Here is a 115,343-nt window from a genome sequence, read left to right as displayed (position 1 = left end):
GTGTCTGGCGCGATCACGCTGGTCAGCAGCGCCAGCACGCCGCCGAGCATGCTGAAGGTCAGGGCGTTGATCGGAATGCCGCGCGCATTGACGCGCGCAAAGTAGGCCGGCAGGGTGCGCTGGTGGGCCAGCGACCACAGCATGCGCCCTGAAGCGTACAGGCCGGAGTTGGCCGCCGAGAGGATGGCGGTCAGGATCACGAAGTTGAAGATATCGGCGGCGTAAGGCACGCCGATGCGTTCAAACACCAACACGAACGGGCTTTTGACGATCCCCGCCTGATCCATCGGGATCAACGCCGCCAGCACGAAGACCGTGCCGATAAAGAACAGCATCAGGCGGATCACCGTGGTACGGATCGCCAGCGGTACGACTTTTTCCGGGTTCTCGGTTTCACCGGCGGCAATGCCGATCAGCTCCGTGCCGGAGAAAGCGAAGTTCACCGCCACCATGGTCATCAGGATCGGCAGCGTGCCGTGCGGCAGCCAGCCGGAAGCGGTCAGGTTATGCAGGAACGGCGCCGGCGTGCCGTCTTTCATCGGCAGAAGACCGAACATGGCGGCACCGCCCAGTATGATGAACGCCAGAATGGTCACCACTTTGATCAGCGAAAACCAGAATTCGCTTTCGGCGAAAAAGCGGGTGGTCACCACGTTAAGCAGGAAAATGGCCGCGCAGAAGATCAGGCACCACAGCCACACCGGCGACTGCGGGAACCAGTACTGCATGCAGAATCCGGCGGCGGTGAGGCTGGAGCCGAGCGCCACCGTCCAGGTGAGCCAATATAGCCAGGCGACGGCATAGCCGGTGGCCGGCCCCAGATAGCGTGAAGCATAGACGTGAAAGGCGCCGGTTTCCGGCATCGCCACCGACAGTTCGCCCAGGCACAGCATCACCAGATACACCACCAGCGCGCCGATCAGGTAGGCCAGCAGCGTGCCGAGCGCGCCGGTGGTGGAGATGATGTAGCCGGTGTTGAAAAACAGCCCGGTGCCGATCACGCCGCCCAGCGACAGCATCACCAGGTGCCGGGCCTTCATGCTGCGTTTGAACTGTCCTGCGGCGGGTGCCGATGGTTGCATAATAATCTATCCGTATAGACGTCTAAATATCTGAATGGCTATTGGTTATACCCGCAATGCTTTTTCAACGCAATGCGCAGCCGGCGATCGCCGCGTAAAAAAATCGTTAAGCCAAATCTATATGCAAATGATAATTATTATCTATAATGTCGCCATTTTCGATAATGGGGCAACATGATGAGATATCTGATTTTATTGGCGGCGTTGGCGCTCGGCGCCTGCAGCCAAACGCCGGTGAAAACGTCGGCCGGCAACATCGACAAGCTGGGTAACATTACCGATCTGCACAGCGGCTCGACCCTGACGCCGGAGCAGCTGTTGACGCGATTGGCGCAGCAGCCGCGGGTGATCCTGGGGGAAAAGCATGACAATCCTTACCACCATCAGATTGAGCAATGGCTGGTGCAGCAGCTGCCGCAAAGGCGGCCGCAGGGCAGCGTGCTGATGGAGATGATCAACCCGAACCAGCAGGCGCAGGTCGACAAGGTGAAGCAGTGGCTGCAGAGCGATCCCACGGTGCGTGACGGCCGCGTAGCGGAGCTGATCGCCTGGCAGCCGGGCTGGAAGTGGGAGCTGTATGGCGGGGTGACGATGGCGGCGATGCGTGCGCCTTACCCGCTGTGGTCGGCCAACCTGGATCGCAGCGAGATTACGGCGTTCTATCAGCAGCCGCAGTTCCCGGCGGGGCAGCTATCGGCGCAGCCGGCGGTGCGCAAGGCGCTGGAAGAGACCATCCGCACTTCGCACGGCGGCAAGATTGAGGCCGACCAGCTGCATGCGATGTTGGCGATCCAGCAGCAGCGCGACCGGCGCATGGCGGAACGTCTGCTGGCGGCGCCGACGCCCGCGCTGTTGATCGCCGGTGGCTATCACGCCGCTAAATCGGTGGGGGTGCCGCTGCACGTGCGGGATCTGCAACCGGCGGCGGCGCCGACGGTGCTGATGCTGGCGGAACCGAGCGTACAGGTCGATGCGAACACCGCAGACTATCTGTGGATCACACCATCAGTGAAATGAATACGTTAAGAGAGTGAAAAGGGGTGTTAATTATATTTGCAAATGATTATCATTAGTAAATGTGATCTGCAATCATTCGCAATTAAGCAAGCTAATGCCCCTATGTTAAGTCAGTCTTACTCCCTCCCGGCCTTTGAACTGCCGCAGCCGCGCTGGGCGCGCGGCCTGCTGCTCGCCCTGGCGGCGCACGCGGCGTTGGTGCTGCTGTTTTACTGGCCGCAGACGGCGCTGGAGCCGGTGGTGTTGCCGCCGCCGGCGGTGATGATGAGCTGGGCGGCGCAGATTGAAGCGCCGGAAAGCAAGCCGCTGCCGCTGGGCGTGCAGCAGGCGGAATCCGCCGCGGCGCAGCCCGCGGAGCAGCAGCAACAGCCGGATCTGCCCAAGCTGGCGCGCGCCGATAAAGCAAAAATCGTGACGGCGCAGAAGAAGCGCGCCGAACACCGTCCCCCGCAAAAAGCGCAGCCGAAGCCGCAAGAACAGGCCAAAGAGACGCGCAATGCCGCCGCGTCCAGCGCCGCCGCGCCGCAGGCGCAGACGATCTCCCACCAGACCGCCGCCCCGATCAACAGCGACGCCAACAGCAATGCGCAGGCCAAACTGTCGTGGGAGAGCCTGGTAAAAGGCAAACTGAACCGCATCAAGGATTACCCTTTGGATGCCCGCAGCCGCCGGCGCAGCGGCATGCCGCAGGTCAGTTTCAGCGTTGACGCGCAGGGGCGGGTCTCGAACGTCGTGCTGCAGGTGCGTTCCGGCACCGCGTCGCTGGATCGGGAAGCGGTGGCGGTGGTGTCGCGCGCCCAGCCGTTGCCGCCGCCGCCGCCGGAGATGCTGCAGCAGGGAGCCGTCAAGGTGACGATGCCGATCGATTTCAATCTGGCGGAGCTGAATGCCCGCCGTTAATGCCCGCAGGCGCCGCATCGTCGTCGTGCGCCTCTTCAAACTTCGTGAGGGATTATGAATCCGCTGTTATCTACCTCGCGCCGTCGTATCGCGGCCGCGCTTTGGCTTTATTTAGGCGTCGCCGGCGGTGCGTTAGCGCAACCGCAGCCGCCGTTGGCGGAACGCGCGCCGAAAGCGCTGACGGCCCACGGCGAGACGCGCACCGACGATTACTACTGGCTGCGCGACGACAGCCGAAAAGAACCGAAGGTGCTGGACTACCTGAAGGCGGAGAACCGTTATACCGAGCAGATGATGGCGCCGTACCAGAAGCTGCGCGCCACGCTGTATCAGGAGATGCTGGGCCGCATGAACCCTGACGATCGTTCGGTGCCGTATCAGCTCAACGGCTATCGCTACCAGGAAAGCTACGCCGCCGGTAAAGATTTCGCACTGTATCAGCGCCAGGCGCTCACCGCCGACGCGCCGTGGCAAACCTTGCTGGACGCCAATCAGCGCGCGGCCGGCCACGCCTATTACCGCCTGGGGGCGATGGACGTCAGCCTGGACAACCGCCGCCTGGCGGTAGCCGAAGATCTGCAGGGCCGTCGCCAATACCGCATCTCCCTGCGCGAGATAGACAGTGAGCGTTGGTCGCCGGAAACGCTGGAAAACACCTCCGGCAATATGGTGTGGGCCAACGACAACCAAACCCTGTTCTACGTGCGCAACCACCCGCAAACGCTGTTGCCGTACCAGGTCTACCGGCATCGGTACGGGACGCCGACGGCGGAAGATAAGCTGGTGTACCAGGAGAACGATCCGGCGTTCTACCTCAGCCTCGGCCGCTCGTCCTCGCGCGATTACCTGATTCTGACCATCAGCGGCAACACCACCTCCGAAGTGCGCCTGATCGACGCCAACCAGCCGCAGCGCGAGCCGCAGCTGTTCGCTGCCCGGCAGAACGGCCGCGAGTATTACCTCGATCACTACCGCGGCGAGTTCTACCTGCGTTCCAACCATCAGGATCCGAACTTCGGCCTGTACCGCACGGCGGCGGCGGGCAAACCGTGGCAGACGCTGATCGCGCCGCAGGCGCAGCACGAGGTGGAAAGCTTCAGCCTGTTCCGCGACTGGCTGGTGGTGCAGGAGCGCGCCAACGGGCTGGTGCAGCTGCGGCAAATCAGCTGGGACGGCAAAACCGAGCGCGCCATCCCGTTCGACGATGCCAGCTACATGGCCTGGCTGGGCTATAACCCCGAGCCGGACAGCGATCGCTTGCGCTACGGCTATTCGGCGATGACCACGCCGACCCGCACCTATGAGTGGGATCTGAATAAGGGCGAGCGCACCTTGCTGAAGCAGCAGGAGGTGAAAGGCGTCGATCCCAGCCTGTATCACAGCGAGCGCATCTGGGTCACGGCGCGCGACGGCGTGAAGGTGCCTGTCTCGCTGGTGTACCGCACATCGCTGTTCAAAAACGGGCATAACCCGCTGCTGGTGTACGGCTATGGCGCTTACGGCATGAGCATGGATCCGGCGTTCAGCGCCAACCGCATCAGCCTGCTGGATCGCGGCTTCGTCTATGCGCTGATCCACGTGCGCGGCGGCGGCGAGCTGGGGCAGAGCTGGTACAAACAGGGCAAGCTGACGCAGAAACCGAACAGTTTCAACGACTTCATCGACGCCACCCAGGCGCTGATCAAAGACGGCTACGGTCAACCGGGGCGCATCTACGCCATGGGCGGCAGCGCCGGCGGCTTGCTGATGGGGGCGGTGATCAATCAGGCGCCGCAGCTGTACAACGCGGTGGTGGCGCAGGTGCCGTTCGTCGACGTGGTGACCACCATGCTGGACGACAGCATTCCGCTGACCACCGGCGAATACGAGGAGTGGGGCAACCCGCACCAGCCGGCCGCCTATGCGCTGATGAAATCCTACAGCCCGTACGACAACGTGCGCCGGCAGCATTACCCGAACCTGCTGGTCACCAGCGGTCTGTACGACTCGCAGGTGCAGTATTGGGAGCCGGCCAAATGGGTGGCGAAGCTGCGGCGTTTCAAGCAGGGCGATTCGCTGCTGCTGCTCTCCACCGACATGACCGCCGGCCACGGCGGCAAATCAGGCCGCCTGGCGCGGCTGGAAAACGGCGCGCTGGAGTACGCCTTTATTCTGGCGGCGGACCGGCAGGCGCAGAAATAACCTTTAGCGCCGCAGCACGCTGCGGCGCAATAAAACAATAACAACCTTTTACCGCGCTTTCGGCGGGCTTTTTGCTGGGCATTGTCGGCCATCAAACCTTATTGGCTATTTCTGGGGATATATGAAAATCAAAATGATAGCGAGCCTGATCGGCGCGGGACTGGCGCTGTACGGGCCGGCTGCGGCCGCGCAGGAACAGGCGGAAAATAATAAAGGCAGCGTGGCGTTCAGCCCGCTCAACGTCTCGGCCGCCGACAGCGGCAAGAGCAGCGAAAAAGAGGCGTTGGCCCGGCCGGGCGCGTTCAGCTCGCGCGATGAAAACAAAAATCTGGAGTCGGTGGACAGCATTCTACGCAGCATGCCGGGCACCTATACCCAGATCGATCCCGGCCAGGGATCGGTCAGCGTCAATATCCGCGGCCTGAGCGGTTTCGGCCGGGTCAACACCATGGTCGACGGCATCACCCAAAACTACTACGGCAACTCGCCGAGCGATGCAGCGCACGGGGGATTGCCCACCAGCCAGTTCGGAGCGCTGATCGATCCTAACTTTATCGTCGGCGTCGACGTGGCGCGCGGCAACGCCACCGGATCCGCTGGGGTGAATGCCCTGGCGGGCAGCGCCAATTTCCGCACCATCGGCGTGGATGACGTGGTATTTTCCGACAACCCGTTCGGCGTGCGCACCAAATTCTCGGTGGGCAATAACGGCATCGGCCGCAGCGGCATGATCGCCGTGGGTGCCAAAACCGCCGCCTTTGCCGACGGCGGCAGCCTGGGGGCGATGGCGGCGATCAGCGGCAGTTCCATCACCTCCAACTACAAAAACGGCGCCGGTTTCGACAGCGAGATGTTCAACGTCGATAAGACCTACCGCCAGAACCCGAAATCCCAGCTGTTCAAGGTGGACATCAAGCCGGATGCCTTCAACAGCATCGAACTGTCGGCGCGCAGCTACCAGAATAAAATCACTCGCCGGCACATCGACAGCGACGATTTCTACCTTAAATACCACTACGCGCCGTTCTCGGAGCTGATCGATTTCAACCTGACCGCCAGCACCAGCCGCGGCGAGCAAAAGTTCATGTCCGACAACATGGCGGGGTTCAGCGACAGCACGGCGAAAAACATCTCCGATGCGCTGGATATCAACAACACCAGCCGTTTCAGCCTGCAGGACGTCGATTTCGCCTTCAGCTACGGCGGCAAGCTGGTGCGCAACGAGTATAAGAAAAAGGCCTCTGGCTTGGTGACGGATGACAATCAGGCGGAAAGCATGCCGGTGGGCATTGCCGGCAAACAAGATATCTCCAGCCTGTACAGCGGGTTGCAAGCTAACTACGGTATCTGGCAGGGGAATTTCGATCTGAACTACACCGCCTATCGCCTCTCCGGTTATAAGCCGGCCTGTGACGAGCGCGTAGAGTGCTTCCCGCAGGGCGCCGGCAATATCACCCGCAACGAACACGGCTTCAACCCGTCGGTCATGCTGTCGGCGCAGGTGACGCCGTGGCTGCAGCCGTTCGTCAGCTACAGCAAGTCGATGCGCGGGCCGAATATCCAGGAAGTGTTCTTCGCCAACAGCGGCGGCCAGTCGATGAACCCGTTCCTGAAGGGGGAAAAAGCGGAGATCTGGCAGGGCGGGTTCAACGCCAATGCCCACGATCTGTTGTTCAAGCAGGACAGCTTCCAGCTGAAAGCGGTCTATTTCGAAACCAGGATCAAAAACTACATATCCAGTCAAACCTACCTGGTGTGTAAAAACCGTCAGAAGTGCAACCGTTCGCAGGCGACGCAGGAAGAGTGGGATGACGCGGACGTCAACGTCAGCATGACCATGTACAGCAACGCCCCCGAACCGGTCAAAATGCGCGGGGTGGAGATCGAAGCGCTGTACGACGCCGGTTTCGCCTTCACCAAGCTGTCGTTAAGCAAGGAGCATACCTCCCAGCCGACCAACCAGGCCAGCAACGTATTCGGCGCGGGCGATGTCAGCGAACTGCCGGAGTTCTACTTCACGCTGGACAGCGGGGTACGCCTGCTGGACGAGAAACTGACGCTGGGCGGGGTAGTGAAATACACCGGCAAAGCGGTGCGCCTGTCGCCGGACTCTGATTACGATGAGAATGAGCAGTTGTTGAAAGAGCCGGCGCCGCATATTCCGACAATTATCGATCTGTACGGCACCTATCAGGTGAATCGCAATCTGCTGCTGAAGCTCAGCGTGCAAAACCTGATGGACAAAGACTACTCGGACGCGCTGAACAAGATGAACTCGCTGCCGTCGCAGTCGCAGTATGAGACGCCGACCAACACCGCCCGTGGGCGGACTTATATCTTCGGCGGGGAGGTGCGCTTCTAAACCGCAGCGGAGCAGGGCGCAGTCACTGCGCCCGTTTCGCCTGCAGCAGCCATTTGTCCAGCTCGTTGGCGAACTGCTGGCGGTCGCGCTGGTTCAGGGCGTTCGGGCCGCCGGTCTGAATGCCGCTGGCGCGCAGGGTATCCATAAAATCGCGCATGTTGAGACGCTCGCGGATGGTGTCCGGCGTATAGCGTTCGCCGCGCGGGTTCAGCGCCACCGCGCCTTTCTCTATCACCTCCGCCGCCAGCGGGATATCGGCGGTGATCACCAGATCGCCCGCTTCGCAGCGGCGCACGATCTCGTTGTCGGCTACGTCGAAGCCGGCCGCCACCTGCAGCGAACGGATGTACTTCGACGGCGGCGTGCGCAGCGGTTGGTTCGCCACCAGCGTCACGGTGATGGCGGTACGATCGGCGGCGCGGAACAGTACCTCTTTGATTACGTTCGGACAGGCGTCTGCATCGATCCAAACCTGCATCATTTCGCCTCCTGCAGCCAGTCGCGCACCGGCAGGAAATCGCGCTCCAGCGCCGCTTCCGGGCTGTCGCCTTCCGGCTGGTAGTTATACTCCCAACGCACCAGCGGCGGCATCGACATCAGAATGGACTCGGTGCGCCCGCCGGTTTGCAGCCCGAATAGCGTGCCGCGATCCCACACCAGGTTGAACTCCACGTAGCGGCCGCGGCGGTACAGCTGGAACTGGCGCTCGCGCTCGCCCCAGGTCAAGGCCTTACGTTTTTCGACGATCGGCAGGTAGGCGTCGAGGAAGCCCTGGCCCACCGCGCGGGTGAAGGCGAAGCAGTGGTCGAAGTCCGGGGTGTTCAGATCGTCGTAGAACAGGCCGCCGATGCCGCGCGCTTCGTTGCGGTGCTTGATGAAGAAGTAATCGTCGCACCACTGTTTATATTTCGGGTAGACCTCGTCGCCGAACGGCGCGCACAGATCGGCCGCGGTGCGGTGCCAGTGCACGGCATCCTCTTCGAAGCCGTAGAACGGCGTCAGATCAAAGCCGCCGCCGAACCACCATACCGGCGCTTCGCCCGGTTTTTCGGCGATGAAGAAACGCACGTTGGCGTGGCTGGTGGGCACGTAGGGGCTGAGCGGATGGATAACCAATGAGACGCCCATCGCCTGGAAGCTGCGCCCGGCCAGTTCCGGACGGTGCGCGGTCGCCGAGGCCGGCAGGGTGGCGCCGGAGACGTGCGAGAAGTTAACCCCCGCCTGTTCGAACACCGCGCCGTTGGTCAGCACGCGGCTGCGGCCACCGCCGCCTTCTTCACGCGTCCATTGGTCTTCGGTGAACACGGCGCCGCCGTCGGCCTGGGCGAGCTGCGCGCAGATATGATCCTGCAGCGCCAGCAGGAAGGATTTTACTTCAGCGATGTTAGGTAAACTCATGCGGGGTCTTTATAGCGTCTGGCTGAACAAGGCGCTGAGTATACTCTTATTCGCCGCCCGCGGCATCAGCGGGGTTTGCGCTGGTGGGTATCGAAGTAATTGAAGAAATTGATGATGCCGTCCGCGATGGCGCGGGCTATTTTCTCGCGAAACGCGGTAGTGCCCAGCAGCCGCTCTTCGTTCGGGTTGGTGATGAACGAGGTTTCCACCAGCACCGAGGGAATGGACGGGGATTTTAACACCGCGAACGCCGCCTGTTCGGTGCTGTCGCTGTGCAGGTGGTGGACCGGGCGAATTTGGCCGAGCACGTGGCGGCCGAGCGTCAGGCTGTTGTTGATGGTGTCGGTTTGCACCAGATCGAACAGCACCTGCTGCAGGTAGTTGTCCTGATCCTTGTATTTGCCGCCCGCCACGTCGTCGGCGGCGTTTTCACGGTTGGACAGGTAGCGCGCCATGGCGCTGCTGGCGCCGCGGTTGGAGAGGGCGAACACCGAAGCGCCGGAGGCTGACGGGCTGGTGAAGCCGTCGGCGTGAATCGAAATAAACAGGTCGGCCTGGTGCTGGTGGGCGATCTCCACCCGCTGGAACAGCGGAATGAACTCGTCTTCTTCGCGCGTCAGGCGCGCCTCGACGTGATCGTGCTCATGCAGGAAACGGCGCACGTGGTTGGCGATTTCCAGCACGATGTGTTTTTCCTGCGAACCTTCGTGGCCGACCGCGCCCGAGTCAATGCCGCCGTGGCCGGGATCGATCATCACCCGCTTTTTGCCGCCGGCCGGTTTCGCCGCCGGTTTGCTGTGCTGATTGCGCAGCATGCCTTCCGCCTTGGCGCTGTGGCTTTTCACGCCGAACAGCGCGACCGCCAGGCCGGAAAGCAAAAGTTGGCGTCGCGTCGGGGAAACGGCAAGCGGTTTAAAATTGAGGAATTGTTTACCCTGCTTTTTCATTACGCAACGCTCCATCGACGTTTCTATTTTGCGACGTTATATCGTATTGATAATCATTAATCGACCCGATAACTATTTCCATTTATTACGCCTGTTACCGGCGATTTCTGGGCAAATAGCGCGGTAAATCGCAGTTTGATATTGCGTAAGTGAATAATCACGCGATAATCAGATAAACACCTTAATTAACAGCGGCCAACATCGATGGAAATTCGCGTATTTCGACAAGACGACTTTGAAGAAGTCATTACCCTGTGGGAGCGCTGCGATCTGCTGCGGCCGTGGAACGATCCGGAAATGGACATCGAGCGCAAGCTGAACCACGACCCGGAGCTGTTCCTGGTGGCGGAAGTCGGCGGCGAAGTGGTCGGTTCGGTGATGGGCGGCTATGACGGCCACCGCGGGTCGGCGTATTACCTCGGGGTGCATCCCGACTATCGCGGGCGCGGCATCGCCAATGCGTTGATCAACCGTCTGGAGAAGAAGCTGATCGCCCGCGGCTGCCCGAAGATCCAGATTATGGTGCGCGAAGACAACGACACGGTGGTCGAGATGTACGAGAAGCTCGGCTACGAGATCCAGGGCATCACCAGCCTGGGCAAGCGGCTGATCGAAGATCAGGAATATTGATCGAGCGGCGGGCGGCGGCGTTGCACCGCCCGCCGCAGCGCATTACGGCAGCTTTTTGACGGTTTTCACGTCCACTTCGAGGCTGTTCCAGTCTTTATCCACTTTGCCTTCCAACTGCACCTTGTCTTTCGGCGTAACGGTCTGGCCGTTCCAGCGTTTGCGATCGATATCGACCGTCAGGGTGCCGGTGGCATCGCGGAAGGTATAGGTTTCGTCGCCGATGCGCTGCTCGATGTTGCCCTGCAGCATCACCCAGGCGTCGTCGCTCAGCGATTTCACCTTGTCCACGGTGGTCAGCGCCGCGCTGGGGCCGGAGAAACCGCCCTGTGCGGTGATTTGCGTTTGGGCCTGCGGCGCGGCCGGATCGAGGAACCCGCCTTGTTGCGCCAGTACCGGTGCGCTGCACAGCGCGATCAGAGCGGCCAGAGTCAGTTTTTTCATGTTGCGCTTCCTTATCGTTATCGAAAATCACATCCCGCTGATATCGGGTTGCTTGCTTAGTGATAAAGATTAAAACACGCCGATCTTAAGAGCTTCTTAAGCCGACACATTGAAATTCGCATCGCCGGCGCCCATCTGTAGCCATAGTCTTTATTCTGTTGGCAAGGAACGATCGTTGAAGCCATTCTCACCCCGGTTTTCCCCGGACGATTACGACCAGCACGGCGCGCTGCGGCTGCCGCTGGGATTTTGGGCCGTGCTGATTTTGCAGGCGCGCACCTGGCTGCTGTTCGTGATGGCCGGCGTTTCGCGTGAACAGGGCGAAAGCTTGCTGGCGCTGTTTTATCCGGATACCCAACGTTTTTGGTACGGCATGTTGCTCGGCTTGCCGGCAGCGCTGGCGTTTTTGCTGAGCGGCCGTCGCCATCAATGGCCGCGGCTGTGGCGCGGCTGGCGCTGGGGGCTGGTTATCTCCGTGCTGGCGTCGCTCTGCGGCGCGTTGTTCAGCCTGTGGCGCCAGGACGGTGATGCGCCGGGGCTGGAACTGACGCTGGCGCTGCTCGATGCGCTCGCGCTGAGCTATCTGCTGTTGAATGCGCGTCTGAAAGCCTGTTTCGCGCCGGCGGAGCACGCCGACTAATTGCCGAGAAGTGCGGCACTTTTCGCATTTTCCGCACTCCAAGCTGGCAACCGTTGGCGTAGTGCGGGCCGTTGTGAGAGGCTGGCACGCAGCAAAACGCCGAGTGCGGCAGGGGCGGGTTACCGCCCCGTGCCATTGATGTTTAAGGAGCTAGAGATGAATATTCGCCCCCTGCTGTTAGGGCTTCCGCTGTTATTGACCGGCTGTTCGAGCATGTCCAATTTCTCCTGGTCCAGCCTGTCGCCGTTCAACTGGTTCGGCAGCAGCCTGGAGGTCGGCGCCAAGGGCGTCGGCAAGCTCAACGCCGGCACGCCGATGTCGGAAAGCGCCATCAACGACGGGCTGGACGGCAACTACCGTCTGCGCGGCGGCATGGCGACCAACAACGGCCAGATCGTCTCTTACTACCAGGCGCTGTCCGGCGACGAGGTGAAGCTGGTGATCACCGGCGAACCGAAGGGGCGCCTGCAGCGGGTGGACGTGCTGGATCCGAAAGTGGCGACGGAGTGGGGCAACAAGCTCGGCACGCCGTTCGGCGATATGTACAGCAAGGCGTTCGGCTCCTGTAAACCGGGCAGCGGCGAAGACGCCGGTAAAGTGGAGTGCGTGGCGGAGCAGAGCAAGTACGTCACCTACATCTTCAGCGGCAAGTGGGCCGGGGCGCAGGATATCATTCCGCCGGACGACACCCTGAAAAGTTGGACGGTCAGCAAAATCATCTGGCACGCCAAGCCGCAGCAGTAATGCGTTCAACGGGCGCCGGTTCACGGCGCCTGCCTTTTCAAGCCATTACCCCTATTTTCTTTGCGCTGCTGCAAGGCAATCGCCCGTGCTTGCGGTATGATAGCGCGCGTTTGTAACAGGGAACCCGCGCGTCAACCGCCATACCTTACCTGTTGCCGGATTCTGGTATCGAGGATAACAACATGACACAGGTTCAGAGCGGCATTTTGCTGGAGCACTGCCGTTTCGCCATTTTTATGGAAGCCAGCGTACAGGGCGAATTCGCCGACTTGCGCCAGGGCTGCAAGCAGTTTTGTCAGACGCTGAGCGAGCTGCAGCAGCAGTTCCCCGATGCGCGCCTTGGCGCGGTGATCGCTTTCGGCTACGACGTTTGGCACGATCTCTCCAGCGGCCAGGGGGCGAAAGAGCTGAAGCCGTTCACGCCGCTCGGCAAAGGGCTGGCGCCGGCCACCCAACGCGATATGCTGATCCACATCCAGTCGCTGCGTCACGACGTCAACTTCACGCTGGCGCAGGCCGCGCTGGCGGCGTTCGGCAACGTCATCAAGATTGAAGAAGAAACCCACGGTTTCCGTTGGGTGGAAGAGCGCGATCTGAGCGGCTTCATCGACGGCACCGAAAACCCGCAGGGCGATCAGCGCCCGGTAGTGGCGACGATCGCCGAAGGCGAAGAGGACGCAGGCGGCAGCTACGTGCTGGTGCAACGTTACGAGCACAACCTGCGCCAGTGGCAGCGCTTTACCACCGAGCAGCAGGAGCAGATCATCGGCCGCACCAAGCACGACAGCGAAGAACTGCCTGCGGATCAGCGCCCGGATACCTCCCATGTCAGCCGCGTCGATCTGAAAGAGAATGGCAAGGGCCTGAAAATTCTGCGCCAGAGCTTGCCTTACGGCACCGCCAGCGGCAAGCACGGCCTGTTCTTCATTGCCTATTGCGCGCGCCTGCACAATATCGAGCAGCAGCTGCTAAGCATGTTCGGCGATCTGGACGGCAAACGCGACGCGATGCTGCGTTTCAGCCGTGCGGTCACCGGCAGCTACTACTTTGCGCCATCGCTAACGCGCCTGCTGTCACTTTGACGCCGTTGCCGAAGCCGGTGCGCCCGGCTTCGGCCCGTTTTTCCGTCCCGAAAACGCCTCGCATTCCCTGCCTTATAGCGTTTGATGCTTGTAAATCACCAAACGGTATATAAAAGCGTTACAGCTCCGCACCTAGTTATAAATACACTGGTCGTCAATAAGGCGAAAGCCTGAAGGAATGACTCAGTGATAAGGTGCAGAATGAAACAAAACCGGGTTAAAAATCTCGTGCTGAAAGGTTGGCTGGCGGCTGCGCTGTTGGCGAGCGGTGCTGCGTCGGCGGCGGAATTGCTGAACAGCTCTTATGACGTTTCCCGTGAATTGTTCGTCGCGCTGAATCCCGGCTTTGAACAGCAGTGGAATCAACAGCATCCGAACGACAAGCTGACCATCAAACAATCGCACGCCGGCTCGTCGAAGCAGGCGCTGGCGATCCTGCAGGGCCTGCGTGCCGACGTGGTGACTTACAACCAGGTCACCGACGTACAGATCCTGCACGATCGCGGGCAGCTGATCCCGGCGGACTGGCAGTCGCGCCTGCCGAACAACAGCTCGCCGTTCTATTCCACCATGGCGTTTCTGGTGCGCAAGGACAACCCGAAGGGCATCCACACCTGGAACGATCTGGTGCGTGACGACGTGAAACTGGTGTTCCCGAATCCGAAAACCTCCGGCAACGGCCGTTATACCTATCTGGCTGCCTGGGGCGCCGCCAGCCAGGCCGACGGCAATGATACGGCCAAGACTCGCGCCTTCATGACCCGTTTCCTGAAGAACGTGCTGGTGTTCGATACCGGCGGCCGCGGCGCGACCACCACCTTCGTCGAGCGCGGTTTGGGCGACGTGCTGATCAGCTTCGAGTCCGAAGTGAACAACATCCGCAAGCAATACGGTGAAGACAAGTACGAAGTGATCGTGCCGCCGGTCGATATTCTGGCGGAGTTCCCGGTGGCCTGGGTCGACAAAAACGTCGAGCGCAACGGCACCGAACAGGCGGCCAAAGCCTATCTGAACTATCTCTACAGCCCGGCGGCGCAGCAGGTGATCACCAGCTTCTACTACCGCGTGTATGACCAGAAAGCGATGGCGGCGGCCAAGGGGCAATTCCCGGACACCCAACTGTTCCGGGTGGAAGATCAATTTGGCGGCTGGCCGCAGGTGATGAAAACCCATTTCGCCACCGGCGGCGAGCTGGATCAGCTGTTAGCGGCAGGGCGCAAGTAAATGTTGGCGTTGTCGTCCAGTAAGCGGGTGCTGCCCGGATTTGGCCTCAGCCTCGGCAGCAGTCTGTTTTATACCTGTTTGATCCTGCTGCTGCCGCTCAGTGCGTTGGTGATGCAGCTGGCGCAGATGAGCCTGGCGCAATATTGGGAAGTGATATCCAACCCGCAGGTGGTGGCGGCGTATAAAGTGACGCTGCTGGCGGCCGGCGTTGCCAGCCTGTTCAATGCGGTGTTCGGCATGCTGATGGCCTGGATCCTGACGCGCTACCGTTTTCCCGGCCGTTCGCTGCTGGATGGCCTGATCGATCTGCCGTTCGCGCTGCCGACGGCGGTGGCCGGCCTGACGCTGGCGGGGCTGTTTTCTACCACCGGCTGGTACGGTCAGTGGCTGGCGCACTTCGACATCAAGGTTACCTTTACCTGGCTCGGGATCGCGGTAGCGATGGCGTTCACCAGCCTGCCGTTTGTGGTGCGCACCGTGCAGCCGGTGCTGGAAGAGCTGGGGCCGGAATACGAAGAGGCGGCCGAGACGCTGGGCGCCACGCGCTGGCAGAGTTTTCGCCGCGTGGTGCTGCCCGAGGTGGCGCCGGCATTGCTGGCCGGCACCGCCATCTCCTTTACCCGTAGCCTGGGCGAGTTCGGCGCGGTGATTTTCATCGCCGGCAACATCGCCTGGAAGACGGAAGTGACCTCGCTGATGATTTTTGTGCGTTTGCAGGAGTTCGATTACCCGGCGGCCAGCGCCATCGCCTCGGTGATCCTGGCGGCGTCGCTGCTGCTGCTGTTCAGCATTAACGTATTGCAAAGCCGCTTCGGCAGACGTTTGGGAGGAGGGCACTGATGGCTGATGTTTCCGCCTTCAACGGCGCCGAGCGCCCACGCGTTAACTGGGGCAAGTGGACGCTGATCGCCATCGGAACGCTGTTCTCGGTGCTGCTGCTGGTGGTGCCGATGATGTCGATTTTCGCCGAGGCCTTTTCCAAAGGATTCGGCGCGATGTGGAGCAACTTGCTCGATCCGGACATGCTGCACGCCATTTGGCTGACGGTCTTGATCGCGCTGATTACCGTGCCGTTTAACCTGGTGTTCGGCACGTTGCTGGCGTGGCTGGTGACGCGTTTCACCTTCCCCGGCCGCCAGCTGCTGCTGACGCTGATCGATATCCCGTTCGCCGTTTCACCGGTGGTGGCGGGGCTGATTTACCTGCTGTTTTACGGCAGCAACGGCCTGCTGGGCGGCTGGCTGGATGCGCATAACATCCAGATCATGTTCTCCTGGCCGGGCATGGTGTTGGTGACTATTTTCGTCACCTGTCCCTTCGTGGTGCGCGAGCTGGTGCCGATGATGCTCAGCCAGGGCAGCCAGGAAGACGAGGCCGCCATTCTGCTGGGGGCGTCCGGCTGGCAGATGTTCCGCCGCGTGACGCTGCCCAACATTCGCTGGGCGCTGCTGTATGGCGTGGTGCTGACCAACGCACGCGCCATCGGCGAGTTCGGCGCGGTGTCGGTGGTGTCCGGTTCGATTCGCGGAGAAACCTACAGTCTGCCGCTGCAGGTCGAGCTGTTGCAGCAGGATTACAACACCGTCGGTTCCTTTACCGCTGCCGCGCTGTTGACCCTGATGGCGATCGTTACCCTATTTTTGAAGAGTGCGCTGCAGTGGCGTCTGGAACGTCAAAACGCGCGTCTCGAGCGGGAGGAAAATCATGAGCATTGAGATTAACGGCATCAACAAGTACTTCGGTCGCACCAAGGTATTGAACGATATCTCGCTCGATATTGCTTCCGGCGAGATGGTGGCGCTGCTCGGGCCGTCCGGTTCCGGCAAGACCACGCTGCTGCGCATCATCGCCGGGCTGGAAAGCCAGAGCGGCGGCAAGCTGGGCTTCCACGGCACCGACGTCAGCCACATGCATGCACGCGACAGGCGCGTGGGTTTCGTGTTTCAGCACTATGCGCTGTTCCGCCACATGACGGTGTTCGACAACATCGCCTTCGGCCTGACCGTGCTGCCGCGCCGCGAGCGGCCGAACGCCGCGGCGATCAAACAGAAAGTCACTCAGTTGCTGGACATGGTGCAGCTTGGCCATTTGGCCAATCGCTACCCGTCGCAGCTGTCCGGCGGCCAGAAACAGCGCGTGGCGCTGGCGCGCGCACTGGCGGTGGAACCGCAGATTCTGCTGCTGGACGAGCCGTTTGGCGCGCTGGATGCGCAGGTGCGTAAAGAGCTGCGTCGCTGGCTGCGCCAACTGCACGAAGAGCTGAAGTTCACCAGCGTATTCGTCACCCACGATCAGGAAGAGGCGATGGAAGTGGCCGACCGCATCGTGGTGATGAGCCAGGGTAATATCGAACAGGTTGGCTCGCCGGAGGAGATTATGCGCGAGCCGGCCAGCCGCTTCGTGCTGGAATTCATGGGGGAAGTGAACCGCCTGAACGGCGAAATTCGCGGCTCCCAGCTGTTCGTCGGCGCGCACCAGTGGCCGCTGTCGTTCCAGCCGATGCACCAGGGCAGCGTCGATCTGTTCCTGCGCCCGTGGGAAATGGAAGTGGCGACCGAAAGCAGCGAACGTTGCCCGCTGCCGGTTCAGGTGCTGGAAGTCAGCCCGCGCGGCCATTTCTGGCAGCTGACGGTGCAGCCGATCGGCTGGCATCAGGAACCGATAAGCATAGTGCTGCCGGAAGGCAACGCCACGCCGGTGCGCGGCGGCCGTTATTACGTCGGCAGCCTCAATGCGCGGCTGTATGCCGGCGATCAACTGCTGCAACCTGTTGCGTTAGCCAAAAGCGCCTGATAGGTTTTAACAGCCCTTTTTTTCAAGGCAACCCCAGGGTTGCCTTTTTACTTTACGCACACCAACACACAGGCAAAGATCGTGACAACGCTCGAACAATGCATCGGGAATACCCCGCTGGTAAAACTGCAACGGCTGGCCGCCCAGGCGGGCAGCGAAGTATGGGTCAAACTGGAAGGCAATAACCCGGCGGGATCGGTGAAGGATCGCGCCGCGTTGGCGATGATCCAGCAGGCGGAGCTGCGCGGGGAGATCAAGCCCGGCGACGTGCTGATCGAGGCTACCAGCGGCAACACCGGCATTGCACTGGCGATGATCGCTGCATTGAAAGGCTATACGCTGAAGCTGCTGATGCCGGAGAACATGAGCCTGGAACGGCAGGCGGCGATGCGCGCCTACGGTGCGGAACTGATCCTGGTCAGCCGTGAGCAGGGGATGGAAGGGGCGCGCGATCTGGCGTTGGAGATGCAGCGCCAGGGGCAGGGCAAGGTGCTGGATCAGTTTAACAATCTCGACAATCCTTATGCCCACTTCACCACCACTGGCCCGGAGATCTGGCGCCAGACCGAAGGGCGCATCACGCACTTCGTTTCCAGCATGGGCACCACCGGCACCATTACCGGCGTGGGCGGTTACCTGAAGAGCCAGAATCCGCAGGTGCAGATCGTCGGCCTGCAGCCGGCGGAGGGCAGCAGCATCCCCGGCATTCGCCGTTGGTCGCCTGCTTACCTGCCGGGGATTTTCCGCCCGGAGCTGGTGGATCAGGTGTTGGATATCGAACAGAGCGATGCCGAGCAGACCATGCGCCAGTTGGCGCAGCGTGAAGGCATTTTCTGCGGCGTCAGCTCCGGCGGTGCGGTAGCCGGCGCCTTGCGCATCGCGGCGGCCCACCCTGGCAGCGTCGTGGTGGCGATCGTCTGCGATCGCGGCGACCGTTACCTCTCTACCGGCGTGTTCGACTGATCGCTCCTTCCCGGCGGTGTATTCCGTCGGGAGAATCTTTCCCCCTTTCCTTTCGACAGACGGCAGCCCCGCTTGCGTGATAGCTGCCGCTTGCTCGTGCGCCAATGCCATGACTGAAGTAGAGAAATTGCGCGGCAGCGGCCACAATAACGGTGGCGAGACGCAAAGAGCGATGTGTAAGGATTGAGTAAAACCGGCTGCGGGCCGGCGGAATTGGCGGGAAAATAACGAAAATCGGTGAAGGAGCAAGGCATGAAAATTTTACTGGTCGACGATGACCTGGAGCTTGGCACCATGCTGAGCGAATACCTGACCGGCGAAGGCTTCGATGCCACGCTAGTGCTGACGGGCAAGGCGGGGGTAGAGGGCGCGCTGTCGGGCGACTATACCGCGATGATCCTCGACATCATGCTGCCGGACATGAGCGGCATTGACGTGCTGCGGGACGTACGTAAAAAGAGCCGGCTGCCGATCATCATGCTGACCGCCAAAGGTGACAACATCGATCGGGTGATTGGCCTGGAGATGGGCGCCGACGATTACATGCCCAAACCGTGCTACCCGCGCGAATTGGTGGCGCGTCTGCGCGCGGTGCTGCGCCGTTTCGAAGAGCGGCCGCAAGAGGCGGACGACGAAGCCGCCATCAGCTTCGGCGAGCTGACGTTGAACCCTTCAACCCGCAGCAGCGAATGGCGCGGTAAGGCGTTTGATCTGACCGCTTCGGAATTCAATCTGTTGGAGCTGTTGCTGCGCGCGCCGGATCGCGTGGTGTCGAAGGACGAGCTGTCCGAGAAGGGGCTGGGGCGCCCGCGTGAGGCCTATGACCGCAGCGTGGACGTGCACATCAGCAATATTCGCCAGAAGCTGAGCGCGTTGGCCGGCAGTAAGCTCAGCATCGAGACGGTGCGCAGCATCGGCTATCGCATCCGGTAACCTGATATGCGCGGAAGACTGTTCTGGAAAATTTTACTCGGCTTTTGGTTGACCTTCCTCATCATGACGCAGGCGCTGTGGGTGGCGTTTTCTCTTTATGGCGATCGTTATGTGCCGCCGGAGAACGCCATGGCGCGGCGGGTCATTGGCCTGCAACTGACCTCCGCCGCCACCCAGTTGCGCAGCGGCGGTATGCCGGCGCTGGAATCCCTGATGCGCGACTGGCCCGAGGACGACAGGCGTCTGCTGTCGGTTACGCCGATGACCCAACCGCCGCCGCCCGCGCCGGAAGAACCGGTGTTTGAAGGGCGTCGTATGCCGAAAGCGATTTCCGCCTGGGTGCAGACCGGGGAAGGGCAAGGTTACTGGCTGAGCTATGACGTGCGCGGGCTGCGGGAAGAGTATCGGCCGGAGCGGCGTTCCCACTTCTTCAACATTCCTGCGCCGATGCTGTGGGTCGGCGGGCTGGGCGGTTTGCTGTTCAGCGCCGTGCTGGCCTGGAACCTGACCCGGCCGATGCGTCAGCTGCGCGGCGGCCTGGATCGGGTGGCGCAGGGCGATCTGTCGGTGCGGCTGTTCCCGAACATGCGACGCCGCCATGACGAGCTGTCCGACGTGGCGCGCGATTTCGACACCATGGCCGAGCGGCTGGAACTGCTGGTTAGCGCCCGCGAGCAGTTACTTCATGACGTTTCGCACGAGCTGCGTTCACCGCTGGCGCGCCTGCAGCTGGCGATTGGCCTGGCGCGGCAGAATGCCGGTAACGTCGAAGCCTCGCTCAAACGTATCGAACACGAGTCGGGGCGGCTGGACAAAATGATCGGCGAGCTGCTGGCGTTGTCGCGTACCGAACACAGTAGCCTGCCGGACGAGGAGTACTTCGATCTGTACGGCCTGGTGGACGCGGTGGTGAGCGATGCACGCTACGAGGCGCAGGTGCCCGGCGTGGATATCGTGCTGCAGGCCGAGTCGGACGTGGAGTATACCGTCAAAGGCAATGCGGAGCTGATGCGGCGAGCGGTGGACAACATCGTGCGCAATGCGCTGCGCTTTTCCAGCCACGGCCAGCGGGTGACGGTGGCGCTGTCGCGCGTCGATAACCAGTTCCAGATCGCCGTCAGCGATCAGGGGCCGGGGGTCGAAGAGGCGAAGCTGTCGAGCATCTTCGATCCGTTCGTGCGTGTGAAGTCGGCGCAGTCGGGCAAGGGTTACGGCTTGGGGCTGGCGATTACCCGCAAGGTGGTATTGGCGCACGGCGGCCAGGTTGAGGCGCGCAACGGCGACAAAGAGGGGCTGGTCATTACCCTGCGTATCCCGCGCTGGTCGTCATAACGTAGCGAGATTGGGATACGACGAAGGGGATAAAAAAACGGCGCCGAGGGCGCCGTTTTTCTTGCTCATCCGCGCTTACTTCTTGATGCGGATGATCGGGGTTTCGCCAACGGTCACGCTGCCGGACAGTTTGATCAGCTCTTTGATCTCGTCCATGTTGGAGATAACGACCGGCGTCAGGGTAGACTTGGCTTTCTCTTCCAGCAGTGGCAGGTTGAACTCGATAACCACGTCACCTTTCTTGACGCGCTGACCTTCTTCGGCGATGCGTTTGAAGCCTTCGCCTTTCAGTTCTACGGTATCGATGCCGAAGTGGACGAACAGCTCAATGCCGCTGTCGGATTCGATAGAGAATGCATGGTTGGTTTCGAAAATCTTACCGATGGTGCCGTCAACCGGAGCAACCATTTTGTTACCGGCCGGTTTGATGGCGATACCGTCGCCAACGATTTTTTCAGCGAACACTACGTCCGGCACATCTTCGATATTGACGATTTCGCCAGAAAGGGGAGCGACGATCTCGATAGTGCCCGTGTCTTTCTTGTCATCAGAAACCAGAGATTTCAGTTTATCGAACAAACCCATGATCTTCTCCTAAGCATTAAATTGGGCGGCGTTCCAGTGTCGTGGAAGTTTAGCAGAGCGTTTTTTCTTCGATGAATTTATTGACGCAATTCATCAGGTCTTGTGCCGTTGGCTGTGCCAAGGCCTGCGCTGCCAACGCCTTCACATCTTCGAAATTCGTGTTACGAATAATTTTCTTGATGCGCGGGATTGAAATCGCACTCATGCTGAACTCATCCAGCCCCATGCCCAATAACAACAGTGTAGCACGCTCATCGCCAGCCAGTTCGCCGCACATGCCGGTCCACTTGCCTTCTGCGTGAGATGCATCAATAACCTGTTTGATCAGGCTAAGTACTGATGGGGACATCGGGTTATAGAGATGAGAAATCAGCTCGTTGCCGCGATCTACCGCCAGAGTATACTGGGTTAGATCGTTTGTCCCAATACTAAAGAAGTCGACTTCTTTCGCCAGGTGGTGAGCGATGACCGCCGCAGCCGGTGTTTCCACCATCACGCCCACCTCGATGCTCTCGTCAAACGCCTTGCCTTCTTCGCGCAGCTGCGCCTTCAGCGTCTCGATTTCGCCTTTCAGATCGCGCACTTCTTCCACGGAGATGATCATCGGGAACATGATGCGCAGTTTGCCGAACGCCGAGGCGCGCAGGATGGCGCGCAGCTGGGCGTGCAGGATTTCACGGCGGTCCATCGCGATGCGGATGGCGCGCCAGCCGAGGAACGGGTTCTCTTCCTTCGGCAGGTTCATGTACGGCAGGTCTTTGTCGCCGCCGATGTCCATGGTGCGGACGATCACGGCCTGCGAGCCCATGGCTTCCGCCACGGCTTTATAAGCCTGGAACTGCTCGTCTTCGGTCGGCAGCGAGTCGCGGTCCATGAACAGGAATTCGGTACGATACAGGCCGACGCCTTCCGCGCCGTTGCGCTCTGCACCCGCGACGTCGCGCACGGTGCCGATGTTGGCGCAGACTTCAACCTGATGGCCGTCCAGCGTAATCGCCGGCAGGTCCTTCAGCTTGGCCAGATCGTTTTTCTCGGTGATGTATTGGTTCTGGGCGGCTTTCAGTTGATCGATAACGTCAGCGGTCGGGTTAACGTAAATTTTGTTGTTAACCGCATCCAGAATCAGGTAGTCGTCGTTTTTCACCTGCTTGGTCACGTCGCTGGTACCGACGATCGCCGGCAGCTCCAGGGAGCGCGCCATGATAGAGGTGTGGGAGGTGCGGCCGCCGAGATCGGTAATGAAGCCCAGCACTTTGTCCAGGTTCAGCTGCGCGGTCTCGGACGGGGTCAGATCGGTGGCCACCAGGATCACTTCGTCCTGAATGGAGCCCAGATCGACGATCGGCATGCCCAGAATGTTTTGCAGCAGGCGTTTGCCGATGTCGCGCACGTCGGCGGCGCGTTCTTTCAGGTATTCGTCGTCCAGCTCTTCCAACGCTTTTGCCTGACCTTCGATCACGGTGTAGGCGGCGGCGTCTGCGGAGGCCAGATCGTCTTTGATTAGGGCTATGATTTCCTGCTCAAGCTCTTCGTCTTCCAGCAACATGATGTGGCCTTCGAAGATAGCTTCCTTCTCTTCGCCGAAGGTTTCGCCAGCTTTGGTCTTGATCGCTTCCAGCTGTTCGGACGCTTTTGCGCGGCCGGCCAGAAAACGCGAGACTTCCTGCTCTACTTGATCAGCAGAGATTTTTTTCCGGTTGATGACGATGTCGTCTTCTTTCAGCAAGAGAGCCTTACCAAAAGCGATGCCCGGTGATACTAAAATGCCTGAAATCATAACCCTACCTTACTCTTGACTGGTGTTAACTAAAAAGACGGGCCGATTACTCAAGCTCTGCCATCAGTTTTACCAAGTGCTCAACGGCTTTCTGCTCGTCTTCACCTTCAGCTGAGATGGTCACTACGGTCCCTTGAGTCAGCCCCAGAGTTTGCAGTTTGAACAGGCTTTTAGCGCTGGCGCTTTTGCCGTTGGAGGTCACGGTGATGTCAGACGTGAAGCCTTTGGCTTCTTTAACGAACTGAGCGGCAGGGCGAGTATGCAGACCATTCGGAGCGGTAATAGTAACTTCTTGCTGGAACATTGATGTTTCCCCAACTTATTGGATTAATGTTGTGGAGTTAAAGTTTAGCCCAGGGGCCTGACTTTAACTTGTCTGGTTATAGCGCCTGACTATGGACAGGGGCGAACGTTGATGCAACAGAAAACGACGCGTTAGGCACTTCAGATCAAAAAACTCGGCTTTAGACGTCGTTCCAATCCGCTCCCCATTATGCCCGATTCGCCGCGTCGGCGACAGATGAGTAAATCGATTCAGCCTTGACCGTGCTCGGAGAGTGATTAATTTTGCGCATCGAAATAATGCAACGTTAAATACTAAAGGCGACGGGCAAAAGCAATCTTGGACTGCTATAAAGTTTGATCCAGTCCACAAAAAAGCACCCCGCAGGGTGCTTTTTTAGCGATTTGTGCAGTTGCGGAATTACTGCTGCAATTCCTGCTCGGTGAACAGATCGGCGAACAGCGCGGTGCTGAGATAACGTTCGCCGGAAGAGGGCAGGATGACCACGATAGTCTTGTCGGCGAACGCCGGTTCTTCGGCCAGTTTCACCGCCGCCGCGACCGCTGCGCCGGAGGAGATGCCTGCCAGGATGCCTTCTTCGTCCATCAGACGACGCGCCATGCTGATGGCTTCGTCGTTGGAGACTTTCTCGACGCGATCCACCAGGTCAAGATCGAGGTTGCCCGGAATGAAGCCGGCGCCGATGCCCTGGATCTTGTGCGGGCCCGGTTTCAGCTCTTCACCGGCCAGCGCCTGGCTGATGACCGGCGAGTCGGTCGGCTCGACCGCCACGGTGGTGATGGCCTTGCCTTTGGTGTTCTTGATGTAGCGGCTGACGCCGGTCAATGTGCCGCCGGTGCCGACGCCGGAGATGAACACGTCGACTTCCCCATCGGTGTCTTCCCAGATTTCTGGGCCGGTGGTTTTTTCATGGATGGCCGGGTTGGCCGGGTTGCTGAACTGCTGCAGGATCAGGTAGCGGTTCGGATCGGTCGCGACGATCTCTTCGGCTTTGGCGATGGCGCCTTTCATGCCTTTCGCCCCTTCGGTCAGCACCAGATTGGCGCCCAGCGCCTTGAGCAGCTTGCGGCGCTCGATGCTCATGGTTTCCGGCATGGTCAGCGTCAGCTTGTAACCGCGCGCAGCGGCGACGAAGGCCAGCGCGATGCCGGTGTTGCCGCTGGTCGGCTCCACCAGTTCCTTGCCGGCGGTCAGCACGCCGCGTTGTTCCGCATCCCAAATCATATTGGCACCGATGCGGCATTTGACGCTGAAGCTCGGGTTACGTGATTCAACCTTGGCCAGAATGCGTCCGTTGCCGATACGGTTCAGACGAACCAGCGGCGTATGGCCGATTGTTAATGAGTTGTCTTCATATATCTTGCTCATAGCCCGTCCTTTAACTCTATGAAAATGTGGGGAACATCGAAAGCATACGCTAACAGTACCGGCAGGGAAGTAAAGAATTGGTATATCTATATGTTATTAGGAAATAAGTTTTAAGCACAATGATAAGGGCGCGAAATGCGCGCCCTGTCGAAAATTCCCGCGCTATCGGCGGTAAAAAACGGCGGTTATCGGACGAATTGCGAGCGGTAGCGATCGACCCACATCGCGGTGGCGCCGCAGACGGCGACCGGCAGGATCACCAGATTGAGGATCGGGATCATGGTGAACAGGCTGACCAGCGCGCCGAACTGCAGATTGTCGGTTTTGTGCTGGCGCAAAGCGCGGCGCATGTCGGCAAAGCTCACCTTGTGGTTGTCGAACGGGTAGTCGCAATACTGGATCGCCAGCATCCAGGCGCTGAACAGGAACCACAGCACCGGCGCCACCGTCTGGCCGATGCCGGGCACGAAGTACAGCGCCAACAGCAGCAGCGCGCGCGGCAGGTAATACATTAGCTTGCGCCATTCGCGCGCCATGATGCGCGGCAGATCTTTGGCGATGCCGAGCAGGCCGGTGTCCGGCAGCGGTTTGCCGGTCAGGCTGCCTTCGAGCTGCTCGGCCAGCAGGCCGCAGAACGGCGCGGCGATCAGATTGGTGATAGTGCTGAATAGATAGCTGAACACCAGCAGCACCGAAATGACCGCCAGCGGCCACAGCAGGTAGCTCAACCATTGCAGCCAGTCGGGAACGTGGCTCATCATCGCCGGGATCCAATCGCCAAGCCGGCTGAACAGCCACCAGAAAGCGGAGCCCATCAGCAGCACGTTGACCAGCAACGGCAGGACCACATAGCGTTTAATCCCCGGGCGCGAAATCAGGCGCCAGCCTTCGGCGAAATAGTGAATGCCGCTGGTCGAGCGGGAAGGGAGCTGCGTATAGGACATATCTTAAGTTATCTCGTTGTCTGAACAGGCATCATTATCATATAGGGATGATTTTCCACTGGCTAGGGTAGGGTTGGCTGAAAAACCAGCAGAAAAAGGCAGTATAATCATCTTTATTGGCATAAAGTTCAGCACGGACTTGCACTTGTGTGCGCGGGCAAATAGAGTTAAAGAGTGAATGTTTGCCGCGGTGGCAATGTATTGGAACAACAGAGATAGCAATGATGCAGGATTTGCGTCTGATATTAATCGTTGTTGGCGCGATCGCCATAATAGCGCTGTTATTGCACGGTCTGTGGACCAGTCGCAAAGAACGGTCAGCGCTCTTCCGCGATCGCCCAGCCAAACGTTCCCAAAAGGAACGTGAACAAACTCCGATCGACGATCTCGAAGAAGGCGTCGGTGAGGTGCGCGTACGCGCCGCTCACCCGCAAGACGAGCCGTCATTCGGCCATTTCGATGCCGCACGCGAAGAACCCGTGGCCGCGCCGAAGCCCGCTCCGGCGGCTGCGCCAGCGCCCCACGCCGTTCAGCCGGCTGCCCATCAGACGCCGCCTCCGCTGTCTCAGCGGCCGGAATATGATGATATCCTGCTGAACAACTACGCGCCGGACGAAGAACAGGCCGAACCGCAGCAACCGCAACCGGCCGTGCGCCGTGAGCCGCGCGTCGACGATCTGCCGCATGAACATGAGGCGCCGCAGGGGGCAGAACCGGCATTCCATGCCGAACCGGCTCCTGTGCAGCAAGCGCCGGAAGTGAAGCCTGCGCCGGAACCTGCACCGCAGCCTGCGGCTGCGCCAATTCAGGCTAAGCTGAAAGAGACCGTGCTGGTGCTGCACGTCGCGGCCCATCAGGGCGGCGTGATCGGCGGCGAAGTGCTGCTGCAGAGCGTGTTGCAGGCGGGCTTCCAGTTTGGCGAGATGGGCATCTTCCACCGCCATATCAGCCCGGCCGGCAGCGGCCCGGTACTGTTCAGCCTGGCGAACATGGTCAAGCCGGGGTCGTTCGATCCTGACATGATGTCCGATTTCTCCACGCCGGGCGTGTCGATGTTCATGATGGTGCCGTCTTACGGCGACGCCAATCAGAACTTCAAGCTGATGCTGCAGTCGGCGCAGCGCATCGCCGACGACGTGGGCGGCGTGGTGCTGGACGACGAGCGCCGCATGATGACGCCGCAGAAGCTGGAAACCTACAAAGCGCGTATCCGTGAAGTGTTGGAAAACAACGCCTGACCGGGTTGCCGCGCGCACTGAACATCCGTAACAACAAAGCCCCCGCTAGCCGGGGGTTTTTTATCTTTGATGGTGAGCCATGGAATCGATAATCCAACAAATCAATCAACTACGAGCCACATTGCGCCATCATGAATACCAGTATCATGTGCTGGATGCGCCCGAAGTGCCGGATGCGGAATATGACCGCCTGATGCGTGAGCTGCGCGAGCTCGAGAGCGCGCATCCGGAGCTGATCACCGCCGATTCGCCGACCCAGCGCGTGGGCGCGGCGCCGCTTGCGGCGTTCGACCAGGTGCGTCACGAAGTGCCGATGCTGTCGCTGGACAACGTGTTCGACGAAGAAAGCTTCCTGGCGTTTTACAAGCGCGTGCAGGACAGGCTCAAAAGCAGCGATCCGCTGACCTTCTGCTGCGAACTGAAGCTGGATGGCCTGGCGGTCAGCCTGCTGTATGAAGACGGCGAACTGGTGCGCGCGGCGACGCGCGGCGATGGCACCACCGGGGAGAACATCACCACCAACGTGCGCACTATTCGCGCCATCCCGCTGCGCCTGACCGGCGACAACATCCCGCGCCGGCTGGAAGTGCGCGGCGAAGTGTTCATGCCGCAGGCCGGTTTTGAACAGATGAACGAAGAGGCGCGGCGCAAAGACGGCAAGGTGTTTGCCAATCCGCGCAACGCCGCCGCCGGTTCGCTGCGCCAGCTCGATCCGCGCATTACCGCTAAACGCCCGCTGACCTTCTTCTGCTACGGCGTCGGCCTGCTGGAAGGCGGCGAGCTGCCGCGCAGCCACTTTGAGCGCCTGATGCAGTTCAAGGCCTGGGGCCTGCCGGTTAGCGATCGCGCCCAGCGCCGCACCGGCAGCGAGGAAGTGCTGGCGTTTTATCGTCAGGTCGAGCAGGACCGCGCACAGCTCGGTTTCGACATCGACGGCGTGGTGATCAAGATTGACGACATCGATCTGCAGGAAACGCTGGGCTTTGTGGCGCGAGCACCGCGTTGGGCGACGGCGTTCAAATTCCCGGCCCAGGAGCAGATCACCGTGGTGCGCGAAGTGGAGTTTCAGGTTGGCCGCACCGGCGCGATTACGCCGGTGGCCCGCCTTGAGCCGGTGTTGGTGGCCGGGGTGACCGTCAGCAATGCCACCTTGCACAATGCCGATGAAATTGAGCGGTTGGGGCTGCGCATCGGCGATACGGTGATCGTGCGCCGCGCCGGCGACGTGATCCCGCAGGTGGTGGGGGTGCTGGAAGACCGCCGGCCGCAGGATGCGCGCGAAGTGGTGTTCCCGCTGCACTGCCCGGTGTGCGGCTCCGACGTTGAGCGCGTGGAAGGCGAAGCCGTGGCGCGCTGCACCGGCGGTCTTATCTGCGGCGCGCAGCGCAAAGAGGCGTTGAAGCATTTCGTTTCCCGCCGCGCGCTGGACGTTGAAGGCATGGGCGACAAGATCATCGAGCAACTGGTGGACAAGGAGTACGTGAAGAACCCGGCCGATCTGTTCCGGCTGTCCGCCGGCATTCTGACCGGTCTGGATCGCATGGGGCCGAAATCGGCGCAGAACCTGGTCAATGCGCTGGAGAAATCCAAACAGACCACCTTCGCCCGCTTCCTGTATGCGCTCGGCATTCGCGAGGTCGGCGAAGCGACCGCCGCCAACCTGGCGGCGCATTTCGGATCGCTCGAGAAGTTGTTCGCCGCTGACATCGAGGCGCTGAAAGAGGTGCCGGACGTCGGCGAAGTGGTGGCCAAACACACCCGCAATTTCCTCGATGAAGCGCTCAATCAGCAGGTGATCAACGAGCTGGTGGGCGCCGAGATCGGCATCCACTGGCCGGCGCCGGTGGTGGTGGCGGCGGAAGAGATAGACAGCCCGTTCGCCGGCAAAACCGTGGTGCTGACCGGCTCGCTGAGCCAGCTGTCGCGCGACGAGGCCAAAGATCGCCTGACGGCGCTGGGCGCCAAGGTCAGCGGCAGCGTGTCGAAGAAAACCGATCTGGTGATCGCCGGTGAGGCGGCCGGTTCCAAGCTGGCGAAGGCGCAGGAGCTGGGTATCGCCGTGATCGACGAAGCGGAGATGATCCGCTTGCTGGGTGAGTGATGGAAAAAGAAAACCTGCTGGAGATCGCCAATACCGTGATGCCGTTCGGCAAGTACCAGGGGCGGGTGCTGATCGATCTGCCCGAAGAGTACCTGCTGTGGTTCGCCCGCAAGGGCGAATTCCCCAAAGGCAAGCTCGGCATGCTGATGGAGATGACGCTGGCGATTAAAATCGAAGGGCTTGACCACCTGGTCAAGCCGCTGAAGAAAAGCTGAACTGACGGGCCTTGGCCCGTCTTTTTTTTACCCGCGCGACGCCTGCGCGTTGGCGTTGGGCACCGCCTGTTGCGCCCGCTGCTTACGCTGATACCTTTTCGCCAGCACCGCACAGGTCATCAGTTGCACCTGATGGAACACCATCAGCGGCAGCACCATGATCCCTACCGTCGCCGCCGGGAACAGGATATTGGCCATCGGAATGCCGTTCGCCAGGCTTTTCTTCGAACCGCAGAACACGATGGTGATCTCGTCCGCCTTGCTGAACCCCAGCCAGCGCGCCATGTAGGTGTTCACCACCAGCACGATCGCCAGCAGCACGATGCTGCCGCCGACGATAAACGCCAGTGAACCGATCCCCACCTGATGCCAGATACCGTGCGTCACCGCCTCGCTGAAGGCGGCGTACACTACCAGCAGAATCGAGGTCTGGTCGGTTTTACCGATAAGCGGCCGATGGCGCTCGATCCAGCCGCCGATCAGCGGTCGCAGCAGGTGGCCGGCGACAAACGGCACCAGCAGCTGCAGCACGATCGAACCGACCTGCCGCAGGCCGCCGGTATCGCCGTGCACGTTCATCAACAGGCCGACCAGCAGCGGCGATACGAAGATCCCGAGCAGGCTGGAGGCGGAAGCGCTGCACACTGCCGCCGCGACGTTGCCGCCCGCCAGCGAGGTGAAGGCGATGGCCGACTGCACGGTGGCGGGCAGAATGCACAGGTAGATGAAACCGGCGTACAGTTCGGGGCTGACGTCGATCGGCGCCCACCAGGCGAACAGCATCCCCAGCGCCGGAAAAATGATGAAGGTGCTGAACATCACCCACAGATGCAGCCGCCAGTTATTGCTGCCGGCCAGGATGGCCTCGCGCGACAGCTTGGCGCCGTGCATGAAAAACAGCAGGGCGATGGCGGCGATGGTCAGGGCGTTGAGCCAGCCGACGAACTCGCCGCGCGCCGGCAGGAACGACGCCAGCAGCACGGTGGCGATCAGCGTCAGGGTAAAACGATCGGGCAGGAATCTCATGGCGATGCGCTCGGGTAGAAAATCGATGGGGCTATTCTCCCGCGCGGGCATATAATAATAAAATTGATTTATTTAATTCATCCATGAATAAAACACATGAATTACTCACTCAAACAGCTGCGGGTGTTCGTCGCCATCGCCCGCCACGGCAGCTTCAGCCGCGCCGGGGAGGCGATCGGCCTGACGCAATCGGCGGTCAGCCACAGCGTGAAAGAGCTGGAGGCGGAGGTCGGCGTGCGCCTGCTGGATCGCACCACGCGTGAGGTGGCGTTGACCGACGCCGGCCTGCGGCTAGCCAACCGGGTCGAACGGCTGCTGGACGAGCTGCAGGCCGCGTTGCTGGATGCGCGCAGCTTTGGCGTACAGCGCAGCGGCACGGTGCGGGTGGCGACGAGCCAGACCATTTCCGCCCATCTGATGCCGCAGTGCATCGCCGCCGGCGAGCGTGAATATCCAGAGATCCGCATCATGCTGCGCGATCAGGCGCAGCAGCAGGTGCTGCACAGCGTGCGTAACGCCGAGGTGGATTTCGGCATCGTGGTCGATCCGGTGCAGGCGGTGGATCTGGAGTGCGAAGCGGTGCTGCATGAGCCTTTCCTGTTGCTGTGCCGCGACGATCACCCGTTTGCTGCGCAGCAAGAGGTGCGTTGGTCGGCGTTAAACGGCTGCCGCCTGGTGTTGCAGGATTACGCGTCGGGCAGCCGGCCGCTGATCGACAGTGCGCTGAGGCAGCAGGGCGTGGAGGCGCAGGTGGTGCAGGAAATCGGCCATCCGGCGACGCTGTTCCCGATGGTGGCGGAGGGGATCGGCATCAGCATTTTCCCGGCGTTGGCGCTGCCGTTGCCGGAAGGGGGGCGGCTCCGGGTGCGGCGGCTGGTGCCGGAGATCAACCGTGCACTGATGCTGGTACGGCGCAAGAACCGTTCGCTGACGCCGGCGGCGGAGGCCATCTGGCAGGTGGCGCGTCAGCAGGCGGCGCTGCTGCAACAGCGCCGGCAGGAAAACGCGGAATATTGAGTCAGATATAGACGTCCACTGCGTTGAGCGGCGTTGGGCGGTTTACGCCGTCGCCGGCTTGCGCTGCGGCTTTTGCCATCTGCTCCTGCTGCTGCTTTTCCATTTCTTCTTTCTGGATGCGCGCGATCTCGGCCTGCAACATCTTGATCTGCGCTTCGATCAGCTGTTTCTGTTTTTCGATCTCTTTGGGGTCGGCGCTGGAGTCCTTCAGCTCCACCAGCTTTTGCTGCAGCGCCTGGATCTGCCGGTTCAGCGCCTTGATGCGCACCGAGGCGCGGCTTTCGTTGAGGTTAGCCGGTTCTTCATTGCCGTTGGCGCGTTCGTTTTTCTCCATCTTGCCGCCTTGCGGCTGGTTGTTGACCGGTTTGGCCATCAGCAATTCGCCCTGATGGCCCGGCGCGCTAAAGACGTTGCTGACGCCGGGAACGGTATTTTTGATCGGTACGATCATGGTGATGGTGGTCGACATGGATGCTCTCCCTGAGTCGGTATATCGCTGATCAGGGTATCGGCAGCGGCGGCTAAATCTTTACCTGCCGCAGACGCGGCCAGTGCAACAGCCAGCCTTTGTCGAGCACGCGCTGGGCATAGGCCGCGCGATCGCCGTTTTTCACGTTGAAGGTAATGGTGTCGTCGAACAGCGCCGCGAGCCCGAAGGGGGCCACCAGGGTGATGCTGTCGTCGGCGTTCAGGCGCGCGCCGATCGCCGTTTCCACTTCGGTCCAGAAGCTGATGGCCTCTTCGCTGTTGCGGTAGGGCGCCCGGCCGCCGCGCAGGTGCATGCGCGCCTGGTTCTTGACCGACCACGGCTGCGGCAGCCACTGTTGCAGCCGCGCCTCCAGCATGCGATCGCGTTCGGCGTCCGCACGCTGCGCATCGAAGTGGATCACGTCGATATCGTTGAGCGGCGTGGGCTCCCTATAGCCGTGGCGCCGATCCCACACCAGGTTGCGCACAAAGCCGGCGCCGAGGCACCAGTCATTCAGGCCGAGCCGGCGCACGGTGCGCAGGGCGGCCATGCGCGCGCTATCTTGTTGCAGCCAGTCGATAATTTGCCGTTGCGGATCCATCACCCCTCCTGTTTTCGCGGCTACTGTAACCTGAAGCGACGGCGGGTGAAATGGGGAGAGGCGTGATGGCGGCGATCGCGTGCAAAATAATTTTCTTTTCCCACTGACTACACTTGGTGCAGGGCTGTTATCTCGTCACTCGGGGCAAGGGAGGGGGCTATGTATCAGGCAACGGTGGGTCAACGCGGCTATCGCTTTGGCGATCTGCGCCAGCTGATGGCGAAGGCTTCGCCTGCACGCTCCGGCGATTATCTGGCGGAGGTGGCGGCGGAAAGCGCCGAAGAGCGCATGGCGGCGCGCATCGCGCTGGCGGATGTGCCGCTCAAGGCATTCCTGCAGCAGACGCTGGTGCCGTACGAGCAGGACGAGGTGACGCGCCTGATTATCGATAGCCACGATGCCGCCGCCTTTGAGCCCATCTCGCACCTCACGGTCGGCGATTTTCGCGACTGGTTGCTGAGCGAGCAGGCGGACAGCGCCATGCTGGCGCAGGTGGCCACCGGCATTACGCCGGAGATGGCGGCGGCAGTGAGCAAGATCATGCGCAATCAGGATCTGATCCTGGTGGCGAAAAAGTGCCGGGTGGTGACGCGCTTTCGCAATACGATTGGCCTGCCGGGCCACCTCAGCGTGCGGTTGCAGCCCAATCACCCGACCGACAGCCTGCAGGGCATCGCCGCCAGCATGCTGGACGGCCTGCTGTACGGCAGCGGTGATGCGGTGGTTGGCATCAATCCGGCCAGCGACAGCCTGCCGCTGCTGGAAAAGCTCAACTACATGCTGGACGACGTGATCCAGCGCTTCGCCATTCCCACCCAATCCTGCGTGCTGACCCATGTGACCAACACGCTGCGGCTGATGGAGCGCGGCGCGCCGGTGGATCTGGTGTTTCAGTCGATCGCCGGTACCGAAGCGGCCAATCGCGGTTTCGGCATCAGTCTGGCGCTGCTGGCGGAGGCGCAGCAGGCGGCGCTGAGCCTCAAGCGCGGCACGTTGGGCGATAACGTGATGTACTTCGAAACCGGGCAGGGCAGTTGCCTGTCGGCTAACGCGCATCACGGCGTCGATCAGCAGACCTGTGAGGCGCGTGCCTATGCGGTGGCGCGCCATTTCTCACCGCTGCTGATCAACACCGTGGTGGGGTTTATCGGCCCCGAATACCTGTATGACGGCAAACAAATTATCCGCGCCGGGCTGGAGGACCACTTCTGCGGCAAGCTGCTCGGCCTGCCGCTGGGTTGCGACGTCTGCTACACCAACCATGCCGAAGCCGATCAGGACGACATGGACACGCTGCTGACGCTATTGGCCGCCGCCGGGTTGACGTTCCTGATCGGCGTACCGGGCGCGGATGACATCATGCTCAACTACCAAAGCACCTCGTTCCACGACGCGCTCTATATCCGAGAGCTGCTGGGGCTGAAGCACGCGCCGGAGTTCGCCGCCTGGCTGGCGGCGATGAACATCACCGACGAACGCGGGCGGCTGCGCGACGCCGCCGCCAATCACCCGCTGTTGCTGGCGCTGCAGGGAGAACGGACATGAGCAAACCGGTTCACGTCAACAGTTGGGATGCGCTGCGCGCCTTTACCGACGCGCGCATCGCGCTGGGGCGCACCGGCGCCAGTCTGCCGACCGACGAGCTGCTGCGCTTCGGCCTGGCCCATGCCCAGGCGCGCGACGCGGTGCATCAGCCTTTCGACAGCGAGCGGCTGGCGGCGGATCTGCACGATGCCGGTTGGCCCACGCTGGCGGTGCACAGCCAGGCTGGCGACCGCGCCGCCTACCTGCGCCGTCCGGATCTGGGGCGGCGATTGGCGCCGGATAGCCGCAGCCTGCTGCTTGGTTTACCGCCGCGCCGCGTCGATCTGCTGCTGGCGGTGGCGGACGGCCTCTCCTCCAAGGCGGTGCACCGCCAGGCGCTGCCGTTGCTGCAAGCGCTGCGGCCCTATCTCGATACGCTGGGGCTGACCGTGGCACCGGTGGTGCTGGCGCATCAGGCGCGGGTGGCGCTGGGGGATGAGATCGGTGAATGCCTGCAGGCTCGGGCGGTGGCGATGCTGATCGGCGAACGGCCGGGGCTGTCGTCGCCGGACAGTCTGGGCATCTATTTGACCTGGGGACCGAGCGCGCGCAGAACGGACGCCGAGCGCAACTGTATTTCCAACGTACGGCCCGAGGGGCTGGATTACCCGCAGGCGGCGTTCCGCCTGGCCTGGCTGCTGGAGCAGGCGTTCCAGCGGCGGCTGAGCGGCATCGAGCTGAAGGACGAGAGCGACAACCCGGCCCTGCATGGACGAGTGACGCCGCTTTACCCCCAGCTGGGCGGCTGACCGAGGGTTTGCTGCAGCAGGGCAGTGAAGGCCGCCAGCCGGGCGGACACCTTCGCCATCGGCCGCAGCAGATAGATGCCTTGCTGCTCATGGCGCGGATCTTCCAGCATTTGCACCAGTTGCCCGTGCTGCACGTCCGGCCCCACCACCCAGTTGGGCAGAAAGGCAATGCCGAGCCCGAGCAGTGCGGCCTGACGCTGCGCGGTGAAGTCGTCGCAGCGCAGCGCCATGGTGCAGCGGCTCATCAGCGCCGCGTCGAGGATCTGCGCCCAGCAGGCCGGCTGTTGTTTGTGGTAGCGGGCGATCAGCCGGTGCTGCGGCAGCGCCTCCAGATCGCTCGGCAGGCCATAGCGGGCGACGTAGCCGGGGCTGGCGCACATGACCCAGCGTTGGGTGGCGATGCGGCTGGCGTACAGCGCGCTGTCCTTCTGCTCGCCGATGCGGATGGCGGCGTCCAGCCGTTCCTGGGTCGGATCGGTCTGGCGTTCGGTCAGATCGAGATCGACCCACAGCTGAGGGTACCGTTCCGCCAGCGTCGGCAGCAGCGGTAGCACATAGGTTTTGCCGAAGGTCGGCAGGCAGCTGATGCGCAGCGTGCCCTGCGGCGTTTCGTTCAGCGCGTTCAGCTCGGCGCGAAGGCCGGTAATGTCCGTCATCAGCGCGGCGGCGCGTGTCAGCAGCAGCTCGCCGGCGTCGGTCAGCAACAGGCCGCGGGTGGAGCGCACGAACAGCGTCGCGCCGAGCGCGCTTTCCAGCGCATCGATATGGCGCACCAGCGAAGAAGGCACCATACCCAGCTGGCGCGCAGCGGCGGAAAAGCTGCCCAGGTGGGCCACGTCGAGAAAAATTGGCAGATGTTCTACATAGCGGGCGTCATTCATTTTTGCATTATATGCAAAAGCGTTTCTTATGAATACCCGCTTCTCTGCCGGCGGCGCGGCGGCTACTCTGGCTGCGGGTTGACGACGGGCTTCAACGCCGCCTTATCCCGGCCGTATAGAGAGAAAACGCATAAACCTCGCGGTGCTTAGCACTAAATAACAGATGTTTTTCCCAGGCTGCGCGAGCCGCCTGCGGAGTTGATAGTCGCTCCAACACCAGATTAACCGTTCAATTTGATATCCGATCCAGCATTAATGATTAGTGAGCCTTTACTTTCACTCATCATGCTGTTGACTCTGGATATCGGCCGGCCAGCCGTGCCGGTTTTTTTGTCGCCTCAGGCTGAATCGTTCCAACTGATGAACGCGCCTGAGGGGCATCTTGGCCCGCCGTCGGCGGGTCTTTTGAACGCGTGGAACCGCAGTTCCGCGCTGGTGGAGGAGTCAGCATGAACGAAAAACACGGGTGTTCCTGTGCGCGCCATTTGGCGCAGGGTTTTGCCAGGCAGTCGATCAACGCCGGGGAGGGCGAAATCTATCAAATCTCGCTGATGAGCGCGCTCATCGACGGGGTCTACGAGGGGGAAACCACCATTGCCGAGTTGCTCAAACACGGCAACTTCGGCCTCGGCACCTTCAATCATCTGGACGGTGAACTGATCGCTTTCGACCAGGAAATACACCAGCTGCGCGCCGACGGCAGCGCCCGGCCGGCCGGCCTGCAACAGAAAACCCCTTTCGCCGTCGTCACCTTTTTCCAGCCCAGCGTCAGCCAGCAATTCGATCGGCCGATCACCAAGGCGCAGCTGCACCAGTGCATCGACGAACAGGTCGCCTCGCCGAACCTGTTTTGTGCGGTGCGGGTCGACGGCGAGTTCAGCCACGTGGAAACCCGCACCGTGCCGCGCCAGGAGCGGCCTTACCGCCCGATGCTGGAAGCGATAGAAGAGCAGCCGACCTTCTCGTTCCACCAGCGGCGCGGCACGCTGGTCGGCTTCCGCTCGCCGGATTACATGCAGGGCATCGGCGTGGCCGGCTATCACGAACACTTCGTTACTGACGACCGCAGCGGCGGCGGCCACGTACTGGACTACCAGCTCGATCATGGCCATTTGCAGTTCGGCGTCATCACGCGTCTCAATCTTCAGTTGCCGCACGATGCGGATTTCTTGCGCGCCAACCTCTGCCCAGAGGATTTGGACCGCGCGATTCGTTCCGCCGAGGGCTAACCCCGGCGATTGTTTTCTTAGGAGGTGGAACCATGGCACAGGAAAAAACAGGCAATGACTGGCAATGCGGCGCCGATTTGGTGGTGAAAAACCTGGAAGCGCAGGGCGTCAAACACGTTTTCGGCATTCCGGGCGCCAAGATCGACCGGGTGTTCGACTCGCTGGAGGACGCGCCATCGATCGAAACGGTGGTGGTGCGGCATGAGGCCAACGCGGCCTTTATGGCGGCGGCGGTCGGCCGCCTGACCGGCAAGGCAGGGGTGGCGCTGGTCACCTCCGGGCCGGGCAGCTCCAACCTGATCACCGGGCTGGCTACCGCCACCTCGGAAGGGGACGCGGTGGTGGCCTTCGGCGGGGCGGTGAAGCGCGCCGACAGCCTGAAGCAGACGCACCAGAGCATGGATACCGTCAGTATGTTCCGGCCGGTGACCAAGTATTGCGCCGAAGTGCATGCCGGTTCGGCGATTTCCGAGGTGATCGCCAACGCCTTTCGCCGCGCCGAGTTCGGCCGGCCGGGGGCGTCGTTCGTCAGCCTGCCGATGGATATCGTCAATGAACCGGTCAGCGCGCCGGTGCTGGCCGGCTGCCGCTTGCCGCGCATGGGGGCCGCCGCGGCAGACGACATTCAGGCGGCGGTGAAACTGATCCGCCAGGCCAAATGCCCGGTATTGCTGCTCGGCCTGCAGGCCAGCCGGCCGGAGAACAGCGAGGCGGTGCGCCATCTGCTGTACCGCACCCATATGCCGGTGGTCGGCACCTATCAGGCGGCGGGGGTGATCGACGTCAACCACTTCGCCCGTTTCGCCGGCCGCGTCGGCCTGTTCAACAACCAGCCGGCCGATCAGCTGCTGCAGAAGGCCGATCTGGTGGTGAGCGTCGGCTATGATCCGATCGAATACGATCCCTGCATGTGGAACAGCCACGGGCGACTGAAGTTGGTGCACATCGACGTGCTGCCGGCGGATATCGATACCTGCTATCGGCCGGACGTCGAGCTGGTGGGCAATATCAGCGCCACGCTGAACATGATGACCGAAGCATTCAATGAGGCGGTCTGTGTGCCGCCGGAGGTGGAGCTGATCCTCTCCGAGCTCGGCCGCCAGCGCACTGAGCTGGCGGAGCGCGCCGCCCGCCGCGGCGGCATGCCGATCCACCCGCTGCGCATCGTCAAGGAGCTGCAGGACATCGTCAGCGACGACGTGACGCTGTGCGTGGACATGGGCAGTTTCCATATCTGGATCGCCCGCTATCTTTACAGCTTCCGTGCCCGTCAGCTGTTGATCTCCAACGGCCAGCAAACCATGGGGGTGGCATTGCCGTGGGCCATCGGTGCGGCGCTGGTGCGCCCCGGCGACAAGGTGGTGTCTATCTCCGGTGACGGTGGCTTCATGCAGTCGAGCATGGAGCTGGAGACCGCGGTGCGGCTGAAAAACAACATCGTGCACGTCATCTGGGTCGATAACGCCTACAACATGGTGGAAATGCAGGAAGTGAACAAATACCAGCGCAAGTCCGGCGTGGAGTTCGGGCCGATTGACTTCAAGGCCTACGCGGAATCCTGCGGCGCGGTCGGTTTCGCCGTGCAGTCGGTGGAAGATCTGCGGCCGATGCTGCGCAAGGCGATGGCGATCCAGGGGCCGGTAGTGGTGGCCATCCCGGTCGACTATGCCGACAACTATAAGCTGATGGCGCAGATGAACTTCAGCCAGATGATTTAATTTCATCATCATCGTGCCGTTTCACCGGGGCAGGCCGCTTGCGCGCCTGCCCGTTTTTATGCGCGGAATTTGTCCTTTACTTCGCTAACTGCATGATTTATTGCTATCCGTTGGGCTGTTTTTTCACCACTGGGGATAGCGCAATGAAAAGAAAAGCAATAACGATCGGGCTGCTGGCGTTGGCGATTGCCGGCGGCGCGCGAGCCAATACGCTGGTCTACTGTTCCGAAGGATCGCCGGAAGGCTTCAACCCGCAGCTGTTCACCTCCGGCACCACGGTGGACGCCAGTTCGGCGGCGATCTACAACCGGCTGGTGGACTTCAAACCCGGCACCGTCGAGCTGCAACCCAGCCTGGCGGAAAGCTGGGAAGTGAGCGAAGACGGCAAGCGCTATACCTTCCACTTGCGCAAGGGCGTGGCATTCCAGAGCAATAAATATTTCACGCCCACCCGCGATTTCAACGCCGATGACGTCATCTTCTCGTTTATGCGCCAGAAGGACGCCAACAACCCGTATCACAAGGTCTCCAACGGCGCCTACACCAACTTCGAGTCGATGGAGTTCGGCACGCTGATTGACCGGATCGTCAAGGTGGACGAGCACACCGTGCGCTTTGAGCTCTCCCGCGCCGAGGCGCCGTTCGTCGCCGATCTGGGCATGTACTTCGCCACCCTATTATCGGCGGAATATGCCGACGCGATGCTGAAGGCCGGCACGCCGCAGCGGGTGGACAACGATCCGATCGGCACCGGGCCATTCCAGCTGGTGCAGTACCAGAAAGACGCGAAAATCCTCTACAAGGCGTTCGATCGTTACTGGGAAGGCAAACCGAAGATCGACCGGCTGGTGTTTTCGATCACGCCGGATGCGACGGTGCGTTACGCCAAGCTGCAAAAGAACGAGTGTCAGGTGATGCCGTTCCCTAACCCGGCGGATCTGGCGCGCATGCGGCAGGACGGCAACCTTCAGGTGATGGAAAAATCCGGCCTAAATATCGGCTTCCTGGCGTTCAACACCCAGAAGAAACCGTTGGATAACGTCAAGGTACGCCAGGCGTTGGCGCTGGCGGTCAACAAGCCGGCGATCATCGAGGCGGTGTTCCACGGCGCCGGCCAGCCGGCCAAGAACCTGCTGCCGCCGGCCCAATGGGGCAGCAACGCGCAGCTTGAAGACTACCCGTATTCGCCGGAGCGGGCGAAGCAGCTGTTGCAGGAGGCCGGGCTGGGGCAGGGGTTTGACATCGATCTGTGGGCGATGCCGGTGCAGCGGCCCTACAATCCCAACGCCAAGCGCATGGCGGAGATGATCCAGGCCGACTGGGCCAAGATCGGCGTGCGCGCCAAAATCGTCACCTTCGAATGGGGCGAATATTTGCAGCGGATTAAAAACGGCGAACACCAGACGGCGCTAATGGGCTGGACCACCGCCAACGGCGATCCGGACAACTTCTTCGGCCCGCTGTTCACCTGCGCTTCGCTCGGCGGCTCCAACTCGGCGAAATGGTGCTACAAACCGTTCGACCAGCTGATCCTGCAGGCGCGTGAAGAGAACGATCATGCCAAGCGGGTGGCGATGTACCAGCAGGCGCAGGTGATGATGCACGATCAGATGCCGGCGCTGATGATCGCGCACTCGACCATTTTCGAACCGGTGCGCAAGGAAGTGAAAGGCTACGAAATAGACCCGTTCGGCAAACACATCTTCAAGCAGGTGTCGCTGGAGAAATAAAGCGGGGCGCCGCATTGCCGCGGCGCCCAAAACGTTACCAGCTGTAGCTGACCGTCGCGGTGACGGTACGGCCACTGCCGTAGAAACAAGCGTCCACGCCGCCACAGGACGAAACGTAATGCTTGTCGGTCAGGTTGTTGACGTTAACCTGCAGCGCGGCGCCTGCCAGGCTCGGAGCCACTTCTCCCAATTCGTATCGCGCCATCCAGTCATACAGCGTAAAGGCCGGCACTTTGTAGGTGTTGGTCGCATCGCCTTGGCTGGCGCCGCTGTAGCGTACCCCAGCGCCGGTGGAGAGGCCTTTCAGCGGCCCTTGCAGGAAGCTGTAGGTTCCCCAGGCGGAGGCGGCGTGCGTCGGCACCATCACCAGCGTCTTGCCGCGCTGATCGTCGACATAGGTTTCTTTGGTAACGATGTCGGTATAGGTATAGGCCGCCATGAGCTCAATGGCCGGGGTGAGCTGTGAATGTACTTCGGCTTCCAGTCCTTTGGAGCGCACCTTGCCGATCTGCTCCTTATACTTGGTGACCGGGTTGGTGGAGCTGACGTTTTTCTGCGTCAGATCGAACAGCGCCAGTGTCACCAGCGTGTTGCCGTTTTTCGGCTGGAATTTCACGCCGATTTCGGTTTGTTCACCGGTGGTGGGCTTGAACGGATCGGTGCCCGGCGCGCCGGTATCGAGGTTGGGTTCAAACGATGTGCTGTAGCTGATGTACGGGGCAATGCCGTTGTCAAAGGCGTACAGCAGGCCGCTGCGGCCAGTCAGCTTGGTGTCGTTTTGCTGACTGTCGCTGGATCTCAACATGTCCTGAGTGCGTAGCTCGGTCCAATCATTGCGCAGCGACAACAATAAATTCCAACCGCCGTAGCTCATCTGATCCTGCAGATAAACGCCGAGTTGATCCAGCACCTTGCGGTTATCGGTGACCTTCGGCAATGCGCTTTCGTTGACCGGCATGCCGTAAACCGGCCGAGTCCAGTCGAGGAAATAGCCAGCGCTGTCGCCGCGCCAGTTTTGGGTATTGACCTTGCTCCACTTGTAGTCAAGGCCGGTCAACACGCTGTGCTCGACGTCGCCGGTGCTGAATTGCGCTTTCAGTTGGTTATCCAACCCCAGCTCATGGGATTTGACGATATCTTTTTGCGGACGGCGCTGCAGCAGCGTGCTGTTTTTGGTTTGCGACATGAACACCAGATATTTGTAACGTTCATCCACCGTGGTGTAACGCATGTTCTGCTGGAAAGAGAAAACGTCGTTGATATAGTGCTCGAAGATATAGCCGAACGAGGTTTGTTCGCGGCGAGCCTGATTGAAACCGGGATCGCTGACGTTGAAATCATACGGCAGATAGCCGGCGCTGCTTTTGATCGCCACGCCGGAGGTCGGCAGGAAGTTGCGGTAGCCGTTCTCCGGTTCTTTCTGGTAGCTGGTCAACAGGGTGAACGTCGTATCTTCATTGGCGATATAGGTCAGCGCCGGTGCGATGGCGAAGCGTTTTTCCTTGTGATCTTTGATACCGGTCTCTTTGGTGCCGGCGATGCCGTTAAGGCGGTACAGCAGTTTGGCGTCCTCGTCCAATGCGCCGCCGAAGTCGAAAGCGGCCTCTCCTTGATGCAGATTGCCCGCGCTCAATTGAAGTTTGCGAATAGCCTGGACGACGGGGCGCTTGCTGGTCATCGCCACCAGCCCACCCGGGTTGGCCTGGCCGTACAGCACAGAAGCCGGGCCGCGCACCACCTCAACGCGTTCAAGCAACCAGGGATCGATCTGGCCGCTTTGATAGCTCAGGCCGTCCAGATATTTTGGGGCGTAACGAAAGCCGCGTACGATCACTTCGTCGCTGCGGTTAGAGGTGCCGCGGTATTCCGCCACGACGCCGCTGGAGTATCGCAGCGCCTGAGCAACGGAAGCCGCATCCTGTTGATCCATTTGATCGCGCGTGACGACGGTGATGGCCTGCGGCGTTTTTACCAACGGCGCGGCGCTTTTGGTTCCCGCCGCGCTTTCTTTGGCGACGATGCCCTGCAGCGGCGCGGTGACGCTTTCCTGTACGCCGGCGACGACGGTGATATCACGCTCAACGTTGTCGGTTTCGGCCTGTGCGCCCGGCACCAACAGCATGGCTGAGGTCAGCAAGAGTGTGGATGCATGTGCCTTGGCTGGGTGACGCAGAGGTTGATTAGCGGTATTTTTGGGTTGTTCTGACATTTTTCATCCCTTAAAAAACAATTTTATATCAAGCTATTGCTGTCTTTTTCTCATTTGGCGCCGCCGAGAAGGGCTGCGCAGTTCCTTGCCATAATGAACGGTGGGCGAATGGCTTACCGTTTTGCAGAGCCACGCTTCGAAGTGGCCTTGTTGACCTCAGGCGCGTTGATTTATAATTGGTTACATTTTATTGAAAATACAAATGATTCTCAATGCCATTTGCATTGTCAAGAAAGCAAAAACCGCCGGGTGCGGTAAACAGGGAAAAAGGAAAAATGCATTCGCTTCATGCTGATGGCCTGGTGCTCAACCTGCTGCAAAGGCCCGATCTCGGCGGGGAAGATTGGTGGCGTCAGGTCGCGGAGTTGGGAACACCGCTCGTTGAACCGCTGCCTGCAGCTCAGGTGCGCGTTACCTTTTTCTGGCGCGACCCATGGGGCGATGAACGGCGCTCGCCGATTAAAAAGGTGTATGTCGATATCAACTGCGTGACCGACCATCACAGCCCCTCGCCACAGAGTCTGGAACGCTGGCCGGGTAGCGATATTTGGTGGTGGCAGTTCACTATTCGCGGAGATTGGCGAGGCAGTTACAGTTTTATACCCATTGAGACGGCGCAACTGCCGCCCGCTTTTACCGGCGATGCAGCTCAGCGCCGGCAGCAACAGCGTCAGTGGTGGTGTTCGTTGTTTCCGTTGATGCGCCATGATCCGCTCAATCCAGTGGCGCCGCACTGCAGCAGCCGCGGTTTCCCGTTGTCTGCGATACATTTGCCGGCGGCGCCGGATCAATCAGCGTGGCGGGCGTTGGACGCCGGGCAAGTATTGCCCGCCGCGTCTGAGCGTTTGCAGCACTTCTTTTGGCACAGCGAACGATTGGCTAACCGACGCAACATCTGGCTGTACGCCACCGGCGCAGGGGAAGATCGCCCGTTAGTCGTACTGCTGGACGGGCAATTTTGGCTGCATGGCATACCGATTTTTTCCGCACTGGACGCCGAGACACTCAACGGAAGGCTGCCGCCTGCGCTTTATCTGTTTATCGACGTGATAGACATGGCGCGGCGTGCGGAAGAATTGGCCTGCAATGCGGCTTTTTGGCGGGCGGTGCAAGAGGAGCTGCTGCCGCAGGTGGCGACGCGTGAGTCTTACAGCGACGATCCGCAGCGTACGGTGGTGGTGGGGCAGAGTTACGGCGGGTTGGCGGCATTGTATGCCGGGTTGCATTGGCCGCAGCGTTTCGGCTGCGTATTGACCCAGTCAGGCTCTTTTTGGTGGCCGCATATCGAAGCGATGATGAACCCTGCCGAGGAATATACCGCGGACGTCGGTTGGCTGACTGAGCAGGTGCGTGGGGGCTTGTGCGCCGCAACGCCGCTGCGCGTCTTTCAAGAGGCTGGTGAAGGGGAGAGGGACATCCATCAGGTCAATCGCCAAATGCATCGGGCGCTGGTGGAGGCGGGACATCGGGTCGATTATCGCGTGTTCGCCGGCGGACATGACGCCGTCTGCTGGCGCGGCGGTTTGATCGATGGGCTGCGGGTGCTGTTGGCCCCCTGTCATGGCTAAGCGAAGGCCGGGGTAACCCGGCCTTTTTCATGCCTGCGGCGCGTCGCAGTGGTAGCGGCCGCGCGGGATCACCAGCGGCGTGTGGGACAGCGGATCGTCGATGATCATGCACGGCATGCCGAACACCCGTTCCACCAGCTCGGCGGTAATGATCTCCGACGGTTTCCCCTCAGCTACGATCTTGCCGTCGCGCATGGCGATGATGTGATCGGCATAGCGGCAGGCGTGGTTGAGATCGTGCAGCACCGCGATGAGGGTTTGGCCGCGCTCGCGGTTGAGCTGGCGGAACAGATCCAGCAGCTCTATTTGGTGCGCGATGTCGAGGTAGGTGGTCGGTTCATCCAGCAGCAGCAGCGGCGTTTGCTGCGCCAACGCCATCGCCACCCAGACGCGCTGTCGCTGTCCGCCGGACAGCTCGTCGACGCTGCGATCCGCCAGCTGGCTGACGTTGGTGGCCGCCATGGCGGCTTCCACCGCCTGTTTGTCGGCCTGCGTCCACTGTTTCAGCAGGCTCTGGTGCGGATAGCGGCCGCGCGACACCAGGTCCGCCACGGTAATGCTGTCCGGTGCGATCGAGGTTTGCGGTAGCAGGCCAAGCTCGCGCGCCAGCGCCTTGGTGGCGAAACTGCTGATGTTCTTGCCGTCCAGCATCACTTCGCCGGCGCTGGGTTTCAGCAGGCGGCACAGGGCGCGCAACAGCGTCGATTTGCCGCAGGCGTTCGGCCCGACGATCACCGTGAAGGCGCCGTCGGGGATCGCCACGCTCAGATCGTTAGCGATGATTTTATTGTCGTAGCCCAGCTTCAGGTGCGAGGCGTGCAGGCGGTGGCTCATGGCATTATCACTCTTCATTATCTGCGGGCCTCACGGATGAGCAGCCAAATCAGGTACAGGCCGCCGATGCAGACGGTCACGACCCCGACCGGCAGTTGGATCGGCGCGAAAAGATGTTGGGACACCACGTCAGCGCTGAGCAGCAGCGCTGCGCCCATCAGCGCCGATGACGTCAGGGTGACCGAGGATTGTCCGGCCAGGCGGCGGGCGATCTGCGGCGCCGCCAGCGCGATAAAGGAAATCGGCCCGGCGGTGGCGGTGACGGCGGCGGTGAGGGTAACGCCGAACAGCATCAGCCACAGCCGGCTGCCTTCGGCGTTCACGCCCAGCGCGCGCGCCGTGTCGTCGCCCATTTCCAATAGCTGCAGCCGTTTGCCCATCAGCAGCGCGGCCGCGGCCGCCAGCAGGATGAACGCCGTGGCGGGCTGGGCTTTCTGCCAGGTCATGCCGTTGAGCGAACCGGCCTGCCACATGGCGGCGTCCATGGCGCGCTCCAGCGAAGCGGTGATGATCAGCCAGGTATTGGTGGAGACCAAGACCGCGCTGATGGCGATGCCGACGATGATCAGCCGGAAGCCGGCGATGCCTTGCCGCCAGGCCAGCAGGTAGATGGCCAGCGCGGCGAGAATGCCGCCGGCCAGCGCGCCGCCGGCGATGTAGTAATAGCCGCCGTTGAACAGGGTGATGGCGATCAGCGCGCCGGTGTAAGCCCCCATGTTAAAGCCAATCACGTCCGGGCTGCCGAGCGGGTTGCGGATAATCGACTGGAAGATGGCGCCGCTCATGCCGAGCGCGCCGCCTAACAACAGCGCCATGGCAATACGCGGCAAACGCCATTGGGTGACCACGGTGACCAGATTTTTCGGCGCCTCGCCGCTGAGCGCGGCAAAGACCTGTTCCAGCGAAAGTTGCAGTGTGCCGTAGCACAGCGCGGCGACGGCCATCGCCAGACACAGTGCCAACAGTGAAAGGTTGACCAGCAGCAGGCGCAGCGGCATGCGCCAGTTGATGACGCCGTCCGGGCGGCCGATATGCAACGTGTGGGGCAGACTCATCACAGACCCCCCAGCGTTTTCTTGCGGCGCACCAGCCAGATCAGCACCGGCGCGCCGATGAAGGCCGCCACGATGGAAACCCGCAGTTCACCGGCCGCCAGCAAGCGGCCGACCACGTCGGCGCACAGCAGTAAAATCGGCGCCAGCAGCATGGAGTAGGGCAGGATCCAGCGCTGGTCGGGGCCGACCCACCAGCGGGCGATATGCGGCACCATCAGGCCGATGAAACTGATTGGGCCGACGGTGGCGGTCGCCGCGCCGCACAGCAGCGTGATGGCGATCACCGCGACAATCTGAGTCAGCACTACGCGCGCGCCGAGCGCGATAGCCAAATCTTCCCCCATACCGATGGTATTCAGCGGCCGGGCGATGAGCAGCGTCAGCAGGCAGCCGAGCAAAATGGCGGGGGCGGTGACCGGCAGCGTGGACAGCGTGCGGATATCCAGCGTGCCGGCCTGCCAGAAGCGCAGTTGGTCGAAGGTTTGCGGATCGATCAGCGACAGCCCGGTGGTGATGCCGATCAAAACCGCGCCGATCGCCACGCCGGCCAGCGTCAGCCGCACCGGGTTGATGCGCCCGCCCGCCAGCGTGCCGATCAGGTAGACCAGCAGGGTGGTGAGGGCAGCGCCGACGAAGGCATAGGCCATATAGCTTTCAGTGGTGGCGGCGCCGAAAAACATGATGCCGATGACCACGGCGAAGCTGGCGCCGGCGTTGATGCCGAGCACGCCAGGATCGGCCAGCGGATTGCGCGTCAACGCCTGAATCAGTGCGCCGGCGGCGCCGAGCGCCATGCCGGCTAAAATGCCCGCCAGCGTACGGGGCACCCGGGCGTTGAGAATGATGGTGCTGTCGGAACCGCTCGCGGCGCCCTGCAGGCTGAGCCAGACGGTATGGAAGGGGATGGCCTTGGAACCCAGCATCAGGCTGGCAATGATGCACAGCAGCAACAGCACCAAACCGATACCGAACCCGGCGAGGCGTTTGAAGCCACTGGCGTAAGCTGCGTGCGGTGCGGACGAAAGCGTCCGCTCAGTCGGAGTGGGTACGTTCACACCGGTAACTCCTGTATGATTTTTATTCTCATTGTTATTTGCGTTCATGCGGGGTGGCAATAGTAGCACGAGTTTATGCCCGCATGCACCCGCCGGTTGGTGGCAAAGGTGCGTTGACGATGTTAATAACTATTGATATTTCAATTGATTGAATGTGAACGATCGCCCCGCTTGCGGAAAGCGTCGGCAGGCGTCTGGCCTGCCGACGGCGTGGTTCAGGGCTTTTTGAACAGCCGTTCGATTTGGTTCAGCATGTTGGTGGCACTGTAATAATCGAGGCGGAAGGTGTCGTTGCCGACGGCGTAGACGTGCCGCTGTTCCACCGGCTCCAGATGTTTAAGGAACGGGTTGGTCAGCACCTCTTGCACTTTGCGCTCATTGGTGGCGAACAGGATCAGGGTTTTGCCGTTCAGGCCTTCGGCCATTTTTTCGCCGGAGATCTGGATGATGTCATGGCGTTTACCCATGCTGGCGTTGCCTTTGGCGCTTTCCGGCGGGATGGCCAATTGGAAGCCAAGCTGGGTGAGCAGCTTGCCCTGGGCGGAGCCCGGTGTCCACAGCATGGCCTCGCGGCCGTTGTCGGCATACACCAGCGGCGTGGTCGGCTGTGGCGGCAGCGCGATCGCCTGCTTCACTTGCTCCACGCGCTGTTCGAAACGATCTTCCGCCTGTTTGGCGCCGGCTTCGTGACCGGTGATCTCACCGAGCTCGCTGGCCAGCTGTTGCCAGCTTTTGTCGCCATAATCGAGTACTAACGTCGGCGCAATGGCGGACAGCTGATCGTACAGCTTCAGCGCTGAATCCCCGCCGGTGGCGGCGACGACGATCAAATCCGGCGCGGCGGCGGCGACGGCTTCGGCATTGGGCTCCACCTGATACAGCCGTTCGACGTGGCGCTGTTTGGCCACGTCGCTCCACTGGGTAAAGAAGCCTTGTTTATCGGCCACCAGGGGATTTGGGCTGGTGGCGGCGCTGGCGACCACCGGGGCGTCGATCGCCAGCAGCGTACCGGTGATGGTGACGCTGGTGGACACGATGCGCAACGGCGGTTTTTCCAGCGTGAACTTCCCTTTGGCGCTATCGATGGTGCGCGGCCAACTGCTGTCGGCCGCGGGGGCGGACGGTTTCTTCCCGTCGCTCTTGTCGTCCGGGCCACAGCCGCTGAGCAACAGGCTGGAAGTGGCGATGAATGCAATGAACAGCTGGCGTAAGGATAGGGTCATGAGCGGGCTCTTTCTTTCCTTGAACTAAGGCGTATCAATCCGGCGGTGGATTGGCTGCGTGGTGGATGCCCGCTAATTTACCATTCAAGCCGCCAAAATGATAACCATTCGTATCTCAGCGCGTGGTGAATAAAGAAAGAATACGAAGAAAAGGGAAGTGGGTGAGACAGAAACGGAAAAAGCGCCAAAAGGCGCTTTTTTCTGAATGGGTGGGTCGTGCAGGATTGATTCGGCCTGTGGCCTCACCCTACGGGCAACGCTGCGCGTTGTCGTATCGCTGCGCGATGCTCGAACCTGAACGCAGGATCTCACCCGCACGACTCAGTGGGCCATGTCAGTAAGAAGATAAAGGTAGAGTCAGGTGGCGCAGAAACGAAAAAAGCGCCAAAAGGCGCTTTTTCTGAATTGGTGGGTCGTGCAGGATTCGAACCTGCGACCAATTGATTAAAAGTCAACTGCTCTACCAACTGAGCTAACGACCCGCAGCGTGGTGGGTGATGACGGGCTCGAACCGCCGACCCCCTCCGTGTAAAGGAGATGCTCTACCAACTGAGCTAATCACCCACTGCTGTGGTACTGCTATTTTTAACACCTTGCTCTATTAAAGAGTGGTGGGTCGTGCAGGATAACTCGGCCTTTGGCCTCGCCCTTCGGGCCATCACCTGAGTGATGTTGTCTCGCTTTGCGAGACTCGAACCTTTACGGTTCTCATCCTGACGATTTAACACCTTGCTCTATTAAAGAGTGGTGGGTCGTGCAGGATTCGAACCTGCGACCAATTGATTAAAAGTCAACTGCTCTACCAACTGAGCTAACGACCCAATTTCCCTGCCGCTTTAACATCTTGCAAGATGTCTTGGCAACGGCGGCATATATTACTAATTTATCTTGGCAGCGCAACCTAAATTTTTTACTGATACGTTCAACTGCTTGTTCTTCGCGCGAATGAGCCCAGAAATCGGTCAAATCGACTAACTTCTGGGCTCATTTTTCTGACTGTTAACCGCCTACGCGACTTTTCGCCTGTTTGGCCGCCGCACTGGTTGGGTATTGTTTAATCACCTGCTGGAACACGGCTTTGGCTTTATCGGCCTGCCCTTTCTCCTGCATGATGATACCCACCTTGTACATGGCGTCCGGCGCCTTCGGTGATTTAGCGTAATTCTTCACCACCACCGCAAAATAGTAGGCCGCATCATCTTTTTTACCCTTGTTGTAGAACAACTGACCCAGCCAATAGTTGGCGTTGGGCTGATAGGTAGACTTCGGGTACTGTTTTACGAAGGACTGAAAGGCAGAAATCGCCTGGTCATACTGTTTTTTTTCCAGCGCCAGAGAAACAGCGGCGTTGTAGTCGCTGTTCTCATCACCGCCGCTCGGCGTTGCAGACGCGGCTGCAGGCGCGCTGCTGCCCGCATCGGAAGATGCGCCTGCGGCTGCCCCACCGGCAGCGCCCGCGGCCGCAGAGGCGCTCTGAGCGCCACCCTGGCTGAGGCTATCCATCTGCTGATAGATTTGCTTCTGGCGTTCAACCACCTGATTCAACTGGTACTGACTTTCCTGGATTTGCCCACGGAGAGAATCAATGTCGCGTTGGTTATCAGAGAGTTGTTGCTGGAGTTGGTTTAAAAGCTGGCCTTGAGCATTGCTGATGCGCTCAAGCGAGGTGACGCGGTCTTCGACCGAGCCGGAGCCGACATTACTGATTGGCGCTTGGGCAGTAGCGGCCCAGGGGGCCGCTACGCCAACCAGTAACGACAGACTCAACAGGTGACGTCTGAAGTTACTGTTCATGCGATTCTCTTAGTAAACCAGAACGGCACGACGGTTTTTAGCATAAGCCGCTTCGTCGTGGCCCAGTACTGCTGGTTTTTCTTTACCGTAAGAAACAATAGAGATCTGGTCAGCGGAAACGCCTTTACCCTGCAGGTACATTTTAACGGCGTTAGCACGGCGCTCACCCAGAGCGATGTTGTATTCCGGCGTGCCGCGTTCGTCAGCGTGGCCTTCAACGGTCACTTTGTAAGACGGGTTGTTACGCAGGAATGCAGCGTGCGCGTCCAGCATCTGAGCGAATTCGGAGCTAACGTCATACTTGTCCAGGCCGAAGTAAACGATGTTGTTCTTCTGCAGTTCTTGCATCTGCAGACGAGCTTGTTCTTCGGAAGACAGGTTGCTGCTGCCGTTTTCCATACCAGTGCCAGCGCCCATACCAGATTGGTCGTTGTTCGCGCTTTTGTTAGAACTACAAGCTGCTACAGCCAGAACTGGCAGTGCCAGCAGAAGCCCTTTCAGCACTTTGTTCAGTTGCATTTCTTTGATCCTTTTATAGTTTGCCATACATATTTACACATGCATCACAGATACGGCGACCAGGCAGGGAATTTGACCTGTCCATCAGTTGCCGGAAGACGCGCTTTGAAACGCCCATCAGTTGATACCAACTGCAGCACGGAGCCCATACCTTGCGTGGAGCTATAGATCACCATGGTGCCGTTTGGCGCAATACTAGGCGTTTCATCCAGGAAGGTGCCGGTCAAAACCTGAACGGCGCCCGATCCAAGATCTTGTTTGGCGATGTGTTGTGCACCACTGTTGGTGCTCACCATCACCAGGAATTTACCGTCGGAGCTGACTTCAGAATCCTGGTTCTGAGAGCCTTCCCACGTCAGACGCTGTGCGGCACCGCCGCTGGCGCTGATTTTATAAATCTGCGGACGCCCGCCCTGGTCGGAAGTAAACGCCAGCGACTGGCCATCCGGGAACCAGGTCGGTTCGGTGTTGTTGTTGCGACCATCGGTCAGCTGCGTGATCTGGCCGGAGCCGAGGTTCATCACGTACAGGTTCAGGCTCCCGCTCTTGGACAGCGCGAAGGCCAGCTTGCTGCCGTCCGGCGAGAACGCCGGCGCACCGTTGTGGCGCGGGAACGAGGCGATCTGGCGGATTGCGCCGTTAGCCAGGGTTTGCACCACCAGCGCGGAACGGCCGCTCTCGAAGGTCACGTAAGCCAGTTTGCTGCCGTCCGGCGACCAGGCCGGCGACATCAGCGGCTCAGGCGAACGGTGCACCGTGAACTGGTTGTAACCGTCGTAATCCGCTACGCGCAGCTCATACGGGAATTTCCCGCCGTTGGTCTGCACGACGTAGGCGATACGGGTACGGAACGCGCCCTTGATGCCGGTCAGCTTTTCGAACACTTCGTCGCTGGCGGTATGGGCAGAATAACGCAACCACTGTTTGGTCACTTTATACTGGTTCTGCGCCAATACGGTGCCCGGCGAACCCGAGGTGTCCACCAGCTGGTAGGAGATCAGGTAGCTGCCGTCGGCGCCAGGTTGAACCTGACCGACAACCACGGCGTCGATGCCCAATGCAGTCCAGGCCGCCGGCGTCACTTCAGACGCGGAGGTCGGTTGCTGCGGCATGCGCGCCACGTCGATCGGGTTGAATTTGCCGCTGTTACGCAGATCCGCGCCGACAATCTTGCCGATATCTTCCGGCGGCGTGCCTAGGCCCGCCCACTTAAACGGCACCACGCCAATCGGGCGAGCGGAGTCGACCCCTTGGGTGATTTCAATGCGAACTTCCGCGTGCAGCACGGACGCCCACAGAATTAAAAAACCTAGCGCTACTCGAAATGCCTGCTTCATCTCATCTCCCTTATCCAGGCGGGATGCCTGCGATAAATTAGCAGAATTTTAACAAACCAACTTACGTAAAACTACATAATCCCTGTTGGTTACCTTAGTACATCCCTGTGATCTTACTCAGCTCAAACAACCATTATTAAGGTTTGAATTCAAGGGTAGCATTCTTAACATGCTGATAAACGGCATCGCTCGGCGGCTTCGGTATATGCGCCAACTTGGCGGCAGATACCGCGGCCTGGCACAATGCCGGATCGCCTCCCGCCGGTTGTACACTTATCAGCAGGCCGTCCGGCGCCAGCTTGATACGCAGGTCACAGGTTTTTCCGGCGAACGAACTGGCGTCATAGAACTTGCTTTCAATCGCGTTTTTAACCTGCCCAATATAACCATTGATATCCGCCCCGCTGGCGCCTGCCGCCTTGGCATTGCCCTGCCCGGCCGGTTTACCATCACCTTTCGATTTGGCACCGCCGCCCTTCGGCGCGTTCTTGCCGTCCGCCAGGCCGCCAAACAGATCGCTCACTTCATCCGATTGTTTCGCAGCCTCAGCGGCGGCCTTCTTCTTGGCGTCCGCAGCGGCTTTCTTGGCTGCCGCAGCTTTCTCAGCGGCGGCCGCTTTCTTCTCTGCCTCAGCGGCAGCCTTCTTCTCGGCTTCCGCTGCGGCTTTTTTCTCGGCTTCAGCGGCCGCTTTCTTCTCCGCGGCCTCTGCGGCTTTTTGCTCTGCGGCGGCAGCTGCGGCTTTCTTCGCCTCTTCCGCCTGTTTCTTGGCGGCGGCAGCGGCGGCCGCTTCTTTCTTGGCTTCCGCTTCGGCTTTCTTCTGCGCGTCCGCCTGTGCCTTGGCGACCTTTTCCGCTTCGGCCTTCGCCTTGGCGGCGGCGGCTTCGGCGACCTTCTGTTGCTCTTTGGCCTTGGCTGCGGCGGCTTCCGCCGCTTTTTGCTGCTCGGCGGCCTGTTTCTGCTGCTCCGCTGCCTTCTGCTGTTGCTCAGCCTGCGCCTTGGCGTCCTGCGCAGCTTTCTCCTGCGCCGCCAAACGCTCTTTCTCCAGCTCCTTCAGGCGCTGCTGCTGCTCCGCCTGCTTCTGCTGAAGCTCTTCGGCCTGTTGCTCCGCCTTTTTCTGGCGCTGCTTCTCGGCACGCTGCGCATCGTTGCTCTGCTGCTGCTGGCGGTTGTATTGCTCCACCACCGCGCCAGGATCGACCATCACTGCGCCCACCACGGTGCCATCACCGCCACCGCCGGCGCCCATGTCGACCTTTTCCTGCAGCGATCCCCAAATCAGCAGGGCAATCAATATGAAGTGCAGAACGACCGAAACAATAACGGCGCGGTTCAGCTTATCGTTTTGCTCAGTTGCCTTTACCAAAATAGATTCCCAAAAACTGGTGTTGCTTATACGGGGTTCCTGGGCCGCAGCGCAGGAACCGGGTTGCCGTTCGCCTCACGGTCAGATCGGCTGGGTCATCAGCCCCACGGAAGCCACGCCCGCCTGATGGAGAATATTCAATGCCTTAATAATCTCATCGTAAGGGACTTCCTTCGCACCGCCGATCAAAAAGACCGTTTTCGGGTTAGCCGCCAAACGCGACTTGGCTTCGGCCGCGACTTGCTCAGGCGGCAGCAGCTCCATACGGTTATGGTCCACCACCAGGGTGTATTGACCTACGCCGGAAACCTCAAGGATCACCGGCGGATTGTCATCGCTGGACACCGTTTTGGAATCGGTGGCGTCCGGCAGGTCAACCTCCACGCTCTGCGTGATGATTGGCGCGGTTGCCATAAAGATCAGCAGCAGCACCAGCAACACGTCGAGCAGCGGAACGATGTTAATTTCGGACTTCAGCTCGCGCCGACTACGTCCACGTACTCTCGCCATGCTACCTCCTACTTATTTGCTGTCGCTGGAGAAGGCCTGACGATGCAGAATAGCGGTGAACTCTTCCATAAAGTTGTCGTAATTCTGCTCAAGCTTGTTGACGCGCTGGTTGAGGCGGTTGTAGGCCATTACCGCCGGGATAGCGGCGAACAGACCGATCGCGGTGGCGATCAGCGCTTCGGCGATACCCGGCGCTACCATCTGCAGCGTGGCTTGTTTCACCGCGCCCAGCGCGATAAAGGCGTGCATGATCCCCCACACGGTGCCGAACAGGCCGATGTACGGGCTGATCGAACCGACGGTGCCGAGGAACGGAATATGGGTTTCCAGCGTTTCCAGCTCGCGGTTCATCGAAATGCGCATCGCGCGCGACGCCCCTTCGATCACCGACTCCGGCGCATGGTTGTTGGCGCGGTGCAGGCGGGCGAACTCTTTGAAGCCGGAATGGAAGATCTGCTCGGAACCGGTCAGGCTATCGCGACGCGCCTGACTTTCCTGGTACAGACGGGAAAGCTCGATACCGGACCAGAATTTGTCTTCAAAGGCTTCGGCGTCACGCGTCGCCGCATTGAGGATGCGGGTGCGCTGAATGATGATCGCCCAAGAGGCTACCGAGAAGCATATCAAAATCAACATGATAAGCTTAACCAGCAGGCTCGCCTTCAAGAATAAATCTAGGATGTTCATGTCAGTCACTGCTTAAACTCCGCGACAATAGACTTAGGAAGCGCTCTTGGCTTCATTTGGTGTGGATCAATACAGGCAATCAGGACATCTGCCTGGCTCAGTAGGGCCCCGTCAGAATTGACAATGCGTTGAGCAAACGTGAGAGAAGCCCCGCGCAGAGAGGTGATTTCACTCTGGACCTCCAGTTGCTCGTCGAGACGAGCCGGAGCCAGATAATCCACCGTCATGCGCCGGACGACAAAAGCGACTTGTTCACTGAGCAGCTGCTGTTGATGAAAGTTGTGCTGACGCAGCATCTCTGTGCGCGCTCTTTCAAAAAAGGCGACGTAGCGGGCGTGATAGACCACACCACTGGCATCGGTATCCTCGTAGTAAACGCGAACCGGCCATCGAAACAACGTATTACTCACTCTACTTCCCAGCAATGCAATTTAACGCTGCTACTATACGCAAGACGGATCGGGTTGGGAATGGGTTACAAGATGGGAATGAAAATAATTATGGGCCGTGAGGGCCCATAACAAGGGGACATCGGGGAGATTATAAAGAAACGTAAAGTAATCCTGCGCACAAGATCACAATGGCGGGAAGCGGCGCGAAAAAAGCGCGCCAGACGCTGCGCTGCGGACGGAATCCGAAACCGTGGATCACCCCGGCGCACACCGCCCAAATCAGCAACAGCCCTTCCCAAATCTCCAGCGAGCTGGTTTTGGCGGCGAAACGCGTCGGATCCCAGAACACGCACCCCGCCAAAATCAACGCCAGCACCAGGGAAAGGGCCCGGATCGGGCCCTTGTCGGTGACAGCGTACAGCTTGTCAATCACGGACGAGCTCATCACTTACCGTCTTGCTGAGCTTTGGTCGCTTCGCTCTGCTCAAGCGCCAGCGCCGTGATGATGCCGAAGGCGCAGGCAAGAAGCGTTCCGAGAATCCAGGCAAAATACCACATGGTTTAGCTCCTTATCCTTAGTACAGCGAGTGCTTGTTGTTTTCGATGTAGTTCTTGTCGAGGCGACCGAACATTTTGTAGTACGACCAGCTGGTGTACGCCAAAACGATAGGCACGAAGATCGCCGCCACGACGGTCATCACTTTCAGCGTCAACAGGCTCGAGGTCGCGTCCCACATGGTCAGGCTGACGTTAGGCACGGTGCTCGACGGCATCACGAACGGGAACATGGTGACCCCGGCGGTGAGGATGACGCAGGCGATGGTCAACGACGAGGTGACGAACGCCAGCGCGCCCTTCTCCAGACGCGAGAACAGGATGGTGAACAACGGCAGCACCACGCCCAGCGCAGGCAAGGCCCACAGCAGCGGATACTTGTTGAAGTTGATCAGCCAGGCACCGGCCTGATGCGCCACTTCTTTACGCATCGGGTTGGATTCCGCCAGGGTGTCCAGCGCCGACGTCACGACGAAGCCGTCGATGCCTTTCACCAGCCATACGCCCGCCAACAGGAAGCACACCGCCATGATCAGCGTCGCGATCTGTGCCGCAGCGCGTGAACGCAGGTGGATCTCGCCGGTGGTGCGCATTTGCAGGTAGGTCGCGCCCTGGGTGACCAGCATGGTCAGGCTGACCACGCCCGCCAACAGACCGAACGGGTTCAGCAGTTGGAAGAAGTTGCCGGTGTAGAACAGGCGCATGTACTCGTCCATGTGGAACGGCACGCCCTGCAGCAGGTTACCGAACGCCACGCCGAATACCACTGCAGGCACGAAGGAGCCGATGAAGATGCCCCAGTCCCACATGTTGCGCCAGCGGCTGCTCTCCAGCTTGGAACGGTAGTCAAAACCGACCGGGCGGAAGAACAAGGCGGCCAGCACCAGGATCATGGCGACGTAGAAGCCGGAGAAGGCCGCTGCGTAGACCATCGGCCAGGCGGCGAACAGCGCGCCGCCGGCGGTGATCAGCCACACCTGGTTACCGTCCCAGTGCGGAGCGATGGAGTTGATCATCACCCGGCGCTCGGTGTCGGTTTTGCCGATGATGCGCACCAGAATGCCGACGCCCATGTCGAAACCGTCGGTGACGGCGAAGCCGATCAGCAGAACGCCAACCAGGACCCACCAAATAAATCGCAGTACTTCATAGTCAAACATACGTGGACTCCTGTTTAGCGCGCTTCCTGCACGGCGGCAGTCGGTTGTTCAAAGTGATAGCGGCCGGTTTTCAGGCTGCTTGGACCCAGACGCGCAAACTTGAACATCAGGTACAATTCAGCCACCAGGAACAGGGTGTACAAGCCGCAGATCAGCCCCATTGAGAACAGAATGTCGCCCGCGGTCAGCGAAGAGTTGGCGACCGCCGTCGGCAGCACCTCACCAATCGCCCACGGTTGACGGCCGTATTCCGCCACGAACCAACCCGACTCGATCGCGATCCAAGGCAGCGGCAAACCGTACAGCGCCGCGCGGTGCAGCCATTTTTTCTGGCCGATGCGGCCGCGGATCACGTTCCAGAACGACAGGCCGATGATCAACAGCATGATCACGCCACAGGCCACCATGATGCGGAAGGCGAAGTACAGCGGCGCCACGCGCGGAATGGAGTCCTTGGTCGCCAGCTGGATTTGCGCTTCCGTCGCGTCGGTGACGTTCGGGGTATAGCGCTTCAGCAGCATGCCGTAGCCCAGGTCTTGCTTGGTTTTGTTGAATTCAGCACGCACCGCAGGATCGGTATTGCCACCGCGCAGCTCTTCCAGCAGCTGGTAGGCTTTCATCCCGTTGCGGATACGCACTTCATGCTGCGCCATCAGATCTTTCAGGCCGGTGACCTGAGTGTCCGTGGAGCGGGTGGCGATCAGGCCAAGCGCATACGGGATCTGAATAGAGAAGGAGTTTTCCATCTTGTCCTGATCGGGAATGCCGAACAGGGTGAAGGACGCCGGTGCCGGCTGGGTGTCCCATTCCGCTTCGATAGCGGCCAGTTTGGTTTTCTGCACGTCGCCCATTTCGTAGCCGGATTCATCACCCAGAACGATAACGGACAGAATGGCAGCCATACCGAAGCTGGCAGCGATGGCGAAGGAGCGCTTGGCAAAGGCGATGTCGCGGCCTTTCAGCAGGTAGTAGGAGCTGATGCCCAGAACGAACATCGCGCCGCAGGTGTAGCCGGAAGCCACGGTGTGAACGAATTTCACCTGCGCAACCGGGTTAAGCACCAGTTCGGAGAAGCTGACCATCTCCATGCGCATGGTTTCGAAGTTGAAATCCGAAGCGATCGGGTTCTGCATCCAGCCGTTGGCGACCAGGATCCACAGCGCGGACAGGTTGGAGCCGAGGGCCACGAACCAGGTTACCGCCATGTGCTGTACCTTGCTCAGACGATCCCAGCCGAAGAAGAACAGGCCGACCAGCGTCGATTCAAGGAAGAACGCCATCAGACCTTCGATAGCCAGAGGGGCCCCGAAGATATCGCCGACGTAGTGAGAGAAATACGACCAGTTAGTCCCGAACTGGAACTCCATGGTCAAACCGGTGGCCACACCCAGAGCAAAGTTAATCGCAAATAACTTTCCCCAGAATTTGGTCATGTCTTTATAAATTTGTTTGCCAGACAGGACATATACCGTTTCCATAATTGCCAGCAAGAACGCCATACCGAGCGTTAATGGGACAAATAAGAAATGGTACATCGCCGTTAAAGCAAACTGTAAGCGCGACAGTTCGACAATATCAAACATCTTGACTCCTTGCTCCTCGCAGGAAGACTCCGACACGCGGTTATCGGCACGCTTCTTTCAAAGCTGCCAGTAACGCCCCGCAGTGAATGCCCTTAAACACAACAAATTTGATCCAGCTTCTCCGCTTTCAACCGCACACTCGGCCAATAGCCCCTCGGGCCCTCGACAAGCACGCCACTGAAAACCGACAACGGGTAACAAATGCAACAAGATCAACCATCCATAATCACAACATGGATGATACTCGCCCAATCCCACACAATAAATAGGTTTTTACGTGACGTGGGTTAGACTTTTGGTTACAGGTCAAATCTTAGCCGAAAGAGGTACTTCGGGCTAATTTGATCTGAGACAATTTAAGCCTATCCGCATCTTATTTCCATATTCATCAGCACATTTCGCATAATTTTCTTAGGGTCATGTTGCGCAATGGTTTAATTGTTTTTTAATGATATTTTTGTGTTAAATAAATGTAATTTAAAAGAGCCGCCATTGTATTATTACGCGCTTATTATGCGACATAATTAACCTTTTATTTCCAATAAGCCGTGACAGTGATAGCAGTCACAAAACAACAAATCTCTCTCCAATATTAGTCTATTTCTCGCGATGGGATCGTAAAGGTTGCGATTTTGTAGCAAAATGACCACTAATGTTAAAATTACATTGAGTGACAATAACTTATGAAAAAAATCATCTTTGCCTCTGTATTGGGACTCTCGGGAAACGTCATGGCCGCCGAAACGGTAAATATCACCTTGCTGGGTACTTCCGATCTGCACGGCACTTTCGTGCCCTGGGACTACGCCAGCGACACGGAAAATCTGGCGGGCAGCCTGAGCCAGATAGCCACTCAGGTCAAACAGGTGCGGGCCGAGCAGCCCAACCTGATCCTGGTGGACGCCGGCGACACCATTCAGGGCAATTTCGTCGAAACCTTCAAGCATGAGGCCGTCAGCCCGATGATGCTGGGCCTCAACGCGCTCAATTATGATGTCTGGGTGATGGGTAACCACGAGTTCGACTTCGGCCTACCGGTGCTGGCTACGCCGCTCAAGCAGTTCAAAGGCGCGGCGCTGGCGGGCAATATCGTCTGGGACAACGGCAAGCCCTACCTGCCGGCCTACACCATCGTCGAACGCCAGGGCGTGAAAATTGGCATTATCGGTATGGATACGCCGATGACCGCGGAATTCGCCAAGGGCACCGATCGCATCAAAGGGCTGAACTTCACCGATCCGGTGCAAGCAGTGAAACAGGTCATCAGGCAAATCGACAGCCAGGTCGACGCGATCGTGCTGGTGGCGCATATGGGCATCGACAACGAGAACCAGCGCCCCGGCACCGGCGTGGCCGACATCGCCAACGCCAACCCGGAGCTGGCGGCGATCGTCGCCGGCCACATGCATGTGAAGATCGATAAAGCGGTGGTTAATGGCGTCATCATCACCGAGCCGGATAAATACGGCCGCGCACTGTCGCGCATCGACCTGCAGTTTGAACACCGCGACGGCAAATTCACGCTGATCGACAAAAACAGCTACACCTACCCGATCAAAGGGCTGGCGCCGGACAGCGCCATGCAAGCGCTCTACCAGCCGTACCATGACATTTTGCGCGCCAACGCCAACCGGGTCGTGGCGAAGCTGAGCGGCAGCGATCTGGTGCCCGCCGACGAGTTCCGCGGCATTCCTCAGGTACACGTGCAGGATACCGGCATCAGCGCGCTGTTCCAGCAGGCCGCCCGCCACTATGCGCCGCTGGCGCAGGTGATTGCCCTGCAGATCGACAACGATCGCGCCAAATTGGACGTCGGCGACATCAAGGCCAAGGACATCGCCTTTAACTACCAATACGCCGGCGGCGAGATCACCGTTTATCAGCTCAACGGCAAAGCGCTTAAACGCTACATGGAGTGGTCCGCCGACTATTTCAATCAGCTGCAGCCGGGCGACGTCACCTACAGCTTTAACCCGGCGCGGCGATCGTCCAAATATTCCACCAACGATTTCTTCGACGGCGTCACTTACACCATCGATCTGCGCCAGCCCGCCGGTTCGCGCATCGTCGATCTGCGCCTGGCGGACGGCACACCGGTCACCGACGACATGCCGATCCGCCTGGGCATGAACAGTTACCGCATGGGCCACCTGACGCAAAAGGGCGGCGCGTTGGAGGGGCAATCCTTCCCGGTGCTGTTTGACAGCAAAGCGCAATACGGTGAAGAAGAAGGCACCATTCGCCACCTGGCTCTGCGCTACCTGGCGGAAGTGAAACACGGCCAGTACCAAGGCGTGACGCCGCAGCGCTGGAAGCTGGTCGGCCTGGAGGGGTACGAACCGCAGCGGGCGATCGTCAAACGGCTGCTCAATGAAGGCGTTATCCAGGTGCCGACCACCGACGATGGCCGCTACACCAACGTCACCTCGATCAACGTCAAAGACGCGCTGTTCCGCAACGCCGACGATTACCGCACCGCCCTCACCTCGCTGGAAAAACAGCGGCAAACTACCGTGGATCCGGTACAACAGCGCCGCCTGCAGGATCGGATCGCGCTGATCAAAGCACTCAACGATTTCTGATCTTCGCCCATAAAAAAGGCCACCCAATGGGTGGCCAAACATGTCGAGATATTATTATTTCGTACTAAGATCTTAGCGCTTCAGCACCGCTTTTACCGCGTCGCCGATGTCCGCCAGGCTGCGAACGGTTTTCACGCCCGCCGCTTCCAGCGCAGCAAACTTCTCGTCCGCCGTGCCTTTGCCGCCTGCGATGATGGCGCCCGCGTGGCCCATACGCTTGCCTTTCGGCGCGGTTACGCCGGCGATGTAGCCGACAACCGGTTTAGTGACGTGTTCTTTGATGTAAGCTGCCGCTTCTTCTTCAGCGCTGCCGCCGATCTCACCGATCATCACGATCGCTTCGGTCTGCGGATCCTGTTGGAACATCTTCAGGATATCGATGAAGTTGGAGCCCGGGATCGGGTCGCCGCCGATACCCACGCAGGTGGACTGGCCCAGACCGGCATCGGTGGTTTGTTTCACCGCTTCATAGGTCAGGGTACCGGAGCGGGAAACGATGCCCACTTTGCCCGGCAGGTGGATGTGGCCAGGCATGATGCCGATTTTGCACTCGCCCGGGGTGATCACGCCAGGGCAGTTCGGCCCGATCATGCGCACACCGGCTTCGTCCAGCTTCACTTTCACGGTCAGCATATCCAGGGTCGGGATGCCTTCGGTGATGGTGATGATCAGTTTGATGCCGGCATCGATCGCTTCCAGGATGGAGTCTTTGCAGAACGGCGCTGGAACGTAGATGACCGAGGCAGTCGCGCCGGTCGCTTCAACCGCTTCGCGCACGGTGTTGAACACCGGCAGACCCAGATGCTGAGTGCCGCCTTTGCCCGGGGTGACGCCGCCAACCATTTTGGTGCCGTAAGCGATAGCTTGTTCGGAGTGGAAAGTCCCCTGGCTACCGGTGAAGCCCTGGCAAATTACTTTGGTGTTCTTATCGATTAAGATGGACATTATTTACCCTCCACTGCTGCAACAACTTGCTGAGCCGCATCAGTCAGGCTGGTCGCAGCAATGATATTCAGGCCGCTGTCCGCCAGTTTCTTGGCGCCCAGTTCGGCATTGTTCCCTTCCAGGCGCACCACGACCGGGACGTTAACGCCCACTTCGGCCACTGCGCCGATGATGCCGTCGGCGATCAGATCGCAACGTACGATACCACCGAAGATGTTAACCAGAACCGCTTTCACCTTGTCATCGGACAGGATGATTTTGAACGCTTCGGTCACGCGCTCTTTGGTCGCGCCGCCGCCAACGTCCAGGAAGTTGGCCGGTTCGCCGCCGTGCAGTTTAACGATGTCCATGGTGCCCATCGCCAGACCGGCGCCGTTAACCATGCAGCCGATGTTGCCGTCGAGGGCAACGTAGTTCAGCTCCCACTGAGCCGCACGGGATTCGCGCTCGTCTTCCTGCGAAGGGTCACGCATTTCACGCAGTTCCGGCTGGCGGAACAGGGCGTTACCGTCGGCGCCCAGTTTGCCGTCCAGGCACACCAGATCGCCCTGCTTGGTGATCACCAGCGGGTTGATCTCAACCATCGCCAGATCGCGCTCCAGGAACAGCGTCGCCAGGCCCATGAAGATCTTGGCGAACTGGCTGACTTGCTTACCGGTCAGACCCAGTTTGAAGGCCAGCTCACGGCCCTGATAAGGCTGTGGACCCGCCAGCGGATCGATGGTCATTTTGTGGATCAGTTCTGGGGTTTCTTCCGCCACCTTCTCGATTTCCACGCCGCCTTCGGTAGACGCCATGAACACCACGCGACGGGTAGAACGATCCACTACCGCGCCCAGGTACAGCTCTTTATCGATGTCGGTCGCCGCTTCTACCAGGATCTGGTGAACCGGCTGGCCCAGCGCGTCAGTCTGGTAAGTCACCAGACGCTTGCCCAACCAGGCTTCCGCGAAAGCACGGATATCTTCTTTGCTGTTGACGACTTTAACGCCGCCCGCTTTACCGCGGCCGCCAGCATGAACCTGACATTTCACCACCCACGGGCCGGAGCCGATTTTGGATGCGGCTTCTTCTGCTTCACGCGGAGTGGTACAGGCGTAACCGGTTGGTGCCGGCATGCCATACCGAGCAAACAGCTGTTTTGCCTGATATTCGTGTAAATTCATGATGTTCTATCCATTCAGTTCTGAAGGTTTTTAGCCGGACCATTATTACGCGGTAAACCGCATGGTTTTCCGGCCACATAGCACAGAGTGCGGGCGCGGCACGCCGCGCCCGGCAAGGGTTACTAGACGTCCAGCAGCAGACGAGCCGGATCTTCCAGCATCTCTTTGACCGTCACCAGATAACCGACGGATTCTTTACCGTCGATCAGGCGGTGGTCATAAGACAGCGCCAGATACATCATCGGCTGGATCACCACCTGACCATTGACCGCCATTGGGCGATCTTTGATGGCGTGCATGCCCAGGATGGCGCTCTGCGGCGGGTTGATGATCGGAGTGGACATCAGGGAGCCGAATACGCCGCCGTTGGTAATGGTGAAGTTACCGCCGGTCAGCTCTTCAACGGTCAGTTTGCCGTCGCGGCCCTTAACGGCCAGCTCTTTGATTTTCTTCTCGATGTCAGCCATGCTCATGGCGTCTACATCGCGCAGTACCGGCGTCACCAGGCCGCGCGGGGTAGAAACCGCGATGCTGATGTCGAAGTAGTTGTGGTAAACCACGTCGGAACCGTCGATCGACGCGTTCACTTCCGGGAAGCGCTTCAGCGCTTCAACCACGGCCTTGATGTAGAAGGACATGAAGCCCAGACGCACGCCGTGGCGCTTCTCGAAGGCTTCGCCGTACTGCTTGCGCAGGTCCATGATCGGCTGCATGTTGATTTCGTTGAAGGTGGTCAGCATCGCGGTGCTGTTCTTCGCTTCCAGCAGACGCTCGGCAACGCGTTTGCGCAGGCGGGTCATCGGTACGCGTTTTTCGCTGCGGCCGGCCAGAACAGGCTGCGGTGCGGTTTCAGCGGCGGCGGCCGGTTTGGCAGCGGCGCCGCCTTTGGCCAGGTGCGCTTCCACGTCTTCACGCGTGATGCGGCCACCCACGCCGGTGCCTTTGATGGCGCCAGCATCGAGATCGTGTTCGGCGATCAGGCGGCGAATCGCCGGGCTGAGCGCGTCATTGCTTTCTTCTTCCAGGCTCGCGGTAGCGCGCTGTGCAGGCGTGGCTTCTTTCTCTTGGCTCTTCTCAGCGGTCGGCTTGCCGGAGCTGTCGCCCGGACGGATGCGGCCGAGCAGCTGGCGAGACAGCACGGTCGCGCCCTCTTCTTCCACGATAGCATCGAGAATACCCGCTTCACTGGCCGGCACTTCCAACACCACTTTGTCGGTTTCGATTTCAACCAGGACTTCATCACGCTGCACGCTGTCGCCCGGTTTTTTGTGCCAGGTGGCTACGGTCGCATCGGCAACCGATTCAGGAAGGTCAGGAACCAGAATATCTACGCTACTCATTTAGCTTTCCCTTAAGTTTTTTATCATCTGCTTGCCGGCCCTCGGCCGGCAAGCGAGCGAACATTAGTCAATATTCAGCGCGTCGTTCACCAGAGCCTGCTGCTGCTTCTGGTGTACGGACATATAGCCCACCGCCGGAGAGGCGGAGGCCGGACGTCCTGCGTAACGTAAAGAAGCCCCGAACGGCACCACTTCACGGAAGTTGTGTTGGCTGCAGTACCAGGCGCCCTGGTTCAGCGGCTCTTCCTGACACCAGACGAAATCATGCACGTGCGAGTATTGTTCCAGCACGGCCTGCACGGCCTGATGCGGGAACGGATACAGCTGCTCGATACGCACGATGGCCACGTCTTTCTGCTCGTTCTTGCGACGCTGTTCCAGCAGGTCGTAGTAGACCTTGCCGGAGCACAGCACGACGCGCTTGACCGCTTTCGGATCCAAGTCGTCGATCTCGCCGATCGCCGGCAGGAAGGTGCCGTTGGCCAGCTCGTCCAGCGAAGAAATCGCCAGCGGGTGACGCAGCAGCGACTTCGGCGACATCACCACCAGCGGACGGCGCATACCGCGCAGCGCCTGACGACGCAGCATATGGTAAACCTGCGCCGGCGTAGACGGGACGCACACCTGCATGTTCTGCTCTGCGCACAGCTGCAGATAGCGTTCCAGACGCGCGGAAGAGTGCTCAGGGCCCTGGCCTTCATAGCCGTGCGGCAGCAGCATCACCAGGCCGCACATACGGCCCCATTTTTGCTCGCCGGAGCTGATGAACTGGTCGATAACGACCTGTGCGCCGTTGGCGAAGTCACCGAACTGCGCTTCCCAGATGGTCAGCGTGCGCGGTTCCGCCGTGGCGTAGCCGTATTCGAACGCCAGCACCGCCTCTTCAGACAGCACGGAGTCCCAGACCTTGAATTCGCCCTGGCCGCTGTGAATATTCGCCAGCGGAACATAGACGGAACCGTTTTTCTGGTTGTGCACCACCGCGTGACGGTGGAAGAAGGTGCCGCGGCCGGCGTCTTCACCGGAGATGCGGATCGGGATGCCTTCATCCGCCATGGTCGCGTAAGCCAGCGTTTCGGCAGCGCCCCAGTCGAACGGCTTGTTGCCCGCCGCCATCTCGGCGCGGTCAGCGTAGATTTTCGCTACGCGCGACTGCATTTCGATCGCTTCCGGCACGGTGCTGATGCGGCGTGCCAGCTCCTGCAGGCGCTTCATCTCAACCTTGCTCGGGTACTCTTCGTCCCACTCGTGGTTCAGGTACGGTGACCAGGTGAAGGAGTGCAGATTCATCGGACGCCACTCTTCAACCACGCAATCGCCGCGGTCGAGCGCGTCGCGGTACAGGTTGACCATTTCCGTGGCATCTTCCAGACTGGCCACTTTCTGCTCGGTCAGCACGTCAGCGTAGATTTTGCGCGGCGTAGGGTGTTTCTTGATCTTCTGATACATCACCGGCTGGGTAGCGCTCGGCTCGTCGGCCTCGTTGTGCCCATGGCGACGGTAGCAGACCAGATCGATCATCACGTCACGCTTAAAGGTGTTACGGAAATCCAACGCCAGGCGGGTGACGAAGGCCACGGCCTCCGGATCGTCCGCGTTAACGTGGAAGATCGGCGACTGAACCATTTTGGCGATGTCGGTGCAATATTCGGTAGAGCGCGCATCCAGCGGGTTGGAGGTGGTGAAACCAACCTGGTTGTTGATGACGATACGCACGGTGCCGCCCACTTCGTAGCCGCGAGCCTGAGACATGTTCAGGGTTTCCTGAACCACGCCCTGGCCGGTGATGGCGGCGTCGCCGTGGATGGTGATCGGCAGCACCATGTTGCTGCGCGCTTCGTCCAGACGATCGCGACGGGCGCGTACCGAGCCCATGACCACCGGGCTGACGATCTCCAGGTGCGACGGGTTGAACGCCAGCGCCAGGTGAACCATGCCGCCTTCGGTTTCCACGTCGGAAGAGAAGCCCTGGTGATATTTCACGTCACCCGTGCCGAGGTGTTCTTTATGCTTGCCGGCGAATTCGTCGAACAGATCGGCCGGCTTTTTGCCCAGCACGTTGATCAGCACGTTCAGACGGCCGCGGTGGGCCATGCCCAACACCACTTCGCGCGTGCCGTTCTTACCGGCGTGGCGCACCATCTCTTTCAGCATCGGCACCAGCGCGTCGCCGCCTTCCAGCGAGAAGCGTTTGGCACCCGGGAATTTGGCGCCCAGGTAACGTTCCAGGCCTTCCGCCGCGGTCAGCTCGTTCAGGAAACGGCGTTTTTCGTCGGCGGTAAAGCTGGCGCGCCCCACCACCGACTCGATGCGCTGTTGGATCCAGCGTTTCTCTTCGGTGTTGGTGATGTGCATGTACTCAGCGCCGATCGACCCGCAATAGGTCTGCTTCAGCGCGGCGTACAGATCGCCCAGCTTCATGGTTTCTTTGCCGATGGCGAAAGAGCCCACGTTGAAGGTTTCCTGGAAATCGGCTTCGGTCAGGTTGTGGTAAGCGGGATCAAGGTCAGGAACTTGCTCGCGCTGCCACAGGCCGAGCGGATCGAGGTTGGCATGCTGATGCCCGCGGAAGCGGAAGGCGTTGATCAGCTGCAGTACCTTGACCTGTTTGGCGTCGGTTTCCGGATCGGTGATGGTGGTATTGTAGCGCGCGGAGTCTTTCGCCAGGCGGCGGAAGTAATCGCGCGTTTGAGAGTGAAGCTGATCGGGTTTGACACCCGCGGTTGGTAGCTGTTGAAAAATGGAACGCCAGCTATCTTCAACGGAACCCGGATCGGTTAAGAAGTCTTCATAGAGCTGCTCTATGTAAGACTGGTTCGCGCCCGCCAGATAGGAGGAATCCAGCCAGGCCTTCATTGCGCCGTTCTGCATCATGATCCCTTAAGCTTTGAAGCTTTAGTTTTCGCCGTGGTTAACATAATTACCGTGATGAATACGGTTTGCCGTAAAACGGTTCACTCGACGTACTTGCGGCCATGACGGCCCGATACGTTCTGTTATGGACCTTGCGGTCCCTTACAAGGAACCTCTAAAAACCGGCGGAAGAACCAGGCTGCATAGCGCCGCAGCCGCGGGTCAGTTTTTAGAGGTTCCCTCCCCTATGGGATGTGCGCCGGAAAAGAGCCCGGCGCAGCATCTCATTCCGTTTATGCGCCGCGTTGCAGCAGCATGGACTTGATATGCCCGATCGCACGCGTCGGGTTCAAGCCTTTAGGACATACACTGACACAATTCATAATGCTATGGCAGCGGAAAACACTAAAAGCGTCGTCCAGATCATCTAAACGTTCTTGCGTTTCCGTGTCACGGCTGTCGATCAGGAAGCGATACGCCGCCAACAGACCGGCTGGGCCAATGAACTTGTCCGGGTTCCACCAGAACGATGGGCAAGAGGTCGAGCAACAGGCGCACAGGATGCACTCGTACAGACCGTCCAGCTTGGCGCGTTGGTCCGGCGACTGCAGGTGCTCGCGCGCCGGCGGGTTCTTGCCGTCGTTCAGCAGGTATGGCTTGATCTTTTCATACTGGGTATAGAACTGGCCCATATCCACCACCAGATCGCGCACCACCGGCAGGCCCGGCAGCGGACGGATCACGATCTTGCCGTTGCCTTTGCGCAGCGACGAAATCGGGGTGATGCACGCCAGGCCGTTTTTACCGTTCATGTTCAGGCCATCGGAACCGCATACGCCTTCACGGCATGAGCGACGGAACGACAGGGTCGGGTCTTTTTCTTTCAACTGGATCAACGCATCCAGCAGCATCATGTCGCGACCTTCTTCCGCTTCCAGGGTGTAATCCTGCATGTGCGGCGCGTCATCGACATCCGGGTTGTAGCGATAAATGGAAAATTCGAGTTTCATCTGTCGATCTCCGCAATTAGTAAGAACGCACTTTCGGCGGGAATGCCGGGCGCAGCTTCGGTTGCATGTTCACTTCACGACGCGTCATGCTTTCCGATTGCGGCAGATACAGCGAATGGCACAGCCAGTTGGCGTCATCGCGTTCCGGGTAGTCGAAGCGGCTGTGTGCGCCACGGCTCTCGGTACGGAAGTTGGCCGACACGGCGGTGGAATACGCGGTCTCCATCAGGTTATCCAACTCCAGGCACTCGATGCGCTGGGTGTTGAACTCGCTGGAGGTATCGTCCAGGCGTGCGTTCTTCAGACGTTCACGGATCACTTTCAGTTCTTCCAGGCCCTTGGCCATCGCATCGCCTTCACGGAATACCGAGAAGTTGTGCTGCATGCAAGACTGCAGCGCTTTGCGAATTTCGACCGGGTCTTCACCGGAACGGGTGTTGTTCCAACGGTTCAGACGGTCCAACGAGGCTTCCACGTCGGAGTCGCTGGCGTCACGGCTCACGCCCTGCTCTTCCAGCGATTCCTGCAGGTGCATGCCGGCGGAACGGCCGAACACCACCAGGTCGAGCAGCGAGTTGCCGCCCAGGCGGTTGGCGCCGTGCACCGATACGCAGGCGATTTCGCCCACGGCGAACAGCCCCGGGATCACCACGTCTTCGCCCTTCTCGTTCACGGTCAGCGCCTGGCCGGTCACCTTGGTCGGAATCCCGCCCATCATATAGTGACAGGTTGGGATAACCGGGATCGGCTCTTTCACCGGATCGACGTGCGCGAAGGTGCGGGACAGCTCCAGAATGCCCGGCAGACGGGATTCCAGTACCTCTTTGCCCAGGTGATCCAGCTTCAGCTTGGCGTGCGGGCCCCAAGGACCGTCGCAACCGCGGCCTTCGCGGATTTCGATCATGATCGAACGGGCAACCACGTCGCGGCCCGCCAGATCTTTGGCATTCGGCGCATAACGCTCCATGAAGCGCTCGCCGTGTTTGTTCAGCAGGTAACCGCCTTCGCCGCGGCAGCCTTCAGTCACCAGTACGCCCGCGCCAGCGATGCCGGTCGGGTGGAACTGCCACATTTCCATGTCCTGCACCGGCACGCCAGCGCGCAGCGCCATGCCGACACCGTCGCCGGTGTTGATGTGGGCGTTGGTGGTGGACTGATAAATACGGCCTGCGCCGCCGGTCGCCAGCACGGTGGCCTTGGCTTTGAAGTAAACCACTTCACCGGTTTCGATGCAGATAGCCGTGGTGCCGACCACCGCGCCATCCTGGTTTTTCACCAGATCGAGCGCATACCACTCGGAGAAGATGGTGGTGTGGTTTTTCAGGTTCTGTTGGTACAGGGTGTGCAACAGCGCGTGACCGGTACGGTCGGCTGCAGCTGCGGTACGCGCCGCCTGCTCGCCGCCGAAGTTCAGCGACTGACCGCCGAACGGGCGCTGATAAATGCGGCCGTCGTCCAGACGAGAGAACGGCAGGCCCATGTGTTCCAGTTCCAGAATTGCTTCCGGGCCGGTTTTACACATATATTCGATGGCGTCCTGGTCACCGATATAGTCGGACCCTTTCACCGTGTCGTACATATGCCATTCCCAGTTGTCCTCGTGGCTGTTGCCCAGCGCGACGGTAATGCCGCCCTGTGCAGACACGGTATGGGAACGGGTCGGGAAAACTTTGGACAGCAGGGCACAGGTCGAGCCCGCTTGGGAAATTTGCAGCGCGGCACGCATGCCCGCACCGCCGGCGCCGATTACGACGGCATCAAACTCTCTGACTGGCAGTTTCATTTAAGCACCCCACACTACGATTGTTCCGTACAGTAAATAGACCAGCAACGCGACCACGACAGCCAGCTGCAACACCAGGCGAACCGCCAGCGGCTTGACGTAGTCCGTCAGCACCTGCCACAGCCCGATCCAGGCGTGCACCAGAATCGACAGCAAGGTCAGCAGAGTGAACACTTTCGTAATGGAAGTGGCGAAGAAACCGCGCCAAATGTCATAAGTGAGTTCCGGAGCCGTGACGAAAAAGCCCAGGATATACAGGACGTACAGGGTGATGATGATCGCGGAAGCACGCAGCAGCAGCCAATCGTGCACGCCGTTGCGCCCTAATGCAGAAACGTTGTTTACCATACGAGGACTCCAGCCAGAACTGACAGCACGACGGTCAGACCGATCGCCACCTGGGCGGAACGGGTACCGGCGGCCAAACTCTCTTCGATGTAGCCAAAATCCATTAACAAGTGACGGATGCCACCGCAAATGTGATAGGCCAGCGCCGTGAGGATGCCCCAGAATATGAATTTGACGATGAAGCTATTCATGATGGCGGCCGCCTGCAGGAACCCCTCTTGGGAAGAGAGTGACAGGCCCAGCAGCCAGAGGAGGATACCCACGGCAACGAAGGTAATTACGCCAGAGACTCGGTGTAAGATAGACGCTATCGCAGTTACGGGGAACCGGATCGTTTGCAGATCCAAGTTGACAGGTCGTTGTTTTTTCACGTATTTGCCCACACAGCTCTTATTATTTTCCTTCCTCCGGGCCTGGGCGGGGATCAGACAGCGTTAAGAGCCTAAAACCCTTACACGTCACGCGCTCAAACATCAACATCCTCTGTGCTCAAACGGCGCGCATTTATAACGCTGGGTGCTCCTACTTCAGGGTAATCCGGAGACCTGGCGGCAGTATAGGAGGATCACATTCTGATTACAATTCTCATACAACCGCTTTGATAACATTTCCCCCGAACAGTGATTCAGATCACGGATTTCACAATTAGTGCAAAATTAATTATCTGATTTGACAAGAGATCAACATTTCCATTACATATAGGGGCACAAACGGTCCTATGATGCGCTATGGGTCAGCAGATACACTTCCTCCCGGGTTCGAGTTATGCAACAGTGTATTTGGCGAACCTATCCCAATAGACGTTGTTTCCCGCTCGAGTTTGCCGGCGTCAAAAGCAAATAAAGCACATAAAAACAGATTATTGGGATAGGTTCACATCTCTTCGAACAGCTCATAGGTAAGATTAACAGACTATAACGAATTACTCTGAATCGTTAACAACTGGTCACCCGTCTCGTTCGCCTGGTCAGCACTCTGTACCCTACCCGCGCACAGTTGCGCAGTCGCTCACAGAGTTAGCGTCCGCACCATTTTTTGCGGGCAACCTGCAGAGATTTAAGGTATTTCAGTTGTTAGTGGTTTTTTAAAATAAGGCGCTAAGGAGACAGTAAATGACTGATAAGAAAGCGACGCTAACCATTAACGACAGCGAAGCTCCGATCGAACTGGGCGTATTGACACCGACACTGGGCCCTGATGTCCTCGATGTCCGCGCTCTGGGTTCCAAAGGTTATTTCACATTTGATCCCGGCTTTACCTCCACCGCTTCTTGCGAATCCAAGATTACCTTCATCGACGGCGACAAAGGCGTGCTGCTGCACCGCGGCTTCCCTATCGAGCAGCTGGCGAAAGAATCTTCCTACCTGGAAGTGTGCTACATCCTGCTGTACGGCGAGACCCCAACGCCGGAAGAGTTCGAAACCTTCAAGACGACCGTAACCCGTCACACCATGATCCACGACCAGATCACCCATCTGTTCCGTGGCTTCCGTCGCGACTCGCACCCGATGGCGGTGCTGTGCGGCGTGACCGGTGCGCTGGCGGCGTTCTACCACGATGCGCTGGACGTCAACAACGAACGTCACCGCGAAATCACCGCGTTCCGTCTGCTGTCCAAAATGCCGACCGTGGCCGCGATGTGCTACAAATACTCCCTGGGCCAGCCGTTCGTTTACCCGCGCAACGATCTGTCCTATGCCGGCAACTTCCTGCACATGATGTTCGCCACCCCGTGCGAAGAGTACGTGGTGAACCCGGTGCTGGAACGCGCCATGGACCGCATCCTGATCCTACACGCCGACCATGAGCAGAACGCCTCTACCTCGACCGTGCGCACCGCCGGCTCTTCCGGCGCCAACCCGTTCGCCTGCATCGCGGCCGGTATCGCCTCCCTGTGGGGGCCGGCACACGGCGGCGCCAACGAAGCGGCGCTGAAAATGCTGGAAGAGATCAAGACCGTCGAGCACATTCCAGAGTTCATCAAGCGCGCCAAGGACAAGAACGACTCCTTCCGCCTGATGGGCTTCGGCCACCGCGTGTACAAGAACTACGATCCGCGCGCCACCGTGATGCGCGAAACCTGTCACGAAGTGCTGAAAGAGCTGAACAAGAAGGACGACAACCTGCTGCAGGTAGCGATGGAGCTGGAACACATCGCGCTGAACGACCCGTACTTCATCGAGAAGAAACTGTACCCGAACGTCGACTTCTACTCAGGCATCATCCTGAAGGCGATGGGCATTCCTTCTTCCATGTTCACCGTGATCTTCGCCATCGCACGCACCATCGGCTGGATCGCCCACTGGAACGAAATGCACGACGAAGGCATCAAAATTGCCCGTCCGCGTCAGCTGTACACCGGCTATGCCGAGCGTGATTTCAAATCCCAGCTGAAAAACAAGTAAGCCGCTTTCCTGGCTGAAACCGCACAGCGCCGCCCCTTCGGGCGGCGTTTTTTTTGGTTATTTCTGGCAACCCGGGCACCAATAAAACGGCCGCGATGACAGCTCGGTGCGCACAATCATCGCGCCGCAGCGTTCGCAAGGCTCACCGCTGCGATGAAATACCTTGAAGCGAAACAGCGCGCCGTGATGCCGGTTGTCATCCGCCTGCCCGCGCGTCTGGTAGGAAAGGCGCGGCACTGCCAGCAACGCCTCCGCCAGACGGCGCAGCGCCTCTGGCGTCAAATCCTGCGGTTTATGCTGCGGCGCCAGTTCGGCCTGCCACAGGATTTCGGCACGCAGATAATTGCCCAATCCGGCAAGAAATGCCTGGTCGAGCAGCATGCCGCTCAGCTGCCTGCGGCGAAAACGCGGCGTCAGCAACCGCTCCGCCACGGCGTCTACCGTCAGCGACATGTCCAACACGTCAGGGCCGATGCGTTGCAAAAACGGGTGCTGTTCTATTTCCTCGCGCGGCCCGACGGTAATGTCGGAAGCGCTGTAGAGCAATATCGCGCTGCGGGCGGTTTCCAGTCGCACCCGCAGATCGCGTTTGGTCTCCGGCGTCTCTCCTGCCGCCGCCACTTTCCACACGCCATACAGCTGGTTATGGCTGTACATCGTCAGCCCATTGGAGAAATGGGTCAGCAGCGCCTTGCCGCGCGGCTCGATGGCGACGATACGCTCGCCGATCAGACGCTGGCGATAGTGTTTCAACTGAGGAAAAGCGAAATCGACGGCGGTCAACGGCTGATCGATCACCGCCGCCGCCAGTTTGTCCGCCGCCCGGCGAATCTCCGGTCCTTCCGGCATAGACCACTCCTTGCGTAGACCCGGCGCAGCCCGGTGCGCCGGGAGTGTTCTTGATTAATGCGTCGCGCCGCCCACCACTTTCAGATCGTGTTCCACCTGCAAAGCAATGGAAACGGCCAGCTCCAGCGCAAACAGCACCGTCGAAGCCGCCATGCTCGGCGCACCGGGGTGGGCCGCCGCCTGTTCCGGCAGGTACGGAATATGGATAAAGCCGCCCTTCACCTCACGCTGGCCGCTCAAACGGTGCAGCAGCCCATACATGACATGGTTGCACACGTAGGTGCCGGCAGTCTGCGAAACGGCAGCCGGAATGCCAGCTTCGCGCATCGAACTGACCATCGCTTTGATCGGCAAGGTGCTGAAATAGGCCGCCGGACCGCCGGCGACGATCGGCTCGTCCACCGGCTGCTGCCCCTGATTGTCGGGAATGCGCGCATCGTCGACGTTGATCGCCACCCGTTCAATCGTGATATCGGTGCGGCCGCCGGCCTGGCCGATAGCCAGCACCATCACCGGCTGCACCTCATCGATCGCCGCATTGAGCGCCTCCAGCGCCGCGCCGAACACGCACGGCAGCTGGCGCGCCACGATGCGCGTGCCGACCAGCTCCATATCATTGAGCTGCTTCACCACTTCCCAGGAGGGGTTAAGGCGTTCGCCGCCAAACGGCTCAAAGCCGGTAATCAATACTTTTTGCATCCTTACTCCTACAGGAACATCAGGAAATACAGCAGGAACACGTTAACCAACAGCAGCAGCACGCCGGTCGGCACCTGCGCCTTGATCACCGCATTCTTGTCCGGCAACTCCAGCAGCGCCGCCGGCACAATGTTGAAGTTCGCCGCCATCGGCGTCATCAGGGTGCCGCAATAGCCGGAGAACATGCCGATCGCCGCCATCACCGCCGGGTTGCCGCCGTGTTGCAGCACCAGGATCGGAATGCCGATGCCTGCGGTGACGATCGGGAAAGCGGCGAAGGCGTTGCCCATCACCATGGTCAGCACCGCCATACCGATAGCGTAGACCGCCACGGCGATAAAGCGGTTATCGACCGCCAGATACTCCTGGGTCAAATGCGAGATCGCAGTACCAACGCCAGCGACGGTAAACAGCAGCCCCAGCGTGGCGAGGATCTGCGGCAGAATGAACGCCCAGCCGATCGAATCCAGCAGGCGCCGCGCTTCCTGCACCGGCTGCAACGCCTTCTCATGGGTCATTTTCACCGCGATCGCCAGACCGATCAGGCAGCCGACGGTCATCGAGAACAGCGTGATCAGCGTCGCGTGGTTACCGCTGCCGAACACCGCGCTTTGCAACGCCGGAATGTTGTTGAACAGCAGCACGCCGATCACCGTCACCACCGGGATCGCCAACGCGGGGATAAACAGCTTGTTGCCCAAACGCTTGGCGCTGGTCTCGCGCTCCTGCGGCGTTCGCTGATGATAGCTGCCGAGGCGCACACCGCCGAAGCCGGCGATCAGGGCCATCACCACCACCACCCCGCCAACGATGATGTGCAGCATGCGTTTCTCGTTGCTGCCTTCGCCGAGCACGTCGCCCAGCAGGCGGTAAGTCCAGTCGCCGACCAGGAATACCAGGCCGTACAACCCCCAAAACAGCCCGGTGGTGATGCGGCGCGGGTTGGCGCGATCGCGGAAGGACATCACCGCCACAATCAGCAGCACCGCGCCGGCCAGCCAGTAGAGATATTGTTGCTGGAAATTCATCGTGCCTCCCCCTTCGCCTGCAGCGCCGACTGATTCAGCTGCGCCAGCTCGGCGCCCAGCTGTTTATCCATTCGATACAGCCGGAATGCGTGGATCAGGAAAGCGAAAATGGCGGTCGGAATGCCCCACAGCGCGATATGCAGCGGCTCGGTCTGGATGCCGCCGGACTCCAGCATAAAGTTGTGCATGAAGATGATCGCGCCGAAGGCCACGAAGATATCCTCACCGAAAAACAGCCCGACGTTGTCGGTCGCGGCCGACATGGCGCGCAGGCGGTGGCGCGTACGCTCCGGCAGTTCGCCATAGCGGTTTTCCGTTGCCCCTTCCGCCATCGGCGCCAGCAGCGGCCGCACCATTTGCGGGTGCCCGCCCAGGCTGGTCAGCCCCATCGCCGCGGTGATCTCGCGCACGAACAGGTACACGATCAGCAAACGGCCGGCGGTGGCGCTTTTGATCTTGGCGATCCACGCCTGCGCCCGCTCTTTCAGCCCGTGGCGCTCCAGCAGGCCGATCACCGCCAGCGGCAGCAGCAGGATCAGCGGCAGGTTGCGGGTGTTGAGAAAGCCCTCGCCGAGCTTTTCCAGAATGACGTCCAGCGGCATCAGCGCCGCCAAACCGGTGATGATACCGGCGGCGATCACCACCAGCACCGGGTTGAAACGCAATACAAACCCGACCACGATGGCGGCGATGCCGATCAGTGGCCAGAGATTCACAGCCTGTTCCATAGTCTTCCCTCGATATTTTCTAATAGTTTTTTGCTTGTGATGTTGTGTCTTGCTTTACGGCTTTATTGCTCCGCGCTGACGCGAATACCCTGTTGAACAAAACTGTCCCGCAGCTTGCGCGCATACGCCAGCGCATGCTCGCCGTCCCCGTGCAGGCAGACAGTTTCCGCCTGAACGGCGGCCCAGACGCCATCCACGCTGCGCACCCGGTGATGGCGCACCATCTCCAGCGTTTGCGCCAGCGCCTGTTCGTCATCCTCGATCAATGCCCCCGGCAAACCGCGCGGCACCAGCGTGCCGTCGGCCTGATAACCGCGATCGGCGAACACCTCCTGCCGGGTGGTCAGACCGAGCCGTTGCCCGGCGCGGATCAGCTCGCTGCCGGCCAGCCCCACCAGCCGCAGCGCCGGATCGACCGCCTGCACCGCCCGGGCGATCGCTTCCGCCAGCGCCGGTTCAACCGCCGCCTGGTTATACAGCATGCCATGCGGCTTAACATGTACCATCACTCCCCCCTCAGCGCGGGCGATCGCCGCCAGCGCCCCGAGCTGATACACCACCTGCGCGTACACCGTTTCCGCCGGCAGCTGCATGCGGGTGCGGCCGAAGTTCTCCCGATCGGGAAAACTCGGATGGGCGCCGATCGCCACGCCGTACTGCAATGCCCAGCGCACCGATTGACGCATGGTCTGCGCATCGCCGGCGTGGAAGCCGCAGGCGATGTTGGCCGAGCTCACCAATTGCAACAGCGCCTGATCGTTGGCGCAGCCTTCGCCGAGATCGGCGTTCAAATCAACGATCATGTAACCCCCAGGCAATCTGTCGAAGGAAGAGATCCTGCTCGGCTTTGGCGCGCTGCGCCTCCGTCAGTGAGCAGAGAACGAAGTGGATCGGTTCGCCGAGACGGATCTGCGCCAAGTGGTAGAGATCGGCTTCGATCACGCAGGCGATACGCGGGTAACCGCCGGTGGTTTGCGCATCGGCCATCAGCACGATCGGCTGGCCGTTATGCGGCACCTGCACCACGCCGGGCATCAGGCCATGCGACAGCATCTCGCGGTCGGTGGTGCGCTCCAGCGGCGTACCGCCGTGCAGGCGGTAGCCCATGCGGTTGCTCTGCGGGCTGAGCTGCCAGGCGGTGCGCCAAAACGTATCCTGCGCCTCTTCGCTGAATTCGGCGTACTCCGGCCCCGGCAGCGCGCGGATGCGGTTGGTGAACAGCAGCTGTTTCACGCCGCATCGATGTTGCGGTTGAGCGGCTGATTTGCCCAGCGGCAGCCGATCGCCGTCCTTCAGGTTACGGCCTTCGTGGCCGCCAAAGGCGGCTTTCATGTCGGTGCTGCACGAGCCCAGCATTTCCGGCACGGCGATACCGCCCGAGATCGCCAGGTAGCTGCGCATGCCGCGTTTCGGCGTGCCCAGCGCCAGCCGCTGCCCCTTTTTCACCGGGTAGCGCCAGCCGGTCCACAGCGGCTTGCCGTCCAGCTGCGCGTCGCAGCCGGCGCCGGTCAGGGCAATCCAGCCAGAGCGGGTAAACTCGGCGCTGAACTGGCCGAGCGTGATCTCCAGCCCGGCGGCCTCCGGCGCGTTGCCCACCAGCAGGTTGGCGATCTTCAGCGCCGGTTGATCCAACGCCCCGCCGGTGCTGATGCCCAGGCGGCGGAATCCCTCGCGGCCCAAATCCTGCACCGTGGTATAGATGCCGGCACGCAGAATAATCAGCATACGCCCTCCTTCTGCGGCACGAAGCGCACGCTATCGCCCGGGCGCAGCAGCGTCGGCGGCATTTCATGCGGATTGAACAGCGCCAGCGGCGTGCGGCCAATCAGTTGCCAGCCGCCGGGCGTCACCAGCGGATAGATGCCGGTCTGGCCGCCGCCGATGCCGACGGAGCCGGCCGCCACCGCCAGACGCGGTTCGGCGCGGCGCGGCGTCGCCAGTTGCTCCGGCATGCCGCCCAAATAGGAGAAGCCCGGCTGAAAGCCGAGGAAATAGACCACATAGGCCGCCGCCGCGTGGCATTCCACCACCTGCCGCGGGGTCATGCCGGTATGGCGCGCCACGTCATCCAGATCGGGGCCTTGCTCCCCGCCGTAGACCACCGGAATATCCACCTGGCGCGACTCCGGCGTCAGGCGCTCTTTGCTTTCCCAACCCTGCTGCAGCAACGCAAGCATCGCTTCGGCGTCGGCCTGCGGCGTATGCAGCAACAGCGTCAGGTTGTTCATCCCCGGCACCACTTCCCGCACGTCGGGGTGGTGATTCAGCTTTTCCGCCAGCGCCCAGATGCGCTGCTGGCTCGGTAAGGTCACCGGCGGCGACAGTTCAAGCACTACCGCTCTTTCACCCAACAGGTAATAACGTGCTTGTTGCACCCTTATTCTCCTTATTATTATCGCGATGAAAAACACACCAGTTATGCGTGACGCGGCCCCGGCTGTCAATAGAACGCAACCATAAGGAAAATAAGGAAATAGCGCGATAAAAGGATTCAGCCGGCGCACAGGCCGGGCTGGATCCGGGGAAGAAAAAAATCAGGCGGGATTCGGGATATCGATAAAGGTCACATCAAAGCCGTGGTGCTGGGCCAGCCAGTCCCCCAACGCTTTCACGCCACCGCGCTCGGTCGCATGGTGACCGGCGGCGAAGAAATGCACGCCCATTTCGCGCGCGCTATGAATGGTCTGCTCAGACACTTCACCGCTGATGAACGCATCGACGCCGAAGCGCGCTGCGCTGTCGATAAAGCCCTGGCCACCGCCGGTGCACCAGGCCACCCGGCGAATGTGCTCAGGCGCGTTATCGCCGCAGTGCAGCACCGCGCGCCCCAGCCGGCTTTCGATACGCTGCTGCAGCGCCTCGCCGGTCAGCGGCTGTTCAAATTCGCCGTGTGGCACCAGCGGCTCGACGTCGCCAATCACCCGAATGCCCAGCGCCTGCGCCAGCTGCGCGTTGTTACCCAGCACCGGATGCGCGTCCAGCGGCAGGTGGTAGCCGTACAGGTTAATATCGTGAGTCAACAGCGTTTTCAGACGATTGCGCTTCATGCCGCGCACCGCCGGCGCCTCATTTTTCCAGAAATAGCCGTGGTGCACGATAATCGCGTCGGCCTGATGCGCCACCGCGGCATCCAGCAGCGCCTGACAGGCGGTGACGCCGGTCACGATGCGCTGCACGTGCGGGCGGCCTTCTACCTGCAATCCGTTAGGGGCGTAGTCCTGAAACGCCGCGGCGTTCAGTTCCGTATTGATCAGTTGTTCCAGATCGAGGTTACGCATTCTCTTCTCTCTTCATAGTCAAAATGTCTGCCGGTCGCCCTGCGCCATCAGGATGAATTTCACGCCCAGATCGTTGCCCTGCGCCAGCTGCTGCGCAATGGCGGCGCGCGTGTCTTCGCCCTGCTTCAGGCTGGGCTTGATGTGGCTGATCACCACCGGCAGACCGTTCAGCGAACCTTCACCGCCGCTGTACTGCGTCAGGTTCTTCAACTCCTTCAGCAGCCAGGCCGGCGTCAAATGGCCGTACAGATGTTTATCCTCCATCCCATTGGGGTACGAGGTTTCGATAATCATGCCTTTGAGCTTTTTCTGCTCGACAAGCGGCCCCAGCGTGCGCCAGACGGTATCGAGATCGCGTGATTGCTCCACCTTATCCGGCCCGGTATCGCCGAAGTAGGCGAAGAACTCGCTGCCGTTGGAAATCAGCAGCATCGACGACGGGTAGCGATCGTGGCTAAGCGGGTACATCACGCCGGTCAACCCGGTCAGGCCGAGGGTAAAGCGCTGCTGCGGCCGCACCGTTTGCAGCCGGTAAGTGCCCAGCCGCGAACCGTTGCCGGCGTCGGTAAAGTTCGGCCAGGCCTTCCAGTTGAAGTAGTGATTACGCAGGGTCAGCACGGTGTCCGCCTGGGCGTAAACGGTTTTTTTATTGTCCTCGGGCGAGCCGACGATCAGCCCCGCCACGTGGTCCAGATGGCCGTGGCTGATAAAGTAACTGCCGATCAACTGCCGGAACACATAGCCCTGCGGCGTGTAAGGCGCGGCCAGCTCTGACGTCACCTGCGGGAAGCTGCCCTTCTCCAACCCTTTGGCGATGCCCGGTAGCAGCGAGCCGGCGTCCAGCGCCACATACTGCGGCTGATTATCGCTGCGGATCAGATAAGAGGTCAGGTTGCCGTCGCTAACGCCGCCGTCGACGCCCAGCGCCACCACGTCAAAGCCGGCTATCGCCAGCGCCGAATAGCCGCTCAGGCACAGGGCCAGCACCTTTTTCATCATTGCGTCGCTCCTTGCAGTTGCCTCAAGACTCTCCCCGTTTCGCCGCCTCGAACGCCGCCAACGTCTCCATGCGGGCTTGTTTGTGATCGACGATCGGCAGCGGGTAGTTCAGCGTGCATCGCTGCTTTTCCGCCCAGCGATGGGGATGATGGATGTCATTGTCGGGCACATCCGCCAGTTCCGGCAACCATTTACGGATAAAAGTGCCTTGTGGATCAAAACGTTCACCCTGGGTGGTCGGGTTGAAGATGCGGAAATACGGCGCGGCGTCGGTGCCGGTGGAGGCCGCCCACTGCCAGCCGCCGTTGTTGGCCGCCAGATCCCCGTCCAGCAGTTGCGACATGAAATAGCGCTCCCCGGCGCGCCAGTCGATCAGCAGATCTTTCACCAGAAAACTGGCGCTGATCATGCGCAGCCGGTTGTGCATCCAGCCGGTGGCATTCAGTTGGCGCATGGCGGCATCGACGATCGGATAACCGGTTTCGCCCCGCTGCCAGGCCTGCAGCTTCGCCGCGTCATCGCACCAGCGCACCTTGTCCGTCCAGGCGATAAACGGCCGATGGCGACACAGCTCGGGATAGGCCACCAGCAGATGGCGGTAGAACTCGCGCCAAATCAGCTCGTTCAGCCAGGCGAAAGCGCCGCTCTCGCGATCTTCCAGCAGCTGCGGGCATTCGGCGCGCAGGCGGTTGAAGCACTGGCGCGGCGACAGCGCACCGATCGCCAGATAGGGCGACAGGCTGCTGGTGCCGGCGATGGCGGGCAGATCGCGCTGCCGAAGGTAATCCTGCACCTGCTCACGACAAAAGGCGCGCAGCCGCTGCAGCGCGGCCTCCTCGCCGGCGGGATAGTCATCCCCAATTTCCGCCGCGGGATAATCGAACGCCGCCGGCGCCTCAGGCGCAGGCAACGCGCCATCGGCACGGATCTTCGGCGCCGGCAGGCAGCTCACGTCGGACTCGGTCAGGCGCTGAATAAAGGCGTTGCGAAACGGCGTATAAACCTTGTACATCTCGCCGCCGCCGGTGAGCACGCTGCCCGGCGGCAACAGCAGGCTGTCATCAAAACCGTGGCACGTTACCCGGTCGCTCAATCGCTGTTCCAACTGCTCATCGCGGCGCCGTTCATTCAGTTCATACTGGCGGTTGTAAAACAGCGCATCTACCTGCTCTCGCTCGCAATAGTCCGCCAGCCAGTCGATCGACGCGGCAAAGTCCGCACAGGCATGGCAATGCAGCGCAATGCCCTTTTGCGCCAGCGCCTGTTGCACCGCCTGCAGGCTGGCGTGGATCAGCGCCGCCTGCCGCGGCGCCATCTCATGTTGCCGCCACTGCTCCGGTGTGGCGATAAACACCGCCAGCACCCGGGCTTTCGGATCGCTGCAGGCGGCGTGCAGGGCTTTGTTGTCGGTGATACGCAGATCGTTACGCAACCAGACCAGATGCGTGGTCATAAAACTCCTTGTCAATCAATGGCCGTAACGCAAACGCAGCGCCTCCGGGTAAGGTTCGAAATAGCGTTGTTCCGCCAGATAGCGATCGGGGTATTCCGCCATGTAATGCTTGAGCAGCGCGATCGGCGCCAGCAGCGGCTGCATGCCCTGCCGGTAGCGATCGATCAGGTGCGCCAGCTCCTGGCGCTGCGCCGCGCTAAGCTGACGACGGAAGTAGCCCTGCACGTGCATTAACACGTTGGTGTGGTTGCGCCGCGTCGCTTTGTGCGCCAACAGCGCCATCAGGCGGCTGCGGTATTCCACGGCGAAGGCCTCCAGCGAGTCCCAGCGGTGAATATCGGCGACGAAGCGCCCCAGCTCGCGGTACGCCGGCTGCGAATGCGCCAGCAGCGACAGCTTGTAGCGGCTGTGAAACGCGATCAGCCCGCCGCGGGTCAGCCCCTGACGCCACAGCATGTTCAACTCATACAGCGCGTACACTCGCTCGATAAAGTTTTCCCGCAGCGCCGCATCCTGCAATCGTCCATCTTCTTCCACCGGCAGCCACGGCATCTGACGCAGCAGCTCGGCGGTAAACAGCCCAACGCCGTTTTTACGCGAGTCCTTGCCGTTCTCGCTGTAGACCCGCACCCGTTCCAGGCCGCAGCTCGGCGACTTGGCGCAGACGATATAGCCGCACAGGTGCTGCAACGCGGCCACGCGCTGCGCGGAGAAACTGCGCATCTCCTCGGTCAGATCCACGCCGGCGTCGTTGCTGTAGCGCATCGCCGGCCACGGCTGCGCCTGTTTCACCAGGCGCAGCGCCGGGCGCGGCGTGGGCAGGCCGATCGCCATTTCCGGGCAAACGGGCTCAAAGCGCACATAGGGCGCCAACTGTTCCACCGCAAAAGCCAGCCGCTTGTGGCCACCGTCGAAACGCACCGCGTCGCCCAGTAAACAGGCGCTGATGCCGATAGGGATCTTGTCGCTCATACCGCTCTCCCATGTTGTTGACCGATGGGGAAAGTGTAGAAGAATGGCTTGCCAAATACGACCTTGCGCTTGATAGGGGTGGCCAGAGGCATAAAAAAACCCCCGCCACAGGGCGAGGGTTTTTTCGTGAATCGGCAGCGACTCAGTAGAAATCGCAGGACGCCAGTTCCGCCTGCTGCAGCCAGACCGGCTTATCGCTGGTTTTTGACCAGACGCGGTGCAGGTAGCTGTAAAAACGCCCGCGATCGCTGCGGAACAGCATCACCGGCAGGGCCAAAATGCCCGCGATAACCACTGCGCTGCGGCGCAGGAGAATCCGATGCAGTGAATAAGCGTGATAGGTCGTAGACATGCGAACCTCCTTAAAAACGCCTGCCGTTGATTTGTCAGGGAAAACGGCGTGGGCGTATCAAATGAACAATCGGTAATTTGGTAACTGAGCAAAATTTTAGCGCACTTGATGAAAGTTTACTACTCATCCGACCACTAAATCGCACAAAAAATCGCTAATCACCGCAGCGATTCGTAATTTTGTTACAGTCAGGTTAATTTTTAACTTATCATGGGTTACATTGTGGTTATTATCCGGTTCCTGCTTCCACGCCTCTGCCCTTGCTTATTCACTCATCAGGCGCAATCTCGCCGCCAACCTGCTGCTTGAAATGCTCAATTTCCGCTGAAATTTCAGCCATTTTTATACTTTTTTTACACCCGCCCGCGCGATTTTTTCATCTTCTTTCTACCCCGCTCCCTACACTGCCTCTATCAAAAACAACACCTCTGGAGGTGTCCCGTGAGTTTCAGCGTTATTGGTGGTGCGCTGTTGGTCCTGCTGCTGTTGGCCTATCTGGTCTACGCCCTGTTTAACGCGGAGGATTTCTGATGGCGGCTTCAGCCTTTTTACTGATCGCCAGTTTCCTGCTGGTGCTTCTGCTGCTGGCCCGGCCGCTGGGCGGCTTTATGGCGCGCCTGATCGAAGGTGAGCCGCTGCCTGCGCTGCGCGGGGTGGAAGCCGGCGTCTGGCGCGCCTGCGGCATCCGCGCCACCGAGATGAACTGGTGGCAGTACGCGCTGGCGATCCTGGCGTTCAACCTGCTCGGCCTGGCGTTGCTGTTCGCCCTGCTGATGACGCAGGGCTCGCTGCCGCTCAACCCGCAAGGCTTCCCGGGCCTCTCCTGGGATCTGGCGCTCAACACCGCCGTCAGCTTCGTCACCAACACCAACTGGCAGGCCTACAGCGGTGAAAGCGCTCTCAGCTATTTCAGCCAGATGGCCGGGCTGGCGGTGCAGAACTTCGTCTCCGCCTCCACCGGCATCGCCGTGGCCTTTGCGCTGATCCGCGCCTTTACCCGCCGCGCCGGCAAGACCGTCGGCAACGCCTGGGCCGATCTGTTCCGCATCACGCTGTATGTGCTGCTGCCGATCGCGCTGCTGATCGCTCTGTTCTTCGTCAGCCAGGGCACGCTGCAAAACTTCCTGCCTTACCTGCACGTCACCACGCTCGAAGGTGCGCAGCAGACGCTGCCGATGGGACCAGTGGCCTCGCAGGAAGCGATCAAGATGCTCGGCACCAACGGCGGCGGCTTCTTCGGCGCCAACTCGGCGCACCCGTTCGAGAACCCAACCGTGCTGACCAACTTCGTGCAGATGCTGGCCATCTTCCTGATCCCCTGCGCGCTGTGCTTCTCCTTCGGCCAGTTGGCCGGTGAAAACCGTCAGGGCCACGCGCTGATCTGGGCGATGGCGCTGATCTTCGTGGTGGCGGTGGGGGTGGTGATGGTCGCCGAGCTGGCGGGCAACCCGCACCTGAGCACGCTGGGCGCCGACAGCAACATCAATATGGAAGGCAAAGAGTCGCGCTTTGGCATTCTCGCCACCAGCCTGTTCTCGGTGGTGACCACCGCCGCGTCCTGCGGGGCGGTCAACGCCATGCACGACTCCTTCACCGCGCTGGGCGGCATGGTACCGATGTGGCTGATGCAGATCGGTGAGGTGGTGTTCGGCGGCGTAGGCTCCGGCCTGTACGGCATGCTGCTGTTCGTACTGCTGACGGTATTTATCGCCGGTCTGATGATCGGCCGCACCCCGGAATACCTGGGCAAAAAGATCGACGTTTACGACATGAAGATGACCGCGCTAGCGATCCTGGTCACGCCGACGCTGGTGTTGCTGGGCAGCGCGCTGGCCATCGGCACCGACGCGGGCCGCGCCGGCATCCTCAACCCGGGCGCTCACGGCTTCAGCGAAGTGCTGTACGCCCTGTCCTCCGCCGCCAACAACAACGGCAGCGCCTTCGCCGGGTTGAGCGTCAATACGCCGTTCTACAACCTGCTGCTGGCCTTCGCCATGTTCGTCGGCCGCTTCGGGGTGATCCTGCCGGTGCTGGCGATCGCCGGTTCGCTGAGCGCTAAACAACGCCAGCCGGCGGGCAACGGCACCCTGCCGACCTATGGGCCGCTGTTTATCGGTCTGCTGATCGGCACCGTATTGCTGGTGGGTGCACTGACCTTCGTGCCGGCGCTGGCGCTAGGCCCGGTGGCCGAGCATTTGCAGCTTTGGTTGGCAAACTAACCGACGTCACAGAGAGAGAATAAGAGATGACTCGCAAACAACGCGCGCTGTTTGAACCGGCCCTGGTGCGCACCGCGCTGATCGATGCGGTGAAAAAACTGGATCCTCGCGTTCAATGGCGCAACCCGGTGATGTTCGTTGTGTATATCGGCAGCCTGCTGACCACCGCCATCTGGCTGGCGATCCTCGCCGGCCAAACCGACGGTGCCGCCGCCTTTACCGGCAGCGTCGCCCTGTGGTTGTGGTTCACCGTGCTGTTCGCCAACTTCGCCGAGGCGCTGGCCGAAGGCCGCAGCAAGGCCCAGGCGGAAAGCCTGAAAGGCACCAAGAAAACCAGCTGGGCGAAAAAGCTGGCCGGCCCGCGCCGCGACGGCGCCACGGAGAAAGTGGCCGCCGAAAGCCTGCGCAAAGGCGATATCGTACTGGTGGAAGCCGGCGATACCGTCCCGTGCGACGGCGAAGTGCTGGAAGGCGGCGCCTCGGTAGATGAAAGCGCCATCACCGGCGAATCCGCCCCGGTGATCCGCGAATCCGGCGGGGACTTCTCCTCGGTCACCGGCGGCACCCGCGTGCTGTCCGACTGGCTGGTGGTACAGTGCAGCGTCAACCCGGGGGAAACCTTCCTCGATCGCATGATCGCCATGGTGGAAGGCGCCAAGCGCCGCAAAACGCCGAACGAGATCGCGCTGACCATCCTGCTGGTGGCGCTGACCATCGTGTTCGTCCTGGCCACCGCCACCCTGTTCCCGTTCTCGCAATACAGCGTGGAAGCGGCCGGCAGCGGCAGCGTGGTCACCATCACCGTGCTGGTCGCCTTGCTGGTTTGCCTGATCCCCACCACCATCGGTGGCCTGCTGTCCGCCATCGGCGTGGCCGGGATGAGCCGCATGCTCGGCGCCAACGTGATCGCCACCAGCGGCCGCGCGGTGGAAGCCGCCGGCGACGTGGACGTGCTTCTGCTGGATAAAACCGGCACCATCACGCTGGGCAACCGCCAGGCTTCAGAGTTCCTGCCGGCGCCGGGCGTGAAAGAGCAAGAGCTGGCGGACGCCGCGCAGCTGGCCTCGCTGGCGGACGAAACGCCGGAAGGCCGCAGCATCGTGGTGTTGGCCAAACAGCGCTTCAACCTGCGCGAACGCGATCTGCAGGCGCTGAACGCCACCTTCGTGCCCTTCTCGGCCCAAACCCGCATGAGCGGCGTCAACGTGCAGGAGCGCATGATCCGCAAAGGCGCAGTGGATGCCATTCGCCGTCACGTCGAATCCAATCAGGGGCACTTCCCGCGGGCGGTGGACGATCTGGTGGAAAGCGTGGCGCGCACCGGCGGCACGCCGTTGGTGGTGGCGGAAGGCGCCCGGGTGCTGGGCGTGGTGGCGCTGAAGGATATCGTCAAGGGCGGCATCAAGGAACGCTTCAATGAGCTGCGCAAGATGGGCATCAAAACGGTGATGATCACCGGCGATAACCCGCTGACCGCGGCGGCGATCGCCGCCGAAGCCGGGGTGGACGACTTCCTGTCGGAAGCCACGCCGGAAGCCAAGCTGGCGCTGATCCGCCAGTATCAGGCGGAAGGCCGCCTGGTGGCGATGACCGGCGACGGCACCAACGATGCCCCGGCGCTGGCGCAGGCCGATGTGGCGGTGGCGATGAACTCCGGCACCCAGGCCGCCAAAGAGGCGGGCAACATGGTCGATTTGGATTCCAACCCGACCAAGCTGATCGAAGTGGTACACATCGGCAAACAGATGCTGATGACGCGCGGCTCGCTGACCACCTTCAGCATCGCCAACGACGTGGCCAAATACTTCGCCATTATTCCGGCGGCGTTCGCGGCCACCTATCCGCAGCTGAACGCGCTGAACGTGATGCACCTGCACTCCCCGGCCTCCGCCATCATGTCGGCGGTGATCTTCAACGCCCTGGTGATCGTGTTCCTGATCCCGCTGGCGTTGAAAGGGGTGAGTTACAAACCGATGAGCGCCGCGGCCCTGCTGCGCCGCAACCTGTGGCTGTACGGGGTCGGCGGTCTGCTGGTGCCGTTCGTCGGCATCAAACTGATCGACCTGATCCTGGTCGCGCTGCACGTCGCCGGTTAACCATTGAGGGAAATGAACATGACGTATTTACGACCTGCGCTGGTGATGCTGATCCTGCTGACGCTGATCACCGGCATCGCCTATCCGCTGCTGACCACCGGGCTGGCGCAGCTGCTGTTTTCGGGCGCGGCCAACGGTTCGATGCTGTACCAGGGCGACAAGGCGGTCGGCTCCGCACTGATCGGCCAGAACTTCACGCGCGCCGACTATTTCTGGGGCCGCCCATCGGCCACCGGTGATTCGGCCTATAATCCACTGGCCTCTGCCGGCAGCAACCTGGCGGCCACCAACCCGGCGTTGGATAAGGCTATCGCCGAGCGCGCAGCGCTGCTGCGCCAGGCCAACCCTGCGATGAGCGGCCCGATCCCGGTCGATCTGCTGACCGCCTCCGGCAGTGGGTTGGATCCGCAGATCTCGATCGCCGCGGCGCGGTATCAGCTGGCGCGGGTCGCGGCGGCGCGTCATTTGCCGCCGAAACAGGTCGCCAAACTGATCGAAGACAACACCGATCGGGCCACGCCCAACTTCATGGGCGAATCGGTGGTGAACGTGTTGAAGCTGAACCTGGCGCTGGATGCGTTGAAGTAACGCGCCGTATTCAGCATAGTGATAGGGTTCGGCATGCCGAACCCCTTTTTGCTTGGTAACACAAGGAATTGTCATGGTCGAAGAAGAACAGCAGCGTCCCGATCCCGACAGCCTGCTGGCGCTGGCCAATGAAAAACCGCGCGGCCGGTTGAAGGTATTCTTCGGCGCCTGCGCCGGCGTCGGCAAGACCTACGCCATGCTGCAGGAGGCCCAGCGCTTGCGCGCTCAGGGGCTGGACGTGTTGGTCGGCGTGGTGGAAACCCACGGCCGCAGCGAGACCGCCGCCCTGCTCGACGGCCTGGCGCTGCTGCCGCAAAAGCGCATCCAGCATCGTGGGCGACTGGTGCAGGAATTCGACCTCGACGCCGCGTTGGCGCGCCACCCAGCGCTGATCTTGATGGACGAACTGGCGCACAGCAACGCCCACGGTTCGCGCCACCCCAAACGCTGGCAGGATGTGGAAGAGCTGCTGGACGCCGGCATCGACGTGCTGACGACCGTCAACGTGCAACATTTGGAAAGTCTGAACGACGTGGTGGGCGGCGTGACCGGCGTGCGGGTGCGCGAAACGGTGCCCGACCACGTGTTTGACGAGGCCAGCGAAGTGGTGCTGGTCGATCTGCCGCCGGACGATCTGCGCCGACGGCTGCACGAAGGCAAAGTGTATATTCCCGGCCAAGCCGAGCGCGCCATCGAGCACTTCTTCCGCAAAGGTAACCTGATCGCCCTGCGCGAGCTGGCGCTGCGCCGCACCGCCGATCGGGTCGATGACCAGATGCGCGAATTTCGTGACACTCAGGGGCGCGAGAAAGTGTGGCACACCCGCGACAGCATTCTGCTGTGCGTCGGCCACAATAGCGGCAACGAAAAGCTGGTGCGCATCGCCGCCCGGCTGGCGGCGCGGCTTGGCTGCCACTGGCATGCGGTCTACGTGGAAACCCCCAAGCTGCACCGGCTGCCGGAAAACCAGCGCCGCGCCATTCTGCGCGCGCTGCGGCTGGCGCAGGAACTGGGTGCCGAAACCGCTACCCTAGCCGATCCGTCCGAAGAGCGTGCGGTGCTGCGCTACGCCCGCGAACATAACCTCGGCAAAATCATCATCGGCCGCCGCAGCGAGCAGCGCTGGAAGCTGCGCGGCAGCTTCGCCGATCGCCTCGGCCGGCTGGGCCCGGATCTCGATCTGGTGATCGTCGCGCTGGAGAGCGACGCCGCACAGCCGCCGCCGGGCAAGGAGCACGACGGCCGCAGCTTCAATGAGAAATGGCGCATGCAGCTGCGCGGCTGCGCGGTGGCGGTGGCGCTGTGCGCGCTGATCACCCTGCTCTCGCAGTGGCTGCTGCCGGGCTTCGATCAGGCCAACCTGGTGATGGTCTACCTGCTCGGCGTGGCGATCGTCGCACTGTTCTTCGGCCGCTGGCCATCGGTGCTGGCGGCGGTGATCAACGTCGCCAGTTTCGATCTGTTCTTCGTTCAGCCCGAATGGTCGTTCGCCGTCAGCGATATGCAGTATCTGCTGACCTTCGGCGTGATGCTCGCCGTCGGCATCATCATCGGCAACCTGACCGCCGGGGTGCGTTATCAGGCCCGGGTGGCGCGCTACCGCGAGCAGCGGGCGCGCCATCTGTACGAAATGTCACGCGGGCTGAGCCGCGCGCTGACCGTGGCCGACATCGCCAACACCAGCCGTCATTTCCTCTCCAGCAGCTTCCAGGCGAAAACCGTGCTGCTGCTGCCGCAGGAAGGCGGCCGGCTGCAGCAAATGGTCGGCGAGGAAGGCGGGCTGCTGTCGGTAGACGAAGCCATCGCGCGCTGGAGTTTCGATAAAGGCTTGCCGGCCGGCGCCGGCACCGACACCCTGCCCGGCGTGCCTTACCAACTTCTACCGCTCAATACCCCCAAGCAGACCTTCGGCCTGTTGGCGATCGAGCCCAATAACCTGCGCCAGCTGATGGTGCCGGAACAGCAGCGGTTGCTGCAAACCTTCGCAGTGCTGATCGCCAGCGCGCTGGAACGACTGCACCTGGCGCGCAGCGCCGAAGAAGCCAAGCTGGACGCCGAACGCGAACAGCTGCGCAACTCGCTGCTGGCGGCGCTGTCGCACGATCTGCGCACGCCGCTGACGGTACTGTTCGGCCAGGCGGAAATCCTCACGCTGGACCTGGCGGCCGAAGGCTCCAATCACGCCACCCAGGCCAGCCAGATCCGCCAGCAGGTGCTGAGCACCACCCGGCTGGTGAACAACCTGCTGGATATGGCGCGCATCCAGTCCGGCGGTTTCAGCCTGCGCAAAGAGTGGCAGTCGCTGGAAGAGATCGTCGGCGCTTCGCTGCACATGCTGGAGCCGCTGCTCAGCCAGCATCCGATCGAGGTCGAGCTGCCGCCGGAACAGATCCTGGTCAACTGCGACGGTAGCCTGCTGGAACGGGTGTTCACCAACCTGTTGGAAAACGCCAATAAATACGCCGGCGCCGAGGCCACCATCGGCATTCGCGCCCGCACGCTGCCCGAGTGGCTGGAAGTCGAGGTCTGGGATAACGGCCCCGGCATCCCCGCCGATCAGCTGCAGCTAATTTTCGACAAGTTTTCACGCGGCAATAAAGAGTCGGCGATCCCCGGCGTCGGCTTGGGGTTAGCGATTTGTCGTGCCATTATTGAAGTGCATGACGGCCGCATCTGGGCGGAAAACGGCGCCAACGGCGGCGCCAGCTTCCGCTTCGTGCTGCCGCTGGAAAAACCGCCCGAGATCGACGGCGACGCCTTCGATCTGTAATCAACGCAGAGGAAACGTGAGCATAACGCCAACCAACATTCTGATTGTTGAAGATGAAAAAGAGATCCGCCGCTTCGTGCGCACCGCGCTGGAGAGCGAAGGCCTGCGGGTATTTGAAAGTGAAACGCTGCAGCGCGGGTTGATTGAAGCCGGCACGCGCAAACCGGATCTGATCATTCTTGATTTGGGCTTGCCGGACGGCGACGGGCTGAGCTACATCCGCGATCTGCGGCAGTGGAGCGCCATTCCGGTGATCGTGCTCTCGGCGCGCAACGCCGAAGAGGACAAGATCGCCGCGCTGGATGCCGGCGCCGACGACTACCTCAGCAAACCGTTCGGCATCGGCGAGCTGCTGGCGCGGGTGCGGGTCGCACTGCGCCGCCACTCAGCTAACCAACAGGAAAGCCCGCTGGTGAGCTTTTCGGCGATTACCGTCGATCTGGTGAATCGCCGGGTGCTGCGCAACGACGAAGATCTGCATCTGACGCCGATCGAGTTTCGCCTGCTGGCGGAGCTGCTGGCCAACGCCGGCAAGGTGATCACCCAACGCCAGCTGTTGAGCCACGTCTGGGGGCCGAACTACGTGGAGCACAGCCACTATCTGCGCATCTACATGGGCCATTTGCGGCAGAAGCTCGAAGCCGATCCGGCCCGGCCCAAACACCTGCTGACCGAAACCGGCGTCGGCTATCGCTTCATGCCTTAACTCCGGTGGGCGCGGTTTGCCGCGCCTTTACGCCGCCGGGCCCTTCTTCAATCCGACCATAAATTCCTTAAACGCCTCGCGCAGCGGAGCGAACACCGGGTGTTTGCGGTTTTCGATCATCACTTCGGAGAACAGCTTCAATCCTACGGCGAAGGCCGCGCTCTGCTCGGGGCCGAAGTTCAGATCGTCACGCGCCCGAATGCGCTCGACGATCTCGAGAATATCGTCGTGGTTGGTCACCTCAAAACTCAGCGGTGCTTTCTCGACGGGGTTGCCCTGGCGATCGCTCAGGGCTTCAACGGTAATGTTAAAACGGTGGCCGGGCATCAGTTCTTCTCCTGCTGCGTGGGTTGAATATGCATTTCGCTTTCGATCGCCGCCACGGCGGTCAGCAACGCGGCGTTGATGCGCTCCACCTGCTGCGGCGTGAGATCGGCGCGCATCACGTTGCCGCGCAGCAGGCTGCGCAGACGGTTCATGGCGTCGTAGATGCCTTCCGCCAGGTTGCCGTGCCGATGATGCTCGCGGCCGGCGCCCGCCAGGCGCGCCAGAATGACGTCAACCACCTGTTGATGCTTTTGCAGCTCGCCCTCGCCCGCCACGGTGATACGGTAGCTTTTGCGGCCGTTGCCGGTGGTGAGCGGCTCAAGGAAATCCTGCTCTTCCAGCAGCGTCAGCGTGGGGTAAATCACCCCCGGGCTCGGCACGTACAGGCCGGATGACGCTTCCTCGATCGCCTTGATCAATTCGTACCCGTGGCTGGGCTTGCGCGCCACCAGCGCCAGCAACACCAGGCGCAGATCGCCGTGTTCGAACAGACGATGACGCCCGCCCCGGCCACCGCGCCCACCTCGGCCGTGCTCTTCGCCTTCGCCGCCGAAGTGATGGCGTCCGCCGCGATGACGGCGGCCCTCTTCGCACTCATGATGGTGGTGGTGATGCCGGTGTAAACCTAATCGATGAAACATAGGGTGATACCTCGCTTTAACAGTGAACATCAATACGAGGTTGTTTAGATATATCTAAACAGCGTCGATAGCGCTAATCTAGATCGATATATCTAAATGCGCAAGCACGTACCGTAAAAAAGATATATCTAAATTACAGGCATAAAAAAAGCGCTGTAAAAACAGCGCTTTTTATCCATCAAGAAAAGCGATTACTTGGCGGAAGCCAGCACTTCGCTGACGATCTCGACCGCTTCGTGCTCAATCTTCTCGCGGTGTTCCGCCCCGAGGAAGCTCTCGCAGTAGATCTTGTAAGCCTCTTCAGTACCGGAAGGACGGGCCGCGAACCAGCCATTGTCAGTCATCACTTTCAAGCCGCCGATCGACGCGCCGTTGCCCGGCGCCGAGGTCAGACGTGCGGTGATCGGATCCCCGCCCAGCGTACTGGCCTTGACCATCTCCGGCGACAGTTTGGACAGCGCCGCTTTCTGCGCATGGGTTGCCGGCGCCTGGATGCGGTTGTAGCTCGGCGCGCCGAAGCGCTTGGCCAGATCGTCATAATGATGCTGCGGGTTCTCACCGGTTACCGCGGTGATTTCAGCCGCCAGCAGGCACATGATGATACCGTCTTTGTCGGTCGACCACGGCTGGCCGTTGAAGCGCAGGAACGAGGCCCCGGCGCTTTCTTCGCCGCCGAAGCCCAGGCTGCCGTCGAACAGGCCGTCCACGAACCACTTGAAGCCGACCGGCACTTCCACCAGCTTGCGCCCCAGGTCAGCCACCACGCGGTCGATCATCGCGCTGGATACCAGCGTTTTACCTACCGCCACATCGGCGCCCCACTGCGGGCGATGTTGGAACAGGTAGTTGATGGCTACCGCCAGATAGTGGTTCGGGTTCATTAGGCCCTTCGGCGTGACGATGCCGTGACGGTCGTAATCCGGATCGTTGGCGAACGCCAGATCGAATTTGTCGCGCAGCGCCAGCAGGCCGGCCATCGCCGACTCGGACGAGCAGTCCATGCGGATGATGCCGTCATGGTCCAGGTGCATAAAGCGGAAGGTCTGATCGATGGAGTCGTTCACCAGCGTCAGATCCAGCTTGTAGTGTTCCGCCACCCGCTGCCAATAGGCGATGCCGGAGCCGCCGAGCGGATCCACGCCCAGCTTCAGGCCGGCGCGTTGAATGGCCGGCATGTCGACCACGTCAACCAGGCCTTCGACATAAGGCTGCACCAGATCTTTGGCATGCAGGTGGCCGCTGTTCCAGGCCTTATCCAGCGACTGACGCTGAACGCCTTTCAACTGCTGCGCCAGCAGTTCGTTGGCGCGCTTCTCGATCACCGACGTCAGGTTGGTGTCAGCCGGGCCGCCGTTCGGCGGATTGTATTTGATACCGCCATCTTCCGGCGGGTTATGGGACGGCGTAATGACGATGCCGTCGGCCTGAGCGCCGCCGCGGCGGTTGTGGCACAGAATGGCGTGCGATACCGCCGGCGTTGGCGTGAAGCCGTTGTTTTCCTGCACGATCACATCGACGCCGTTGGCGGTCAGCACTTCCAGCACGGAAATGAAGGCCGGCTCGGACAGTGCATGGGTGTCTTTGCCCACGTAGCACGGGCCGGTAGTGCCTTGCTGATGACGAACTTCGGCGATCGCCTGAGCGATGGCGAGGATGTGCGCTTCGTTGAAGCTGTGGCGCTGCGCGCTGCCGCGGTGGCCGGAGGTACCAAACTTCACCGCATGTGCGGCATTGCCGGCTTCCGGTTGCAGCACATAGTACTGCGACGTCAGCTGGGCTACGTTGATCAGATCGCTTTGGCGGGCGGGCTGCCCGGCACGTGGATTATTCGCCATCGACATATCTCCCTCATCCCTGTCGGTGACCGGGCAAATACGTCGCGCACGGCCATCATGACGGGCTGTTCGCTAAATTAGACGGTACCGCAAACTTTCTCGATCAGTTCCGCCGGGAACTGCATCGCCTGCATGATGTGTTCGATCATGCTGCGCTTGCGGCCGGTATTGGTATTGGTGATCACCCAGTAAGGGGTGCCCGGTACATGCTTCGGCTTGGTGTGCGTGCCGTTGGCCAGCAGAGTCTGCTGATCGCCGGCGAAATAGGTGCGGGTACGGCCGGTCAACGCCTCGGTAGCGGCGGCGAAACCGGCGGCATCGAGGGTGTACAGCGTGGACAGCACCAGCATGAAACGGTTGACCGCTTTGTTCTGCTCGGCGTATTCATCCGACAGCAGCAGTTCACGCACGGCGCGTACGCGATCGCGCGGACGCTGAGCCGGCACCGCTTTTTCCAGCTCGACGGACTGTGACGCACTGGCGGCAGGCAACGCGCGCACCGGTTGCCCGGCGGTGAATTTCAACATGCGGCGTAAAATATCGGACGCGCTTTCACCGATGTGTTGCGTGTGGCTGGCAATATAACGGTAAAGCTCTTCGTCGACTTCAATAGTTTTCATCTTTATCCAATACTGTTTTTTCTACTTAGAACCTGAAGCCAGATCCTGCATTCAAGCCATGGGATTATAAGGTTAAAAGCGCTGGGGCGAACACAACAATGTGCCTCCGGACGGCAAATGCAGACTAATACCTATAGCCGGCACTGCCAAGCCCGCGCCGCGAAAATTCCGCATGATTCATCGTGCGATTCAATCATGATACCCTAATCTGAATCTCTCTCAGTATGAACTTCGCCATGAAATTACATTATCAACTGCTGGCCGCCGAGTCAGACGCGCTGCCGGTGCTGCTGATCCACGGGCTGTTCGGCAATCTGGACAACCTGGGCGTGCTGGCGCGCGATCTGCATAAACAGCACAGTGTGATCAAGGTCGATCTGCGCAACCACGGCCTCTCCCCGCGCGCCGACGACATGAACTACCCCGCCATGGCGCAGGATCTGCTGGCGCTGCTCGACGAACTGCAGCTGGAAAAAGCGATCGTCATCGGCCACTCGATGGGTGGCAAAGCGGCGATGGCGCTGACCGCCATCGCGCCCGAGCGCATCGCCAGGCTGATCGTCATCGACGTCGCGCCCGTGGATTACCAAACCCGCCGCCACGACGAGATCTTCGCCGCGCTGAAGGCCGTCAGCGCCGCCGGCATTACCCAGCGCCAGGCGGCTGCCCAGCTAATGCGCGACTACCTGCAGGAAGAAGGCGTGATCCAGTTCCTGCTGAAGTCCTTCCATAACGGTGAATGGCGCTTCAACCTGCCGGTACTGATCGAACGCTACGCAGACATTACCGGCTGGCAGGAAGTCCCGGCCTGGCCGCATCCGACTCTGTTCATTCGCGGCGGCCTGTCGCCGTACGTGCAGGACAGCTACCGTGCGGATATCGCCCGCCAGTTCCCGCAGGCCCGCGCACACGTCGTCGCCGGCACCGGCCATTGGGTGCACGCCGAAAAACCGGAAGCGGTGCTGCGCGCCATCCACCGTTTCCTCGGCGAAGCCTGAAAAACGCACTCACCTGGCGAAAAAACGCGCTAAAGATAACGGCTTAGCGCGTTTAGCCCGCAGTTAGGCATTGTCGCCGCTCCATCTGCTGGGGTAATATGGCGCGCTATAATTTTGCCGCCGCGCCAGCGCGTTCGCGAACGCCGGTTCGGAGGTGAATTTGGGTTAGGGTTTATTGGCCCGAAGTGTGTTAACCGATGCCTCCGGAAGCGTGCGAGCGCTTTTTGATGCAAACTCCCTTGCAGTACCGCTACCTATGGCAAAAGAACAAACGGATCGCACGACGCTGGATCTGTTCGCAGATGAACGCCGTCCGGGGCGCCCGAAAACCAACCCGCTTTCCCGCGATGAACAGCTTAGAATCAATAAGCGCAATCAGTTACGGCGCGATAAAGTGCGTGGATTGCGACGCGTAGAGCTGAAAATCAACGCGGACGCGGTGGATGCCCTGAACAAACTGGCGGAACAGCGCAACATCAGCCGCAGCGAACTCATCGAGCAGATGCTGTTGGCACAACTGGCGGAAGAACAGCCGGAACATTGATCTCTTCGGCCGCACGCGCGGCGCGGCGTTAAGGACAACGCCGGATCGACCCCGCTTTTCTTCATTCTCCGGCATCGCATAAATGCGATAAAACCCCGGCGCCACTTTCTGGCATGATACGCATTTACCGGTAAGAGACTGCGCCTGTCGGCGCCCGCCCCGGAGGCGAAAGGCTCTTGCCATGGCATCATTTTAATCGGCGTCAGCGGCGGCAGTGCTGGCATCGAGTAATGCAATTACTTGAATTTAAAGGTTATACGCGATATGGCTACTGTAGGCATTTTCTTTGGCAGCGACACTGGCAATACCGAAAACATTGCCAAAATGATCCAGAAAATTCTCCAGAAACAGTTTGGCGACGACGTCTCTGAAGTGCATGACATCGCTAAAAGCAGCAAAGAAGACCTGGAAGGGTTCGATATCCTGCTGCTGGGTATCCCGACCTGGTACTACGGTGAAGCGCAGTGTGACTGGGATGATTTCTTCCCGACGCTGGAAGAAGTCGACTTCAACGGCAAACTGGTGGCGCTGTTCGGCTGCGGCGACCAGGAAGACTACGCGGAATACTTCTGTGACGCGATGGGCACCATCCGCGACATCATCGAACCGCGCGGCGCAGCCATCGTGGGCCACTGGCCGACCAAAGGCTACCACTTCGAGGCCTCCAAAGGCCTGGCGGACGACGATCACTTCATCGGTCTGGCGATCGACGAAGACCGTCAGCCGGAGCTGACCAACGAGCGCGTGGACGCTTGGGTCAAACAGATTGTCGAAGAGCTGAGCCTGGCCGATATCGTCGGCTAAACCCCGGCACTGGCGAAAGGTTGAACAAAGGCCCTGTAAAGTGCATAGTGTGCCGACAGGGCCGTCATCGGCAACAGGGATTGCTGCGATAGAAGCTACAGATTTGTAACTTCCCACCCCGTCACGGTAGACTGAGATATCGGTTTATCCCATCCATCAAGGCGTTGCATGCAAAACATGCAATAGTGCAATTATATCTTTGTTAACAACCGGCGGTTTCCATTTAGTACAACCGGTTCTATAATGAGACGCATTAACTCTTTGTGCCGACCGATGCCACAGGCGAGTACGCCTCAACTTGATTAGCATAGTAACAGGACTGAATTCGCATGACCGACAACAACATCGCATTGAAGAAGGCCGGCTTAAAAGTCACGCTTCCGCGACTCAAAATCCTGGAAGTACTGCAAAATCCGGAATGCCATCACGTCAGTGCGGAAGATTTGTACAAAAAACTGATTGATATGGGCGAAGAGATCGGGCTGGCAACGGTTTATCGCGTACTGAACCAGTTTGACGATGCGGGCATTGTGACACGTCACAATTTCGAAGGCGGCAAGTCCGTGTTCGAGCTGACCCAACAGCATCACCACGATCACCTGATTTGCCTGGACTGCGGCAAAGTGATCGAATTCAGCGACGAATCCATCGAAGTGCGCCAGCGTGATATCGCCAAGCAACACGGTATCAAGCTCACCAACCACAGCCTGTACCTGTACGGCCACTGTGAAACCGGTGACTGCCGCGAAGACGAAACGCTGCACGACAAGAAGTAAGCCCTGACCGGCTATGAAAAACCGCCTCACACCGAGGCGGTTTTTTTATGCCCGCCGTACAGCAGACAAAAAAATCCCCGGACAAGCCGGGGGAAAATCATGTCATGAAATATCACAATTGCAGCGGCACAGCGACTCCACGTACTACTCTCACTACAACGTCCGCCCTACGCCGACACGCGTGGGCGAACGCATTCCCCCTTCGTTATACGGCCGCCGCCAGGGCAGCGGGCCGTTGCACCGGGCTTAGACCTTCTCGGCGCGGCTGTAGCGTTTGCCGTCCGGGCTGACCGAACGCACCTGCACTTCACCGGAGATCGCCGGCTTGGCCTTGGCATCATAGCGCTGCCACTGCTTGCCACCGTCGGTGGAGTACTCGATGCCCAACCCCGGCAGCGCGATATTCGCCTCCAGCTTGCCGCCCGCTACGCGTGCGCCCGGTACCGGCAGACGGTAAGCGACGCCGCCCTTGTCCAGCTTGGCCAGTTCACGCTGGCCCAGGATATTGGCAAAGCGCAGCCAGTCTTTCTCCAGCGTCTTGGTATCGACAAAGTGGGTTTCCCCGCCTTTGTATTCGCGGCCGGCGCGATAGTCCTGCTCCCAACCGGCGCGGTGCCAGGCACGTTCTGCCACCGAGAGCGCGCGTGGGAAGATCATGTATTCCATCTGCGGGTCGGTGCGCTGGGTTTCGCTCCACAGCTGAGCGGACAGCCCGTAGGCGCCCGGCCACGGCTTGTCGCTCTTGGCGTTGAAGTGGTTGCCGTCTCGGTCAACCGAGGTTTCCGCGTTCTGCGGCATGTTGTCCGGCGCGAAGCTGAACACCTTGCGTTCGTCGCTGAAGCGGGTACCCCAGTAGTAACCGCGCTCGTCCGGGTTCACCTCGTAAGGGAAGTCCATATAGACGTAGTCCGGGTTGGAGACCACCACTTCATACCCTTTATTGGCCCAGTCGTTGACACTGTCGAAACCGCCCCAGTACAGGGTGTCCCAGAAGTTGACGCCCACGCGCGAGGTGGCGAACGCCTTCGAACTCTCGGCGTCTTTCAGGCCGTCTTGCCAGGCCTGCATTCTGTCGATGCCGTGCGCTTTCACCAACTTGCTGACCTCTTGGCCAAAGTAGCTCGGCAGGTGCTCCATGTCGGCCACCTTGCCCTCTTTGATCATCGTCTGGCAAACCTGCGACTTGGCCCACGGCTTATCTTCGTTGCTCTGATCGATGATGCCTTTGCCCGGCTCCGGTTTCGCCTTGTCGGTATAGCCGGCGCCCAGGCGAATGTTTTTCGCTTCGTCGCCGCCGAAGTGCCAGGTCTTGATCGGCTGGCCGGCCTCTTTATGCATCTGGGCGATCTCGCCGATCACCTTGTCGACAAAGCGCTGGGAAGAGTCCAGGCACGGGTTCAGGTAGCTCTGGCGGTTAAAGAACTGCACGGAGGTGGTGTTGGAGGTATCGGTCGGATCCACCAGGCGGAATTCGTTGGCCTCCTGCTCTTTCCCGGCGGCATGCAGCTTTTTATAGCGCGCTTCCATCGAGACCACCGCGGCGCGGGCGTGTGCCGGCATGTCGATCTCCGGGATCACCTCAATCTGGCGCGCCTGAGCGTATTTGATGATGTCGATATAGTCCTGACGGCTGAAGAAGCCGCTGTAGACGTCCGGCCCCTGGCCGTACTGCGGCAGCAGGCAGGTGGTTTCGCTCAGATCGTGGCAGCGCTGGCCGCCGACTTCCGTCAGCTCCGGCAAACCGGGGATCTCGATGCGCCAGCCTTCGTCATCGCTCAGGTGGAAGTGGAATTTGTTGAGCTTGTAGGCCGCCATCTGATCCAGCAGGCGCAGCACCGCATCCTTCTTATGGAAGTTGCGCGCCACGTCGAGGAAAATGCCGCGATACTGGAAGCGCGGCGCGTCGCTGGCGTCCAGCGTGGCGATCTTGCCGCTGCCGTCGCTCGGCACTAACGACAGGATCGACTGCAGCCCGTAGAACACCCCGGCCTGATCGAAGCCGATCACCCGCGCCTCTTTCTTGCCAATTTTCAGCTCATAGGCACCCGGCACCGCCATCGCGCCTTTAAATTTGCCCGGCTGGATGTCGGTTTTGATCGGGTAACCGTTGGCCTGAACCGGCACGCCCAGCAGCGCGAAGCGCTGGTTGACGACGTCCGCCGCCGGCTTAACCAGCGTGCTCAGATCCGGCGATACCCCTTTGCGCAGATCGACGTCCTGCGCGTGAACCTTCACCTGCATCGGCGTCGGCACGATCTGGCCGCGCAGCGCACCGGCAGGCAGCGTCTGCAGATCGGCATTGCTGACAAAGCGCGAAGCCGGCGTCATCAGAATGTTTTTGTCGTCCTTGGTGCGCTTCCACTGGTCGCCGGTGAACGGCGCCACAAACTGATCCAGGTTTTCGGTGTCGGTATTCGCCAGCATTTTCGGCTTAGCGTCGCCGGAGGTGGCATACCAGCGCGGCAGGAAGTCGTTTCTGAACAGCTGCCAATATTCGGCGACCACCGGGATTTCCACCGCCTTACCGGCCGGGAAGCCGCTGAATTTGGCGGTCGGCTCCAGCTTGTACAGATCGCCGGTGAGGTGAGCGATCTTGAACTGGTCGTTGTCTACCCGCAGGGTCTGGCGCGGGCTGTGGAAATAGATGACCCAGTCTTTGCCGTCGATCGCCTGGCCGTCGTTGCTGAGGGTGAACAACACCCGGTTGCAAGAGGCCCAGTCAGCGCCCAGCGCCGCGCAATCCACGCCGTTTTCGCCGGCGCGGTTATCCAGCATTTTCACGTTCAGCTTCAGCTGGCTAAGCTGATCCACCAGCTGTTGATCGGCCATGGCGCTCCCCATGCCGCCCAGGAATCCCATCGTTGCCGTCAAGGCGGCAAGCGCGCTCAGTTTGAATGCGTTCATCTTCTTATCCTTCTTAATTATTGTTATCGCGAATTTCTTGCCACAGCTTGCCGCACTTGGCGTCGTAAGCCTGACCGTTACCGCTGTGCACCGCCATAATGCAGTTCTGATAATCCATCACCCGCACCGTTTCCTGCGCGGCGAACTGCTGGTGCTGCTTCTCTTGTTTCAGCACGTTCAGCACCGCCTTACAGGGCTGCAGACGCTCCGGCGAGCCTTCGGCAGTGTTGATGCAGGCGCTGTAAGCCTGCTTCAACTTGGCGTCTTCCGGCGGCGCGGTGGGTTGCGCGCAGGCGCTCAGGGCCGCAGCGGCCGCCAACATCAGCATGATTTTTTTCATCGTTGAATTCCCTTAACTGCCCCGGCGGCGAGGCCGGGGAACGCATCAGAAGATGGTGAATGGCGCGATGACCATGAACTTGACGTCTTTCTCGTCCTGGAAGATGTTGCCGTAACCGCCGCCCCAGCTCGGGATGTTGGTGTGGTTGTCATACTGGGTGTAGTGCAGTTTGATCAGGGTGCCCTTGGCGCGCCCTTCCTGGATGGTATACATCGCGTCCAGGCTCCAGGCGCTCTCTTTCAGGCGCTGGCTCTGATCGTAGATCGGGTTGGTGCTCGGCTTGGCGTCCCAGGCGTAAACGTAGGAGCCGCCGACCGCCATGCCCGGCAGGTTCCAGTTGCTGAGGTCATACATCACGCCGGCATACACCGCTTTTTCGCCGTTGGCGTTAAAGTCGGAGCGGTTATCCCACCACACGTCCAGGCGACCGTTTGACGAGGCGTAGGTCGGGGTCATACGTTGCAGGAAGAAGCCCTGATTGCCTTCCGCCTTGACCATGGTGCCTTCCAGACGCCAGTTGAACTGGCCGGTGGTGTAACCGAAGGTCAACGCCTGCAGCCAGGCCAGGCCGTCGTAGATGCTGTTCGGATCGTTCTTGTTGCTGATGCGGTCTTCCGCGCCATAGAACTGGTAACTGGTGGTCAGCGGGTTGCCCAGCAGATCGAATTTGTAAGACGCCTTGGTGAAGTACTGATTCACGTACCCCTGGGCCTGGCCGTAAGCGGCTTCCAGCACCAGATCGTTTTTGAAATCGTACTTGGCGCCCAGCGAGTGCAGGTAGGAGACGCGGGTTTTCTTGTCGTTCTGACGGAAGTCATCCACCTCGATATGCCACGGCGCTTTGTATTTGTCGGCCCACATGTAGGAGAAGCTCAACGCGCCGGCATCGCCGTAGTCGAACTTGGCACCGGCTTCAGCCCCCTGATAGGTGCCCGGCATAAAGCTCCAGTGCGGCGCCAGCAGGGTTTGGCCGCTCGGCTGAATGTAACCGGCGCGCGCCCAGACCGGGCCGTATTTGAATTTAGCGGCGGCTTTGTACAGGCTGACGCCACCTTTGTCACCGGAATAGTCTTCGTCGTAGGTACGGTTTTTAGAGGAGAACGCGATCTCGTTCGGGTGGCCGCTGGCGCTGGATTCCGCCAGCTCGATGGCGGTAAAGGCGCCGACGTCCAGACCGAACATGTCCCAGGCGTAGCCCGACGCGAAATCCAGGCTCAGGTTGGCGGTGGAGTGCGACAGGTTGGTGGTGTATTGGTTGTAATCCTTGCTGTCCGGATTGAGATCTTTACGGTCGCGCTCACGTTGCCAGTAATAAATACCGCCGGTCAGCGTGGAATCATCGATAAACCCTGCGGCTTTCGCCTCAGGCGCCATGGCAAACCCTGTTCCCAACAGCGCGCCCGCGACTGCGAGCGCCAGCGTTTTACGCTGAGCACCGTGCGTACCCATAGTGAAATTCCTCTTTGACTTAACTTAAAAGTTGCAGCCGCCTGTGTTCACCACTGCCCTGCACGACTGCCAATAAAAAACCCGAACGGGTAAAAAATATTGCCGACGAGATGTTATTCCCACAGCACTAATTGCTACAGACAGACTATTTTTCGCGACGCGAATTATCAAATGAAAAATGCGGAAGATTTGTCAAAGTATGACAAGGAGCACATATCAGTGATATTTTGTTACGCCGGCGATCATGGAAGGTGCCGAATAAAAAATTCAATTAAATCAGAATAAATTGAGATACAAGGTCAACCAGAGACGATTAATGGTTTCAGCCTGACTAAATTCGTCAGGCAGACGATAAAAATTGAGAGCGCTCTCTAAATGAAATTAATTCGCATCACGAATATATAAGTGAAAATTAAGATTAATAAGGCCAATATCAGAAAACTTATGGCCTCACGCGCTGCGATTAATTAAACGCAGCCCAGATAAATGTGAGAGGAACAGATTATTCGCTAAATCGCAGGTATAAAAAAGCGCGGCCTAAGCCGCGCTGATTCATTAATTTTCGAGGCGAATAAGATTAGCCTTCGATTTTCGCCCAGGTGTCACGCAGGCCGACGGTGCGGTTAAACACCAGATGCTCGGCCGACGAGTAACGGTTGTCGGCGCAGAAGTAGCCTTCACGCTCGAACTGGTAGGCTTTCTCCGGCTGTGCGGCCGCCAGGCTCGGCTCAACGAAGCCGTGCTTGATCACCAGCGATTCCGGGTTGATGGTGGAGAGGAAGTCCTCCGCCGCGCCCGGGTTAGGCACGCTGAACAGGCGATCGTACAGGCGAATTTCCGCCGGCAGCGCGTGCGCCGCAGACACCCAGTGGATCACGCCCTTCACCTTGCGGCCGTCGGCAGGATCTTTGCTCAGCGTTTCCGCATCGTAGCTGCAGAAGATGGTGGTGATCTCGCCCGCTTCGTCCTTCTCGACGCGCTCGGCCTTGATCACGTACGCATTGCGCAGACGCACTTCTTTGCCCAGCACCAGACGCTTGTACTGCTTGTTGGCTTCCTCCCGGAAGTCGGCGCGATCGATATAGATTTCGCGGCTAAACGGCACATCGCGGCTGCCCATTTCCGGTTTGTTCGGGTGGTTAGGCATGGTGACCATTTCCACCGCATCGCCCATGTTCTCGATGACGATTTTCACCGGATCCAGCACCGCCATGGCGCGCGGGGCGTTCTCGTTCAGATCGTCACGGATGCAGGATTCCAGCGCCACCATCTCGACGTTGTTGTCTTGCTTGGTCACGCCGATGCGCAGGCAAAACTCGCGGATAGAGGCGGCGGTATAACCGCGACGGCGCAGACCGGAAACGGTCGGCATACGCGGATCGTCCCAGCCCTCAACGATCTTCTCGGCCACCAACTGGTGCAGCTTGCGCTTCGACATGATGGCGTATTCAAGGTTGAGGCGCGAAAACTCGTACTGACGCGGGTGGCAAGGAATGGTGATGTTATCCAGCACCCAGTCATACAGACGGCGGTTATCCTGGAATTCCAGAGTACACAGCGAGTGGGTGATCCCTTCCAGCGCATCGGAAATGCAGTGGGTGAAATCGTACATCGGATAGATGCACCATTTATTGCCGGTCTGGTGGTGTTCGGCGAACTTGATGCGGTACAGCACCGGATCGCGCATCACGATAAACGGCGAAGCCATATCGATCTTGGCGCGCAGGCAGGCGGCGCCTTCGGCAAACTCGCCGTTGCGCATCTTCTCGAACAGCGCCAGGTTCTCTTCCACGCTGCGATCGCGGTACGGGCTGTCTTTGCCCGGCGCGGTCAGCGTGCCGCGATATTCACGGATCTGCTCCGGCGACAGCTCATCGACGTAGGCCAGGCCCTTGGAGATCAGCTCAACCGCATACTGATGCAGCTGATCGAAATAGTCTGAGGAGTAACGAACGTTGCCGCTCCACTCAAAGCCCAGCCACTCCACGTCGTGCTTGATTGACTCCACGAACTCGATGTCTTCTTTCACCGGGTTGGTGTCATCGAAACGCAGGTTGCACTGGCCCTGATAGTCCTTGGCGATGCCGAAGTTCAGGCAGATGGACTTGGCGTGGCCTATATGCAGATAGCCGTTAGGCTCCGGCGGGAAGCGGGTATGTACCGACGTGTGTTTCCCCGACGCCAGATCTTCATCGACGATCTGACGGATAAAATTGGTTGGGCGGGCTTCAGCCTCACTCATTTCACTGTTCCTCAATGCAAAGCGCTACACATAACCGCCTATGATCCAACAAGCCACGTCTGGAAACAACCGTTTGTTTCACGAAAAATGCGGCGCGTTGCACCATCGGCGCGCAGCGCACCGCCATGGGGCGAAACGGAATAAAAAAAGCGGGAAGAGATCGCTCTCTTCCCGCCAAGTCGGGGCAAGCTCCGCCATGATGCGTGACCGGCCCCGGATACTACTCAGGTAAAAACGGCCTTACTTTTGGATCTCGTACAGCTTGGTCTGACCGGCGACCACCGAGCCGCTGGCCAGCGCCGCCAGGCCGGCGTAGTCGTCAGCGTTGCTGACCACCACCGGGCTTATCATCGAGCGCGCGTTAGCGTTCAGGTAATCCAGATCCAGTTCCAGAATCGGTTGACCGGCTTTCACTTCCGCGCCCTCTTCCACCAGGCGTTTGAAGCCCTGGCCTTCCAGCGCGACGGTGTCGATCCCCATGTGTACCACGACCTCAGCGCCCTTGTCGGTTTCCAGGCAGAACGCGTGGTTGGTATTGAAGATTTTCACCACGGTGCCATCCGCCGGCGCCACCACGATCTTGTCGGTCGGGCGAATCGCCAGGCCGTCACCGACCGCCTTGCTGGCGAAAGCTTCGTCCGGCACCTGATCGAGCGCCACGACTTCACCCGTCACCGGCGCCACCAGCGTTTCAAACGCGACTTTCGGTGCGTTCGGCACCGCCTGCGGTTTGACTTCCGCGGCAGGGGCCGCCGCCGGAGCCGCCGCAGCCGCTACCGGGCCGGCCGCAATTACGTTGCGCATTGCGCTGGCAATCAGCTCGGCACGGGTGCCGACGATCACTTGTACGCTCTGCTTGTTCAGACGAATAACGCCCGACGCACCAAGGCGTTTCGCCAATGCGTCGTTCACCAGCGCAGAGTCCTTCACGTTCAAACGCAGGCGGGTGATGCAGGCGTCGATGCCGGTCAGGTTGTCGGAGCCGCCGATCGCGCCAACGTAGCGACGGGCCAGCGTGGTGGTTTCGTTCTCGTCTTTACCGGCGCTGCTGTTGACGTTGACGTCATAACCGTCGGTTTCGTCACCGGCAACCGCCAGCTCGCGGCCCGGGGTCATCAGGTTGAACTTGTTGATGGTGAAGCGGAACACCACATAGTAGATAACGAAGAACACCAGGCCCTGCGGGATCAGCATGTACCAGTGGGTCGCCAGCGGGTTACGCACCCACAGCATCATATCCACCAGGCCGGCGCTGAAACCGAAGCCTGAAATCCAATGCATGTTAGCGGCGATGAACACCGAGATACCGGTCAGTACGGCGTGGATCACGTACAGCACCGGTGCCACGAACATGAAGGAGAACTCCAGCGGTTCGGTGATGCCGGTAAAGAAGGCAGCGAATGCCCCTGCCATCATGATCCCCAGCACCTTCGCCTTATTCTCAGGACGCGCGCAGTGATAGATGGCCAGCGCCGCGCCCGGCAGACCGAACATCATGATCGGGAAGAAGCCCGCCTGATAACGGCCGGTGATGCCAACAACCGCTTTACCCGCGTCAATCGACTGCTGGCCGCCGAGGAAGTTAGGGATATCGTTGATGCCGGCCACGTCGAACCAGAACACCGAGTTCAGCGCGTGGTGCAAGCCGACCGGGATCAGCAGGCGGTTGAAGAAGGCATAGATACCCGCGCCGACGGAGCCCAATTTTTGGATGTGTTCGCCGAAGCTCACCAGAGCGCCGAACACGACCGGCCAAACGAACATCAGGATGTAAGCGACCAGGATCATCAGGAAGGAAATGAGGATCGGCACCAAACGGCGGCCGCTGAAGAACGACAGCGCCTTAGGCAACTCGACACCGCTGAAGCGGTTGTACACTTCGGCGGAGATGATACCCACCAGAATACCAACGAACTGGTTCTCAATCTTGCCGAACGCGGCAGGCACCTGATCGAGCGGGATCTTCTGAATCATCGACACGGCGGCCGGTGAACAGAGGGTCGTCAGCACCAGGAAACCGACGAAACCGGTCAGTGCGGCAGAGCCGTCCTTATCTTTGGACATGCCGTAGGCGACACCAACGGCGAACAACACCGCCATATGATCGATAATCGCAGAGCCAGACTTAATCAATAAGGCAGCGAAAGCGTTGTCGCCGCCCCAACCAACAGGGTCAATCCAGTACCCGACGCCCATCAAGATAGCGGCGGCGGGCAGCGTGGCGACCGGCACCATCAGCGCCCGTCCCACCTTTTGCAAATAACTAAGAATGTTCACCTTTTCCCCCTATGTTGTCCGCGGACGGACCCTATTAGTAGTTTATTTGGAGCTCTCACTACCTTTTTAGAAACAATGCTTGGCACGTATCACTCATGCCGAGTGTAAAAAATTTATTTTGTATCGCAAATTAAAACCTCCTTTTTTGTGATAAATATCACCAAAAAGTAGTCTTTCCCTCCCAGATTGCTGGCCATCACACAAAACTTATTTTATCATTCAAAAAATCAACCGGACGGACGATTCACGCGAGAATCATAAAGCTGGGTTACGCTTAGGACTCCCGCAGGCCCGTACAGTATAGCTTTAGTTTACTTATCCCAAGAGGTGTTAGATGAGACTTATCCCACTGAAAGATACCGCACAAGTCGGCAAATGGGCCGCGCGTCATATCGTTCAACGCATCAACGCATTCAAGCCAACCGCAGAGCGCCCGTTTGTGCTCGGCCTGCCTACCGGCGGCACGCCGCTGGAAGCCTACAAACATCTGATTGCGATGCACAAAGCAGGTGAAGTAAGCTTTAAGCATGTTGTGACTTTCAACATGGACGAGTACGTTGGCCTGCCGCAGGAACACCCGGAAAGCTACCACACCTTCATGTACCGCAACTTCTTTGACCACGTTGATATCCCTCGTGAAAATATCAACCTGCTGAACGGCAACGCCGCGGATGTCGACGCCGAGTGCCGCCAGTACGAAGAGAAGATCAAGTCTTACGGCAAAATTAACCTGTTCATGGGCGGCGTGGGTATCGACGGCCATATCGCGTTCAACGAGCCGGCTTCGTCCCTGGCTTCGCGCACCCGCATCAAAACGCTGACCGAAGACACCCGCATCGCCAACTCGCGCTTCTTCGGCGGCGACGTCAGCCTGGTGCCGAAATATGCGTTGACCGTCGGCGTGGGCACGCTGCTGGATGCCGAAGAAGTGATGATCCTGGTGACCGGCCACGCCAAGGCGCAGGCGCTGGAAGCCGCTGTGGAAGGCAATATCAACCACATGTGGACCATCAGCTGCCTGCAGCTGCACGCCAAAGCGGTGGTGGTGTGCGACGAACCGGCCACCATGGAACTGAAAGTCAAAACCGTCAAATATTTCCGCGAGTTAGAAGCGGAAAGCGTGAAAAGTCTTTAATCTTTGCAGGGGGCTACGATGTTCGCTTTAACCCACGGCCGAATCTATACCGGCCACGACGTACTTGATGACCATGCAGTCATTATCGCTGATGGGCTGATCGAGAGAGTCTGCCCGGTGGCTGAATTGCCCGCCGGCATCGAAACGCGCGACCTGGGTGGCGCCATCCTGGCCCCCGGGCTTATTGACGTGCAGCTGAACGGCTGCGGCGGCGTCCAGTTCAACGATTCGCTGGAAGCAATCTCGGAAGAAACGCTGGAGATCATGCAGCGCGCCAACGAGAAATCCGGCTGCACCAGCTATCTGCCGACGCTGATCACCAGCAGCGACGAATTCATGAAGCACAGCGTCGACGTGATGCGCGCTTATCTGAAAAAGCACCAAAACCAGGCGTTGGGCCTGCACCTGGAGGGGCCGTACCTCAGCCCGGTAAAAAAAGGCACTCACAACCCGGCGTTCATTCGCAAGCCAACGCAGGACATGATCGATTACCTGTGCGCCAACGCCGACGTGATCACCAAGGTGACGCTGGCACCGGAAATGGTTGAGCCGCACGTTATTAAACAGCTGACCGAGGCCGGCATCGTGGTCTCCGCCGGCCACTCGAATGCCACCTACGATCAGGCGCGCACCGGCTTCGCCGCCGGCATCAGCTTCGCCACCCACCTGTACAACGCCATGCCGTATATCACCGGCCGCGAACCGGGGCTGATGGGGGCGATCTTCGATACGCCAGAGGTCTATACCGGCATCATCGCCGACGGCCATCACGTAGCCTGGGCGAGTATCCGTAACGCCAAACGCCTGAAAGGTGATAAATTGGTCTTGGTCACCGACGCGACCGCACCGGCGGGTGCAGATATTGACCAATTTATTTTCGCCGGTAAAACAATATACTATCGGGATGGACTGTGCGTGGATGAGAACGGCACCCTGAGCGGTTCCGCGCTGACCATGATCGAAGCGGTGCGAAACAGCGTCGAGCATATCGGCATAGCGCTGGACGAAGCGCTGCGCATGGCGACGCTGTATCCGGCGCGCGCCATCGGCGTCGATCACCGTCTGGGCACCCTCGAAGCCGGCAAGGTGGCTAACCTGACCGCCTTCACCCGTGATTTCAAGATCACCAAAACGCTCGTTAACGGTAACGAGGTTTAATTCAATGAACAGCGAGTAAAATTATTGATGAGCACTGGCGGACAAGCACAAATAGGGAACGTTGACTTAGTCAAACAACTTAACGGCGCGGCAGTTTACCGCCTGATCGACCAGCAGGGCCCGATCTCGCGCATTCAGATTGCCGAACTCAGCCAGCTCGCCCCCGCCAGCGTCACCAAAATTACTCGCCAGCTGCTGGAGCGCGGGCTGATCAAAGAAGTCGATCAGCAGGCCTCCACCGGCGGCCGCCGCGCGATCTCCATCGTGTCGGAAACCCGTCATTTCCATACCGTCGCGGTGCGTCTCGGCCGCCACGACGCCACCATCACCCTGTATGACATGAGCGGCAAGTCGCTCAGCGAAGAACACTATCCGCTGCCGGAACGCACCCAGGAAACGCTGGAGAATGCGCTGTTCGCCGCCATCGCCCAATTCATCGAAGCGAACCAGCGCCGCCTGCGCGAGCTGATCGCCATCGCGGTGATCCTGCCCGGCCTGGTGGATCCGGCGCTGGGCGTGGTGCGCTACATGCCACACATCAGCGTCAGCAATTGGGCGCTGGTGGACAACCTGCAGCAGCGCTTCAACGTCACCAGCTTCGTCGGCCACGACATCCGCAGCCTGGCCCTGGCGGAGCACTACTTCGGCGCCACCCGCGACTGCGAAGACTCGATTCTGGTGCGCCTGCACCGCGGCACCGGCGCCGGCATCATCGTCAACGGGCAGATTTTTCTCGGCAACAACGGCAACGTCGGCGAGATCGGCCATATCCAGATCGATCCGCTGGGTGAACGCTGCCACTGCGGCAACTTCGGCTGCCTGGAAACCGTGGCCGCCAACGCCGCGATCGAACAGCGCGTGCGCCAGCTGCTGAGCCAGGGCTACCCGAGCAAACTGACGCTGGAAGACTGCGGTATCAACGCCATCTGCAAGGCCGCCAACCGCGGCGATCTGCTGGCCAGCGAAGTGATCGAACACGTCGGCCGCTATCTGGGCAAAGCGGTGGCCATCGCCATCAACCTGTTCAATCCGCAGAAGGTGGTGATCGCCGGTGAGATCACCGAAGCGGACAAGGTGCTGCTGCCGGCGATCCAGAGCTGCATCAATACCCAGGTACTGAAGGACTTCCGCAAAAATCTGCCGGTGGTGACCTCCGAACTCAATCATCGCTCGGCGATCGGCGCTTTCGCCCTGGCCAAACGCGCGATGCTCAACGGCGTGCTCTTGCAGCGATTGCTGGAAAGCTGATCCGCCGCTTCTGGCAGGTGTGTTATCGTCACCTCTTGCCTGCCGTAATCATGAGAAACAGCGACAAATGAAAATCAAAAACGTTATATGCGATATCGACGGCGTGCTGCTGCATGACAATACGCCGGTGCCCGGCGCCGATCTGTTCCTGGCGCGCATCCAGGAACAAGGCATGCCGCTGGTGGTGCTGACCAACTACCCGTCACAGACCGCGCAGGATCTGGCGAACCGCTTCGCCGCCGCCGGGCTGGAAGTGCCGGAGAGCGCGTTCTATACCTCGGCGATGGCCACCGCCGATTTCCTGCGCCGCCAGGAAGGCAAAAAGGCCTACGTGGTCGGTGAAGGCGCCCTTATCCATGAGCTGTACAAAGCCGGTTTCACCATCACCGACATCAACCCGGATTTCGTGATCGTCGGTGAAACCCGCTCTTACAACTGGGACATGATGCACAAAGCCGCCTATTTCGTGAGCAATGGGGCGCGCTTTATCGCCACCAACCCGGATAGCCACGGCCACGGCTTCTCGCCGGCCTGCGGCGCACTGTGTGCCCCCATCGAGAAGATCACCGGCCGCAAGCCGTTTTACGTCGGCAAGCCCAGCCCGTGGATCATTCGCGCCGCACTGAACAAAATGCAGGCGCACTCGGAAGAAACGGTGATCGTCGGCGACAACCTGCGTACCGACATCTTGGCGGGCTTCCAGGCCGGCCTGGAAACCGTTCTGGTGCTGTCCGGTGTCTCCACGCTGAGCGACATCGAAACCATGCCGTTCCGCCCGAGCTATGTCTACCCTTCCGTCGCCGATATCACTATCTTCTGATGCGGCCATGGCGGCCGTCCGGCCGCCATTATTTCCTTCTCCCTCAGCGTCAGTTTGAATTTAATTCGTTCATGGCAGCAAAAGGTTTCAGCCTGCCTGCATTAAAAATCCTCATTATAACTTTACGCCCCGCCAATAGCTGATATTGCCGGCGAGCGGAAAACCCTTACCCCTTATCAATGAGGCTACCATGAGCACAAATAACATTATTAATGCCGTCGCCGTCGATGATGCGGCCATTATGCCGTCTATCGCCAATAAAAAGATCCTGATGGGTTTCTGGCACAACTGGGCCGCCGGCGTCAGTGACGGCTATCAGCAAGGCCAGTTCACCAATATGAACCTGACCGACATTCCCGCCGAGTACAACGTGGTGGCCGTCGCCTTTATGAAAGGCCAGGGCATCCCGACCTTCAAGCCTTACAACCTGTCCGACGCCGAGTTCCGCCGCCAGGTGGGCGTGCTGAACAGCCAGGGCCGCGCGGTGCTGATCTCCCTCGGCGGCGCAGACGCGCATATCGAGCTGAAAACCGGCGACGAAGACAAGCTGAAAGACGAGATTATTCGCCTGGTGGAAGTCTATGGCTTCGACGGCCTGGATATCGATCTGGAACAGGCGGCGATCGGTGCCGCCAATAATAAAACCGTCTTGCCTGCGGCGCTGAAAAAAGTAAAAGACCATTACGCCGCCCAGGGGAAAAACTTTATTATCAGCATGGCGCCGGAATTCCCGTATTTACGCACCAACGGCACCTACCTGGATTATATTAACGCCCTCGAAGGCTATTACGACTTTATCGCGCCGCAATATTATAACCAGGGCGGCGACGGTATTTGGGTGGATGAACTCAACGCCTGGATCACGCAGAATAACGACGCCATGAAAGAGGACTTCCTCTACTACCTGACGGAAAGCCTGGTTACCGGCACCCGCGGCTATGCGAAGATCCCGGCGGCGAAATTCGTCATCGGCCTGCCGAGCAACAACGATGCCGCCGCCACCGGCTACGTGGTCAACAAACAGGCGGTGTATAACGCTTTCTCGCGTCTCGACGCCAAAAACCTGTCGATCAAGGGCCTGATGACCTGGTCAATCAACTGGGATAACGGCAAGAGCAAAGCCGGCGTCGCCTACAATTGGGAGTTCAAAACCCGCTATGCGCCGCTGATTCAGGGCGGCGTCACCCCGCCGCCGGGAAAGCCTAATGCGCCGACGGCGCTGACGGTCTCCGAGCTGGGCGCCACCTCGCTGAAACTGAGCTGGGCCGCCGCCACCGGCGCCTCACCGATCGCCAGCTACACCGTCTACCGCAACGGCAACCCGATCGGCCAAACCGCCGGTCTGTCGCTGGCCGACAGCGGTCTGACGCCGGCAACCCAGTACAGCTACTTCGTTACCGCGACCGACACCCTGGGCAATACCTCCCTGCCGAGCAGTGCGCTGGCGGTCAAAACCGCCAACGACGGCACGCCGCCCGATCCGGGCGCGCCCGAATGGCAGAACAACCACAGCTACAAAGCCGGCGACGTCGTGAGTTATAAAGGCAAGAAATACACCTGTATTCAGGCGCACACCTCCAATGCCGGCTGGACGCCGGATGCCGCGTTCACCCTCTGGCAGCTCATCGCCTAATCGCTAATCGATTGCCGGTCAAACTGGCCGGCAATCCCGCCATCACGCTAAAAATTGCATAATCGACAATTTTTTACGCCGATAACTGAAAATCCGTTAAAAACCTCAGCCACGCAAACAACTATTTCTCAGCGCATGGCTAAAACGCTTGCATCCTCCGCAGCTTTTGGCGCATTTTCATAACCACAGCGCAGTAGAACCGCGTTATCGCTGATAAATCGGCAATGCTGCCCATAACAGTAAAAACAACATCACAGTCATAAAAGCCCGTTAGGAGAGTTGTATGTGTTCTATTTTCGGTGTGCTCGATCTGAAGTCCGATCCCGTTGAACTGCGTAAGAAAGCGCTGGAGCTGTCACGTCTGATGCGCCACCGCGGCCCGGATTGGTCCGGCGTTTACGCCAGCGACAAAGCCATTTTGGCCCACGAACGCCTGTCGATCGTCGACGTCAACAACGGCGCTCAACCGCTGTACAACGCTGCGCACACCCACGTTTTGGCGGTCAACGGCGAAATTTACAACCACCAGGCGCTGCGCCAACAGCTGAGCGACCGCTATGCGTTCCAGACCGGCTCCGACTGTGAAGTAATCCTGGCGCTGTATCAGGAGAAAGGACCGGACTTCCTCGACGATCTGCAAGGCATGTTCGCTTTTGCCCTGTATGACACTGAAAAAGACGCCTACCTGATCGGCCGCGATCACCTGGGCATCATCCCGCTGTACATGGGCCATGACGAACACGGCAACCTGTACGTTGCCTCGGAAATGAAAGCGCTGGTGCCGGTGTGCCGCACCATCAAGGAATTCCCGGCCGGCAGCTACCTGTGGAGCCAGGACGGTGAGATCCGCGAATATTATCGCCGCGACTGGTTCGATTACGACAGCGTCAAGGACAACGTGACCGACGCCGCCGCCCTGCGCACCGCGCTGGAAGAGTCGGTGAAAAGCCACCTGATGTCCGACGTGCCTTACGGCGTGCTGCTGTCGGGCGGGCTGGATTCCTCGGTCATCTCGGCGATCACCAAGAAGTACGCTGCGCGCCGCGTGGAAGATCAGGAACGCAGCGAGGCCTGGTGGCCGCAGCTGCACTCCTTCGCCGTCGGGCTGGAAGGCTCGCCGGATCTGCGCGCCGCGCAAGAGGTGGCTAACCACCTGGGCACCGTGCACCATGAGATCCACTTCACCGTGCAGGAAGGGCTGGACGCCATCCGCGACGTGATTTATCACATCGAAACCTACGACGTCACCACCATTCGCGCCTCGACGCCGATGTACCTGATGTCGCGCAAAATCAAGGCGATGGGCATCAAGATGGTGCTTTCCGGCGAAGGCGCGGATGAAGTGTTCGGCGGCTACCTGTACTTCCATAAGGCGCCGGACGCCCGCGAATTCCACGAAGAGACCGTGCGCAAACTGCTGGCGCTGCACATGTTCGACTGCGCGCGCGCCAACAAGGCGATGTCCGCCTGGGGCGTCGAAGCCCGCGTGCCGTTCCTGGACAAGAAATTCCTCGACGTGGCGATGCGCGTCAACCCGAAAGATAAAATGTGCGGCAACGGCAAAATGGAAAAACACATCGTTCGCGAATGTTTCGAGTCCTATTTGCCCGCCAGCGTGGCCTGGCGCCAGAAAGAGCAGTTCTCCGACGGCGTCGGCTATAGCTGGATCGACACGTTAAAAGAGGTGGCTGCGCAGCAAATTAGCGATCAACAGCTCGAAACCGCGCGTTTCCGCTTCCCGTACAACACGCCAACGTCGAAAGAAGGCTACCTGTACCGCGAAATCTTCGAAGAGCTGTTCCCGCTGCCGAGCGCCGCCGAATGCGTACCGGGCGGCCCGTCCGTCGCCTGCTCGTCCGCCAAGGCCATCGAGTGGGATGAATCGTTCAAGAAGATGGACGATCCTTCCGGCCGCGCCGTTGGCGTGCACCAGGCCGCCTATAAATAATTGCGCGGCATTTCCCTCAGGGCGGGCCTTTTGGCCCGCCTTTTTGTTGCCTTTTCCCCCCGCCAACTGCCTGAATTGCCGATTTTATCGCCATAATGTTCACAACCCAGACAAACGGCGCTTCCGGGCGCTTTTTCGGGAAAAAACTTGTTGACGCAAATCGGTCATATACGCATAATGCGCCCCGCAACGCCGATGAAGGCAAAGCAAAAAAAGAGGGCTACGTAGCTCAGCTGGTTAGAGCACATCACTCATAATGATGGGGTCACAGGTTCGAATCCCGTCGTAGCCACCATCTCTTTTTTGTATTTGCGGGAGTGGCGAAATTGGTAGACGCACCAGATTTAGGTTCTGGCGCCGCAAGGTGTGCGAGTTCAAGTCTCGCCTCCCGCACCATTTCTCTTCATCGTCGGCGCAGTATGTTGA

102 protein-coding genes, 5 tRNA genes and 2 other RNA genes (1 of these 109 only partly in view) are annotated in these 115,343 nt (G+C 60.1%); 45 read left to right on the top strand and 64 right to left on the bottom strand.

All coding sequences use genetic code 11. The features are described 5' to 3' along the window. On the bottom strand, positions 1-1,082 hold the 5' portion of the coding sequence (gene mmuP, locus QMZ29_RS17015; RefSeq protein ID WP_047730133.1) for an S-methylmethionine permease. The gene continues 328 nt to the left of window position 1, outside the view; only the first 1,082 of its 1,410 coding nucleotides appear in the window; it begins with the start codon at positions 1,080-1,082; its stop codon lies beyond the left edge, outside the window. 177 nt (positions 1,083-1,259) lie between these two features. On the opposite strand from mmuP, the gene QMZ29_RS17010 reads away from it, so the two are divergent. From QMZ29_RS17010 to QMZ29_RS16995, 4 genes are all read left to right on the top strand, one after another. Then, positions 1,260-2,099 (top strand): ChaN family lipoprotein, encoded by an 840-nt coding sequence (locus QMZ29_RS17010; protein WP_261426206.1) that lies wholly within the window; start codon positions 1,260-1,262, stop codon positions 2,097-2,099. Between the two features lie 102 nt (positions 2,100-2,201). Next, on the top strand, positions 2,202-2,999 hold the full coding sequence (locus QMZ29_RS17005; protein ID WP_060433815.1) for an energy transducer TonB family protein: 798 nt from the start codon (positions 2,202-2,204) through the stop codon (positions 2,997-2,999). Positions 3,000-3,053: 54 nt separating this feature from the next. Continuing rightward, positions 3,054-5,180 carry a S9 family peptidase gene (locus tag QMZ29_RS17000; protein WP_261426062.1) on the top strand — a complete coding sequence of 709 codons (2,127 nt, stop codon included), beginning with the start codon at positions 3,054-3,056 and terminating at the stop codon, positions 5,178-5,180. A gap of 121 nt (positions 5,181-5,301) precedes the next feature. Beyond that, positions 5,302-7,542, top strand: a complete 2,241-nt coding sequence (locus QMZ29_RS16995) for a TonB-dependent receptor domain-containing protein (RefSeq protein ID WP_141998634.1) — start codon at positions 5,302-5,304, stop codon at positions 7,540-7,542. Between the two features lie 22 nt (positions 7,543-7,564). Here QMZ29_RS16995 and QMZ29_RS16990 read toward each other — a convergent pair whose 3' ends face one another. From QMZ29_RS16990 to amiA, 3 genes are all read right to left on the bottom strand, one after another. Continuing rightward, complete coding sequence (locus QMZ29_RS16990; protein ID WP_261426207.1) at positions 7,565-8,020, bottom strand: YaiI/YqxD family protein; 456 nt, start codon at positions 8,018-8,020, stop codon at positions 7,565-7,567. Next, positions 8,020-8,940, bottom strand: a complete 921-nt coding sequence (gene hemF / locus QMZ29_RS16985; RefSeq protein ID WP_025303793.1) for an oxygen-dependent coproporphyrinogen oxidase — start codon at positions 8,938-8,940, stop codon at positions 8,020-8,022. The genes QMZ29_RS16990 and hemF overlap by 1 nt, the downstream gene beginning before the upstream one ends. A gap of 65 nt (positions 8,941-9,005) precedes the next feature. Beyond that, a complete protein-coding gene (gene amiA, locus QMZ29_RS16980) occupies positions 9,006-9,887 on the bottom strand; it encodes an N-acetylmuramoyl-L-alanine amidase AmiA (protein WP_164064348.1) in 882 nt (293 codons plus the stop codon). A gap of 204 nt (positions 9,888-10,091) precedes the next feature. Between amiA and QMZ29_RS16975 the strand changes: the two genes are divergently transcribed. After that, positions 10,092-10,517 (top strand): GNAT family acetyltransferase, encoded by a 426-nt coding sequence (locus QMZ29_RS16975; RefSeq protein WP_004936504.1) that lies wholly within the window; start codon positions 10,092-10,094, stop codon positions 10,515-10,517. A 42-nt stretch (positions 10,518-10,559) separates the two neighbouring features. Here the strand turns inward: QMZ29_RS16975 and QMZ29_RS16970 are convergent, their stop codons facing one another. Continuing rightward, entirely contained in the window at positions 10,560-10,958 is a 399-nt protein-coding gene (locus QMZ29_RS16970; protein ID WP_261426069.1) for a YgiW/YdeI family stress tolerance OB fold protein, read from the bottom strand. A 175-nt stretch (positions 10,959-11,133) separates the two neighbouring features. Between QMZ29_RS16970 and QMZ29_RS16965 the strand changes: the two genes are divergently transcribed. The 10 genes from QMZ29_RS16965 (at position 11,134) to QMZ29_RS16920 (ending at position 20,669) form a co-directional block, all read left to right on the top strand. Further along, on the top strand, positions 11,134-11,598 hold the full coding sequence (locus QMZ29_RS16965) for a DUF2919 domain-containing protein (protein WP_025303790.1): 465 nt from the start codon (positions 11,134-11,136) through the stop codon (positions 11,596-11,598). 156 nt (positions 11,599-11,754) lie between these two features. Beyond that, a complete protein-coding gene (locus QMZ29_RS16960; protein WP_004936494.1) occupies positions 11,755-12,342 on the top strand; it encodes an RpoE-regulated lipoprotein in 588 nt (195 codons plus the stop codon). Positions 12,343-12,524: 182 nt separating this feature from the next. Further along, positions 12,525-13,424: a Dyp-type peroxidase gene (locus tag QMZ29_RS16955; RefSeq protein ID WP_173889298.1), complete on the top strand. Its 900-nt coding sequence runs from the start codon at positions 12,525-12,527 to the stop codon at positions 13,422-13,424. Between the two features lie 201 nt (positions 13,425-13,625). Further along, positions 13,626-14,648: a sulfate ABC transporter substrate-binding protein gene (locus tag QMZ29_RS16950; protein ID WP_127146821.1), complete on the top strand. Its 1,023-nt coding sequence runs from the start codon at positions 13,626-13,628 to the stop codon at positions 14,646-14,648. Then, entirely contained in the window at positions 14,649-15,488 is an 840-nt protein-coding gene (cysT, locus tag QMZ29_RS16945; RefSeq protein WP_004936486.1) for a sulfate/thiosulfate ABC transporter permease CysT, read from the top strand. It begins immediately after the preceding gene. Next, a complete protein-coding gene (gene cysW / locus QMZ29_RS16940) occupies positions 15,488-16,363 on the top strand; it encodes a sulfate/thiosulfate ABC transporter permease CysW (RefSeq protein WP_025303787.1) in 876 nt (291 codons plus the stop codon). Before cysT ends, cysW begins: the two co-directional genes overlap by 1 nt. Beyond that, positions 16,353-17,441, top strand: coding sequence for a sulfate/thiosulfate ABC transporter ATP-binding protein CysA (cysA, locus tag QMZ29_RS16935; protein ID WP_025303786.1), 1,089 nt, complete (start codon positions 16,353-16,355; stop codon positions 17,439-17,441). The genes cysW and cysA overlap by 11 nt, the downstream gene beginning before the upstream one ends. A gap of 81 nt (positions 17,442-17,522) precedes the next feature. Continuing rightward, entirely contained in the window at positions 17,523-18,404 is an 882-nt protein-coding gene (gene cysM, locus QMZ29_RS16930) for a cysteine synthase CysM (protein WP_049294928.1), read from the top strand. 252 nt (positions 18,405-18,656) lie between these two features. Further along, the gene (locus tag QMZ29_RS16925; protein ID WP_025303784.1) at positions 18,657-19,337 is read left to right on the top strand and encodes a response regulator transcription factor; all 681 of its coding nucleotides are present in this window, start codon (positions 18,657-18,659) and stop codon (positions 19,335-19,337) included. A 6-nt stretch (positions 19,338-19,343) separates the two neighbouring features. Next, positions 19,344-20,669 (top strand): ATP-binding protein, encoded by a 1,326-nt coding sequence (locus tag QMZ29_RS16920; protein WP_173889292.1) that lies wholly within the window; start codon positions 19,344-19,346, stop codon positions 20,667-20,669. Positions 20,670-20,744: 75 nt separating this feature from the next. On the opposite strand, the gene crr is transcribed toward QMZ29_RS16920, so the two are convergent. From crr to cysZ, 5 genes are all read right to left on the bottom strand, one after another. Beyond that, positions 20,745-21,254, bottom strand: a complete 510-nt coding sequence (gene crr / locus QMZ29_RS16915; RefSeq protein ID WP_004936467.1) for a PTS glucose transporter subunit IIA — start codon at positions 21,252-21,254, stop codon at positions 20,745-20,747. 49 nt (positions 21,255-21,303) lie between these two features. After that, entirely contained in the window at positions 21,304-23,031 is a 1,728-nt protein-coding gene (gene ptsI, locus QMZ29_RS16910) for a phosphoenolpyruvate-protein phosphotransferase PtsI (RefSeq protein WP_025303782.1), read from the bottom strand. 46 nt (positions 23,032-23,077) lie between these two features. Then, positions 23,078-23,335, bottom strand: coding sequence for a phosphocarrier protein Hpr (ptsH, locus tag QMZ29_RS16905; RefSeq protein ID WP_004936458.1), 258 nt, complete (start codon positions 23,333-23,335; stop codon positions 23,078-23,080). 399 nt (positions 23,336-23,734) lie between these two features. Then, a complete protein-coding gene (gene cysK, locus QMZ29_RS16900) occupies positions 23,735-24,703 on the bottom strand; it encodes a cysteine synthase A (protein WP_004936453.1) in 969 nt (322 codons plus the stop codon). Positions 24,704-24,888: 185 nt separating this feature from the next. Beyond that, a complete protein-coding gene (cysZ, locus tag QMZ29_RS16895) occupies positions 24,889-25,647 on the bottom strand; it encodes a sulfate transporter CysZ (protein ID WP_197770170.1) in 759 nt (252 codons plus the stop codon). A gap of 221 nt (positions 25,648-25,868) precedes the next feature. Here cysZ and zipA point away from each other — a divergent pair, with 221 nt between their 5' ends. The 3 genes from zipA to QMZ29_RS16880 all read left to right on the top strand — a co-directional run bounded on the left by zipA (position 25,869) and on the right by QMZ29_RS16880 (position 29,201). Next, positions 25,869-26,885 (top strand): cell division protein ZipA, encoded by a 1,017-nt coding sequence (gene zipA, locus QMZ29_RS16890; RefSeq protein WP_043140339.1) that lies wholly within the window; start codon positions 25,869-25,871, stop codon positions 26,883-26,885. A 79-nt stretch (positions 26,886-26,964) separates the two neighbouring features. Then, the gene (gene ligA / locus QMZ29_RS16885) at positions 26,965-28,986 is read left to right on the top strand and encodes an NAD-dependent DNA ligase LigA (RefSeq protein WP_025303779.1); all 2,022 of its coding nucleotides are present in this window, start codon (positions 26,965-26,967) and stop codon (positions 28,984-28,986) included. After that, positions 28,986-29,201: a DUF3820 family protein gene (locus QMZ29_RS16880; RefSeq protein WP_004936441.1), complete on the top strand. Its 216-nt coding sequence runs from the start codon at positions 28,986-28,988 to the stop codon at positions 29,199-29,201. The genes ligA and QMZ29_RS16880 overlap by 1 nt, the downstream gene beginning before the upstream one ends. Before the next feature lie 27 nt (positions 29,202-29,228). Here the strand turns inward: QMZ29_RS16880 and QMZ29_RS16875 are convergent, their stop codons facing one another. Then, on the bottom strand, positions 29,229-30,227 hold the full coding sequence (locus QMZ29_RS16875; RefSeq protein ID WP_025303778.1) for a bile acid:sodium symporter family protein: 999 nt from the start codon (positions 30,225-30,227) through the stop codon (positions 29,229-29,231). Positions 30,228-30,323: 96 nt separating this feature from the next. Between QMZ29_RS16875 and QMZ29_RS16870 the strand changes: the two genes are divergently transcribed. Then, positions 30,324-31,244 carry a LysR family transcriptional regulator gene (locus QMZ29_RS16870; RefSeq protein ID WP_261426096.1) on the top strand — a complete coding sequence of 307 codons (921 nt, stop codon included), beginning with the start codon at positions 30,324-30,326 and terminating at the stop codon, positions 31,242-31,244. Between the two features lies 1 nt (position 31,245). On the opposite strand, the gene QMZ29_RS16865 is transcribed toward QMZ29_RS16870, so the two are convergent. Further along, positions 31,246-31,713 (bottom strand): FlxA-like family protein, encoded by a 468-nt coding sequence (locus tag QMZ29_RS16865; RefSeq protein ID WP_025303776.1) that lies wholly within the window; start codon positions 31,711-31,713, stop codon positions 31,246-31,248. Between the two features lie 52 nt (positions 31,714-31,765). After that, the gene (locus tag QMZ29_RS16860; RefSeq protein ID WP_261426098.1) at positions 31,766-32,314 is read right to left on the bottom strand and encodes a nucleotidyltransferase family protein; all 549 of its coding nucleotides are present in this window, start codon (positions 32,312-32,314) and stop codon (positions 31,766-31,768) included. Positions 32,315-32,473: 159 nt separating this feature from the next. On the opposite strand from QMZ29_RS16860, the gene QMZ29_RS16855 reads away from it, so the two are divergent. Together QMZ29_RS16855 and eutC are read left to right on the top strand one after the other, a co-directional pair. After that, positions 32,474-33,859, top strand: coding sequence for an ethanolamine ammonia-lyase subunit EutB (locus tag QMZ29_RS16855; RefSeq protein WP_197781061.1), 1,386 nt, complete (start codon positions 32,474-32,476; stop codon positions 33,857-33,859). Beyond that, positions 33,856-34,647, top strand: a complete 792-nt coding sequence (gene eutC, locus QMZ29_RS16850; protein WP_043140316.1) for an ethanolamine ammonia-lyase subunit EutC — start codon at positions 33,856-33,858, stop codon at positions 34,645-34,647. The genes QMZ29_RS16855 and eutC overlap by 4 nt, the downstream gene beginning before the upstream one ends. On the opposite strand, the gene QMZ29_RS16845 is transcribed toward eutC, so the two are convergent. Continuing rightward, entirely contained in the window at positions 34,626-35,528 is a 903-nt protein-coding gene (locus tag QMZ29_RS16845) for a LysR family transcriptional regulator (RefSeq protein WP_261426106.1), read from the bottom strand. The two genes, eutC and QMZ29_RS16845, sit on opposite strands and share 22 nt — an antisense overlap. 449 nt (positions 35,529-35,977) lie before the next feature. Here QMZ29_RS16845 and budA point away from each other — a divergent pair, with 449 nt between their 5' ends. The 3 genes from budA (at position 35,978) to QMZ29_RS16830 (ending at position 40,205) form a co-directional block, all read left to right on the top strand. Then, positions 35,978-36,757, top strand: coding sequence for an acetolactate decarboxylase (budA, locus tag QMZ29_RS16840; RefSeq protein ID WP_099816963.1), 780 nt, complete (start codon positions 35,978-35,980; stop codon positions 36,755-36,757). Positions 36,758-36,789: 32 nt separating this feature from the next. Beyond that, a complete protein-coding gene (alsS, locus tag QMZ29_RS16835; protein ID WP_147824089.1) occupies positions 36,790-38,475 on the top strand; it encodes an acetolactate synthase AlsS in 1,686 nt (561 codons plus the stop codon). Positions 38,476-38,618: 143 nt separating this feature from the next. Further along, complete coding sequence (locus QMZ29_RS16830; protein ID WP_261426109.1) at positions 38,619-40,205, top strand: ABC transporter substrate-binding protein; 1,587 nt, start codon at positions 38,619-38,621, stop codon at positions 40,203-40,205. Between the two features lie 34 nt (positions 40,206-40,239). On the opposite strand, the gene QMZ29_RS16825 is transcribed toward QMZ29_RS16830, so the two are convergent. After that, positions 40,240-42,414: a TonB-dependent siderophore receptor gene (locus QMZ29_RS16825; RefSeq protein ID WP_060433791.1), complete on the bottom strand. Its 2,175-nt coding sequence runs from the start codon at positions 42,412-42,414 to the stop codon at positions 40,240-40,242. Between the two features lie 275 nt (positions 42,415-42,689). On the opposite strand from QMZ29_RS16825, the gene fes reads away from it, so the two are divergent. Beyond that, positions 42,690-43,982, top strand: a complete 1,293-nt coding sequence (gene fes, locus QMZ29_RS16820) for an enterochelin esterase (protein ID WP_060433789.1) — start codon at positions 42,690-42,692, stop codon at positions 43,980-43,982. A 27-nt stretch (positions 43,983-44,009) separates the two neighbouring features. Here fes and QMZ29_RS16815 read toward each other — a convergent pair whose 3' ends face one another. The 20 genes from QMZ29_RS16815 to cydA form a co-directional block, all read right to left on the bottom strand. Next, positions 44,010-44,816, bottom strand: coding sequence for an ABC transporter ATP-binding protein (locus QMZ29_RS16815; protein WP_060433787.1), 807 nt, complete (start codon positions 44,814-44,816; stop codon positions 44,010-44,012). Between the two features lie 17 nt (positions 44,817-44,833). After that, positions 44,834-45,871 (bottom strand): iron-enterobactin ABC transporter permease, encoded by a 1,038-nt coding sequence (gene fepG, locus QMZ29_RS16810; protein WP_025303767.1) that lies wholly within the window; start codon positions 45,869-45,871, stop codon positions 44,834-44,836. Beyond that, complete coding sequence (fepD, locus tag QMZ29_RS16805) at positions 45,871-46,926, bottom strand: Fe(3+)-siderophore ABC transporter permease (RefSeq protein ID WP_060433785.1); 1,056 nt, start codon at positions 46,924-46,926, stop codon at positions 45,871-45,873. The genes fepG and fepD overlap by 1 nt, the downstream gene beginning before the upstream one ends. Positions 46,927-47,141: 215 nt before the next feature. Then, positions 47,142-48,149 carry a Fe2+-enterobactin ABC transporter substrate-binding protein gene (fepB, locus tag QMZ29_RS16800; RefSeq protein WP_060433784.1) on the bottom strand — a complete coding sequence of 336 codons (1,008 nt, stop codon included), beginning with the start codon at positions 48,147-48,149 and terminating at the stop codon, positions 47,142-47,144. Between the two features lie 207 nt (positions 48,150-48,356). Continuing rightward, positions 48,357-48,481: non-coding RNA, RtT sRNA (locus QMZ29_RS16795), on the bottom strand. Between the two features lie 74 nt (positions 48,482-48,555). Continuing rightward, positions 48,556-48,631, bottom strand: a tRNA-Lys gene (locus QMZ29_RS16790). Between the two features lie 6 nt (positions 48,632-48,637). After that, positions 48,638-48,713, bottom strand: a tRNA-Val gene (locus QMZ29_RS16785). A 45-nt stretch (positions 48,714-48,758) separates the two neighbouring features. Beyond that, a non-coding RNA gene (locus QMZ29_RS16780) (RtT sRNA) lies at positions 48,759-48,881 on the bottom strand. A gap of 13 nt (positions 48,882-48,894) precedes the next feature. Beyond that, positions 48,895-48,970: transfer RNA gene (locus QMZ29_RS16775), tRNA-Lys, on the bottom strand. Between the two features lie 178 nt (positions 48,971-49,148). Next, entirely contained in the window at positions 49,149-49,943 is a 795-nt protein-coding gene (gene cpoB, locus QMZ29_RS16770) for a cell division protein CpoB (protein ID WP_004939852.1), read from the bottom strand. 9 nt (positions 49,944-49,952) lie between these two features. Then, positions 49,953-50,462: a peptidoglycan-associated lipoprotein Pal gene (gene pal / locus QMZ29_RS16765; RefSeq protein WP_025160033.1), complete on the bottom strand. Its 510-nt coding sequence runs from the start codon at positions 50,460-50,462 to the stop codon at positions 49,953-49,955. A 44-nt stretch (positions 50,463-50,506) separates the two neighbouring features. Further along, positions 50,507-51,799, bottom strand: coding sequence for a Tol-Pal system beta propeller repeat protein TolB (gene tolB / locus QMZ29_RS16760; protein WP_282981223.1), 1,293 nt, complete (start codon positions 51,797-51,799; stop codon positions 50,507-50,509). 136 nt (positions 51,800-51,935) lie between these two features. Beyond that, positions 51,936-53,162 carry a cell envelope integrity protein TolA gene (tolA, locus tag QMZ29_RS16755; RefSeq protein WP_025301886.1) on the bottom strand — a complete coding sequence of 409 codons (1,227 nt, stop codon included), beginning with the start codon at positions 53,160-53,162 and terminating at the stop codon, positions 51,936-51,938. Between the two features lie 81 nt (positions 53,163-53,243). Beyond that, positions 53,244-53,672: a colicin uptake protein TolR gene (gene tolR, locus QMZ29_RS16750; protein ID WP_004939859.1), complete on the bottom strand. Its 429-nt coding sequence runs from the start codon at positions 53,670-53,672 to the stop codon at positions 53,244-53,246. A gap of 12 nt (positions 53,673-53,684) precedes the next feature. Then, complete coding sequence (tolQ, locus tag QMZ29_RS16745; protein WP_004939862.1) at positions 53,685-54,368, bottom strand: Tol-Pal system protein TolQ; 684 nt, start codon at positions 54,366-54,368, stop codon at positions 53,685-53,687. Then, a complete protein-coding gene (gene ybgC / locus QMZ29_RS16740) occupies positions 54,365-54,769 on the bottom strand; it encodes a tol-pal system-associated acyl-CoA thioesterase (protein ID WP_004939863.1) in 405 nt (134 codons plus the stop codon). Before ybgC ends, tolQ begins: the two co-directional genes overlap by 4 nt. Positions 54,770-54,899: 130 nt before the next feature. Beyond that, positions 54,900-55,196, bottom strand: coding sequence for a cyd operon protein YbgE (gene ybgE / locus QMZ29_RS16735; RefSeq protein WP_019454032.1), 297 nt, complete (start codon positions 55,194-55,196; stop codon positions 54,900-54,902). After that, the gene (gene cydX, locus QMZ29_RS16730) at positions 55,196-55,309 is read right to left on the bottom strand and encodes a cytochrome bd-I oxidase subunit CydX (protein ID WP_004939868.1); all 114 of its coding nucleotides are present in this window, start codon (positions 55,307-55,309) and stop codon (positions 55,196-55,198) included. The genes ybgE and cydX overlap by 1 nt, the downstream gene beginning before the upstream one ends. 17 nt (positions 55,310-55,326) lie before the next feature. Beyond that, complete coding sequence (gene cydB / locus QMZ29_RS16725) at positions 55,327-56,466, bottom strand: cytochrome d ubiquinol oxidase subunit II (RefSeq protein ID WP_019454033.1); 1,140 nt, start codon at positions 56,464-56,466, stop codon at positions 55,327-55,329. A 14-nt stretch (positions 56,467-56,480) separates the two neighbouring features. Further along, on the bottom strand, positions 56,481-58,049 hold the full coding sequence (gene cydA / locus QMZ29_RS16720) for a cytochrome ubiquinol oxidase subunit I (protein WP_019454034.1): 1,569 nt from the start codon (positions 58,047-58,049) through the stop codon (positions 56,481-56,483). A 683-nt stretch (positions 58,050-58,732) separates the two neighbouring features. On the opposite strand from cydA, the gene QMZ29_RS16715 reads away from it, so the two are divergent. Further along, positions 58,733-60,631 (top strand): bifunctional metallophosphatase/5'-nucleotidase, encoded by a 1,899-nt coding sequence (locus QMZ29_RS16715; protein WP_261425438.1) that lies wholly within the window; start codon positions 58,733-58,735, stop codon positions 60,629-60,631. Between the two features lie 72 nt (positions 60,632-60,703). On the opposite strand, the gene sucD is transcribed toward QMZ29_RS16715, so the two are convergent. The 8 genes from sucD to sdhC all read right to left on the bottom strand — a co-directional run bounded on the left by sucD (position 60,704) and on the right by sdhC (position 70,459). Then, positions 60,704-61,576 carry a succinate--CoA ligase subunit alpha gene (gene sucD, locus QMZ29_RS16710; protein WP_004939878.1) on the bottom strand — a complete coding sequence of 291 codons (873 nt, stop codon included), beginning with the start codon at positions 61,574-61,576 and terminating at the stop codon, positions 60,704-60,706. Beyond that, positions 61,576-62,742, bottom strand: a complete 1,167-nt coding sequence (sucC, locus tag QMZ29_RS16705; RefSeq protein ID WP_025301883.1) for an ADP-forming succinate--CoA ligase subunit beta — start codon at positions 62,740-62,742, stop codon at positions 61,576-61,578. Before sucC ends, sucD begins: the two co-directional genes overlap by 1 nt. Before the next feature lie 122 nt (positions 62,743-62,864). Further along, a complete protein-coding gene (gene odhB, locus QMZ29_RS16700) occupies positions 62,865-64,082 on the bottom strand; it encodes a 2-oxoglutarate dehydrogenase complex dihydrolipoyllysine-residue succinyltransferase (protein WP_025301882.1) in 1,218 nt (405 codons plus the stop codon). Positions 64,083-64,145: 63 nt separating this feature from the next. Further along, on the bottom strand, positions 64,146-66,953 hold the full coding sequence (gene sucA, locus QMZ29_RS16695; protein WP_025301881.1) for a 2-oxoglutarate dehydrogenase E1 component: 2,808 nt from the start codon (positions 66,951-66,953) through the stop codon (positions 64,146-64,148). A 275-nt stretch (positions 66,954-67,228) separates the two neighbouring features. Beyond that, complete coding sequence (locus tag QMZ29_RS16690; protein WP_025301880.1) at positions 67,229-67,945, bottom strand: succinate dehydrogenase iron-sulfur subunit; 717 nt, start codon at positions 67,943-67,945, stop codon at positions 67,229-67,231. 16 nt (positions 67,946-67,961) lie between these two features. Beyond that, the gene (gene sdhA, locus QMZ29_RS16685; protein ID WP_015376974.1) at positions 67,962-69,728 is read right to left on the bottom strand and encodes a succinate dehydrogenase flavoprotein subunit; all 1,767 of its coding nucleotides are present in this window, start codon (positions 69,726-69,728) and stop codon (positions 67,962-67,964) included. After that, the gene (sdhD, locus tag QMZ29_RS16680; protein WP_004939891.1) at positions 69,729-70,076 is read right to left on the bottom strand and encodes a succinate dehydrogenase membrane anchor subunit; all 348 of its coding nucleotides are present in this window, start codon (positions 70,074-70,076) and stop codon (positions 69,729-69,731) included. It lies immediately after the preceding gene. After that, positions 70,070-70,459, bottom strand: a complete 390-nt coding sequence (sdhC, locus tag QMZ29_RS16675; protein ID WP_004939893.1) for a succinate dehydrogenase cytochrome b556 subunit — start codon at positions 70,457-70,459, stop codon at positions 70,070-70,072. The genes sdhD and sdhC overlap by 7 nt, the downstream gene beginning before the upstream one ends. A 729-nt stretch (positions 70,460-71,188) precedes the next feature. Here sdhC and QMZ29_RS16670 point away from each other — a divergent pair. Next, complete coding sequence (locus QMZ29_RS16670; RefSeq protein ID WP_016928730.1) at positions 71,189-72,481, top strand: citrate synthase; 1,293 nt, start codon at positions 71,189-71,191, stop codon at positions 72,479-72,481. Positions 72,482-72,538: 57 nt separating this feature from the next. Here QMZ29_RS16670 and nei read toward each other — a convergent pair whose 3' ends face one another. The 12 genes from nei to QMZ29_RS16610 form a co-directional block, all read right to left on the bottom strand. Next, positions 72,539-73,330 (bottom strand): endonuclease VIII, encoded by a 792-nt coding sequence (nei, locus tag QMZ29_RS16665; protein WP_025301879.1) that lies wholly within the window; start codon positions 73,328-73,330, stop codon positions 72,539-72,541. Between the two features lie 54 nt (positions 73,331-73,384). Next, entirely contained in the window at positions 73,385-74,029 is a 645-nt protein-coding gene (pcp, locus tag QMZ29_RS16660) for a pyroglutamyl-peptidase I (RefSeq protein ID WP_016928732.1), read from the bottom strand. An 8-nt stretch (positions 74,030-74,037) separates the two neighbouring features. Then, positions 74,038-75,057 carry a DUF979 domain-containing protein gene (locus QMZ29_RS16655; protein WP_033641071.1) on the bottom strand — a complete coding sequence of 340 codons (1,020 nt, stop codon included), beginning with the start codon at positions 75,055-75,057 and terminating at the stop codon, positions 74,038-74,040. Then, a complete protein-coding gene (locus tag QMZ29_RS16650) occupies positions 75,054-75,785 on the bottom strand; it encodes a DUF969 domain-containing protein (RefSeq protein ID WP_261425440.1) in 732 nt (243 codons plus the stop codon). The genes QMZ29_RS16655 and QMZ29_RS16650 overlap by 4 nt, the downstream gene beginning before the upstream one ends. 62 nt (positions 75,786-75,847) lie before the next feature. Further along, positions 75,848-76,588: a 5-oxoprolinase subunit PxpA gene (gene pxpA / locus QMZ29_RS16645; protein WP_173889367.1), complete on the bottom strand. Its 741-nt coding sequence runs from the start codon at positions 76,586-76,588 to the stop codon at positions 75,848-75,850. Beyond that, positions 76,578-77,510 (bottom strand): 5-oxoprolinase subunit PxpC, encoded by a 933-nt coding sequence (gene pxpC, locus QMZ29_RS16640; RefSeq protein WP_025301875.1) that lies wholly within the window; start codon positions 77,508-77,510, stop codon positions 76,578-76,580. The genes pxpA and pxpC overlap by 11 nt, the downstream gene beginning before the upstream one ends. Beyond that, positions 77,504-78,160 (bottom strand): 5-oxoprolinase subunit PxpB, encoded by a 657-nt coding sequence (gene pxpB, locus QMZ29_RS16635; RefSeq protein ID WP_261425441.1) that lies wholly within the window; start codon positions 78,158-78,160, stop codon positions 77,504-77,506. Before pxpB ends, pxpC begins: the two co-directional genes overlap by 7 nt. 159 nt (positions 78,161-78,319) lie before the next feature. After that, complete coding sequence (locus QMZ29_RS16630) at positions 78,320-79,063, bottom strand: type 2 GTP cyclohydrolase I (RefSeq protein WP_025301873.1); 744 nt, start codon at positions 79,061-79,063, stop codon at positions 78,320-78,322. Between the two features lie 18 nt (positions 79,064-79,081). Continuing rightward, positions 79,082-80,062, bottom strand: coding sequence for an MBL fold metallo-hydrolase (locus tag QMZ29_RS16625; RefSeq protein ID WP_043136583.1), 981 nt, complete (start codon positions 80,060-80,062; stop codon positions 79,082-79,084). A gap of 22 nt (positions 80,063-80,084) precedes the next feature. Next, positions 80,085-81,515, bottom strand: coding sequence for a deoxyribodipyrimidine photo-lyase (phrB, locus tag QMZ29_RS16620; protein WP_173889364.1), 1,431 nt, complete (start codon positions 81,513-81,515; stop codon positions 80,085-80,087). Between the two features lie 15 nt (positions 81,516-81,530). Continuing rightward, complete coding sequence (locus tag QMZ29_RS16615) at positions 81,531-82,487, bottom strand: YbgA family protein (RefSeq protein ID WP_025301870.1); 957 nt, start codon at positions 82,485-82,487, stop codon at positions 81,531-81,533. 142 nt (positions 82,488-82,629) lie between these two features. Beyond that, positions 82,630-82,839: a YbfA family protein gene (locus QMZ29_RS16610; RefSeq protein WP_004939916.1), complete on the bottom strand. Its 210-nt coding sequence runs from the start codon at positions 82,837-82,839 to the stop codon at positions 82,630-82,632. A gap of 441 nt (positions 82,840-83,280) precedes the next feature. On the opposite strand from QMZ29_RS16610, the gene QMZ29_RS16605 reads away from it, so the two are divergent. The 6 genes from QMZ29_RS16605 (at position 83,281) to kdpE (ending at position 91,218) form a co-directional block, all read left to right on the top strand. Further along, positions 83,281-83,370, top strand: coding sequence for a K(+)-transporting ATPase subunit F (locus QMZ29_RS16605; protein WP_016928742.1), 90 nt, complete (start codon positions 83,281-83,283; stop codon positions 83,368-83,370). After that, positions 83,370-85,058 (top strand): potassium-transporting ATPase subunit KdpA, encoded by a 1,689-nt coding sequence (gene kdpA, locus QMZ29_RS16600; RefSeq protein ID WP_261425442.1) that lies wholly within the window; start codon positions 83,370-83,372, stop codon positions 85,056-85,058. The genes QMZ29_RS16605 and kdpA overlap by 1 nt, the downstream gene beginning before the upstream one ends. A gap of 26 nt (positions 85,059-85,084) precedes the next feature. Beyond that, positions 85,085-87,154: a potassium-transporting ATPase subunit KdpB gene (gene kdpB, locus QMZ29_RS16595; RefSeq protein WP_060432596.1), complete on the top strand. Its 2,070-nt coding sequence runs from the start codon at positions 85,085-85,087 to the stop codon at positions 87,152-87,154. 18 nt (positions 87,155-87,172) lie between these two features. Beyond that, a complete protein-coding gene (gene kdpC / locus QMZ29_RS16590; protein ID WP_261425445.1) occupies positions 87,173-87,742 on the top strand; it encodes a potassium-transporting ATPase subunit KdpC in 570 nt (189 codons plus the stop codon). Positions 87,743-87,815: 73 nt separating this feature from the next. After that, positions 87,816-90,512, top strand: coding sequence for a two-component system sensor histidine kinase KdpD (gene kdpD, locus QMZ29_RS16585; protein ID WP_049208642.1), 2,697 nt, complete (start codon positions 87,816-87,818; stop codon positions 90,510-90,512). A 16-nt stretch (positions 90,513-90,528) separates the two neighbouring features. Then, positions 90,529-91,218, top strand: coding sequence for a two-component system response regulator KdpE (kdpE, locus tag QMZ29_RS16580; RefSeq protein WP_016928747.1), 690 nt, complete (start codon positions 90,529-90,531; stop codon positions 91,216-91,218). Positions 91,219-91,245: 27 nt separating this feature from the next. Here kdpE and QMZ29_RS16575 read toward each other — a convergent pair whose 3' ends face one another. From QMZ29_RS16575 to seqA, 4 genes are all read right to left on the bottom strand, one after another. Next, positions 91,246-91,545, bottom strand: coding sequence for a DUF3861 domain-containing protein (locus QMZ29_RS16575; protein WP_004939927.1), 300 nt, complete (start codon positions 91,543-91,545; stop codon positions 91,246-91,248). Then, entirely contained in the window at positions 91,545-92,186 is a 642-nt protein-coding gene (locus QMZ29_RS16570) for a PadR family transcriptional regulator (protein WP_025301865.1), read from the bottom strand. The genes QMZ29_RS16575 and QMZ29_RS16570 overlap by 1 nt, the downstream gene beginning before the upstream one ends. Before the next feature lie 191 nt (positions 92,187-92,377). Next, positions 92,378-94,021 (bottom strand): phosphoglucomutase (alpha-D-glucose-1,6-bisphosphate-dependent), encoded by a 1,644-nt coding sequence (gene pgm, locus QMZ29_RS16565; protein ID WP_060433831.1) that lies wholly within the window; start codon positions 94,019-94,021, stop codon positions 92,378-92,380. 77 nt (positions 94,022-94,098) lie between these two features. Further along, positions 94,099-94,641, bottom strand: coding sequence for a replication initiation negative regulator SeqA (gene seqA / locus QMZ29_RS16560; RefSeq protein ID WP_025301864.1), 543 nt, complete (start codon positions 94,639-94,641; stop codon positions 94,099-94,101). 224 nt (positions 94,642-94,865) lie between these two features. On the opposite strand from seqA, the gene ybfF reads away from it, so the two are divergent. The 4 genes from ybfF (at position 94,866) to fur (ending at position 97,763) form a co-directional block, all read left to right on the top strand. Continuing rightward, positions 94,866-95,639, top strand: a complete 774-nt coding sequence (gene ybfF / locus QMZ29_RS16555) for an esterase (protein ID WP_025301863.1) — start codon at positions 94,866-94,868, stop codon at positions 95,637-95,639. A 256-nt stretch (positions 95,640-95,895) separates the two neighbouring features. Further along, positions 95,896-96,183 carry a LexA regulated protein gene (gene ybfE, locus QMZ29_RS16550; protein WP_004939936.1) on the top strand — a complete coding sequence of 96 codons (288 nt, stop codon included), beginning with the start codon at positions 95,896-95,898 and terminating at the stop codon, positions 96,181-96,183. 264 nt (positions 96,184-96,447) lie between these two features. Continuing rightward, the gene (gene fldA, locus QMZ29_RS16545; RefSeq protein WP_025301862.1) at positions 96,448-96,987 is read left to right on the top strand and encodes a flavodoxin FldA; all 540 of its coding nucleotides are present in this window, start codon (positions 96,448-96,450) and stop codon (positions 96,985-96,987) included. Between the two features lie 329 nt (positions 96,988-97,316). Further along, complete coding sequence (gene fur, locus QMZ29_RS16540) at positions 97,317-97,763, top strand: ferric iron uptake transcriptional regulator (RefSeq protein ID WP_019454058.1); 447 nt, start codon at positions 97,317-97,319, stop codon at positions 97,761-97,763. A 246-nt stretch (positions 97,764-98,009) separates the two neighbouring features. Here the strand turns inward: fur and QMZ29_RS16535 are convergent, their stop codons facing one another. The 5 genes from QMZ29_RS16535 to nagE form a co-directional block, all read right to left on the bottom strand. Further along, positions 98,010-100,667: a beta-N-acetylhexosaminidase gene (locus QMZ29_RS16535; protein ID WP_173889352.1), complete on the bottom strand. Its 2,658-nt coding sequence runs from the start codon at positions 100,665-100,667 to the stop codon at positions 98,010-98,012. Positions 100,668-100,680: 13 nt separating this feature from the next. Further along, the gene (chiQ, locus tag QMZ29_RS16530; RefSeq protein WP_025301860.1) at positions 100,681-101,007 is read right to left on the bottom strand and encodes a ChiQ/YbfN family lipoprotein; all 327 of its coding nucleotides are present in this window, start codon (positions 101,005-101,007) and stop codon (positions 100,681-100,683) included. A 45-nt stretch (positions 101,008-101,052) separates the two neighbouring features. After that, positions 101,053-102,456 carry a chitoporin ChiP gene (gene chiP, locus QMZ29_RS16525; protein ID WP_173889350.1) on the bottom strand — a complete coding sequence of 468 codons (1,404 nt, stop codon included), beginning with the start codon at positions 102,454-102,456 and terminating at the stop codon, positions 101,053-101,055. A gap of 577 nt (positions 102,457-103,033) precedes the next feature. After that, complete coding sequence (gene glnS, locus QMZ29_RS16520) at positions 103,034-104,698, bottom strand: glutamine--tRNA ligase (protein ID WP_025301858.1); 1,665 nt, start codon at positions 104,696-104,698, stop codon at positions 103,034-103,036. 240 nt (positions 104,699-104,938) lie between these two features. After that, on the bottom strand, positions 104,939-106,975 hold the full coding sequence (nagE, locus tag QMZ29_RS16515; RefSeq protein ID WP_025301857.1) for an N-acetylglucosamine-specific PTS transporter subunit IIBC: 2,037 nt from the start codon (positions 106,973-106,975) through the stop codon (positions 104,939-104,941). Positions 106,976-107,309: 334 nt separating this feature from the next. Here nagE and nagB point away from each other — a divergent pair, with 334 nt between their 5' ends. From nagB to QMZ29_RS16475, 8 genes are all read left to right on the top strand, one after another. Then, positions 107,310-108,110: a glucosamine-6-phosphate deaminase gene (gene nagB, locus QMZ29_RS16510; RefSeq protein ID WP_004939952.1), complete on the top strand. Its 801-nt coding sequence runs from the start codon at positions 107,310-107,312 to the stop codon at positions 108,108-108,110. 18 nt (positions 108,111-108,128) lie between these two features. Beyond that, entirely contained in the window at positions 108,129-109,268 is a 1,140-nt protein-coding gene (nagA, locus tag QMZ29_RS16505) for an N-acetylglucosamine-6-phosphate deacetylase (RefSeq protein ID WP_049205765.1), read from the top strand. A 27-nt stretch (positions 109,269-109,295) separates the two neighbouring features. Beyond that, positions 109,296-110,516 carry a DNA-binding transcriptional regulator NagC gene (nagC, locus tag QMZ29_RS16500; RefSeq protein WP_004939956.1) on the top strand — a complete coding sequence of 407 codons (1,221 nt, stop codon included), beginning with the start codon at positions 109,296-109,298 and terminating at the stop codon, positions 110,514-110,516. 67 nt (positions 110,517-110,583) lie between these two features. Further along, the gene (locus tag QMZ29_RS16495; RefSeq protein ID WP_004939957.1) at positions 110,584-111,336 is read left to right on the top strand and encodes an HAD-IIA family hydrolase; all 753 of its coding nucleotides are present in this window, start codon (positions 110,584-110,586) and stop codon (positions 111,334-111,336) included. Between the two features lie 190 nt (positions 111,337-111,526). Beyond that, a complete protein-coding gene (chiC, locus tag QMZ29_RS16490; RefSeq protein WP_089195602.1) occupies positions 111,527-112,969 on the top strand; it encodes a chitinase ChiC in 1,443 nt (480 codons plus the stop codon). A 283-nt stretch (positions 112,970-113,252) separates the two neighbouring features. Then, positions 113,253-114,917: an asparagine synthase B gene (asnB, locus tag QMZ29_RS16485; protein ID WP_147823474.1), complete on the top strand. Its 1,665-nt coding sequence runs from the start codon at positions 113,253-113,255 to the stop codon at positions 114,915-114,917. Between the two features lie 218 nt (positions 114,918-115,135). Next, positions 115,136-115,212: transfer RNA gene (locus tag QMZ29_RS16480), tRNA-Met, on the top strand. A 16-nt stretch (positions 115,213-115,228) separates the two neighbouring features. After that, positions 115,229-115,313: transfer RNA gene (locus QMZ29_RS16475), tRNA-Leu, on the top strand. Positions 115,314-115,343 lie beyond the last annotated feature (30 nt).

Source organism: Serratia sp. PF-27 (assembly GCF_030053255.1).
Lineage (GTDB): Bacteria > Pseudomonadota > Gammaproteobacteria > Enterobacterales > Enterobacteriaceae > Serratia > Serratia bockelmannii.
Note: the sequence above shows the minus strand (reverse complement) of the source record. Positions and strands in the feature narration are given on the sequence as shown.

Bases quoted from the DNA above. Each gene is read 5' to 3' on its own strand.
- QMZ29_RS16615 (WP_025301870.1), bottom strand. From the start codon at position 82,487: ATGAGCGACAAGATCCCTATCGGCATCAGCGCCTGTTTACTGGGCGAC.
- QMZ29_RS16855 (WP_197781061.1), top strand. From the start codon at position 32,474: ATGTATCAGGCAACGGTGGGTCAACGCGGCTATCGCTTTGGCGATCTG.
- pal (WP_025160033.1), bottom strand. From the start codon at position 50,462: ATGCAACTGAACAAAGTGCTGAAAGGGCTTCTGCTGGCACTGCCAGTT.
- nagB (WP_004939952.1), top strand. From the start codon at position 107,310: ATGAGACTTATCCCACTGAAAGATACCGCACAAGTCGGCAAATGGGCC.
- QMZ29_RS16570 (WP_025301865.1), bottom strand. From the start codon at position 92,186: ATGTTTCATCGATTAGGTTTACACCGGCATCACCACCACCATCATGAG.
- crr (WP_004936467.1), bottom strand. From the start codon at position 21,254: ATGGGTTTGTTCGATAAACTGAAATCTCTGGTTTCTGATGACAAGAAA.
- fepB (WP_060433784.1), bottom strand. From the start codon at position 48,149: ATGACCCTATCCTTACGCCAGCTGTTCATTGCATTCATCGCCACTTCC.
- QMZ29_RS16575 (WP_004939927.1), bottom strand. From the start codon at position 91,545: ATGCCCGGCCACCGTTTTAACATTACCGTTGAAGCCCTGAGCGATCGC.
- budA (WP_099816963.1), top strand. From the start codon at position 35,978: ATGAACGAAAAACACGGGTGTTCCTGTGCGCGCCATTTGGCGCAGGGT.
- ybfE (WP_004939936.1), top strand. From the start codon at position 95,896: ATGGCAAAAGAACAAACGGATCGCACGACGCTGGATCTGTTCGCAGAT.
- chiC (WP_089195602.1), top strand. From the start codon at position 111,527: ATGAGCACAAATAACATTATTAATGCCGTCGCCGTCGATGATGCGGCC.
- cydB (WP_019454033.1), bottom strand. From the start codon at position 56,466: ATGTTTGACTATGAAGTACTGCGATTTATTTGGTGGGTCCTGGTTGGC.
- QMZ29_RS16920 (WP_173889292.1), top strand. From the start codon at position 19,344: ATGCGCGGAAGACTGTTCTGGAAAATTTTACTCGGCTTTTGGTTGACC.
- tolR (WP_004939859.1), bottom strand. From the start codon at position 53,672: ATGGCGAGAGTACGTGGACGTAGTCGGCGCGAGCTGAAGTCCGAAATT.
- glnS (WP_025301858.1), bottom strand. From the start codon at position 104,698: ATGAGTGAGGCTGAAGCCCGCCCAACCAATTTTATCCGTCAGATCGTC.
- hemF (WP_025303793.1), bottom strand. From the start codon at position 8,940: ATGAGTTTACCTAACATCGCTGAAGTAAAATCCTTCCTGCTGGCGCTG.
- fes (WP_060433789.1), top strand. From the start codon at position 42,690: ATGCATTCGCTTCATGCTGATGGCCTGGTGCTCAACCTGCTGCAAAGG.
- QMZ29_RS17005 (WP_060433815.1), top strand. From the start codon at position 2,202: ATGTTAAGTCAGTCTTACTCCCTCCCGGCCTTTGAACTGCCGCAGCCG.
- cysW (WP_025303787.1), top strand. From the start codon at position 15,488: ATGGCTGATGTTTCCGCCTTCAACGGCGCCGAGCGCCCACGCGTTAAC.
- QMZ29_RS16610 (WP_004939916.1), bottom strand. From the start codon at position 82,839: ATGTCTACGACCTATCACGCTTATTCACTGCATCGGATTCTCCTGCGC.
- cysT (WP_004936486.1), top strand. From the start codon at position 14,649: ATGTTGGCGTTGTCGTCCAGTAAGCGGGTGCTGCCCGGATTTGGCCTC.
- kdpB (WP_060432596.1), top strand. From the start codon at position 85,085: ATGACTCGCAAACAACGCGCGCTGTTTGAACCGGCCCTGGTGCGCACC.
- QMZ29_RS16630 (WP_025301873.1), bottom strand. From the start codon at position 79,063: ATGCGTAACCTCGATCTGGAACAACTGATCAATACGGAACTGAACGCC.
- QMZ29_RS16825 (WP_060433791.1), bottom strand. From the start codon at position 42,414: ATGTCAGAACAACCCAAAAATACCGCTAATCAACCTCTGCGTCACCCA.
- QMZ29_RS16815 (WP_060433787.1), bottom strand. From the start codon at position 44,816: ATGAGCCACCGCCTGCACGCCTCGCACCTGAAGCTGGGCTACGACAAT.
- phrB (WP_173889364.1), bottom strand. From the start codon at position 81,515: ATGACCACGCATCTGGTCTGGTTGCGTAACGATCTGCGTATCACCGAC.
- pcp (WP_016928732.1), bottom strand. From the start codon at position 74,029: ATGCAAAAAGTATTGATTACCGGCTTTGAGCCGTTTGGCGGCGAACGC.
- nei (WP_025301879.1), bottom strand. From the start codon at position 73,330: ATGCCGGAAGGACCGGAGATTCGCCGGGCGGCGGACAAACTGGCGGCG.
- QMZ29_RS16955 (WP_173889298.1), top strand. From the start codon at position 12,525: ATGACACAGGTTCAGAGCGGCATTTTGCTGGAGCACTGCCGTTTCGCC.
- cpoB (WP_004939852.1), bottom strand. From the start codon at position 49,943: ATGAACAGTAACTTCAGACGTCACCTGTTGAGTCTGTCGTTACTGGTT.
- QMZ29_RS17010 (WP_261426206.1), top strand. From the start codon at position 1,260: ATGAGATATCTGATTTTATTGGCGGCGTTGGCGCTCGGCGCCTGCAGC.
- QMZ29_RS16535 (WP_173889352.1), bottom strand. From the start codon at position 100,667: ATGAACGCATTCAAACTGAGCGCGCTTGCCGCCTTGACGGCAACGATG.
- QMZ29_RS16970 (WP_261426069.1), bottom strand. From the start codon at position 10,958: ATGAAAAAACTGACTCTGGCCGCTCTGATCGCGCTGTGCAGCGCACCG.
- QMZ29_RS16875 (WP_025303778.1), bottom strand. From the start codon at position 30,227: ATGAGATTCCTGCCCGATCGTTTTACCCTGACGCTGATCGCCACCGTG.
- QMZ29_RS16860 (WP_261426098.1), bottom strand. From the start codon at position 32,314: ATGGATCCGCAACGGCAAATTATCGACTGGCTGCAACAAGATAGCGCG.
- cysA (WP_025303786.1), top strand. From the start codon at position 16,353: ATGAGCATTGAGATTAACGGCATCAACAAGTACTTCGGTCGCACCAAG.
- sdhA (WP_015376974.1), bottom strand. From the start codon at position 69,728: ATGAAACTGCCAGTCAGAGAGTTTGATGCCGTCGTAATCGGCGCCGGC.
- QMZ29_RS16655 (WP_033641071.1), bottom strand. From the start codon at position 75,057: ATGAATTTCCAGCAACAATATCTCTACTGGCTGGCCGGCGCGGTGCTG.
- QMZ29_RS16670 (WP_016928730.1), top strand. From the start codon at position 71,189: ATGACTGATAAGAAAGCGACGCTAACCATTAACGACAGCGAAGCTCCG.
- amiA (WP_164064348.1), bottom strand. From the start codon at position 9,887: ATGAAAAAGCAGGGTAAACAATTCCTCAATTTTAAACCGCTTGCCGTT.
- QMZ29_RS16880 (WP_004936441.1), top strand. From the start codon at position 28,986: ATGGAAAAAGAAAACCTGCTGGAGATCGCCAATACCGTGATGCCGTTC.
- pgm (WP_060433831.1), bottom strand. From the start codon at position 94,021: ATGGCGAATAATCCACGTGCCGGGCAGCCCGCCCGCCAAAGCGATCTG.
- fur (WP_019454058.1), top strand. From the start codon at position 97,317: ATGACCGACAACAACATCGCATTGAAGAAGGCCGGCTTAAAAGTCACG.
- ptsI (WP_025303782.1), bottom strand. From the start codon at position 23,031: ATGATTTCAGGCATTTTAGTATCACCGGGCATCGCTTTTGGTAAGGCT.
- QMZ29_RS16995 (WP_141998634.1), top strand. From the start codon at position 5,302: ATGAAAATCAAAATGATAGCGAGCCTGATCGGCGCGGGACTGGCGCTG.
- pxpC (WP_025301875.1), bottom strand. From the start codon at position 77,510: ATGCTGATTATTCTGCGTGCCGGCATCTATACCACGGTGCAGGATTTG.
- fepG (WP_025303767.1), bottom strand. From the start codon at position 45,871: ATGAGTCTGCCCCACACGTTGCATATCGGCCGCCCGGACGGCGTCATC.
- tolB (WP_282981223.1), bottom strand. From the start codon at position 51,799: ATGAAGCAGGCATTTCGAGTAGCGCTAGGTTTTTTAATTCTGTGGGCG.
- QMZ29_RS16715 (WP_261425438.1), top strand. From the start codon at position 58,733: ATGAAAAAAATCATCTTTGCCTCTGTATTGGGACTCTCGGGAAACGTC.
- cydX (WP_004939868.1), bottom strand. From the start codon at position 55,309: ATGTGGTATTTTGCCTGGATTCTCGGAACGCTTCTTGCCTGCGCCTTC.
- QMZ29_RS16690 (WP_025301880.1), bottom strand. From the start codon at position 67,945: ATGAAACTCGAATTTTCCATTTATCGCTACAACCCGGATGTCGATGAC.
- odhB (WP_025301882.1), bottom strand. From the start codon at position 64,082: ATGAGTAGCGTAGATATTCTGGTTCCTGACCTTCCTGAATCGGTTGCC.
- kdpC (WP_261425445.1), top strand. From the start codon at position 87,173: ATGACGTATTTACGACCTGCGCTGGTGATGCTGATCCTGCTGACGCTG.
- ybgE (WP_019454032.1), bottom strand. From the start codon at position 55,196: ATGAGCTCGTCCGTGATTGACAAGCTGTACGCTGTCACCGACAAGGGC.
- QMZ29_RS16830 (WP_261426109.1), top strand. From the start codon at position 38,619: ATGAAAAGAAAAGCAATAACGATCGGGCTGCTGGCGTTGGCGATTGCC.
- fldA (WP_025301862.1), top strand. From the start codon at position 96,448: ATGGCTACTGTAGGCATTTTCTTTGGCAGCGACACTGGCAATACCGAA.
- cysZ (WP_197770170.1), bottom strand. From the start codon at position 25,647: ATGTCCTATACGCAGCTCCCTTCCCGCTCGACCAGCGGCATTCACTAT.
- zipA (WP_043140339.1), top strand. From the start codon at position 25,869: ATGATGCAGGATTTGCGTCTGATATTAATCGTTGTTGGCGCGATCGCC.
- QMZ29_RS16990 (WP_261426207.1), bottom strand. From the start codon at position 8,020: ATGCAGGTTTGGATCGATGCAGACGCCTGTCCGAACGTAATCAAAGAG.
- pxpA (WP_173889367.1), bottom strand. From the start codon at position 76,588: ATGATCGTTGATTTGAACGCCGATCTCGGCGAAGGCTGCGCCAACGAT.
- cydA (WP_019454034.1), bottom strand. From the start codon at position 58,049: ATGTTTGATATTGTCGAACTGTCGCGCTTACAGTTTGCTTTAACGGCG.
- QMZ29_RS16950 (WP_127146821.1), top strand. From the start codon at position 13,626: ATGAAACAAAACCGGGTTAAAAATCTCGTGCTGAAAGGTTGGCTGGCG.
- eutC (WP_043140316.1), top strand. From the start codon at position 33,856: ATGAGCAAACCGGTTCACGTCAACAGTTGGGATGCGCTGCGCGCCTTT.
- seqA (WP_025301864.1), bottom strand. From the start codon at position 94,641: ATGAAAACTATTGAAGTCGACGAAGAGCTTTACCGTTATATTGCCAGC.
- sucC (WP_025301883.1), bottom strand. From the start codon at position 62,742: ATGAATTTACACGAATATCAGGCAAAACAGCTGTTTGCTCGGTATGGC.
- chiQ (WP_025301860.1), bottom strand. From the start codon at position 101,007: ATGAAAAAAATCATGCTGATGTTGGCGGCCGCTGCGGCCCTGAGCGCC.
- QMZ29_RS16845 (WP_261426106.1), bottom strand. From the start codon at position 35,528: ATGAATGACGCCCGCTATGTAGAACATCTGCCAATTTTTCTCGACGTG.
- QMZ29_RS16975 (WP_004936504.1), top strand. From the start codon at position 10,092: ATGGAAATTCGCGTATTTCGACAAGACGACTTTGAAGAAGTCATTACC.
- QMZ29_RS16865 (WP_025303776.1), bottom strand. From the start codon at position 31,713: ATGTCGACCACCATCACCATGATCGTACCGATCAAAAATACCGTTCCC.
- alsS (WP_147824089.1), top strand. From the start codon at position 36,790: ATGGCACAGGAAAAAACAGGCAATGACTGGCAATGCGGCGCCGATTTG.
- ptsH (WP_004936458.1), bottom strand. From the start codon at position 23,335: ATGTTCCAGCAAGAAGTTACTATTACCGCTCCGAATGGTCTGCATACT.
- QMZ29_RS16925 (WP_025303784.1), top strand. From the start codon at position 18,657: ATGAAAATTTTACTGGTCGACGATGACCTGGAGCTTGGCACCATGCTG.
- chiP (WP_173889350.1), bottom strand. From the start codon at position 102,456: ATGGGTACGCACGGTGCTCAGCGTAAAACGCTGGCGCTCGCAGTCGCG.
- QMZ29_RS16495 (WP_004939957.1), top strand. From the start codon at position 110,584: ATGAAAATCAAAAACGTTATATGCGATATCGACGGCGTGCTGCTGCAT.
- asnB (WP_147823474.1), top strand. From the start codon at position 113,253: ATGTGTTCTATTTTCGGTGTGCTCGATCTGAAGTCCGATCCCGTTGAA.
- nagC (WP_004939956.1), top strand. From the start codon at position 109,296: ATGAGCACTGGCGGACAAGCACAAATAGGGAACGTTGACTTAGTCAAA.
- QMZ29_RS16625 (WP_043136583.1), bottom strand. From the start codon at position 80,062: ATGATGAAAAAGGTGCTGGCCCTGTGCCTGAGCGGCTATTCGGCGCTG.
- QMZ29_RS16870 (WP_261426096.1), top strand. From the start codon at position 30,324: ATGAATTACTCACTCAAACAGCTGCGGGTGTTCGTCGCCATCGCCCGC.
- QMZ29_RS17000 (WP_261426062.1), top strand. From the start codon at position 3,054: ATGAATCCGCTGTTATCTACCTCGCGCCGTCGTATCGCGGCCGCGCTT.
- kdpD (WP_049208642.1), top strand. From the start codon at position 87,816: ATGGTCGAAGAAGAACAGCAGCGTCCCGATCCCGACAGCCTGCTGGCG.
- nagA (WP_049205765.1), top strand. From the start codon at position 108,129: ATGTTCGCTTTAACCCACGGCCGAATCTATACCGGCCACGACGTACTT.
- sucA (WP_025301881.1), bottom strand. From the start codon at position 66,953: ATGCAGAACGGCGCAATGAAGGCCTGGCTGGATTCCTCCTATCTGGCG.
- QMZ29_RS16650 (WP_261425440.1), bottom strand. From the start codon at position 75,785: ATGGAACAGGCTGTGAATCTCTGGCCACTGATCGGCATCGCCGCCATC.
- sdhD (WP_004939891.1), bottom strand. From the start codon at position 70,076: ATGGTAAACAACGTTTCTGCATTAGGGCGCAACGGCGTGCACGATTGG.
- sucD (WP_004939878.1), bottom strand. From the start codon at position 61,576: ATGTCCATCTTAATCGATAAGAACACCAAAGTAATTTGCCAGGGCTTC.
- ybfF (WP_025301863.1), top strand. From the start codon at position 94,866: ATGAACTTCGCCATGAAATTACATTATCAACTGCTGGCCGCCGAGTCA.
- ligA (WP_025303779.1), top strand. From the start codon at position 26,965: ATGGAATCGATAATCCAACAAATCAATCAACTACGAGCCACATTGCGC.
- cysK (WP_004936453.1), bottom strand. From the start codon at position 24,703: ATGAGCAAGATATATGAAGACAACTCATTAACAATCGGCCATACGCCG.
- QMZ29_RS16960 (WP_004936494.1), top strand. From the start codon at position 11,755: ATGAATATTCGCCCCCTGCTGTTAGGGCTTCCGCTGTTATTGACCGGC.
- kdpA (WP_261425442.1), top strand. From the start codon at position 83,370: ATGGCGGCTTCAGCCTTTTTACTGATCGCCAGTTTCCTGCTGGTGCTT.